This is a genomic window from Streptomyces sp. SID13666, assembly GCF_010548325.1.
Classification (GTDB): Bacteria; Actinomycetota; Actinomycetes; order Streptomycetales; family Streptomycetaceae; genus Actinacidiphila; species Actinacidiphila fildesensis.
In genome coordinates this window covers 169,386-280,740 of record NZ_JAAGLX010000001.1, presented here as the reverse complement: position 1 = coordinate 280,740, position 111,355 = coordinate 169,386, and the positions used below count along the sequence as shown (strand labels likewise).

The following is a 111,355-nucleotide window of genomic DNA, read 5'->3' as shown; positions in this document are numbered from 1 at the left end:
CTCTGGACGTGAGCGGCGCCGGCACGCACAACGGCGCCAACGTCCAGCAGTGGGAGGCCAACGGCTCCAACGCCCAGAAGTGGCTGATCCACCGACTGGCGAGCGGCAGCCACACCCTGACGAACGTCAACAGCGGCAAGGTCCTCGACGTCGACAACGCCAGCACGGCCAACCACGCCAACGTCCAGCAGTGGGAGAGCAACCAGACCGACGCCCAGAAGTGGCTGCTGAACAGGGTCGGCTGACGGCCTAGAAGGCCGGCGGACCCTGTTCGATGCGGCGCAGCACCGGTGCGAGCCGGTCGAGTTCATCGCTGGTCTGGAGCTGACGTTCGTCCCACCAGGTGGCACCGGCGTCGAGCAGCGGCCCGATCAGGTCGTGCGCCTTGGCGCTGTCGGCGGGGCTGGCGCCACCGAGGACGAACTCGAAGGGCACCACGTGCCCTTCCTCGCGATGCCGCCGGACATAGGCGACCAGGTCCACGACCTCCTCGACATGCGGTACGTGGCCGTGTTTGGCGGAGGTGAACAGCGGAACCGCGCCGTCCCAGCGGGCGGCCCGTCGCATCGGCGGACGGTTCGGCCAGAATCCGGCGATCCAGACGGGCGGGCGGGGGCGTTGCACCGTGGCGGGGAGCAGGGTCACGTCCCGCACTTCGTAGTGCTTCCCGTGATGGTTCACCGGGTCGCCCGACCAGTAGCGCCCCAGCAGGTCCAGTCCCTCGTCCAGCCGCTCGGCCAGCACGACCGGGTCGGTCGGCTCGCCGAAGCTGCCGTACTCGTCCTCGATCGGCCCGCCCAGTCCCGCACCGAAGATCACCCGTCCGCCGCTGAGTGCGTCCAGGGTGGCCACCTGACGGGCGAGCTGCTGGGGACGCCGGCGCGCCACCGGAGTGACCAGCGTGCCCAGTTTGATCCGGGAGGTCGCCAACGCCGCGGCGGTGAGCAGCATCCATGGATCCCCGAAGGCCTGGCCGCGTCGTTGGATCTTGTCGTGGACCACGTGATCCCAGACGAACAGCCCGTCCCAGCCCGCCTGCTCAGCCGCTGCGGCAACCGTCGCCACCGCCCTTGCGTCGGCGAAGTCCCCGAAGTTCGGAATGTTGATCGAGAAGCGCATCCCCGCATCCTGCCCCCTCGCGGCAGGCGCGGCAATCATGCCGCCCGAGGTCTCACGATCAGTCGCGGGTGGGATCGGCGGACCGCGGGAGCGGGGGCGCGAAGGTCACATCCGAGGCGTGGGCGATGACCTCGGCCTCGTTGCCGAGGGCCCATTCGGCGACCCGTGACACCGTGGCGGCCGGGATCCCGTCGCTGATTCCGGGTGCCGCCGGGATGTCCTGCGTCGCGTGGGCGTCGTGCGGCAGAACGACCCGGTATCCCAGCGCCAGAGCCGTGCGGGCCGTCGCCTGGACGCACATCTCGGACATCACCCCACAGACGGCGAGCGCGTGCACCCCCGATGCGGTCAACAGGGTGCCCAGTGACGTTCCGTTGAAGCCATCGTCCTTGGGCTTGCGGATCACGACCTCCGCGGGGCCGGCCTCGATGGGGTGGTGGAGTTCCCAGCCGGGCGTGTGGGGCTCGTCCTCCGCTCCGGCCGGACCGTCGTTCTGGAGATGGACGATGAGCGCACCGCTCTTCCGGGCCCGTGCGATCAGATCCGTCGTCCGGTCCACGAGCCGGTCCGCCGCGGGCACCGCCCCCGCACCGGAGACGAAGGCCGACTGGACGTCGACGACGATCAGGCTCTGGACGGGAGGTACACGATTGCTCATGGCGCCCATCATGACCGGGGACGTTGCGCACCTCCACCGGATTCCGAGCGGCCTTCGGCGCCGGGCTCGGGGCGGCGGACCGGTAAATCATGTGCGGACCCGGTAACCGGTTGACAAGGTGGGATCATGACGTCTCAGCACGACCCCGTCCCCGGCTCTTCCACCCTGTCCCAGGACACGGAGCCTCAGGGCACGGACTGGACCACCACGCCCGTCACCGCGGACCTCGTCCGCGGCGCGCTCGACCTGGAGTTCACCGAGCACGGGGTGCTGCCGCACCGGCTGCCCGCGCGGGCCCGCGCGCAGTGCTCCGACGGGCAGCTGGCCATGGTGGAGGCGCAGCCTTCCGGGGTTCGGCTGGTTTTCCGCACCCGGGCCACCGCGGTCGAGCTGGACACCCTCCGCACCAAGATGGCCTACCAGGGCGCCCCGCCACGTCCGGACGGCGTGTACGACCTGCTCGTCGATGGCCGCCTCGCCGGGCAGGCCGGTGTGACCGGCGGCAATGTGCTGCTGGTGGACATGACCACCGGGTCGGTGGAGAACCGGCCAGGACCGGTCGGCACCGTCCGGTTCCCCGGTCTGCCCGACCGGATGAAGAACGTCGAGATCTGGCTGCCCTACAACGAGATCACCCAGCTGGTGGCGCTGCGCACGGACGCCCCGGTGGAGGCGGCGGAGGAGGACGGCCGCCGTGTGTGGTTGCACCACGGCAGTTCGATCAGCCATGGTTCCGACGCCGCGAGTCCCACCACGACCTGGCCGGCGCTGGCCGCCTCCCTCGGTGGCGTGGCGCTGATCAACCTCGGTCTGGGCGGCAGCGCCCTGCTCGATCCGTTCACCGCCCGCGCCCTGCGGGACACCCCGGCGGACCTCATCAGCGTCAAGATCGGCATCAACCTGGTCAACACCGACGTGATGCGGTTGCGCGCCTTCACCCCGGCCGTGCACGGCTTCCTCGACACCATCCGCGAGGGGCATCCCACCGTTCCGCTGCTGGTCGTCTCCCCCGTCCTGTGCCCCATCCACGAGGACACTCCGGGCCCCAGCGCACCCGACTTCAGCAACCTGAGTGAAGGGAAGATCCGGTTCCTGGCCGCGGGCGACCCGGCGGAACGCGCCGCGGGGAAGCTGACGCTCAACGTCATCCGGGACGAACTGGCCCGTGTCGTGAAGCAGCGGTCGGCCGACGATCCGAACCTGCACTACCTCGACGGCCGTGAACTCTACGGTGAGGCGGACTTCGCCGAGCTGCCGCTGCCCGACCAGCTCCACCCGGACGCGGCCACGCACCGCCGCATGGGCGACCGCTTCGGCGCCCTGGCCTTCGGCGCCGGCCGGCCGTTCGCCGCCGAGCGTGCCTGAGACGTTCGGCCCGCACCGGAGGGGGCACGGGGCAGCAACGGAACGCACGGGTCGCCGTGCGAAGATCCATGGACCGCGCACGATCGCCGAGGAGGACGAGAATGTTCGCGATATCGCTGGGTGACGGAGCCGAACTGCGGCCGCTGGAACCCTGGCGGGCCGAGGAGTTCCTCGCCCACATGGACCGCGGCCGCGAATACATCGGCCAGCACGTCGGGCTCCCCGACGTGACCGCCGACCTCGACTCGGCGCGGAACTGGCTCCAGTCGTACGCGGACAGGACCGCCGCCGACGCCGGACGGCTGTACGGCATCTGGCTCGACGGGCTCCTCGTGGGCGGCGTCCTGTTCCGGGTCTTCGACGCGAAGGCCGAGACCTGTGAGGCCGGATGCTGGCTGGAGCCGGCCGCCGCCGGCCGCGGGCTGGTCACCCGCGCGGTGCGTGTGATCATCGACTGGGCGGTCGAGGAGCGCGGAATTCACCGGGTGGAGTGGCTGGTGTCCTCGAAGAACACACCGAGCATCAACGTGGCCAAGCGGCTCGGCATGAGCCGGGACGGGGTCCAGCGCGAGAGTTCCCTCTATCGGGGCATCCGGCAGGACACCGAGATCTGGTCGGTGCTCGCCCCCGAGTGGCGTGCCGCGCGTGCCGCCGATCCCTCCCGGTCCCAGGCCTGACGCCGCCGCCCGATCGGGGCCACGACCTGTGTACTGGCCGGGCGGAGAACGTCCGGCCAGTACGTACGCCATCCCGCTACGGACCGGTCGAGCGCCTCAGTACTGCTCCGCCACCCAGTCGTACCAGTCATCCATCCCCTCACCCGTCGTCGCCGACACCGTCAGCACCCGCACCTTCGGATTCACCGACCGCGCGTACTCCGCGCAGCGGTCGACGTCGAAGTCGACGTAGGGCAGCAGATCGATCTTGTTGATGATGACCAGATCCGCGGCGGCGAACATGTACGGGTATTTCAGTGGCTTGTCCGTGCCCTCGGTGACCGAGATGATGACGACCTTGCTGCGCTCACCCAGGTCGAACATCGCGGGACACACCAGGTTGCCCACGTTCTCCACCAGGATCAGCGAACCGGGGGCGGGAGACAGGGACCCGAGGGCGGTGTGCATCATCTCCGCGTCGAGATGGCATCCCGCCCCGGTGTTCACCTGAACCACCGCGCATCCGGCCCGCTTGATCCGGTCGGCGTCGAGCGTGGTCTCCTGGTCGCCCTCGATGACCGACACCGCACGTCTGCCCGCGAGATCACCGATCGTTCGTTCCAGCAGCGTGGTCTTTCCGGCTCCCGGTGAACTCATCAGATTCACCGCCACGATCCCCTGGCCGGCCAGCCAGTCGCGGTTGCGCGACGCGACATCCTCGTTCTTGGCGAGCACCCTCTGCTCAAGGGTGATCGTCTCGCCGTTCACCGGATGGCTGTGCCCGCCCCCGGTACCGCCGTCGGCGTGGCAGCCACAAGTACCGCACATACGTCAGCCCACTTTCATCGAGATGATCTGGAGCTCCTGACCCGAGGTGATGTCCACGTCGGCGCTGCCGCACGGACACAGGAGGATCAGATCGGCCAGGGTGAATTCGGTGTCACATGCACGGCAGTGTCCAGCGCCGGCGGGCTGGTCGATCTCGAGGCGCGCGCCCTCGGCCACTGTTCCCGCGGTGACCAGATCGAAGCAGAAACGCATCGCGTCGGCCACCACCGCGGTCAGCATTCCCACCCGGACGGTCACCACCTGTACCGGCCGCCCGGCGGCGCGTTCACATACCGCGTCGACGACGCTCTGCGTGATCGACAATTCATGCATCAGCGCCTCGCTCCAGCGTCACCGTCAAATGGCACATTCCGTGACCGGCCGGATCGCATACGACCGGTGGCCTCTCGCGCGTGAATCACTCGTTCGGCCCAATACGAGCCACGGATGATTGCCGATAAGCCCGCGGCCATCGAGCGGATTCCCGTGTTGACAGCGCGCTCTGACGGAGTCTAGATGGTACCAATGTGAGCGACACCACACGTGCGAGCCGAAGGCGATCCCCGCAGCGCGGCGGATCTGCCGCCGGCCCCGGAAGGCGGCGGCATTATGCCGACAGAGGCTGCAATGAAAGCGGAAGAAACATTGATCCATGTTCTGTGGATCAATGCGGGTCTCAGCTGTGACGGCGATTCAGTGGCACTGACCGCCGCCACCCAGCCCAGCATCGAGGAGATCGCCCTCGGCGCCCTGCCCGGCCTCCCCCAGGTGGCCGTGCACTGGCCGCTCATCGATTTCGAATGCGGCCCCACCGGCGGCGCCGACGACTTCCTCGAGTGGTTCTTCAAGGCCGACAGAGGCGAACTGGAACCGTTCGTGCTGGTCGTCGAGGGGTCGATCCCCAACGAACAGCTGCACGACGAGGGCTACTGGTCGGGCTTCGGCAACGATCCCGCCACCGGTCAGCCGATGACCACCAGTGAGTGGCTCGACCGGCTGGCCCCGAAGGCCACCGCCATCGTCGCGGTCGGCACCTGCGCGACCTACGGCGGCATCCACGCCATGGCGGGCAATCCGACCGGGGCCATGGGAGTGCCGGACTATCTGGGCTGGGACTGGAAGTCCAAGGCCGGAATCCCGATCGTGTGTGTCCCCGGCTGCCCCATCCAGCCGGACAACCTTTCGGAAACCCTGACGTATCTGCTGTACATGGCCACCGACCAGGCCCCGATGATTCCCCTCGACGACGCACTGCGTCCGGCCTGGCTGTTCGGCCAGACCGTGCACGAGGGCTGCGACCGGGCCGGCTACTACGAGCAGGGCGACTTCGCGACCGAATACGGTTCGCCGAAATGCATCGTCAAGCTCGGCTGCTGGGGCCCCACCGTGAAATGCAACGTGCCGAAGCGCGGCTGGATGAACGGTATCGGCGGCTGCCCCAACGTCGGTGGAATCTGTATCGGCTGCACCATGCCGGGATTCCCGGACAAGTTCATGCCGTTCATGGACGAGCCCCCCGGCGGAAAGCTCTCCACGAACACCGTCGGACTGTACGGCGCGACCATGCGGCGGCTGCGCCACATCACGACGCACACGCTCGACCGGGAGCCCAAGTGGCGCAAGCCCGGAAAAGACCTCACGACCGGTGCCACCCGCACTTGGTGACCCACCGCAACAGACAGAAAGATGAGGCGGCGCAATGACCGCGACGCAACGCAAGGGTGGCAGCGGGACCCAGGGCAAGGACGGCCTGGTGGAGATGGCGTGGGACCCCATCACCCGCATCGTCGGCAGCCTGGGCATCTACACGAAGATCGACTTCAAGCAGCGCGTGGTCGCGGAATGCCACAGCACGAGCTCCATCTTCCGCGGCTACTCGGTCTTCATGAAGGGCAAGGACCCTCGCGACGCGCACTTCATCACCAGCCGGATCTGCGGGATCTGCGGTGACAACCACGCCACGTGTTCCTGTTACGCGCAGAACATGGCGTACGGGGTGAAGCCGCCGCACCTCGGCGAATGGATCGTCAACCTCGGCGAAGCCGCGGAGTACATGTTCGACCACAACATCTTCCAGGAGAACCTGGTGGGGGTCGACTACTGCGAGAAGATGGTCGCCGAGACCAACCCCGGAGTGCTGGAGAAGGCCAATCGGACCGACTCCCCGCACGCGGAAGCCCATGGGTACAAGACCATCGGCGACATCATGCGCTCGCTCAACCCGTTCACCGGTGAGTTCTACCGTGAGGCACTCCAGGTGAGCCGGATGACCCGGGAGATGTTCTGTCTGATGGAGGGCCGCCACGTGCACCCCTCCACGCTCTATCCCGGCGGTGTGGGCACCGTCGCGACGATCCAGCTGATGACCGACTACATCACCCGGCTCCAGCGGTACGTCGAGTTCATGAAGAAGGTCGTGCCCATGCACGACGATCTCTTCGACTTCTTCTACGAGGCGCTGCCCGGGTACGAGATGGTCGGCAACCGCCGCATCCTGCTCGGCTGCTGGGGCTCCTTCCAGGATCCCGAACACTGCAACTTCGAGTACAAGGACATGACCGACTGGGGCCGGAAGATGTACGTGACCCCGGGCGTCGTCGTCGACGGCAAACTGGTCACCACCGACCTGGTCGAGATCAACCTCGGCATCCGCATCCTGCTCGGCTCGTCGTACTACAACGACTGGGAAGAGCAGGAGATGTTCGTGACCCACGACCCGCTCGGCAATCCGGTCGACCGCCGGCACCCGTGGAACCAGCACACCAACCCGCAGCCGCAGAAGCGGGACCTGGGCGACAAGTACAGCTGGGTGATGTCACCGCGGTGGTTCGACGGCAAGGACTATCTCGCCCTCGACACCGGTGGCGGACCGCTGGCCCGGCTGTGGACCACGGCGCTGGCCGGGCTGGTCGACATCGGCTACATCAAGGCCACCGGCCACAGCGTGCAGATCAATCTCCCCAAGACCGCGCTCAAGGGTCCGGTGGAGCTGGAATGGCGCATCCCGCAGTGGAGCAACACCATCGAGCGCAACCGGGCGCGCACCTACTTCCAGGCGTACGCGGCCGCCTGCGCGCTGCACTTCGCGGAGAAGGCGCTCGTGGAGATCCGCGCGGGACGCACCAAGACCTGGGAGAAGTTCGAGGTCCCGGAAGAGGCGGTCGGCTGCGGGTTCACCGAGGCGGTGCGCGGCGTCCTCTCGCATCACCTGGTGATCCGCGACGGCAAGATCGCCAACTACCACCCGTACCCGCCGACTCCGTGGAACGCGAGCCCGCGCGACTCCTACGGCACACCGGGACCCTACGAGGACGCGGTGCAGGGCCAGCCGATCTTCGAGGAGAACGACCGGGAGAACTTCAAGGGCATCGACATCATGCGCACGGTGCGCAGCTTCGACCCCTGTCTGCCGTGCGGCGTGCACATGTACCTCGGCGAGGGCAAGAAGATCGAGCGGCTGCACTCCCCCACCCAGTCCGCAGGCAGTGAATGACGTGGCGGAGCACAGCGCGTCCCCCGCGCCCGAAGTGACAACGGCCGGCTCCGCACCGTCCGCCTCCGCGCCGTCCGACTGGCGGGTGACCGGTGAGCGCATCGACACCCTGATCGCCGCCAGTGCGTCCGGGGGTGCCATCGCGCGCGAACGCAGCGAGGAACTGGTCCGGCTCGTCACCGATTTCTACGGTGCCGGGCTGGAACGGCTGCTCGACCTGCTGTACGAGCAGGGTCGTCTCAGCGGCGACGTCCTGGCCTCCTTCGCCGCGGACGAGCTGGTGACGAGTCTGCTGCTCGTGCACGGCCTGCACCCGTACAGCGTGGAGACGCGCGTCGAGCAGGCGCTGGAGAGCGTACGGCCCTATCTGGGCTCGCACGGCGGCGACGTGGAGCTGCTCGGTGTGTCCGACGACGGCGTGGTCCGGCTGCGGCTGCTCGGCAGCTGCGACGGCTGCCCGTCCTCCTCGGCCACCCTCAAGCTCGCCGTGCAGGGCGCCGTCGAGGCGGCCGCTCCGGAGATCATCACGATCGAGGTCGAGACCACCACGGACGGGGAGTCCGGAGCCTCCGGGCCGATGGTCCCGGTCGAGGCGCTGTTCTCCCGTCTCCACGAGACGGTTCCCGCTCCTGACGACTCCGGCTCGTCCTGGGAGCTCGTCCCCGAACTGGCCGGCCTCGAACCCGGTGCCGTCACCCGGTTCACCGCCGGGCTCGTCCCGGTGCTGGCCTGCCGTATCGGCTCGGACCTCTTCGCCTTCCGGGACCGCTGTGCCCGGTGCGACCGGCCGTTGGAGGGCGCCGTACTGGCCCGGCGGCTGGGCGGCGCCTCCGACGACGGGGTGCTGCGGTGCCCCGCCTGCCTTGCGCACTACGACGTGCGGCGGGCCGGTGCCTGCGTCGAGGCGGCGGACCTGCACCTGGACCCGCTGCCGCTGCTCGCGGACGGCGCGACCGTCTCGCTCGCCGTACCCACCCCGGCGGCGACATGATCAGCGGAAGCCGCTCGGCGTCACCCGTGGCCTCCCTGCTCCGGGTGACGCGCAACCGCCCGCAACCGGTTGCCGGGGAACGCTGCGAGATGTGCGCGGAGTCGATCGACCCGGGTCACTCGCATGTGGTGAACCTGGAGAGCCGGGCCCTGATGTGCAGTTGCCGGGCCTGCTACCTGCTGTTCAGCGATCAGGACGCGCATCTGCGCTATCGCGCGGTCCCCGAGCGGTATCTGTCCTTCGACGGTCCGACCGTCGACGAACGGACCTGGGACACCCTGCAGATCCCGGTCGGGCTGGCCTTCCTGTTCCGCAATTCCGTCCAGGGCCGCACCATCGCGTTCTATCCGGGCCCCGCGGGCGCCACCGAGTCCGAACTGCCGCTGGACGCCTGGGACACCATCGTCGAGGCCAACCCCGAACTGGACGTCCTGCTCCCCGATGTGGAGGCGCTGCTGGTGCGCCGCGGGGACGGCTCCGGCGGGTCCTGTCATCTGGTGCCCATCGACGCCTGTTACGAACTGGTCGGCAGGCTGCGGACCCTGTGGCGCGGCTTCGACGGCGGCCGCGAGGCGCACGACGCGATGGACGCGTTCTTCGCCCACGTGGCGGAGCGCAGCCGGCCCGCGACCCTGGACGACCGGTCGTGACCGGCCTCGGCTTCTCCGTGCTCGACGTCGTCGCCGAGCCGTACGCCGTCGCGCCGCAACTCACCGCGCGGCTGCGGATCGAGGAGGACAGCGGCGAGCGGATCCACGCGATCGTGCTGCGCTGCCAGGTCCGCATCGAGCCGCAGCGACGGCACTACGACGCCGCCGAACAGGACGGGCTGCGCGGGCTGTTCGGCGATCGGGAGCGCTGGTCCGACACCCTCAAGCCCTTCCTCTGGATGCAGTGCAACACGACGGTGCAGGGGTTCACCGGTACCACCGAGGTCGACCTCGCCCTGCCCTGCACGTACGACTTCGACGTGATCGGCTCCCGCTATCTGCACGCCCTCGGCGAGGGCTCGGTGCCGCTGACGCTGCTCTTCTCCGGCACGGTGTTCACCAAGGGGACCGCAGGGTTCGGCGTACGGCAGGTGCCCTGGGACTGCGAGGCCCGCCATCAGATGCCGGTCACGGTGTGGCGGCAGATGATCGCGTCCTACTTCCCGAACTCCGGCTGGATCAGATTGGACCAGGACGTGCTCGACCGCATCGCCGACTTCCGCGCCCGGCGCGGGCTGATCAGTTGGGACGAGACCGTGCACACCCTGCTGGCCGACATCGGCGAGGTGGTCCTGTGAACGCGCTGAGCCCCGCCGGCCCGGTGAGCCTCGACCACGTCCGCACGATCGCCGACGCGGTGCTCTACGAGGGATACCTGCTCTACCCGTACCGGGCGAGTTCGCACAAGAACCGGTCACGCTGGCAGTTCGGAGTCCTCGGGCCGCCGTCCGCGTCCGCGGCGAGCTTCAGTGAGGACCCGGGCATGGAGATGCAGTGCCTCCTCACGGCCCCGCACGAGCCGCCCGGTGGCGTCACGATCCATCTGCGCTTCCTCCAGCTGCAGGTCCGCGAGGTGCAACGGCGCGACGAGGACGGCGGCTACACCCCGGTCGAGCAGCTCACCGTGGACGGCGTGTCGGTGCTGAGCTGGGACGAGGCGGTGGAGCGGGAAGTCATCCTGCCCGCACTCGCCTGGAACGAGGAACTCGATCAACTGCACCGCATCACCGGCGGATCGGAGACCGAACCGCTGACGGATCCGAACGGCGCCGAGGTGGGCCGCATCGTGCGACGCCGCGAACCACTGGCGGCCAGGATCCGTACCCGCTGGACGGCCGACGACGGCTTCGTACGGCTGTCGGTGTCGGTGGACAACGAGCACCCGGACACGGCCGCCGACAAGGACGCCGCGATCCGCGCGTCACTGATCGGCTCGCATCTGCTCCTGCAGGCGCACGGGGCCGGGTTCGTCTCGCTGCTCGAACCCCCCGACGAGGCGGCCGGTGCGGCCGGCCGCTGTCGGCAGCGGCGGTGCTGGCCGGTGCTGGCGGGACCGAGCGGGACCACCGACACCGTGCTGGGCGCGCCCATCATCCTGTACGACCACCCTGAGGTGGCGGAACAGAGCGCGGGCGCCCTGTTCGACTCCACCGAGATCGACGAGATCCTGACGCTGCGCGTGATGACCATGACGGACGAGGAGAAGGCGGAGGCCCGGGCCACCGACCCCCGGGCGCGGGAGATCATCGATCGTTGCGACGGCATGTCGCCCGCGGACCTGCAACAGCTCCACGGCCTGCTCCGCGATCCGCATGCGCCGCAGGCGGGTCCCGCCGGTCCTTCTCCTGCCGACACGCCGACACCCTTCGACGCGGACCCCTTCGACGCCGATCCCTTCGACACCGGTGGCGTCCCGTGGTGGGATCCCGCGACCGACGCCGCGGTGCAGCCCGAGTCCGACGCGGTCGTCATCAACGGCGTCCGGGTGGCCAAGGGCAGCCTCGTCCGGGTGCACCCGTCCCGCCGTGCGGACGCGCAGGACCTGTTCTTCGCCGGCCAGGTGGCGCGGGTGACCGCGGTGCTCTCGGATGTCGACGGAGCGGTGCATGTCGCCCTGGTCCTCGTCGACGATCCGGCGTCGGACCTGCACGACTGGTACGGCCGTTACTTCTACTTCGCCCCCGACGAGCTGGCGCCCCTGGCCGTCGAGAGCTCCAAGGAACACCGAGAGGAGACCCCATGAGAACCCTGGGCGTGATCACCACAGGCGTGGCCGCGGCCGTGGCACTGGTCGTCGTGGCTGTGGGAGTGAAGTCGATCCCCGACATCCGCCGGTATCTGAGAATGCGTTCGATGTGAGCGAGGGAGCAGGTCCTGACGTGACCGGCGGTGTGCTGGTCGCGGGCGTCGGCAATCTCTTTCTCGGCGATGACGGCTTCGGACCCGAGGTGGTGCGCCGACTGGCCGGACCCGGCGGCCTCCCGTCACGGGTCCAGGTGGTCGACTACGGGATCCGCGGTATGCATCTCGCCTATGACCTGCTCAACGGGTACGACGCCCTGGTGCTGGTCGACACCTACCCCGGGGGCGGTCCTCCCGGGGAGGTGACGGTGCTGGAGATCACCGCGGAGCACCTCGGTACGGGTGAATTCGACGCGCATGGCATGAATCCGGTGTCAGTTCTGGCAAATCTGGATCAATTGGGCGGTACTCTTCCCGTCACCTACCTCGTGGGCTGCACTCCCGCCGGAATCGACGAAGGCATCGGGCTCAGTGAGGCTGTCTGCGCCGCGGTACCCGAGGCGATCGAGGCGGTGCATCAGCTGATCCGTCGTCTGCTGCCGCCCGAACCCACCGAGACCGTCCCGTCCGCCGTTCCCCGGAGGTCCTGATCATGTGCCTTGGCATTCCCGGTCAAGTGGTGGAGATCGTGGACGGGTTTGCCGGGCAGCTCGCACTGGTCGATGTGGAGGGCGCACAGCGGCGGATCAACATCGGCATGCTCGACGAAGCCCCCGGCCCCGGCGACTGGGTCCTGCTCCACATGGGCTTCGCGATGGAGATCATCGACCAGGACAAGGCTCGCGAGGCGCTCTCGGGTCTGGAGATGATGGGGCAGGCCCGCACCCGCCGGGTCCGGCGCAGGTTCGAGGTGCGCGGTGTCGTCCAGGGTGTGGGGTTCCGGCCCTTCGTCTACGTCACCGCCTCGGAGCTGGCCCTCGCCGGCTCGGTGGCGAACACCAGCGCCGGCGTGGTCGTCGAGGTCGAGGGCGACGCGGAGGAGGTGGCGGAGTTCGGGCGGCGGCTGCGCACGGACGCCCCTCCGCTCGCCATCGTAGAGAGCGTGCGGGATTCCGAGCGGCCGACACGTGGCGGCACGGAGTTCACCATCGAGGACTCAAGCGACGGCGGCCGCGCCCGTACGCTCGTCTCCCCCGATGTCGCCACCTGCCAGGAGTGCCTGACCGAGCTCAGCGACCCGGCGAATCGCCGGTACCGCCATCCGTTCATCACGTGCACCCACTGCGGCCCCCGGTTCACGATCGTCACCGGTACCCCGTACGACCGGGCCGCCACGACCATGGCGGCGTTCGACATGTGCGACGACTGCCGGGCGGAGTACGACGATCCGGCGGACCGCCGGTTCCACGCCCAGCCGATCGCCTGTCACGCCTGCGGACCCCGGCTCGAACTGGTCCGCAAGGACGACGGTCGCCCGGAGCACGGCGAGGACGCCCTGCGCGCCGCACGGGAACTGCTCGCCGACGGCAGGATCCTCGCGATCAAGGGGCTCGGCGGCTACCACCTCGCGTGCGACGCCCGCAACGACGCGGCCGTCGCCGAGCTGCGACGCCGTAAGCAGCGCGGTGGCAAGCCGTTCGCGGTCATGGTCGCCGGTCCCGAGGTCGCCGAACAGCTGGTGACGATGACCGGGGAGGAGCGGGAGCTGCTCTCCGGCATCCGTAAGCCGATCGTGCTCCTGCCGCGGCTCCGGGCGGAGCCGGCGGCCGGCGTGTCCGACGCGGTGGCGCCGGGCAACCCCGACCTCGGACTGCTGCTGCCCTACACCCCGTTGCACGTTCTGCTCTTCGGGGTCGGGGACGACCGGCCGGGCCCGGACGCGCTGGTGATGACCTCCGCGAATCTGTCCGGCGAGCCCATCGTCACCGACGACGCGGAAGCCCTCGCCACCCTGGCTCCGCTGGTCGACGGCTGGCTGCGGCACGACCGGGCCATCCATGTCCCGTGCGACGACTCGGTCAGCCGGTTCGTCGCGGGTGCGGAGCTCCCGATCCGCAGATCCCGCGGCTACGCGCCGCTGCCCCTCGCCCTGCCGTTCGACGTACCGCCGACACTCGCGGTCGGCGCGGACCTGAAGAACACCTGCGCGCTCGGGGAAGGCCGCTACGCCTGGGTCAGTCAGCACATCGGCGACATGGACGACCTGTCCACCGTCGAAGCACTGACCAGGACCGAGAGACACCTCGAACGCCTCACCGGCGTCGAGCCCCGTCAGCTGGTGGCCGACCGGCATCCCGACTACCGGTCCGGCGACTGGGCCCGCACCCACGCGAACGGCAGGCCGGTGCGGACGGTGCAGCACCACCACGCGCACATCGCATCCGTGATGGGCGAGCACGGGCTCGGCGCCGGCGAGAGCGTGATCGGGGTCGCCTTCGACGGCACCGGCCACGGAACCGACGGGGCTGTCTGGGGCGGCGAGGTTCTGATCGCCGACTACACGTCGTTCCGCAGGGCGGCGCACCTCGGCTACGTGCCCCTGGCGGGCGGCGACGCCAGTGTGCTGCGCCCCTACCGGATGGCGCTCGCCCACCTCCGCGCCGCCGGGGTCGCCTGGGACGACGACCTGCCGGCCGTCGCCGCCTGCCCCGCCAGGGAGCGCGACGTCCTGGCTCACCAGTTGGAGAGCGGGTTCGGCTGTGTGCCCACCTCGAGCATGGGCCGTCTCTTCGACGCCGTCGCCTCGCTGGCCGGTGTCCGGCATCAGGTGGAGTACGAGGCCGAAGCCGCCATCGAGCTGGAGGGCCTGGCCCGCGCCTCAGCGGCGGACGGCGACGGGACGGCGAGCCGCTACGCCTTCGCCGTCCGGTCCGCGAACGCCACGTATCCAGCCGTCGCCGACCCGGGGCCGGTGATCCGCGCGGTGGTGCACGACGTACGCGCCGGGATCTCCCCGGAACACATCGCCGCCCGCTTCCACGCCGCCGTCGCCGTACTCGTCGTCGACCTCGCGGAGATCTGCCGTGCGCAGTCCGGCCTGGAGGTGGTGGCGCTCGGTGGCGGTGTCTTCCAGAACGCCGTGCTGCTGGAGGAGGCGCAGCGCATGTTGACCGGCCGGGGGTTCACCGTCCTGCGGCCCCGGCTGCTCCCCCCGAACGACGGTGGCATCGCCCTCGGCCAGCTGCTGATCGCCGCGTCGGGCTGACCCCCGGGGCCCGGACGGATCCACCGGGCTCCCCACGGATACCCAGGGATTCAGCAATTCAGGATTCACAGAGAAGAGGGACCATGTGTCTGGCAGTTCCGGGGCGTGTCCTCAGTACCGCCGAAGTCGACGGCACCTTGATGGCCCAGGTCGATTTCGGCGGGGTGCGCAAAGAGGTGTGCCTGCAGTACGTCCCCGACGTGACGATCGGTGAGTACGTCGTCGTGCATGTCGGGTTCGCCATCCAGCGCCTCGACGAACGGTCGGCGCAGGACACGCTGGCCAACTTCGAGCGGCTCGGAATCCTGGCGGAGGAATTCGGCGACGGGTTCGAACTCGCGGCCAAGCACAAGGAAACCCCAGAAGGAGCCGGCAGATGAAGTATCTCGACGAGTTCAGCGACCCTGACCTGGCGAAGAAACTCCTGGACCAGATCCATGCCGCCACCACCCGGCAGTGGGCCATGATGGAGGTCTGCGGGGGCCAGACCCATTCGATCATCCGGCACGGCATCGACCAACTGCTGCCCGAGGGTGTCGAGTTGATCCATGGGCCGGGTTGCCCCGTCTGTGTGACACCGCTGGAGATCATCGACCGCGCTCTGGCCATCGCCGCCCGCCCGGGAGTCATCTTCTGCTCCTTCGGCGACATGCTGCGCGTGCCGGGCAGCAGCCAGGACCTGTTCTCCGTCAAGAGCGCCGGCGGCGATGTCCGGGTCGTGTACTCGCCGCTGGACGCGCTGAAACTGGCCCGCGAGAACCCGGACCGGGAAGTCGTCTTCTTCGGGATCGGATTCGAGACGACCGCGCCGGCCAACGCGATGACCGTGTACCAGGCCAAGCGACTGGGGGTGCGGAACTTCTCCCTGCTGGTCTCCCATGTCCTGGTGCCGCCGGCCATCGCGGCCATCATGGAGTCCTCCACCTGCCGGGTGCAGGCCTTCCTCGCCGCCGGGCATGTGTGCAGCGTGATGGGCACCTCCGAATACCCGCCGCTGGCGGAGAAGTACCAGGTCCCCATCGTGGTCACCGGCTTCGAGCCGCTGGACATCCTCGAAGGCATCCGCCGGACGGTCATCCAGCTCGAAGCGGGCCGCCACGAACTGGAGAACGCCTACCCCCGCGCGGTACGCGACGAGGGCAACCTCCCCGCCATGGAGATGCTGCGCGATGTGTTCGAGGTGACCGACCGGACCTGGCGGGGCATCGGGATGATCCCCCAGAGCGGCTGGAAACTCTCCGGGAAGTACCGCGAGTTCGATGCCGAGCTCCGGTTCGACGTGACCGGCATCCATACCGCCGAGTCGGCACTGTGCAGGTCGGGCGAGGTCCTGCAGGGCCTGATCAAGCCGCACGAGTGCGCGGCGTTCGGCAAGGAGTGCACCCCGCGCAACCCGCTGGGCGCGACGATGGTGTCGTCCGAGGGCGCCTGTGCCGCGTACTACACCTACCGCCGACTGGAACTGGTCGATGCCAAGTGACTGATGCGATGCAACGCGTGGGCGACCTCGATTTCGAGAGCTGGGTCTGCCCCGTCCCGCTGCGGGACACCCCGACCGTCGTGATGGGGCACGGGGGCGGCGGGGTGATGTCCGGGGAACTGATCGAGCATCTGTTCCTACCCGCATACGGCGCGGCGGCGGCAGCGGAGCTGGGTGACTCGGCCGTCCTGTCCATCGGCGGCACCCGGCTCGCCTTCTCCACGGACTCGTTCGTGGTGAAGCCGATGTTCTTCCCCGGCGGGTCGATCGGTGACCTGGCGGTGAACGGAACCGTCAACGACCTGGCGATGGCGGGCGCGACGCCGCTGTTCCTCTCCACCGCCTTCATCCTCCAGGAGGGCACCGAACTGAGCGAACTCGGCCGGATCGCCGAGGCGATGGGCACGGCCGCGCGGGCCGCGGGCGTCCGCCTGGTCACCGGGGACACCAAGGTCGTCGACAGTGCCAGCGGTGACGGCGTCTACATCAACACCGCGGGTATCGGGGTGATCGCCGACGGGGTCGACATCGACCCGCGTCGCGCGCGGCCCGGCGACGCCGTGCTCATCAGCGGCGACATCGGGGTGCACGGCGTGGCGGTGATGAGCTGCCGCGAGGGCCTGGAGTTCGGCACCACCGTCGAAAGCGACACCGCCCCCCTGCACGGCCTGGTCGCCGGCATGATCGCCACGGGCGCGGATCTGCACGTCCTGCGTGACCCGACCCGCGGCGGGGTCGCGGCCTCGCTGAACGAGATCGCCCGTGCGTCGGCGGTCGGCATCGACCTCGTGGAACGGGACCTGCCCGTCCCGCAGACGGTGCGGGACGCCTGCAGTCTCCTCGGGCTCGATCCGCTGCAGGTGGCGAACGAGGGCAAGCTGCTCGCCATCGTGCCCGCCGAATGGGCGGATCAGGTGCTGGAGGCGCTGCGGGCACACCCGCTGGGCCGGTCGGCGCGCCGCATCGGCACCTGTGTACCGGATCACCCCGGGATGGTGGTCGCCAGGACCGGACTGGGCGGAACCCGGGTGATCGGCCTTCCCATCGGCGAGCAGCTCCCGAGGATCTGCTGAATGAGCGCCCGGGGCGCGCTCCTCTTCGCGCGATACGCCTACCCGCCCAACGAGCTCGGCTACTGCGGTCCGGCCGATGCGTCCGCCCTGCTCGATTCCGGCGCGACCGCCGGAATCGAGCGGCGGGCGCGGCAGTTCGAGGGCGCCTGGTGCTACCTCGAATTCCTCGCGGAAGCGGCAGGAATTCCTGACCCGCTCGACGAGCGGGTGGTCGAGGCCTACTGGATCGGCAACGACCTGCTGGAGCAGGCCGGTTCCGCGGCACTGGTGGACCGCATGCTGGACCGGTTCCGTGGCCAGATCGGCGGCACCTGGCGCGAGGCGGCACACCGCGCCCTCGCCCACCACAGCTTCCAGGTCTTCGACGTCTACCCGTGGGCGCATCTGCTCCGCACGACCGACAACCTGACCGCTCTGACCGTTCTCGATCAATGCCGCATCCGCACCGGGGTCGTCCTGGACGTCGCCGGTGAGTCGGCGACCGTCACGTCCAGCCCGCTGAGCTGGAGCGGGACGGCGGTGGAGACCGGGCCGCAGCGGCAGGAGGTGGTCCGCTGGTCGACCGGCGGCAGGACGCTGCTCGACGGGCTCTCCCCCGGTGACCGGGTCGCCCTGCACTGGGACTGGGTGTGCGACGTGCTCACCGAGGACCAGGTCGCCCGCGTCGAGTCCCTGGAAGCCCGACAACGCAACGCGCACAGCAGCATGGCGCGGTGAGGGCGGAACCGGGCGGGCGACGGGGCCATATGGCGCCGTCGTTCGGGTGACCTTACGGACGCGCGTCGGTCGTCAGCGCGGGCCGGCGCGCAAGGATTTCCGGTCAGGGTCCCTCCCCCCGGGACTCGCTGGAGGTCACCATGAACATCCTGCTGCTCGCCAGTGCGTTCAACAGCTTGACGCAGCGCGTGTACGTCGAACTGTCGGACCGGGGCCACACCGTGGCGGTGGAACTCTCCTGCGAGGAAGAGGTTCTGCTCGATGCGCTGGAACGGCACCGGCCCGCGCTGATCGTGGCGCCGATGCTCAGGGAGGCGATCCCGGAGCAGGTGTGGTCCGCGCACACCTGCCTGATCGTGCACCCGGGCCCGCTGGGCGACCGTGGGCCGTCCTCGCTCGACTGGGCCGTGCAGGAAGGCCTCGACCAATGGGGCGTGACCGTTCTGCGCGCCAACGCCGAGATGGACGCCGGGGACGTATGGGCTTCGGTGTCCTGTTCGCTTCCCGCGGTGGGCAAGAGCGATCTGTATCGCAACGAGGTCTCCGACGCGGCGCTCGAAGCCGTGCTGCTGGCCGTGGAACGCTTCGCCTCGGGCACGTTCGTCCCCCGCTCGCAGAACAGCCCGGACGAGCGGATCACCGTCACCGCCCGGCCCTACCTGCGCCAGGAGACCCGGCGTATCGACTGGGACGCGGACAGCACCGAGACGGTGGCCCGCAAGCTGCGGTCGGCCGACTCGCAGCCAGGGGTCCTCGATGATCTCCTCGGCGCTCAGTGGTTCCTGCACGGCGGCCACCCCGAGGACGCCCTGACAGGCGCCCCCGGCGAGGTACTGGCCACCCGCGCGGGCGCGATCTGCCGCGGGACCCGCGACGGCGCCGTGTGGATCCCGCGGCTGCGACCTCGTCGTGTTCCGGGGCAGCCGCCGACGTTCTCGCTCCCCGCGGCCACCGCTCTGGGGGAACGGCTGCCGCCGGTGCCGGAACTGCCCTTCCCCCTCGACGGCGCACCCGACGGCAGCCGCACCTGGACCGACATCCACTACCGCGAGGACGGGGAGGCCGGATTCCTCGGGTTCTCGTTCCCCGGCGGCGCGATGAGCACGACCCACTGTGAACGTCTGCTCGCCGCCTACCGCTACGCGTGCACACGGCCGACGTCGGTGCTGGTCCTGGGGGGCGGCCGGGACTTCTTCTCCAACGGCATCCATCTCAACGTCATCGAGGCCGCACCCGATCCGGCCGCGGAGTCCTGGGCCAACATCAACGCGATCGACGACGTGGTCCAGGCGATCCTGACCACCACGGACCGTTTGGTGATCTCCGCGCTGGGCGGCAACGCGGCGGCGGGCGGGGTGATGCTCGCCCTGGCCGCGGACGAGGTCTGGTGCAGGACCGGCGTCGTACTCAACCCGCACTACCGGCGGATGGGACTGTACGGCTCGGAGTACTGGACGTACTCCCTGCCGCGCCGGGTCGGCGTCTCGGTCGCCGAGCAGCTCACCGAGCGGGCGGTGCCGGTCAGCGCCGCGACCGGGCAGCGGCTCGGGCTGGTGGACCGGCTGTTCGACACCGGCCCGGGGGAATTCGCCGGGCAGGTCGGCGAATTCGCCGTGCGGCTGGCCTCCATGCCCTCGACCCCTGGCCGGATCGCGGTGAAGAAGGCGGAGCGCGAGGCCTCGGAGGCCGCCAAGCCGCTGGCCGCGTATCGCGAGGAAGAGCTCAGCCGGATGCGGCAGATCTTCGACGACCCCGGCCGGCCGTACCACGCCCTCCGCCGGGCCTTCGTCCACAAGACGTAGCGCCGCCTACACCCCGCCCTGGTGGAAGACGTCCAGGGCGGCCAGCTCGTCCTCGGACAGGCGCAGCGCGCCCGCGGCCACGTTCTCCGCGACGTGGTCCGGGTTTCCGGTGCCCGGGATGGCCAGCACATGCGGACCGCGGTGCAGCGTCCACGCGAGCCGGACCTGCGCCGCGCTCGCCCCGTGGGCGCGCGCCACGGCGAGCACCGCCTCGCCCTCGGCGCCGCTCGCACCGGCCTCGCGCCCGGCGCCGGCGATCGAGTAGAACGGCACGAACGCGACGCCCTGCTCACCGCACACTCGCACGAACTCGTCCTGGTCGGGCCGTACACCGAGGCCGTACAGGTTCTGTACGCACACCACCGGCGCGATGGCCTGGGCCTCGGCGAGGTGTTCGGGGCGCACGTTGGACAGGCCCAGGTGACGGATGAGCCCGGCGTCGCGCAGCCGGGCCAGCGCGCCGAAGCGATCGGCGATGGAATCCGTGCCGACGATCCGCAGGTTCACCACGTCGAGGTAGTCACGGCCGAGCTGGCGCAGGTTCTCCTCGACCTGGCCGCGGAGTTGCTCAGGTGTGGCGTGCGGCTGCCACCCACCCGACGCGTCCCGGCTCGGTCCGACCTTGGTGGTGATGACGAGATCGTCCGGATAGGGGGCCAGCGCCTGGTTGATCAGCTCGTTGGCGGAGCGCAGCGGCGAGAAGTAGAACGCGGCGGTGTCGATGTGGTTAACCCCGAGCTCAACCGCGCGGCGCAGCACGCCGATCGCGCGGCCGCGATCGCTGGGGGCGGCACCGGCCTCGAACGCCGCACCGTTCTGCGTCAGACGCATCGCGCCGAAGCCGATCCGGTTGACGGTGAGGTCACCGAGCTCCCACGTGCCCTCGGCCGTTGGCGGCGTCATGGTCGTTGCGGTCATGGTCGTTGGGGTCATGGCCGTTGCGGTCATGGCCGTTGCGGTCATCGTCTGTGAGGTCATGCCGGGATGATGACCGCCCGGTAAGCTGCCGACCACTGATTAAGGTATGTCTGAATCATGGGAGCGGCCGTGTTGGCGGAGCTGGCGTTTTCCGCGAGCGATCTGGCGCAGATGCGCTTCTCCATCTCACCGATGTGGGAGGCCGGAACGAGCTTCCGGCTGCTGCGCACCGGCTCCACGCATCCGGTGCACCAGCCCTGGATCGACCAGGTCAGGCCCCGGGTGGCGGCCGCCGGACTGGACCGGGGCTGGCTCGCCGAGCTGATCCAGCCCACTGGCTACGTTCCCGACTTCCTCAACCCGGCACCTGTAGGACCGGCCCCCACGCTGGCGGAGGAGCTGGCCGGCGTCCTGGCCGCACCGGTCGACCGGGTGCGCCAGGAAATTGAGCGCATCCAGGATGATCAGGGGTCCCTCGGCCCCCGGCTGCGGGCCCTGTACGCCGAACCGCAGGCCCGCATGGTCCGGGTCGCGGAAGAGATCGAGACCTATTGGGAAGTGGCGCTCGCCCCCTACTGGGCACGGATCCGGGCCGTGCTCGACGCCGATGTCTTCCACCGGGCCCGGCAGGTCGCCGAACACGGCGTGGGCCGTCTCTTCAACGATCTTCACACGTCCGTGAGTTGGGACGAGAACGCGCTACGACTGGCTCGCCGGCAGCGGACGCTGTCCCGGCAGACCGCCGGGGCGGGACTGCTGCTGATTCCCTCGGCCTTCACCGGCCCCGGCCTGCTCACCCGGGTCACACCGCCGGAGCCGCCACAACTCGCCTACCCGGCGCGCGGCATCGGCTCGCTGTGGGAGTCCCGGCCCATCCCCCGGACCGACGCCCTCGCCGCCGTACTCGGCCGCTCGCGGACCCTGCTGCTGACCGAACTGGAGACTCCGGCCTCCACCACCGAACTGGCCCGCCGCACGGGGCTCACCGCACCCGCGGCGTCCCAGCACCTCACCGCCCTGCGCGACGCGGGACTGGTCAGCGCCCACCGGGCCGGTCGCTCGGTGCTCTACGCCCGCACGTCCGTGGCAGAAGCCGTCCTCGCCGCCGCCCCGTAGATCCGGAGCACTCAGGCGACCGCCGCCCCGTGGATCCGGAGCGCTCGGACGACCGGCACCCCGTAGATCCCGATCCTCAGGTGACCGGCGCGCTCAGCCACGCGCCGATGTCGGCCAACGCGCCGGGGCCGTAGTCGGAGCCGACGTCCTGGACCAGATCGGCGATCGAGACGTCCCGCAACGCCGCCCGCCAGGCCGCGTCCGCCCCGGCCATCGCGCGGGCGATCGCGCAGGGCGCGGTGCACTGCTCGGCCGGGGTGGCCGGCGGACCCCGCTGGCGGATCTCCGTACAGGTGAAGGCCTGCTCAGGACGTCCACGGCTTCGACCACATCGAGCACGGTGATCGAGGCGGGTTCCCGGGTGAGCACGTAGCCGCCCGCCTTGCCCTGTACGGAACGTACGAGACCGGCACGGGAAAGTGCCTGCAGCTGCTTGGCCAGATAGCTCGCCGACACGTCGTGCAGCTCCACCGGCCGGGTCGCGGGCACGGGCTCCTCGGCCGTCGTGAGCACGACGCAGCAATGCAGGGCCCACTCGACTCCGCCGGACATCTTCATTCGGCCACCCGGGCGCCGTCAAGGGCGATGTCCTCACCGACAAGGACGCCCATCTCGCCCCCACCCGCTACGCCGACCGGCTCTCCTGAGCCACTCGCGCCCTCCCCTGCTCGCGGCCGGTGTCGTTCGAGGTCAGCCCGTGCGCGTCCAGCCAGCGGCCGATCGCCCTGCCGATCGCGTCGGGCTGGTCCTCGGGGGCGTGGTGCCCGGCCGGGCCGCAGTGCTCGATCTCCAGGGCGGCGATGTTCTCCCGGCTCCAGGCGATCATGTCCTCGCCGATCAGCAGGGTGGGTGAGGAGTCGAAGGTCAGGAGCAGCTTGGGGACGTCGGCGCTGTCGGCGAGCCAGATGTCGTAGTCGGTGATGCGGGCCACGACATCGGCCGGTCCGCCGTCGATCGGCATCATGCGCGGCCAGGCCAGCAGGGGGCGGCGGCTGCGCGGGGTCGGGTAGGGCGCCCGATAGGGCTGGACGTCCGCCTCACTGAGCGGGTTCAGGACGCCGCCCTTGAAGGCGGTCTCGATGAAGATGTTCTCCTCGAGCACCAGTTGCTCGCCGACTCCGGGAGTGCGGAACGCCTCGAACCGGGAGCGCGCGGGGGGCGGCATCTCCTCGGAGGACAGCGGCTTGAGCATGGTCTCCAGCAGGGCGACACCGCGCACCCGTGCCGGGTGCCGGGCGGCCCGGTCCAGGGCCAGGGCGCCGCCCCAGTCGTGGCCGACCAGGACGACCTCGCGCAGATCCAGCGCCTCGAACCAGGCGTCCAGGTAGCGGGCCTGGTCGGCGAAGCTGTAGTCGATGTCGGGCTTGCCCGAGGCGCCCATGCCGATCAGGTCCGGCGCCAGGGCACGGGCCTGCCCGGCGATGTGCGGGGTCACGTTGCGCCACAGGTGCGAGGAGGTCGGGTTGCCGTGCAGGAACACCACGGGCAGGCCGCCTTCGCCGCTTTCGGCGTAGGCGATGTGGGAGTCGATGACGTTGACGGTGGCCATGGGACGACGCTATACCGTTAGTGTCACTAACGTAAAGGGGAGGAGAAGTGGCCTCGAACGGTGCGGGCACCGGTGACCGGCCGCGAGGAGCGGTCGGTCACCGGTGCCCAGGTCACGCGGCCGGACGGCCTCGTCAGTGCGCGAACTGGAACCAGTTCAGATTGACCAGGCCACCGGAACCACTGGTGGTGAACGTGACGTAGACGGCGTGGACCCCCATCGCCGACCCGGTCAGGGCGGTCGTTCTGCTCGTCCAGTTCTGCCACCCGCCCGTGCTGCTGACCGGCACGGTCGCGATCACCGGACCCGTCGTGCTGTCGAGCCGGTACTGCACCGTGCCCGTGACTCCCGCACCCGAGGCCAGCCGTGTGGTGACGGAGGCCGCGCCGGTCGCGCCGAAGTCGAGACTGCCGTAGTTGATCCAGTCGCCGGCCGCGATGTAGCCGACATCGGTGCCGCCACCGGTGTCGGTGCAGGCCTCGCTCTGCGTACCCGACTGGGAGGCGAAAGCCTCCGCCTGCGTCAGCTGGTACGCGCTCGGCGCCGGAACGGCACCGTAGGTGAGACCGAAGCCGTACGGGAACAGCGCGGGCTTGCCGTCACCGTCGTTGATCGGCTGCTGGCTCGCGGACTGCATCCAAGTGTCGGGCAGCTTGCCGGTGGGCGCGTAGTCGCCGAAGAGCACATCCGAGACTCCGTTGCCCTCGGTTCCCGGCAGCCATGCCTCGACGAGCGCGTTCCAGTTCGGCAGCTGGCCCGCGAGATCCATCGGCCGTCCCGAGACGATCACGACGACGACCGGGACTCCCGTCGCCCGCAGTTTGGCGATGGTGTTCAGGTCGGCGGTGCTCAGGCCCATGCCACCCGGGCGGTCACCGGCCCCCTCGGCGTACGGGGTCTCGCCGACGACGGCGATCGCGACCTTGTACGAGCTGTCGATCCCGGTACCGGCCTGGTTGTAGGTGACGGTGCTGCCGGTGCCCGCCTGGGCACGGATGCCCTGCAGGATCGTCGTACCCGTCGTCGTCGCACCGCTTGCGCCCTGCCATGAGATCGTCCAGCCGCCGCTCTGGTTGCCGATGTTGTCGGCGTTCGAGCCGGCCACGAAGATCTTGTTGTTCGTCCTCGCCAGGGGCAGGACGTTGCCGGCGTTCTTCAGCAGCACCTGGGACTCACGGACGGCCTGGCGGGCGGTGGCCCGGTGCGCCGCGTTGCCGACGGTCGAGGTGTAGCCGCGATCGGTCAGCGGGTGCTCGAACAGACCCAGCTCGAACTTCTTGGTCAGGATGCGGCGGTTCGCGTCGTCGATTCTCGACATGGGCACGCGCCCGGCCTGCACCTCGCCGCGCAGCATGCTGATGAACGACTTCCAGGCGGTGGGCACCATGACCATGTCGATCCCGGCGTTGACCGCCTGGGCGACCTCTGCCGCGGTGAACCCCGCCTGGCCGTCGATCTGGTCGATGCCGTTCCAGTCCGACACGACGAACCCGGAGAAGCCCAGCTCGCCCTTGAGCAACGTCGTGATCAGGTACTGGTTGCCGTGGTCCTTGACCCCGTTCCAGCTGTTGTACGAGATCATGACCGAGCCGACACCCTTCTGCACCGCGGCCTGGAACGGCGGCAGGTGGATCGCCCGCAGCTCGGCCTCGCTGATCTGGGTGTTGCCCTGGTCGGTGCCGTTGGTCGTACCGCCGTCGCCGATGAAGTGCTTCGCCGTTGCGAGCACCGACGCCGCGCCGCCGAGCGTGCCACCCTGCAGACCGGTGATGTAGGTGCTCATGGACGTGGCGATCTCCGGCTTCTCGCCGAACGATTCGTAGGTGCGGCCCCACCGGTCGTTACGCGCCACGCAGAGGCAGGGTGAGAAGTCCCAGTCGATGCCGGTGCCCGAGACCTCCTCGGCCGTCGCACGGCCGATCTGCTGCACGAGAGCCGGGTCGCGGGTCGCGCCCAGTCCGATGTTGTGCGGGAAGATCGTGGCGCCGGCCACGTTGTTGTGACCGTGCACCGCGTCCACGCCGTAGATCAGCGGGATGCCGAGACGGCTGGCCACCGACGCGTTCTGGAAGCCGTCGTACATGTCGGCCCAGCTCGTCGCGTTGTTCGGCGACGGGGCCGAGCCACCACCGGACAGCAGCGAGCCGAGGGAGTAGTTGGTGATGTCGGCGTTGCTGACGCTCGCCCGCTCGGCCTGGGTCATCTGGCCGACCTTCTCGTCCAGCGTCATCGTCGCCAGCAGTTTGCTGACGCGGGTCGCGACGGGAAGGGAAGGGTCCGGGTAGGGCTCATGCGCCGAGGCGCCTTGCGGAACGGCGAGGATGGTGGCCACCAGCGCGAACGTGACCGCGACCGGAACCCGGTGGCGCAGCGCCGACATCATCCTGGATCTGCGTAACCCGCCCGTTGCATACGTCAATTCGGGTCTTCCTCCACTTTTGCCGTTCACCATACGGATCGTGGTTCAGCTGCCCGTAAGCCGCCCGCAACAGAATTGCGTCTGCGCGGAACGCGGTCAATGGTTCAGACCTTGAAGTGCGGAGCGGAATCAGGCCATTCGGACGACGTCAGGAGCCACCGGACGCGACCCGCGGTCGCGCCTCAGGGTCACGGGGCCGCTCCGGCGTCTACGCTACGGTCGGCGGATTCACGTACAGCGGCAGTGCACCGCGGAAAGAGGGCGAGGACTGCGATGCCGGTCGGTAGATCCGACGGTCTGGGCAGAGCGCTGGAGGCAGCGGAGGCCGCGCCTCCGGTGGAGTCCGTCGATGTCATCGCCTCGGCACTGCGCGAGCAGCTCGGCGCCCGTTCGGTCTCCTTCCTGATCACCGACTTCACGGGCGGTTCCGTGGTGCGGCTCGGGGCCGTGGACAGCATCGACGTCGACCGTCCCGCCGATCCGATCGCCGTGCCGGGCACCGTGTACGAAGAGGTGATCAGGACCCAGCGCCCACGTGTGGAGCAGCTGGGCGACGGAACCTGGACCCGGGTGATCGCGCCGGTGACCAACCGGGGAGACGCCATCGGCCTCCTGGAGCTGTACCTTCCCGGCCACCCGGGCTCCGAGGTCATACAAAAGATCAGCCAGAGCGCGCACGCCCTCGCCTACATCATCATCGCGAACCGTCCGTTCACCGACCTGTACCAGTGGGGCCGGCGCACCACCCCGCTGAGCCTGGCCGCCGAGATCCAGCACCGGCTCCTTCCCGCGTCACTGGCGTGCGAGGCAGCGCAGTTCTCGGTGGCCGGCGCCCTGGAACCGGCCGAGTTCGTCGGCGGGGACACCTTCGACTACGTCATGGACCGCGACTACGTGCAGCTGTCGGTCACCGACGCGATGGGCCACGACGTACAGGCGGCACTGCTGGCCACCCTCCTGGTCGGCGCCCTGCGCCGGGCCCGCCGACAGGGCGCGGACCTTGCCGAGCAGGCGCGACAGGCCGACCGGGCCGTGGTCGAGCACAGCGGCGGCCGCTACGTCACCGGACAACTGCTGCGCATCAGTCTGCTCGACGGCCGCAACGAGTTCATCAACGCCGGCCACCCCTGGCCACTGCGCCTGCGCAACGGCAAGGTCGAACAGCTGCAGCCGGTCGTGGACATGCCTTTCGGGTTCCAGAACCCTCACACCTACACCATGCAGTCCCTGGACATCCGGGCGGGCGACCGGCTGGTGATGCTCACCGACGGGGTGATGGAACGCAGTGCCACCGACATCGACCTCCCCGAGCTCATCGAACGTACCCAGGACCTCCACCCCCGCGAGGCCGCCCGCATCCTGATCGAACACGTCATCCACGCCCACGACGGGCATCTGGAGGACGACGCGACGGTCATGTGCCTGGACTGGCGCGGCATCGGCGACACCCTGCGCGACGCCGATCACGGCGCCGACCTCGGCGAGGCCTCGCCGGTCGCCGGCCCGTCCCGCTAGCCCCGAGGAGCTGGGGCACTGACGGGAAAGCCATCGGGAGCGTGGCCGGTGGTGTACCCCGCAGGCCGGCACGCTGCCGCCGGCCGCCCTCAGGGCGATCCCAGGTGTCTGCCCTGGCTCAGATAGGTGTAGATCTCCCACGACGCCGTGGTGGCGACGGAGAGGGTGAACGAGAGGGGCAGGCCGAACGGTGTGACATCGGCGGGACGGACGGCGCTCAACCGGCTGGCGTCGAGGGCCTGTTCGTCCATTGGGTTCTCACCGCTGCGCAGGATCTGGGTGCGGACTTCCTCCACCGCCGCCAGGGCAAGGCTCCCGATGGGTACGTCGTCCTGCTGTTCACCGTCCGACGGCGCGATGAGCCGGCTCGACGGGATCGACAGGGCCGCGCGCAACCGGCCGAGCATGGGTTCCTGGCAGAGCTGGTGAACGGTGTCCGCGTCGAGTGGCGGTTTTTTGCTCACCAGCCGGTCCAGAAGCGTGATGCTCAGTACCGCGTACGCACTGGCGTAGCGCCAGATGAGGGCTTCCACCTGGCGCTCGTACTCCAGCGCGGCCTCGCCGAGCTCGTTCAGGGCGCGCGGGTGGTACTGAAAGCCCATCCCCCTGACGTAGTCCTCGACGACGGCGGCCGACTCGCGCAGATGCAGGACATGGGACAACGCCGAACCCCGCTCACGCTCCAGATGGGTACAAGCGTTGTGCAGTGAGCGCAAGGCCTCCGCCTCGGTCTCGCTCAGCGGTGACAATTTCGTCCCGGATAATCCGGTCAATGGGAAATGCATGAAGCCCCCCTGCTCCCGCGGTCCCGACGACACCACGGTACCCGCGGTCCGGGCAGCGCGGCATCGTCGGATCCCTCGAGGACCACGGGTACGGCCGGGAACTACACCGCCGGGGCCCACTCGGGGTCGCGGCCGGTGAACGCGAGCAACTTCTGCGCGGCGGTCGCCCCCTCCGGGGCCGGAAGGGCGGGCCCGAACTTGTGGAAGTTGTCCCGGATGAAATCGACGATCAGATCGGCGATCACCTGCAGTCCCTCTGCCAGGTCAGCCGTGAGCGGCAGGTCCTGGCCCGTGGCCTTGGCGATGTCCCAGGCGTGAACAGCGGCATCCAGTGCGGCCGTCCCGGTTCCCTGCCACGCGGGGATCGGGCCGAAGGGTGTCGGTACGTTCTCGGCGTCCCGACCGACCGAGACCCAGGCGGCGGTCGCCGCGGCCAGCACCTCGTCGAGCTGCCCGACCGGGTCGGCGCCGAGCGCGTCCTCCGGCTCGAAGGGGTCTGCCGGCGGGCCCACTTCGGCGATCTGCATGACGAGCGCCTGCTGGTCGAGCCGTGCGTGGTTGAGGACCTGACGAACCGTCCATTCGGCGCAGGGAGTCGGGTTCCCCCAGGCGTCCTCCGGCACTCCGAGCACGGCCGTGCGCAGGTAACTGTGTGCCTCGGCAAGCAGCTTGAATCCGTCGACGGAAGTCATGTCATGCCCCTTTGGATCAGCATTGGGATCGAGGGATCGCACACTAGCCGGGCCGGGCCGACGTGTCAGGAGACTTCGTTCGACCGCGCGGCGCGCACCGGGAGCCGGATCCCGGCGAATCGCGGTTGCCGCCTTTGTCCGTTCGATGATGGACTGAGCCGATGGATCACGAAGCGGTACTCGCCCTGTTCGACCGGCAGATGCGACGGGACGCGCGGCCGGACGATCCCGCTGCGCGGATCGAGCGGACCGGCGACGTGGTGCGACAGGTCGGCGCCGGGAACGAGGACTGGAACGGCGTCGTCTGGTCCGATCTCGACGGGACCACGGCGGACGAGGCGATCGCGGCACAGGTCCGGCACTTCACCACGCTGGGGCGCGAGTTCGAATGGAAACTGTACGGCCATGACCGACCCGGTGACCTTCCCGGGCGGCTGCTGGCTGCGGGGTTCTCCCCCGAGTCCGAGGAGACCGTGATGGTCGCCCGGACCGACGACCTCTCCACCGTCGTCGCACTACCGGAGGGGATCCGGTTGCGGCCGGTCACCGATGCGCCCGGCGTGGATCTCGCGGCAGACGTCCACGAACAGGCCTTCGGGACGAGCGCCGACCGGCTTCGGCACCGCCTGCACTCCCAGTTGGCGGGAAGGCCGGAGACCTTCAGCATGGTCCTCGCGATGGCCGGTGACCTGCCGGTGTGCGCCGCGCGGATGGAACTGCATCCGGGCACCGACTTCGCCGGGCTCTGGGGCGGGGGCACGGTGGCCGCGTGGCGGGGCCGGGGCATCTACCGGGCGCTGGTCGCCCATCGGGCCCACATCGCCGCCGAGCTCGGCTATCGCTATCTGCAGGTCGATGCCTCCGACCAGAGCCGCCCGATCCTGCGGAACCTCGGGTTCACGGCCCTGACCACCACCACGCCGTACGTGTACCAGCCTTAGCGGTCACCGGATCGCGGTCCCGCGCCGGACTACGGAGGCCGACGGACTACGGGAGGGCGACGGACTCCCCCAGCGGGATGCGCGCATAGTCGGTCCCGCCCTTCGTGGCCATCCACCAGTCGAAGCTCTCCAGGCCGATGGCACTCAGATGGGCTTCGTGGATGGGGAACGCGCGCGCCGGCGCCACCGCCCGGGCGAACTCGACGGCCTCGGCGAGTTTCACCCACGGGCCGGAAATCGGCACCAGCAGGGTGTCGACCGCTTCCGCGGGGACGAACATCGAGTCCCCCGGGTGGTAGAGGCCGTCGACGATGAAGCCGATGTTGGTGCAGCCGGGCAGACCGTCGACGATCTCGGCGTGCTCGCCGCCGACGGCGCGCACACTGAATCCGGCCGCGGTGAAGGTGTCCCCGACGGCGACTCCGGTCACGCCGGCCCCGAGGCTCGCGGCCAGGGCGGCGTGGGTGTGGACGGTCAGCTCAGGGTTGCTCTCACGGGCCGCTTTGAGCTTGTCGACGTCGATGTGGTCCTCGTGCTCATGGGTGATGAGCACGGCCGTGGCGCCGGTCAGTGCCTCCCCCTCGGACAAGGTGCCCGGGTCGATCACGAGCACTCGGTCACCGATTTCGAGGCGCACACAGGCGTGGCCGTATTTCGTCAGACGCATCTGATCAACTTACTGGCAGGTGGGGCGCGGGATCCAGGGACTTCCGGACGCCCGAGGTGCGCATCGCCCGGCGAAGGCGCAGCCTGGATGCATGGACCCGGGCGCGCGGCTCGCGACGCCGTCGGTCATCGTGTGGGATGTCCACCATGCCGACAGGCCCTTCCGTCGTGTCTGGATCAACAAGGTGAACGTCGGCAAGGCGTACTCCGTCGCGGATGTCGTCGAGTTCGCCCGGCGCGCGGGTTTCGACGACCTGGACACCGCGGACGAGTCACAGGTGAGCTGGCGCGGGGGCGGCTCGGAGGAGTGGGGCTAGGTCCTGTCCGGCCTTGGTGCTGCACCGTAGGCCCTTGGGTGGGGGCGAGCCTACGGAGTGGCTGAGTATTCGGACCAATGTCCGATTTCCGTCCGTGTTCCTCTCCCACGTGCCCTGACCGGGTGTTCCTCCGCAGACGGCCCACGGACTCAACCCGCGTGCACCCGTTCCGCGGACAGTCCCGAACGCGCCGTGCATCGGCGAACCATGCCCCGGCGATGCTCACCTACCCGGTGGCCTGCGCCGCGTCCACCACCGCGACCGCCGCTGCCGTCACCGCCTGCGCCGCCGCCTGACCCTCCGCCGCATCAGGTGGTCGAACCGTGTCGGTCGCCGTCGCCGACGCGCGGCTGCGACCGACACGGCACCATTTCAGGCGGTCACGCCGGAAGCGCGTGCACGCCGGAACGGGCGACGCGGAACCCCACGTCGTCGACCTGGAAGGTCGGGTGGCTGCGGCGGCGCGCGGAGGCGCGGCAGCTCCAGTGCTCGTCGAACCAGCCACCGCCGCGAAGCACGCGGTACGTGCCGTAGACCTCGGGGTCGTAGACGTCCCAGCACCAGTCCCAGACATTGCCGAGCATGTCGTGGAGTCCCCACGGGTTGGGCTGTTTACCGCCCACGTCATGGACCCGCTCGTCCGAGTTGCCGCGGTACCAGGCGATCTCGTCGAACGGACCGTAACGGGGTCCTTCCGTACCCGCGCGGCAGGCGTGTTCCCACTCGGCCTCGGTCGGCAGCCGGTAACCGTCGGCGGATGCGTCCCATTCGATGCCCTCGCCGTCGGCGTGGAGGTGGTAGGCGGGGGTGAAACCGTCGCGCTGGGACAGGGCGTTGCAGAACCGGACCGCGTCCCACCAGGAGACGCTCTCGACGGGCAGCCGGTCACCCTGGGCGGCGCTCGGACGCCGGTCGGTGATCTCTGCGTACAGCGCCTGGGTGACGGGGAACGCCGCCAGCTCGTACGGCGCGACCTCCACCGACCAACTGCGCTGTGTCCGCCGGTCCGACAGCGTCACCCGTCCCGGCGGGATGGCGACCAACTCGGTTCCTGCACTCGGGTCCATGGTCAGGTGATCTTACCGGGACGCCGTCCTCGCCGATCGGACGGCACCGGCTCCGGGCCGACCTGATCACCTCCCGCTGTTCAGGTCGAAGAGCGGGACGCCGCCGCACGCCGTCTGGCGCACAGCCCCATGGGCGCGCTTATGGTGAGCCGTCATATGCGTACGACCGGAGGGGAACTGATGGTGCGTAGGACCCGAGTCATCCGAAACGCCGCCGCGTCCGTGGCAGCGCTGCTGCTCTGCGGCGGGCTGGCCCCGTCGGCGTCCGCCACGGGCGGCCCGGCACGGCCGAACCCGGCCGCCGTCCAGCTCGACGCGTACTGGAGCCCGGCCCGGATGGCGGACGCGCTGCGCGGCGAACCGGGCAACGGTCCCGGGACCGGCTCGTCGACCCGTAGCGTCTCCCCCACCGTGGACGGGCCCCGGCCGGGTGAGTACATTCCGCCCAGCCGGAGCTTCGACGGCATTCCCCAGGCGGGCACCTTCTTCTGGACCGACGCCACCGGTACCGGACGCACCTGCAGCGGATCCGTGGTGCGCAGTCCCGGGCGTGACCTCGTACTCAGTGCCGGACACTGTCCGAAGGGCTACTCCGGCACCTCCCCCCGGCGCAACCTGGCCTTCGTGCCGCAGTACCACGACGGGCTCAAGCCGTTCGGTGTCTTCCCCGTCGCGAGCAACGGCGTCTACGTCGCGCAGCAGTACTACGACCTGGGCGAGCACGCGGGAGCCGCGTACGACTTCGGCTTCGCGGTCACCGAGCCCAACCAGGACGGGACGCGACTGCAGGACGCGGTGGGCGGGGTGCGGCTGCTCACCGGGACCGGTTACTACCACGCCCCGGTACGGATGATCGGGTATCCGGCGGGTGCGACCAAGCCGCTGCAGTGCTGGAGCTGGACCACCAAGTGGGTCAGCGATGATCCGGCCGACCCCGGTACCTTCCCGCGCATCGCGTGCGACGCGTTCGTGGGCGGAACCAGCGGCGGGCCGATGCTGGTGCCGTGGCCGGGCGGCTGGGCGGTGATCGGGGTCATCGGCGGATACCACACCGGCGGCAACACCCCCAAGGTCTCCTACAGCGCCTACTTCGGCGCCGCGACCCAGGACCTCTACCGCGCGGCGATCACCGGCACCCCGCCCGCCGGCCCGGCCTCCTGAGGACTCAGCGCTTCAGCGCCGGGAGATGACGGCACAGGGCCTCGGGGAAGGCCGGGCTCATCCGCAGAACGCCCGCGCATCCGGCTGCATCGGAAGTGCCCAGGGCGTGCCATCCGTCGGGCGCGGCCCGGAAGAACCACCGGGTGGTCAGCGCACTCTCGGTGCAGCCCGAGGACACGTCACCGCAGGCGGGTCCCATACGGGTGGAGAGTTCGAGGACGAGCCAGTGGCCGTCGCAGCCGAGGTCGTCCCAGTAAGTGTGCTGCGGGGTGTCGGCGGTGAGCATCGCCTGCTGGTACGAGGCGCTCGTGCAGCCGGTGGGTGCCGGATCGCAGCCGAGCTTGCCGCACTTGCGCAGAGCCGGGCGGGTGGCGCCGGACAGGGTGAAGACGTCGGAGCTGTTGACCATGACCCGGTGCCCGACGACGGACACCGGCAGCCGAACGGACGTCAGCGCCCGCTCGTCGTGCGTACATCCCGAGCGGCGGTCCATGCTGGTGGACTCGAAGGTCACCTTCACATAGATGACGCCGTTCTCCACGGTGTCGACGGCGGCCTTGAGCCCGCGGGTGCAGTTCGTCCCGGCCGGCACCTGGACATCCAGCTGGAGGGTGCGGTCGTCGGCGGCGACGCTCACCCCGTTCACGGCCATCGGGGCCGCCAGCGTCCAGGAAATGGGGGATTCCGCGGTGGAAGGATTTCGGGTGCCGGTCGCGCCGCCGTCGGCGCGCATCGTGCCGCAGCCACTCAGCAACCAGCACATCACTATGAGGACCCCTGCGAGAGCGATGCTCGAGGGCCCTGTCGACGACCAACTCGACGGCCTGCCGCGCGACATCGTCCTCATCCGCTGATCGTTCCGATGGTCAGTGCGGCCGCTGCTCTGTCGAGCGTCTGCGGATGGCCGTAGAGGCCCGGCAGGCCGCCCGAGTGCAGGAAGACCGTGCGGTGTCCGGGGACGATGTCGCCGTCCCGGACCGCCGCGATCAGGCCGGCCATCGCCCGTCCCGTGTAGATGGGATCGAGCACCATGCCTTCGGTCCTGGCGGCCAGCAGCAGGGCTTCCATGACCTCATCCGTCAGTGTGCCGTAGCCGTCGCCGACCTGGTCGAGCCGTACCCGCAGGGTCTCCGGCGCACAGCGTTCCCCGCTCAGTCCTGAGACGAGCTCGGCCACGGTGCCGGCCGGATCCGCGACGGCGCCGCAGTGGACGCCCAGCACTCGCGCGGAGCCCAGGGAATCGACGAGGCCGGCCATCGTGCCGCCGGAGCCGAGTGCGGTGACGACGGTCGACAGGTCGGGGGCCTGCGCGAGGAGTTCGCGCCCGCATTCGACGTAGCCGCGCGCACCCACCACGCTGGAACCCCCGAAGGGGATGAGTGCCGGAACGGCGCCCCTCCCCCGCAATTCCTCGGCCACCTGCTCGGCCGCGGCCTTGAGCGCCTCGGCGCCGACATCACCGGCCCATACGACGGTCGCGCCGAACAGGGCGTCGAGTACGAGGTTGCCGGACCCCGGCGATCGGGGTGTGCCGACGAGGACGAGGACGGCGTCGAGCCCCAGCCGGGCGGCGGCAGCCGCGGTCAGCCGCGCGTGGTTGCTCTGCGGAGCGCCCGTGGTCACCAGCACCGTCGCGCCGGCGTCGTGTGCCGCGCCGCAGAGCCACTCCAGCTTGCGCACCTTGTTCCCGCCGCCGCCCAGGCCGATGAGATCGTCCCGTTTGACCCACAGGTCGTCCGGGCCGAGGCCCAGTGCGGCGGCCAGCCGCGGCATGGGTTCGAGCGGGGTGGGCCACGTAGCCAGCACGGCCCGCGAGGCGTTACCGCCGCCCGATGTCATCATGCTGTCCTTCGTTCGCGGTGCCGTCCTGCGCTCGTGCCGGACATCCTGCCACGGCGACGATCACCCCGTCCGAACGGCGGTAGCCGGGCCGATGCCCGAGCCGGCCTGACGGCCGGTACCGCCCGGCTCCGGACAGCGAAACGCCGGTGGTTCGGGGTGACCTGGCAGGGCCATCCCGAACCACCGGCGTCTCCATGCCTTCGCAGCCCCTCAGGAATGCTGAAGGACGAAGTTGTATCCAGCCGCGTTGTGCTCACCGCCGGTGGCGCAGTGGCCCTTCGACGGATAGCCCCAGAAGAACATTCCGTAGCACTTCGCGCAGAAGCGCCAGTAGGCCTGGGCCGTGGGCGTTTCGGCCACATCGTGCTGGAGCACGAAGTTGTACCCCTGAGCGGCGTGAGCTCCACCGGCCGGACAGTGGCCGTTGTCCGGATATCCCCAGAAGAACATGCCGAAGCACTTGGAGCAGAAGCGCCAATTGGCCTGCGTTGTCGGCGTGGCGGGCACATCGTGCGGGAGGACGAAGTTGTACCCCTGAGCGGCGTGAGCTCCACCGGCCGGACAGACGCCGTCGGTCGGATAGCCCCAGAAGTACATCCCGTAGCACTTGCTGCAGAAGCGCCAGTCCGCCTGCCCCGCCAGGGCCGCACCGGCCTGGGCGGAGGAGTTGCCGGCGGACTTCGTGGGCGTCGGCGTCCGCGATGCCGTGGCAGCATGTGCCTCACCGGTCGCCGCGACCGCGAGGAGGCCGGCCGTCACACCCAGCGTCCTGGCCAGGAAGACCCGCCTTCCCGAGCGTTCGATTTCAGCCTGCTGAAGCGGACCTTCCGTTGGTTCGAGAATACCCATTGTTCATCCTCCCCCGAGGTTATCGACGGCGTTCGACCGTCGATGTGAAATGGTCGCCACGCCTCACCGTAACGCGACCACGAGATGATGTCGTTCCGTGTTTTCGGGTGTCAAGAGGGACGTTCACGCCGATGAATGGAGGAGGAATCGATTCCGCATAGTTGCTCCCAGGCGCGGCCGCCGTAAAGTTGGCCGAATGTCGGCGAAATTCCGGCCGACACTGGCGGCCATCCATTCCGTCCGAACAGCCGATGAATAGGGCCGGCCTGGTCTTCCCTGTTCGAGCCAGGGCCCGGTGGCTGGCTAGGCTGCCTGCTATGAATACGGCCATGACCGACGACGGGGCCGCCGAGCCCGTCGTCCTCGACGTGACGGAACTGGCGTCCGATCCGGAGCGGGACGCCCGGTTCGCCGAGTCGGCCCATCGGATTCTGGCCGACCTGGTCCGTGGAGGTGCCGCACTCGGCTGGGTCGAACCTCCGTCGCGCGACGAAGTGGCCGAACTCCTCCATCACGTGGTCGCCGCGGTGCACGCCGGTGACGCGGCACTGCGTGCGGCCTATCTCGGCCACCGGCTCGTCGGGTTGGGGTACTGGCTGCGCTACGCGCGACCGACCCACCGGCCGCACGCCGACCTGGAGAAGCTCGCGGTGGATGCAGCCGCCCACGGCCGTGGCGTCGGCCGGACGCTGACCGCCGCCCTGATCTCCGACGCCCGGCGGGCGGGAATCGAGGTCCTCACCCTGGACGCCCGCGGCGACAACAGCGGTGCCCTGCACCTCTACCGGTCGCTGGGCTTCACGGAGTACGGCCGCCTCCCCGGCTTCGTCGCCGTCGGTGAACGCCGCTACGACAAGGTCTTCTACATGCTGGACCTCCGCCACCGCAGCTGAGGCTCCTGCCCGCTCGACCTGTCATGCGCCGGGGTGGCGCCGCCTGTGTGGCTCGCGGCTACCGGCTATTTCTTCGGCGACGGAGCCTGTTGCGGGCCGGCCAGTTGCTGGCTGAGCCAGCCGATCGCTGCCGGGTACTCGCTGATCCAGGTGCCGTAGTTGTGACCACCGGTCGCGAGCAGCATGGTCTTCACCCGCACCTTGCTGCCCTGAGCCGCAAGGACGAACTGCTCGATGGAGGCCGGCGGGCTGTCGCGGTCCTGCGCCGAGGTCGCGAGGAAGATCCCCACGTCCGCTCCGGAACCCGCGACCAGGTGGGTCGGGCTGTTGCGCTCCCGCAGGGCCGGGTCGGGCAGGACGGACGGGTCGCCGGTCAGCGGGTCGGGATCGAGCGCGGCGCCGGCGCCGAACACCCGTGGGTACTGCAGCGGGAGCTTCGCGGCGCAGTAACCGCCGGTGGAGAACCCCATCACCCCCCAGCCGTGGGGACCGGGCACCGTACGGAACTTCTCCCGCAGCAACTCAGGGACGTCCGCCGCGAGCCAGGTGGCGACCTTGCGGTCCGGCGCATCGCTGCAGTCCGTATCGACGCTGCCCGGGTTGATCACCGGCATGGCCAGGATGAACGGATGCGACTGGTGGGCGTCCACCATCTTCTGGAAGGCGTCGGGCATACCGCCGTGCTCCAGCCACGACTGAGGTGATCCCGGCACTCCGTGCAGCAGCATCAGGACGGGGAAGCGGGTGGAGCGGAACGTGGGATCGTCGTACTGCGGAGGGGTCCAGACGATGACCTGCCCGGAGAGTTTGGAGTGCGTTCCATGGAAGTAGGTGTCCAGAATCCCGTTGTCGCTGCGGTTGAACTGGGCGCGGGTCACGGGCGGGCCGGGCATCGCGATGGTGTTGCTGTTGTCGGGGGTGCCGAGCAGGTCGTCCCAGGAGGAGTAGAGGCCGTAGCTGTTGTTCATCCATACGGCCACCACCGAGATCGCGGTGAGCTGGCACAGCAGGATCATGACCAGCCGGGTGAGTGCCCGCACCAGGCGCGGTCCGGGAATCCTCGCCCACAGGAGCATCGTGCCGATGACCATCAGCAGCGTCACGATGATGAGCACGACCCAGAACGATGTCCCCGTCAGACTCACGTCAAGCCCTCCTGCCCTGGTGCGCCGGCGCGATGCTGCAACCGCCGGTCCGGTCCCCCTGATCCGGGTTCCGGTGCTCGTTGTCAACGTCTCACACGCATCCGGCAGACGGCTGTGCGGCATGCCCGAACCTGGCCGGGCATACCGCACTTGGGGGCGCGCTCGCGCCGTCGCTCGCCTGTCCGACCAGATCCGACCCGGGCCGATCCCAGCCGACCTTGCGCTACCGCCCGGCAACCGGCCGGTAGGTGCACACGTGCACGCCCGCGTCACTGATGGCGGTGGACACCAACTCGAGCGTGCGCACTACACCGTCGTCAAGGAAGATCTTCTTACCTCCGCCGAGAAGCACCGGCATGATCATGAGGCGGAGTTCGTCGATCAGGCCCTCACCCAGAAGGGTGCGCGCGAGCGTCGGGCTCCCCATGACCAGCAGGTCGCCACCCTCGGCGTCCCGCAGCTCCCGGATACGGGAGACCGCCTGATCGCCGGGGATGAGTGTGGTGTTGCTCCATGTCAGGTCGTCGTCCTTGAGCGTCCCGGACACGACGTGCTTCGGAATGGCATTCATCTGATCGGCGAACGGGTCGCCCGCCCGCTCGGGCCACGCCGCGGCCATTGTCTGCCATGTGCTGCGCCCGAACAGCAGCGCCTCAGCCTTGGCCAACGCGTCGGAGAAGGCACCCCCCACCACCTCCGGATCGAAGAACGGGTGCGACCAGCCGCCGTGCGCGAACCCGCCGTCGGTGTCCTCCTCGGGACCGCCGGGCGCCTGTACGACGCCGTCCAGGCTCATGAACTCACTGATGACGATGCGCATGGGACTCGCTCCTCTTCCTCGCTCCGGGTGTACGGCAATGAAGACTGCGGCGCCGCTCCGGAATCATCGCTCCCATCGGGACCATGTTGATCCCTCGCCACACGACAGAGTCAGGTCCCTTGCCATGAGAGAGTGGGCGTTTCGGATTTGCCGGGCATTCTCCCGCCAGCCCGGCACCAGAAGGGCGAACGGATGAGCGCGCGTTTCGAGGAGATCGACTGGCAGCCCACGCCGATGGGCGACATCAGTCTGCGGCGCCGACGTGACCCTGTGTCCGGCGAGGAGGTGTACGAGGTGAAGCTCGGCGACGAGTTCCTGATGTCCAGCCTCTTCACCGCGGGCGAGATCGCGCTCACCCGGCTCGGACTCGCACCCCTTCCGGACGACGCCCAACTGGATGTCGTCGTGGGCGGCCTCGGTCTCGGGTACACCGCTCGGGCGGCGCTGGACGACCCGCGGGTGCGTTCACTCATCGTCGTCGACACGCTCGGCGAGGTGATCGACTGGCACCGGCGCGGCTTGGTCCCGCTGGGTGCCGGGCTGGCATCCGACCCCCGCTGCCGTCTGGTCCAGGGCGACTTCTTCGCGATGGTCGGCGACTCCACCGGCCTGGACCCCCGCACACCGGACCGCCGCTTCCACGCCATCCTGCTGGACGTCGACCACTCACCGCGCCACGTCCTGCACCCGCGGCACGCGGCGCTCTACCGGCCTGCGGGACTGCGCTCTCTCGCCGATCGCCTCCACCCCGACGGTGTCTTCGCCCTCTGGTCGAACGACCCGCCGGACGAGGAGTTCAACTCCGTCCTCGCGGAGGTCTTCGCGGAACCGGAGGCCCACGTCGTCCACTTCGATAATCCGCTGCAGGAGGGAACGGCGACCAACACCATCTACGTGGCGAGGAAAGCGCAGCAGTAGACCGGAGGGGTCGAAGGTTCGCGTCGGTGGGACTACCGGCAGTCCCGCGGGGCGGACCGAAGTGCGTGCCGCGCCGATATCGGCTGGCTGTCCGGACACCGGCCTGTCATCGTCCAGGGATGTCCGGTCAGCAGCATCACCAAGCCGTGGCGTCGGTTCCCGACGTCCGCGGCGCCCTGGAGACACACATCACGGTGGCATGCCCGGCTGCCGGGACCGGGATCGCCCGGCTGGCGGACTGGGCCGCGTACCGCGGATTGAGTTTCGCCCATATCGTGCTCGCCCGTGGCCGGACCCGCTCCCAGCCCATGCTGAACCTCCGGGGCGCGGGATCGGCCACGGAACACGTGGAGAACGCCACGGGCGTCGCGGCCGAACTGGCGGCGGACGGCTACCGGGCCGTCCGGATCAAGACGGAGGCCGTCCCCTGGGCCGCCGGGGTGCCGCAGGACGACGCCGCGGCCGCCGCTCTCGAACCCGACCTGTACTTCGAGCACCATGTGAAGTTGCTGCTTCCCACCCGGCACGACCGGCTGCTGCTGGAGCGGCTGGCCCGCCCCCACATCGCGCACGTCTCATGGAACGCCCGACGTGTTCGCGAGGACGACCTGGAGGAGCGCTTCATCACTCAGCGGTGCCGGGGCGTCGGTCGAGGCACTGCCGAACGGCGGCTGACCGCGCTGCTCCACGATCTGAACGCAGCCGACTCCCATGTGCTCGAGGTGGAGCGGGAGTTCGTCCTGCACGACACCAACCTCTCTCTGGACGACGGTTGGATATCTCAGGAGGTCTCACGTTGATGTCACCGACGGACAGCGCCGACGACTGGGCACAGCTGCGGGGCAGCCCTGTCGATATTCCGCACTCCCCTCTCGACGAGGAGACCCGGCTCCGCGGGGACTTCCCCCGAACCTTGCTGCCGTCGCCCGACGGGATGAGCCAGTCGTTGGTCTTCGAGCCCGCTCTGAAGCAGTTCTCCAACGCGTACCGGGCGGGCGAGCCGCGGTTCGCGGACGAGGAGGCGGGGCGGCTCTGGCATCAGGCGCGCAGGACCGTGCTCGATGTCGTGCTCGCCTCGATCGCGAACGGTCCCTGGACACAGCATCTGGTGCTGCGCGGCAGCGTGTTGATGGCCACGTGGTTCAAGGAAGCGGCCCGCGACCCGGGCGACCTGGACTTCGTCGTCGTCCCTCAGGACTGGCGGCTGGACGAACCGCGCACCACGGAACTGTTCTTCGGAATCGCGCGGGACGCGGCGGCCGCCGGCGCCGACAGCGCCGTCCGCATCCATGCGGACAGCATGATCACCGAGGAGATCTGGACCTACGACCGGGTGCCCGGTCGTCGCATGCTCCTGCCCTGGACGGCGCCGCCCGGATGCGCCGGCGGGACCGTTCAGCTCGACCTGGTGTTCAACGAGACCCTGCCGGCCCCGGCGGAGCTCACCGAGCTCCGGCCGCTGGGAGACGGTCCCGGCTGCCGTCTCTGGGCCGCGTCGCCGGCTCTGTCACTTGCCTGGAAACTCCTGTGGCTCATCACCGACCTCCACCCGCAGGGCAAGGACCTGTACGACGCCGTGTTGCTGGCCGAGAGCGCTCCTCCGCCGTACGAACTGGTTCGGAACACCTTCGTCCTGACCGGCGTCGAGGGATTGCGGCCTCCCAGCTCCTCGTGGACCGAGACACTGGCCGTCGAGCAGGGCTGGGAGCACTTCACGGCCGAGTATGCACAGGTGGCGGGAACCGCCGCGGAGTACCGGGACCGGCTCCTGCGGGCTCTGACGCCGTTGCTCACCGCCTCGGAACCACCCGGCGAGGACACGTACGACCGATGGGTCCGCTGGCTGGGACCACTGATCGAGTCGACCCGTGCGACCGCCGGCAACGACCCTGCGCCGGCCCTCGGGCACCTCGCGGGAGGCGGCTGGGACGGCCTGATGGCGGCTGTCGTGATCGTGCGGGAGGTCGCCGGGCGGCAGGCACTCGACCTTGAAGGGGCCCTGCATACGGTCCTGGACAGTGGTGACAGCTGGCGGACCTGGCGGGAGAGGCCCGAATGGTGGCCTGACGTTCTCGACCGACTGAGCTGAGCGCGCCGGCCGCGGCGGGGTCGCCGAGCACCAGCGCCACGGGTTCGGGCGCGGTCCGCCTGACCATGGAGGGTGACCGTTTCGCCCCCGCGCGGCGCCGGCGACGATCGGCGCCCAGGCCGGGCGAACCGTTCGCCAACCAGGCCGGACCTTGCGCGAGAACCAGCGTTCTCCTAAGCTGCGAAGTGAGGAGAACGCTGGTTCTCCCATGGGAAGGGATACATCATGTCCGAGCAGAGGCCGCCACTGCCGCCGTTCACCGCCGAGAGCGCCCAGCAGAAAGTAAGGGCCGCCGAGGACGCCTGGAACAGCCGTGATCCGGAGCGGGTCTCGCTCGGGTACACCGAGGATTCCGAGTGGCGCAATCGCGACGTGTTCATCACCGGCCGGGCCGAGATCGTGGAGTTCCTGCGCGCCAAGTGGGAGCGGGAGCTGGACTACCGGCTCCGCAAGGAACTCTGGGCCTACACCGACCACCGCATCGCGGTGCGCTTCGAGTACGAATGGCACACCGACCAGGGCCAGTGGTACCGCAGTTACGGCAACGAGAACTGGGACTTCGACGAGAACGGCCTGATGCGGCGCCGCTACGCGAGCATCAACGACCTCGCCATCACCGCCGACGAGCGCCGCATCTCTCTCTGACGCCGCCCGCCCGGACGGCCTTCACCGTCCGAGGAGGGCCCCGCCGAGCCCCGGCGGGGCCACTCGCCGTCGCCGGTCAGGCGGGGCGGGGGCCGCCGGTGGATTCGAGGATGATGCGCACCACGTCCTTTGCCTGGCGGGCGGGCTGGGGAGAGCCGGAGATCGCGGCCGTGGTGATGGCGCCCTCGGCCAGCAGGGCGACGTGATCGGCGACCCAGGCCGGTTCGCCGGCCGCGGCCACGAGATCGGCGAGATACCGCCGGAAGGCGTCCTTGTGGGCGCGGGCGATGGCGGCCACTTCCGGCGAGGTCGCGCCGAGTTCACCGAACGAGTTGATGAAGGCGCAACCGCGGAAGTCCGGCTCGTCGAACCAGTCGTGGAGCCAGTCGAAGACCGCCAGCAGGCTCTCGCGCGGCGACGGCCGGGCATCGGCGTACTCGGCCAGCCGGCGCCGCCAGGCCTCGTCCCGCCGCCGCAGGTACGCCTCGACCAGGTCCCCCTTGGAGGGGTACAGCTGATACAGGCGCTTCAGGGAGACACCGGAGGTGGACCGGATCTCGTCCATCCCCACCAGCTGGATCCCGCGGTCGTAGAACAGCGTCTCGGCCGCGTCCAGGACACGCGCCTCGGCCAGCTCGGGACTCAGCACTTCCACCCATCTCCCCGCATATCGAGAACCATCGTTCTCCTATGGTAGCAACAACCCGGGAGACCTCCGGAAGTACCGGCAGGCGGCGCAATCCGTTCCCGCCCCGCCCTCCCTCGGCCGGGAATCGACAGGGTCACGTCATTGAACGACCGCCATGGCCCGACCACCCCGGAGGTGACGCCCCATCAATCGGAGAATCCTCAGCAATTCATCACCCCTCATGGTGTGTTGATACAAGGCGACGTCATGTCCCATTCATGTTCATCTCGCGACCCGGATCCCCCGTTGACACTCTCCGTGGCCGGGCACTAACTTCTCGCATTGTCGCCACACCAGGAGCACAAGGCTCCCCGGGACTAGCGACACCGAAGGACGCTCTCCAGTTGACGACAGCGACCGAAATCTTCGAGATTCAGTCCTGCACACCGGTTGCGACAGCGGCCGAAGTCTTCGAGGTGCAGCCCTACACCTCCCACTGCCAGGTGATCCGCGCCGAGGGCGACCATGCCGTTATCGGTGTGTCGCCGGGAAACAGTTACTTCTCTGCGCAGCGCATCACGGATCTCGCCCGATGGGGCATCGACAACTTCCGGCAGGTCGATTTCGTCTATACCGACCTCCATGTCGCCGAGATGTACGAGGCATCCGGCTATACGCCCGATGACGCCCGGCGCAAAGCCGTCAAGAATCTGCGCGGCGTGCGGGCCAAGGTGACCAATGCCGTGGAAGCCGCCTCCTACGAGGGGAGGCTCAGAGCCCACGCCATGTCGGATTTCCTGGACATCCCGGCCTACCGGAGAATCCACGACCGCCTCTGGGCTCTGCTGGACACCGATCCGGAGTTCCGCAGGACCTGCGACACGCTCGTGGACTCCTTCCTCACGTCCAAAGTCCTGGATGGGAGGGCCAGCACCGAGCGGCAGCGCGAAGTGTGCCTCAAGTACGTATGCGCGGAGGCCCCCTTGTTCCTGGACACCCCCGCCATCCTGGAGGTTCCCTCCTCCCTCAACTGCTACCACCAGCTCCTGCCGATGGCCGAACTTCTCTACTCGCGCGGATTCGGACTGCGAGCCTCCCGCAACCAGGGCCATGCCATCGTCACACCCGCACAAGGAGACCCCGATGTCCGTTGAGACGCTGCTCGACCCACAGGCCGGGACGCTGCTCGACTTCCCGTTCTCCTGGCGCGGCGATCAACTGCCGCACGAGATCGACGCCTTGCGCAAGGAGCCCGTCAAGCGGGTCCGGACGATCGCCGGCGACGAGGCGTGGCTGGTCTCCTCCCATGCCCTGTGCAAGCAGGTGCTGGAGGACACCCGGTTCAGCCTCAAGGACACCTCGATGCCGGGTGCGCCGAGGCAGTACGCCCTGACGATCCCGCCCGAGGTCGTCAACAACATGGGCAACATCACGGGGGCGGGGCTTCGCAAAGCGGTGCTCAAGGCCATCAACCCGAAGGCCGACGGCCTGCTGGACTGGATGCGTTCGCACGCGGCCGGGCTGGTCGACGGGCTGCGGGCGCAGGGCGCTCCGGTGGATCTGCGGGCGCAGTTCTCCAATCCGTACTCGGAGGCGATGCACTGCCGCATCCTGGGCATTCCGCAGGCCGACGCTCCCCGGCTGGCCGCGAGTCTGGACATCGCGTTCATGAACTCCGCCTGCCCCGTCAGCGGTGCGAAGCTCAACTGGGACCGCGACATGGCGTACATGGTGGAGCGCCTGGACGACCCGGCGACGACCGGGCTGATGGCCGATATCGCCGCGCTGCGCAAGGACCCGGAGTACGACCACCTCACGGACGAGATGCTCGCCACGGTCGGCGTGACGATGTTCGGCGCGGGGGTGATCTCGACCTCGGCGTTCCTGACGATGGCGGTGTTCTCCCTCATCCAGCACCCCGAGACCTGGGCCGAACTGCGCGAGGACCCCAGCAGGATCCCTGCGGCGGTCGACGAGTTGCTGCGGATCAACCTGTCGATCGGTGACGGTCTGCCGCGGCTGGCCCTCGAGGACGTCCTGCTCGGGGATGTGGAGGTCAAGAAGGGCGAACTGGTCCTGGTGCTCGTCGAAGGCGCCAACTTCGACCCCGAGGTGTTCGCCGATCCGCACCGACTGGATCTCGGCCGTGAGAACACCGCGGCGCATCTGTCGTTCGGCGGCGGCCAGCACTACTGCCCAGCCACCGCGCTGGGCAAGAAGCACACCGAGATCGCCCTGGAAGTCCTGCTGGAGCGGATGCCGGACCTGCAGCTCGCCGTCCCCGTCGAACAGCTCGTATGGCGGACCGGGTTCATGAAGCGGATGCCCGAGCGGCTCCCCGTCATGTGGTAGCAGCCGACGGTCCTCGCCCGTCCTGGAAGAGCCGGGGCGGGCGAAGACCTCTTTACAGTGGCGCTCCTTACTGACACGGTCGGGCCATCGCCGGGTTCAATTGGGGGGCACGGCGGTCGCTGACGTGTCTGGGGGGACCGTTGTGCCGTTTCTGACCTCGCGTTTGCCGTGGCTGCTCCGCCTGCGCTCGCGGTGGCTGATCCTGACGTCGCTCACCGCGGTCGCCGCCGCGTTCGTGCCGTTCCTGGCGGCGGGCGGGCCTGCCGTCGCGGACGGCAGGCCCGCCGTCCCCGTGGTGGGCGGTACGGCTCCGCCACCCGCTCCGCACCACGGTGTCGCACCGGCGTCCGCCATGGTGCCGATCGCTCCGGTCCTGTCCAGGGCCGGCTGGACGGCGGCCGCGAGCGACGAGGAGACGGTCGGGGAGAACGGGCGGGCGGCCAACGTCCTGGACGGCGACGCCGCCACGTTGTGGCACAGCAAGTGGACGGCGCCCGCCACCGCGCTGCCGCACAGCCTCACCATCGACATGCACCGCACCGCCGTGGTGTCCGCACTCGTCTACCGGCCGCGCAGCAGCGGTGCCAACGGCCGGGTCGGGGTCTACGCCATCGCGCTCAGCGCGGACGGGCTGACGTGGACGCGGCCCGTGGCCACCGGCACCCTGCCCGACGACGGCACCATCAAGACGCTGAACTTCGCCGCCCAGGGAACCAGGTTCGTCCGGCTGACCGCCTCGACGGAGGCCGGAAACCGTGGCCCGTGGACCTCAGCCTCCGAGATCAACCTGCTGGGCGATCCCGGTCTGCCCGCCTCCGTCGTCGAACTTCCCGTCACGGGCTGGACGGCCAAGGCCAGCGACGAGGAGACCGCCGCGCAGAACAACCGCGCCGGCAACGTCCTGGACGGCGACGCCACCACCCTGTGGCACAGCAAGTGGTCCGGCACCCCGACCGCGCTGCCGCACTCCATCACGCTGGACATGCACGCCAACCAGCGGGTCTCCGCACTGAGTTACACGCCGCGCGTCTCGGGGGCCAACGGCCGGATCGGCGCCTACACCGTGACCGCCGGTCTCGACGGGGTCACCTTCGGGGCTCCGCTGGCCACCGGGACGTGGAAGGACGACGACACGGTCAAGAGCGCCACCTTCACGGCGCCGACCACCGCCAGGTTCGTGCGTCTGACCGCCACCAGCGAGGCGGGCGGCCGTGGACCGTGGTCCTCCGCGGCCGAGATCCGCCTCAGCGGGCCCGCGGACCCGGCCGTCGCGGGCCTGTGGAGCCCGGTCACCGGCTTCCCGCTCGTACCGGTGGCCACCGCGCTGCTGCCGAACAACAAGCTGCTCGCCTGGTCGGCGTACGCCACCGACCGCTTCGGCGGCAGCAACGGCTACACCCAGACCGCCATCATGGATCTCACCACCGGCCAGGTCACCCAGCGGCGCGTCGACAACACCGGTCACGACATGTTCTGCCCCGGCATCGCGATGCTCGCCGACGGCCGGGTGATGGTCACCGGTGGCAGCAACGCCGCCCGCGCCAGCATCTACGACCCCCGCACCGATACCTGGAACGCGACCGCGGACATGAACATCCCCCGCGGCTACCAGGCCATGACGCTGCTCTCCAACGGCGACGCCTTCGTCATCGGCGGATCCTGGAACGGAGGCCAGGGAGGCAAGGACGGCGAGGTCTGGTCCGCCGCGACCGGCACCTGGCGCAAACTCCCCGGCGTACCGGTCACGACCACGATGACGGCGGATCCCGCCGGGCCCTACCGGGCCGACAACCACCAGTGGCTGTACGGCACGTCCAACGGCCGGGTGCTCCAGCTCGGGCCCGGCAAGCAGCTCAACTGGATCGACACCACCGGCAACGGCACCATCACCCCGGCCGGCGTGCGCGCCGACAGCCCGGACGCGATGAACGGCAACGCCGTCGCCTACGACATCGGCAAGCTCCTCACGCTCGGCGGTGCCACCGCGTACGAGAACGTCAACGCCACCAACCGCGCCTACACCGTAGATCTCACCGCCGGCCCGCAGCCCGTCAGCGCCCGCACCGGCGACATGGCCTTCGCCCGCTCCTTCAGCAACAGCGTCGTCATGCCGGACGGCAAGGTCGCTGTCTTCGGCGGCCAGTCCCGGCCCGTTCCCTTCTCCGACGCCACTTCGGCCATGACACCGGAGATCTGGAACCCGGCCACCGGCGCCTTCACCCGCATGGCGACGATGGCCGTACCCCGCAACTACCACAGCGTCGCGAACCTGCTCCCCGACGGCCGGATCTTCTCCGGCGGCGGCGGACTGTGCGGCGACTGCGCCACCAACCACTTCGACGGAGCGATCTTCACCCCGCCGTATCTCCTCAACCCCGACGGCACGCAACGGCCGCGGCCGGCCATCACCAACACCCCGCCCGCGACGGCCGGCTACGGCGCCACGCTGACCGTCACGACCAGCACGCCGGTCACGGCCTTCGCCCTCGTCCGCACCGGAGCGGCCACCCACTCCACGGACAACGACCAACGACGTGTGCCGCTGACGTCCCATCAGGTATCGGCAGGGGTCTACGAACTGTCCGTCCCCACCGACCCCGGCGTGGCACTGCCCGGCACCTATCTGCTGTTCGCCCTGAACGCCGCCGGAGTACCCAGCATCGCCAAGACCATCACCATCGGCTGACGGGACCGGACCGACCGCTGGGGGCACCCGGCGGCCGGCCCCGTGCCGGCTACAACCAGCCGCGCTTGGCCGCCTGCAGGCCGGCCTGGAAGCGGGTCTTCGCGTCCAGTGCGTCCATCAGGTGGGCCACGCGGCGGGTCATCGTCCGCTGGGTGATGCCGAGCGCGCGGGTGATCGTGGCGTCCTTCATGCCGGCCGCCAGCATGGACAGCAGCTCGTGGTCCGCGGGAGCCAGTCCCCCTGCCGCGCCCTTCTTGTCGACCGCCAGCGGGGTCGCCCGTTCCCACAGCAGGTCGAAACAGGTGACCAGGGCCGTCAGGAGCGGAGAGGGGTGGACGAACAGGGCCGCCATCGACTCGGTCGCCTCGAAGTTCAGCGGGATCATCGCGGCGCGCCGGTCCGCGATGAGCATCTTCATCCGCACCGCCGGCAGGCTCCGGGCCTGCTCACCCGCGTCGATGCAGTCCTGGACGAAGTGCATGCGCCCTTCGAGCGACACCGAGTCGTAGATCACCCGGCAGCTGATCCCGCGCCGCAGCAGCTGGAATTCGATCGGGTTGAACGTCGGGCTGCTGAAGTACGGAGGGCAGTCGATGACCTGCATCTCCTCCGCCGAGCCGAGCTGCATCTGCTCGACACGGTTCAGCTGCGCCTCACGGCCCTCCACCAGTTCGACCAGCTCGCTGGGGTGGCCCGCGTCGGCGCCCTGGAACCGCAGGGCGAGCGAGCGGACGTGCGCGCGGAGCTCTTCCAGTTCCTGCTGCCGACGGGAAGCGAGTGAGCCGACGGCCGCTTCGGGAGGTGACGCGACGTAGCGCACGGGTGAGCCCGTCAGCCGGGTGATCAGGCCGGCGTCCGCCAGGCGGCCCAGGGCCGGACGGATGCGGGCCGCGGTCGAGCCGTCCAGTACGGCCAGCTGTGCGGCGGTGCTGCGGGGTGCGGAGAGAAGATGCAGGTAGAGGGCGCTTTCGACCTCGCCGAGCCCCACGGGCGCCAGGAAACCGTCGGACACCGGACCCCCAAATGGGTGCGTCTACTTATGGTCAATGTCTACTATCCGGCATTCCCCTCAGGAAGAGGTCGGTTTACGGTGGGTTTCAGCCAGTCCGTTCGAACCACTGGACCGGCCTCCCCAGCGGCAACATTCCGAAACGGCCCCGCTCGGCCTACGGACACGTCACCCGGGTTCGATGCCGCCCCACCGGAAGGATCCGCGCTGTGCCGGTCTCCATCCAGTCCCAGCTCCGCCAACGCATCTTCACCGTGCCCACCGTCGCGCTGTCGGTGCCCACCGCCCGGCGCCGCGCCCGGGCGCACTTCGCAGCGTGGGATCTGGACGTGGAGCACCCGGTGGTGGAGACGGCCCTGTTCATCCTGACCGAACTGCTCACCAACAGCGTTCAGCACACCGCGCACCGGTCGCCGACCGCCGACATCATCCTGGCGCTGGGCCCGCGCAGTCTCATCGTCGCCGTGCACGACCGCCATCCCCACTGCCCCCGCCCGACTCCCGAACCACATGCCGACGGAAGCGGCGGCTGGGGACTGCGGCTGGTGGCGGAGCTCGCCGCCGAGGCTCTGGGCAGTACCCACACGCACACCGACGCCGACGAGCAGGGGAAGACGCTCCTCGTCCGGCTGCCCCGCCCCGACCGGACCCTGCCGTGCACCCGTGACGTCCGCGTCGACGTTGCCGTCGGTTCAGGCGGCGGAACGGCGGAACGAGGACCGGTAGCCGTACGGAGTCACGCCGACGACCCGTTTGAATCGCTCGCGGAACGCGGTCGGTGACCCGAAACCCGCTTGCGTCGCGATCCGTTCCACCGCGTAGTCGGTGGTCTCCAGCAGGAACTGTGCCCGGCGCACGCGTGCTCGCAGCAGCCACTGCAGCGGTGTGGTGCCGGTCTGCTCCCGGAACCGCCGGCTGAAGGTCCGCTCACTCATACCACCGCATGCCGCCATGGCTTCCAGGGTGATGTCCTGTCCGAGGTTGTCCTCGATCCAGGAGAGCACCGGTTCCAGGAGCGATCCCCGCGGTACGGGTGGCTGCTCATGGACGATGAACTGGGCCTGACCGCCTTCCCGTTCCAGCGGCACGACCGCCAGCCGGGCGGCGTCGGCCGCCACGGCGGAACCCAGGTCCCGGCGGATCATGTACAGGCACAGGTCCAGGCCGGCCGCCGCTCCGGCGGAGGTGAGGAGCCGGCCGTTGTCGACGTACAGGACATCGGGCTGCACGTCGACGAGAGGAAACAGCTCGGCGAACCGGTCCGCCGCCACCCAGTGGGTCGTCGCGCGCAGTCCGTCCAGCAGGCCTGTCGCCGCGAGGATGAAAGCGCCGCTGCAGATCGAGGCGATGCGGGTGCCCGCAGCGGCCGCGGCGCGCAGGGCGTCGAGAACCTCGGGCCCCGGCGGCGGGGCGCCTTCCGAGCAGCCCGGGACGACGATCGTGTCCGCGTCCGCCAGCGCCTCCAGACCCCAGGGAACGCGCAGGGTGAACGTCTCGCTGGCCACCTCCGGCGTGGCGCCGCAGACCCGCACGCGGTACGGGCGGCGCCCGTCGGGAAGGCGGGTACGCCCGAACACCTCGATGGGCGTCGCCATGTCGAACGGCACCACCTGATCCAGGACAAGGACTGCGACCGTATGCATGCAGTACACGATAGATGAGTTCTCGCCACAGGATTCAAGCAGTGGTCAAGCTCTTCTGCCGTGGGATTGAGCATGTCAGGAGCGTGGCGAGAACCCGTTGGCATTTGTCGTTCCAGCCCATGGGAAGCCTCCGGCGGTCCGCCTAGCGTGTGGTGCGGCACCGCTGAGAAGGACGAAGGAGAGACCGCCCGTGCTTGCCCAGATCGTGTTGTTCGCTGCAGACCGGCCTGCCCGGTCCGATGAAGGAGGCACTGCGTCGCGGGGACACCATCGTCGCGACGGTCTGCGGCGGTTCGCTGATCCTGGCCCTGGCCGGCCTGATCGAAGGCCGTCACGCGACCACCCACCATCTGGGCCTCGAACTGCTGGAGGCCACCGGAACCCGGCCCGTACAGGCCCGGGTCGTCGACGACGGAGACCTCGTCACCGGGGCCGGCGTCACGTCCGGTCTCGATCTCGCCCTGTACCTCCTCGAGCGCGAGATCGACCCGCGCGTCGCCCACAGCGTGGAACGGCTCTTCGCCCACGAGCGACGCGGCGTCGTCTGGTCCACCCGCGGACAGGCCCCCGCTCTCGCCCTCCGAACCACCCTTTCCCACTCCGCGACCGAAAGTGCATCTGCAACGTGACTGCCGAAGGCATCCGGAATCCGACGATCGACACCCCACTGAGGAAACAACATGTCAGGGCGGAACGGTTCCTGCGGCCGGACGGGTCCTGGCACGGAACGGCCCGCGACCGGCGATCCGGCGAAGAGGTACCACTGACCGACATCGCCGTCTACGGCGGCAGGTTGCCGTGGAAGCAATCCATCACCAAGCCCTTGCGGCTCCACCTCGTGTACGCCCTTGTCGTCGACGGCGACCGGCTCACCGGCAAAGCCAAGGCAGGACGTCTGCCCGCCGCCACGGTGACCGGTGAGCGGGCGGACGCAGCAGAGCCGGAGCCCGGCGTCCTGTCATGACGAAATTCCTCCTCGCCGTCCACGTCCTGGTCGCCATCGTCGCGATCGGTCCGGTGACCGTCGCCGCCAGCATGCTGCCCGCCGCGGCTCGCCGTGCCCAGGCGGCGGGCCCGGACGCGCCGTCCATCGCCACGGTCCGGCTCCTGCACCGCATCTGCCGCGTGTACGCCGCGATCGCGCTGGCGGTCCCGGTCTTCGGGTTCGCCACCGCCAGCAGCATGGGTGTCCTCGGTGACACCTGGCTCATCGTCTCCATCGTGCTCACCGCGGTGGCCGCCGGCGTCCTGGCGCTCCTGGTGCTGCCGCGCCAGGACGCCCTGCTGACCCAGCTCGACGAGGGGTCGCCACCCGTCGACCGCAGCGCGACAGCGCGGTTGGCGATGTTCACCGGGATCTTCAACCTGCTGTGGGCCGCGGTGACCGTCCTGATGATCGTCCGCCCCGGTTCCACCACAGGAGCATGACCATGAACCGCACCCGGCAGCCGCTGCGCGTCTCCGCCGCCGTCGAACTGGCCTCCCTCGTGATCCTGTTGGCCAATCTGTTCACCGCGCACCTGCCCGCGATCTCGTCGCCGGCCGGCCCTGTCCACGGCTGCGCCTATCTGTTCACCATCGTCGCCGGCGCCCGTGACCCGGACAGAACCCCGCGCACCACGGCCCTGACACTGATCCCCGGTATCGGCGGCCTCCTCGCCCTGCGCCGGCTGGGCAGCCGGCCCACGCGCCCGACCCCCTCCGAGCTAACGGATACAAGACCATCCAGCCATTTGCCATGAGCGGGCATCCGTGGCATTGTATTAATGGATGGAGCTTATTCTATCCATTAGTACCGGTGAGTGCTCCCACGGAAGGCGTTCACGATGTCCCAGCTCCCGCAGACCGGCGCAGCCGCCAGGACAGCTCCCACGACCGCCCCCACCGGATTCCACGACGGAGAACTCGCGGTCCAGCGCCGCGCCGGATCGCTCGGCGCGGCCGCCCGGCTGTCGGGCATGCTCGCGCCACCGGACCTCACCGGGGGCGCGAGCCGCTTCCTGGAAGCGCGTGACCTGGTCGTCCTCACCGCCCGGGACCACGACGGAACGCTGTGGACCTCACCCCTGCGCGGCGCCCCGGGCTTTCTCGACGGCCACGACACGACCCTGCGGGTCCACGCGCTGCCCTCGCCGGGCGATCCGCTGGCCGCACCGGGGCCGGCACCCGCGCAGCCGGTCGGCCTCGTCGCGATCGACTTCGCGACCCGTCGCAGGCTGCGCGTCAACGGCACCCTGGACGCCCTCGACGACACCGGCTTCACCGTGTCGGTCGACCAGGCGTACGGCAACTGCCCGCAGTACATCCAGCAGCGCCGTCTCCGCCCTGGATCCGGAGCGGGCTCCGGGGCGGGGACGGGCACGGACGGACGCCACACGACCCTGGACGCCGACGACCTGCGGTTGATCGAACGGGCCGACACGTTCTTCCTGGGCACCACCCATCCGACCCGCGGTGCGGACGCCTCCCACCGCGGTGGCTCGCCCGGCTTCGTCCGTGTCCGGCCCGACGGCCTGTGGTGGCCGGACTACCCGGGCAACAACATGTTCAACAGCCTGGGCAACCTCGCCGTCGACGACACCGCCGCCCTGCTGTTCGTGGACTTCGCCACCGGCGCCACCCTTCACCTCTCCGGCTCGGCCGAGGTCCGGTGGGCGGAGCCGGGCGCTCCCGGCGACGACGGCGGGACCGGACGCCGGGTGCAGTTCACCCCGCACCACATCGTGACCGGCGAAGCCCCGCTGCGGGCCGACGCCTTCAGCGCCTATCCGCGCAATCCGCGGCTCACCGCCTGACCTGCGCCGTGGCAACCCGCTGCTGAGCCTCCTCGGGCGGATACTGGTCGCGCCCTGACGCCGCCTCGTCCGAGGAGCCGCAAATGGCCACGCCTCCCGCCCGCCCCGCCGCCGGTCCTGTCGGACGCCGGTCGCTGTTGTGGGGCGCGTCGTCCGTACTGGTGTGGGCGACGGGGTGTTCGAACGGCACGACGGCGCCGTCGTCCACCGGCACCTCGCGCAGCTCCGGGCCGCAGACACCGTCCACCACAGCTGCACCGTCCACATCGACCACCTCGACCACCTCGACCACCTCGACCGCCGCACCCGCGTCGTCCGTACGTCCCAGCGCGACGCTTCCCGTAGCCGCGCCCTGGCGGCCGGGTCCGGGCGAGATCGAACCCGCGGCCAAACGGAGTGCCGTGGCGCTGATCGAGGCGCTCGGATCGTGGCGGGCCGGGCAGGCCGGGGAGCGCCGGGCCGCGGCGCGGGCCGCCGCGCTCGGCATTCCCGCCGCGCTCGCGGGCCAACTCGCGTCGCAGGCCGGCAGTCTGCTGGGATCGGGGGACGAAGCGAGTCTGCAGGTGATCGACGCGCAGTACGGCGGCCTCCTGGCCGACACCGCGAGCGTCCTGGTGGTGTGCCGCCAGTGGAGCAGGAACGGCACCGGAGCCGTCATCAACGGCGGCACCACGGTGGACGTACGGCTGAGCCGGACGGGCTCCGGCTGGAGCGTCACCGCGCTGCACCCGGCGGTCGCCGAGCCTGCCGCCACGTCACCGAGCGCGGCGACACGCGCGGTGCTGGCCCGCTCGACCATCGAACTGCCGCCCGCGTCGGCCGCCGACATCCGCAGCGGCACCGTGCACGACAGCGTGCTCCAGGCGATGCTGCGGCTGGCCGACACCTACCGGATGTCGGTGAGCGTGGTGCGGTCCGGCCATCCGCTGGACGTGTTCGGCACCAGCCGTCCCAGTGACCATCCGGTCGGCAGGGCCTTCGACGTCTGGCGCATCGACGGCCACCCGGTGGTCGACCCGGCCACCCCACGCGCACTGATCACCGCGTTCATGCGGGCCGCCGCGGCGGCGGGCTCGTACAACGTCGGCGGCCCCGTGCTGCTGTCGGGAGGTGTGACGTCAAGTCAGTTCTTCTCCGACGACACGCATCACGACCATGTGCACATCGGCTTCTCGTCATGACGTTTCACCGTCGTCCTGTGCGAAGTCGTCCTCCTCGTCGTCGCCCTCGTCCGCCTGCGCGTTGGCCCGCTTCGTGACGACGGCGGCGGCCATCAGCGCACTGCCGACGAAGGCCACCGCGACCACCCACGGCCGGTCGAAACGGTGGCCGGTGGCGTGGTCCAGGGCGTAGCGGCCCGCCCCCGCGATACCTACCGTGGCGGCGGTGAACCCGAGGAACGCGGGGTATTCGAAGCCGCCGCCCTGGGCGAAGAATCCGGCCGGCGCGTGGACCGCCACGGCACCCGCCATGGCACCCGCCGCTGCCGCCCCGGCGGCGGGGGTGCCCAGGCCCAGTGCGAGCAGCGCTCCACCGCCCGCCTCACCGAGACCGGCGGCGAGCGCGCTCTCCCGGCCGGGCGTGAACCCCATGTGCTCCATCGCGGCCGCGGTCCCGTCCAGGCCCCCTCCGCCGAACCAGCCGAACAGCTTCTGCGTCCCGTGGGCCATCAGCACCGCCCCGGTGCCGACCCGGAGGGTGAGCAGACCGAGGTCCCGTCGGTTGATGCACGTCATCGCTGTCTCCAGGTGGGTGGCTGCGCTCGAACGGCTACGGACATACGTCTCCACTGTCCGTGTCACGAGCCGCGTCCGCCCCCGGCCATGGGCCATCCGGGCCCCGTCATGCACTGGGCTTGGCGCGGACGTGCATACGCTCCCCCTGCCTCCCGAAGAGGCTGAGGATCTCCACGGGCCGCCCGTCCGCGCTGCCGAACCAGTGGGGCAGCCGGGTGTCCCACTCGGCGACCTCGCCGGGGCCGAGGACCAGATCGTGCTCGGCGAGGACGAGCCGTAGCCGGCCGTCCAGCACATACAGCCACTCATAGCCCTCGTGCGTACGGAGAACCGGCTCGGCACCCCGGTCGGGGATGACCATCTTGTACGCCTGAAGGCGGCCCGGACTCCGGGACAGGGCTACGGACGTACCGCCGTTGGGCAAGGCACGGGGGGTCAACCGCACCCGGGGATCCCCCACTTCAGGGGCGCCGACCAGCTCGTCCAGAGCCACGTGGTAGGCGCCGGCGAGCGGCAGCAGCAGTTCCAGGCTGGGGCGGCGCTGTCCGGACTCCAGCCGGGAAAGGGTGCTCTTGGAGATGCCGGTCGCCTCGGCGAGCGCGGCCAGGGTCAGGCCGTGCTCGGCGCGCAGCCGTCTGAGCCGGGGGGCGACCTCGTCGAGGACCGCTTGGTGGGGCGGCGGGGTGTCCATGCGGGCATTCCATCCCGCTGTCCCGGAATTGGCAACAAAAGTTGCCGCTGCGTTCCCGGCAGGTGCACGCTCCTCGCCATGAACCCACACAGCGCCTCCGGCCACACACACGCCCACGGGCACCACCACACCGACATCGGCTGGGAGGTCATGGCCGCCCAGCTGGAGACCAGCGGCGAGTTGCAGCTCCCGGTCCTCCGGCGGATCGCGGCCGTTCTGAGCGAGCGGCTCGGGCCGGAGAAGGAGGTCCGGCGCGTCCTCGACATCGGCAGCGGACCGGGCGTGATGACCTGTGTGCTCGCCGAGACCTTCGCGAACGCCGAGGTGGTCGCCGTGGACGGCACACCCGGGCTGCTGGACCGTGCCCTGGCCCGTGCCGGGCGGCTCGGCCTCGGCGGCCGGGTGGCCGTCCGGCACGCGGAGCTTCCCGAAGGTCTGGACGGTGGTGACGAGCACGGGGAGGGCGGACTCGGCACCGCGGACGTGATCTGGAGCAGCAAGGCCGTGCACCACCTCGGCGATCAGCAGGGCGCGCTGGACGCGCTTGCCGGGCTGCTGCGGCCCGGCGGGCTGCTCGCCGTGGCGGAGGGCGGCCTGCCGGCGCGTTTCCTCCCGCGCGACATCGGCATCGGCCGGCCGGGTCTCCAGGCCCGGCTCGACGCCGCCCAGGAGCAGTGGTTCGAGACGATGCGGGCCGAGTTGCCCGGCAGCATCTCCGTGGCCGAGGACTGGCCCGCGATGCTCGGCCGCGCCGGGCTCGTCCGCACCGGCGGTTTCACGTCGCTGCTCGACCTGCCGGCACCGCTCGGTGAGGCGGCCCGCACCTTCCTGCACACGCATCTGAACCGGCTGCGGGAATCGATGAGTGACCACCTGGACGCGGACGACCGCTCGACGCTCGACGTGCTGATCGATCCCCAGGCACCGGAAGGCATCCTGCGCCGGCCGGGCGCCTTCCTGCTCTCCGCCACCACAGTCTTCACGGGCGTGCGCCCTGCTGCCTGACCTTGCCGGGCCTACCGAGTGCGCGAGTTCGCGAGTTCACGAGTCACCAGGAGACGGAGTTCACCGTGAAAATCATCAGTGCGGGACCAGACGCGACAGCGGCCGGGCATACGGTGCCGACGCCTTCGGTCAGGTGGGCGCTCGCCGGGCTCTCGCTGTCCATGTTGCTGTCCTCGCTCGGCACCAGCGTCGCCAATGTCGCCCTGCCGACACTGGCCCAGGCATTCACCGCCTCGTTCCAGCAGGTCCAGTGGATCGTCCTCGCGTATCTGCTGGCCATCACCACCGTGATCGTCAGCGTCGGGCGGCTCGGTGACCTCATCGGCCGCCGACGGCTGCTGCTGGGCGGAATCCTCCTGTTCACGGCGGCCTCGGTGCTGTGCGGTCTCGCGCCCACGCTCTGGTCGCTGATCGCCGCCCGGGCGGCGCAGGGGCTCGGAGCGGCCATCATGATGGCGCTCACCATGGCGTTCGTCGGTGAGACGGTGCCGAAAGCACGAACCGGCAGCGCCATGGGGCTGCTCGGAACGATGTCCGCGGTCGGCACCGCCCTCGGTCCGTCGCTGGGCGGCGCTCTGATCGCGGGACCCGGCTGGCGGGCGATCTTCCTTGTCAACGCACCGCTGGGCATCCTGGCTCTCTTCCTCGCGCACCGTCATCTGCCCGTCGACCGGCAGAGACCCAGGACCGACCGGGCGGCCTTCGACCGGGTGGGAACGCTGCTGCTCGCGCTGACCCTCGCGGCCTATGCGCTCGCCATGACCATGGGGCGCGGAAGTTTCGGTTCGCTCAACGTGGCTCTGCTGGTGGCTGCCGCCATCGGTGTCGGTCTCTTCGTCCGCGCGGAGACCATGGCGGCATCACCTCTGATCCGCTTGGCGATGTTCCGCGATCCCGCGCTGAGCGCGAGCCTCGCCATGAGTGCGCTCGTCTCGACGGTCATGATGGCCACGCTGGTGGTCGGGCCGTTCTATCTCGCCCGTGCGCTCGGGCTCCATGAGGCGCTGGTCGGACTGGTGCTGTCCGTCGGTCCGCTGGTCGCCGCGCTCACCGGAGTACCCGCCGGCCGGATCGCGGACCGTTTCGGCGCCCACCGTATGACCGTCCTCGGACTCGTCGCCATGACGGCCGGCTCGTTGATCCTGTCCCTCACACCGGCGGGCCTCGGCATCGCCGGCTACCTCGTCCCCATCGTCGTCATCACCGCCGGCTACGCGGTGTTCCAGACGGCCAACAACACCGCCGTCATGACAGATGTCCCGCCGGACCGGCGGGGCATCATCTCCGGCATGCTCAATCTCTCGCGCAATCTCGGTCTCATCACCGGCGCCTCCGTCATGGGCGCCGTGTTCGCCCTCGCGGCGGCGACGAACGACATCACCACAGCGGCCCCCGACGCCGTTGCCACCGGTATGCGGATCACGTTCGCGGTGGCGGCGGCCCTGATCGCCGGCGCACTCGTCATCGCAGTGGGAGGCCGCGCGCTCACCCGGCGGATCTCCCCCGCGGAGGACCCGGTCAGATGATCGCCGCACCGCGGCCCACGAGCAGGGCCACGTCCAGCGCCGCCACCACGACGGCCGCGGCGAAGGCCGCCCGCTCCCACTGACGGCCCACCACCGATCCGGCAACGGCGACGAGTACGGCGGCGAGAAGTGCCGCCGCGCTCCGGGCGCCGGGTGGACCGGGGGGTCCGAGGACCAGCAGCGCGGTCGCGGCCACCAACGGCAGCGGGAGCAACAGGCGGGTGGCGGAGGTGCCCAGTCGCTGCGGCCACCCCCGGACGCCGGCCGCGAGGTCGTCGCGGATGTCCGGCAGTACATCGCCCAAGTGGGCGCCCACGCCCAACAGCGCTCCCGCGCAGACGAGCCACCAGGCCGGCCACGGGTGCCCCGGCAGGCTCAGCGCAACGAAGGCCGGCAGGCTCGCGAAGCCCGCCGCGTAGGGCAGCCAGGACCAGGCCGTCGACTTGAGGCGCAGGTCGTACGCCCAGGCCGCGGCGACCCCCGCCAGATGGACGGTCCCCGCGAGCGGACCGCAGGCGAGCGACAGCGGCACGCACAGGGCCAGGGCGCACCACGCGGCCGTCCACACGGTCCTGACGCCGACCGCGCCGGCCGCGATCGGCTTGTCGCGGCGGCCGGCGGCGATGTCCCGGCGCGCGTCGAACGCGTCGTTGCACCAGCCTACCGACAACTGGCCGGTCAGGACGGCCGCGGCGATCAGCGCGGTGCTCACGGCGTTGTGGCCCGCGGCCCGGGCCAGGACGGTCAACAGCACCGTGACAGCCGCCGTCGGCCCGGGGTGGCAGGACCCCGCGAGGGCCCGCGCCCGGAACCACGTCGAGCCGGTGCCCCCTCCGCCCCGACGGGCGGAGGGGGCACCGGCGGTCGGGTGCTCGGGGGTGGCCATGGGGCGATCCTAGGCACCTCCGGCCGTGTCGCAGCGTGTCCTGGCGATCACCGGGTGTTGAATGCCTGTCCCGGGCGAAGTTCCCGAGCAGGCCCCGCCCCCACGTCGGGAGTCCCATGACCCGTATCGCAGCCGTTCACGGCGCCCTGGCGCCCCACCGTCACGAGCAGGCCGAGATCACGGACATAGTGGCGCGCACCTGTCTGCCAGCGAACTCCGACCGCCGGGTGCTGGACCGGCTCCATCAGGGATCCCAGGTCCGTTCGCGCCATATGACGCTGCCGCTCGACCGGTACGCGGAACTCGACGGCTTCGGCGCCGCCAACGACGCCTTCATCGCCGGGGCCACGACGCTGGGCTCCCAGGTGATCCGCGGGGCGCTGCGCACGGCGGGGCTCGCCCCCTCCGACGTCGATCTCCTGATGTTCACCTCGGTCACCGGCATCGCCACCCCGTCGATCGACGCACGGCTCGTCGGACGGCTCGGACTGCGCGAGGACGTCAAGCGCATGCCACTGTTCGGTCTCGGCTGTGTCGGGGGAGCCGCCGGACTGGCCCGGGTGCACGACTACCTGCTCGGGCGGCCGGACCACGTGGCGGTGCTGCTGTCGGTCGAGCTCTGCTCGCTCACCTTCCAGCGCAACGACGACTCCATGGCCAACCTGGTGGCGACGGCCCTGTTCGGCGACGGCGCCGCCGCGGTCGTGGCCTGCGGCGCCGAGCGCGCCGCCGAGCCGTCCGCCGGGGCGCCCGTACCGTCGGGGCCGACGATCGTGGCGACCCGCAGCCGGCTGTACCCCGACACCGAACAGGTCATGGGCTGGAGCATCACCAACTCCGGTTTCAAGGTCGTGCTGGATCCCGCCGTCCCCGACGTGGTGCGCCGCCACCTCGCGGACGACGTCACGGGATTCCTGAGCGAGCACGGGCTGAAACCGAAGGACGTGACCACCTGGGTGTGCCACCCGGGCGGGCCCAGGGTTCTGGAGGCGGTCTCGGAGAGCCTCGAACTACGGGACGGGGCGCTGGACGTGACGTGGCGGCACCTGGCCGCCGTCGGGAACCTCTCCTCGTCGTCGGTCCTGCACGTACTGCGCGATACCTGGGCGGAGAGCCGCCCAGCGGCGGGCGCCCCGGGGCTGCTGTTGGCGATGGGGCCCGGTTTCTGCTGCGAACTGGTGCTGCTGCGCTGGTAGGTCGGAGGACTGCATGATCTGGTACGCACTGTTGGTGGCGGCGGTCGCCGCCGAGCGGATCGCCGAACTCGTCGTCGCCCGGCGCAACGAGCGGTGGAGCATGTCCCGCGGCGCGGTCGTGGCAGGACAGGGTCACTACCCGGCCATGGTCGCCCTGCACACCGCGCTCCTCGCGGGGTGCCTGATCGAGGCGGGGCTCGCCGACCGCCCCTTCGTACCCGCCCTGGGATGGCCGATGCTGGCCGTGGTGGTGGCGGCACAAGGCCTCCGGTGGTGGTGCATCAGCACCCTGGGGCCACGCTGGAACACCCGCGTGATCGTCATTCCCGGGATGCCGTTGGTGACCGGCGGGCCCTACCGGTGGCTCGGCCACCCCAACTACGTCGCCGTCGTCGCCGAAGGCCTGGCCCTTCCCCTGGCGCACACCGCCTGGGTCACCGCCGTCGCCTTCACCGTCCTGAACGCCGCGCTGCTCGCCGTGCGGGTCCGCTGCGAGAACGAGGCCCTGGCCGGGGCCGCCGGACCGCGGCCCGAACCGGCCGGAGTGCCGGGATCCGCCGGCCTGGACGCGACGGCGTGATCGACCTCCTGGTGGCCGGTGGAGGGCCCGCGGGGCTGGCCGCCGCCATGCACGCCGCTCTCGCCGGGATGCGCGCCGTCGTCGTGGAGCCCAGGACCGCTCCCGTGGACAAGGCCTGCGGGGAAGGCGTCATGCCGGGCGGTGTCGCCGCCTTGCGGGCGCTGGGCATCGACGTCGCCGGCCGCGAACTGCGCGGTATCCGCTACCTCGACGCCACCCGCCGGGCCGAGGCCGGTTTCCGTGACGGCACCGGGCTCGGGATCCGCCGCACCACCCTCCACGCGGCACTGCACCAACGCGCCCGGGATCTCGGGGTGGAGATGGTGACCGGCAAGGTGTCCGAGGTGCGCCAGTCGGCGGACCAGGTGGTCGCCGCGGGGATGACAGCACGGTGGCTGATCGCCGCCGATGGACTGCACTCCCCCGTGCGCCGCGGCCTGGGGTTGGCCCTTCCGGATCGCGCGGAGGGACGGTACGGGCTGCGCCGGCACTACCGGGTGGAACCGTGGACGGACTTCGTCGAGGTGCACTGGTCCTCCCACGGCGAGGCCTACGTGACGCCGGTCGCCGACGACCTGGTGGGCGTGGCCGTACTGAGCCGGAGCCGGCGCGGTTACGACGACCAGCTCGCCGCCTTTCCCGCGCTGTCCGCGCGGCTTCGGGGCGCCGCCGCGACCGCGGTGCGCGGCGCCGGGCCGCTGCGCCAGCGGGTACGCCGCCGGGTCGCCGGCCGGGTTCTGCTCGTCGGCGATGCCGCGGGATACACCGATGCGCTCACCGGCGAGGGCATCGCACTGGGTCTGCAGAGCGCCGAGGCCGCGGTGCGGAGTCTGCTCGGCGGACGGCCGGAAGCGTACGAGGCGGCATGGACGCGGCTGACACGGCGCCACCGCCTCCTGACCGGTGCGCTGCTGACGGCCGGCCGCCACCCGCGCACCGCGCGCCTCGTCGTCCCGGCCGCCTCCCGCCTGCCCGCCGTCTTCTCCGCCGCGGTGCACGTGCTGCGGTAGGTCGCTTCGTCGAAGTCCCGTCCGAACGCCCCTGGCTCACAGCTCCAGAGTGATCGTCCGGATCCCGGCCGCGGGTTCCGCGGACTGCACCAGCCGGGCGAACGCGCCGAGCAGCCGCAGCAGTTCCGCGCCGTAGCCCAGAAGGCCGTCGGTCTGGCTCAACCCGTCGACCAGCAGGACGCTCTCGCGCACGCCGTCCGCACCCACGGAGGACCTGAGGACGCACTCCCAGAACCACATCTTGTCCGCGCTGGTCAGCACCACTGTTTCCACATCCGCGACACCCGTGTGGGCGTACCGCAGATACGGCAGCCGGTTCCCGTCCCGGGTGAGGAACGCCGGCCGGCGCATCGAGTAGACCCTGTTGTTCCGGCGGGAGGCTGCCCGCATCCCGTGGGTCCAGGTGCGTTCTCTGACCACCAGCCAGGTCTGGGCCGCTGCCAGGCAGTCCATCAGCGAATCCCCGTGACCGCGGACGCAGAGCGCGACCGGAAGCGAGGTTCCTGATCGCAGTGGGACCACGCCGAGGGGCAGGTCCGGATTCCAGGTGGGCCGGAACACGGCCTGGCGATCGGGATCTGAGCGGTCGACGCCGCAGTCCTCCAGATACCCGACGAGGGTCTGCACCGTCCGCGGGCACACGACGCGGCCGCGGTCCGCGATGCGCCACAACAGACAGACCGTGGCGCGGAAGGTGCGCCGGCGGCCCAGCTCCGACTCCTGCGGGAGTTCGATGACGAGTTCGTCGCTGTCCATGCCGGGCAGGCCGCCGACCAGGCGCAGCCGCGCGGCCGGTCCCGGACGGCCGCCGTCCAGGTCCACCGCGCAGAGGCCCTGGTCCGTGCCCGGCCCGGATTCGACCGGCAGCCCGCACGCGTGCAGCAGCGTCACGAGCGGTTCCCGCTCCGTCGCGGGGACAGGGATGCGGACACCGTCCCGGAACGCGCTCGGCAGCGGCATCACGTAGTCGTCGGCGAACGGTGAGGCGTCGTGGAAGAGCGTCGGCGCCCGCAGGGCTTGCGACTCGACCAGGCCGTCGAGCCGGGGCGGCCCGTCGGTGAGGCGCAGCGGCGGGCCGTCGGAAAGGGTCTGCGCGTGCGCGGAGCGGACCCAGGCGAACAGGTCTGCGTTGACCAGGGCATCCTCCCTGGTCCGGCAGGACGGCACGGCGAGCCGCACGCCGGCCGCCTCCGGGGTGGCCTGGAGCGACCAGTCGCCGGTGAACCCGCCGACCGGGTCGACCGCGCCCAGCACGAACCTGCAGCCGCCCTCGACCCCGCCCTCGACACGGAGCAGGGACCGCAGGCTCTTGCCCGCCACCTCGCCCGTGTTGACCTTGCCGCCCGCCGCGGCCCAGGTGGAGGTGGCGTCCTCGACGTCGATCTGGGTCAGCGTGTGGAGCGCCGCCAGGGTGAGCAGATCGGCCCGGTCGACAGCGGGCCAGTCGGACGGCAGCTTCAGCCAGTTGCCCGTCGGTGCGAGGTCGGCTTCGATGAGTCGCTTGGTGGCCCGCGCGGCGAAGATCCCCATGTCCTCGCCTACCAGTCCTGTGACGGCGACGGCCGGTCGTCCGAGGGTGGATCCGTGGGACGTGGGGCCACGGGCGCCTGTCCTGCGGGGCGGCCCCCGCCCTCCGTCTGCACCGAACGGCCCAGCGCGCTGCCGATCAGATAGAGCAGCGCGGCGACGGGAACCACGAAGACCGCGACCGGGAACGTAAAGGTCCCGGACGTCTGCTGCGCGACGTAGATGCCGTAGCCGAGGAAGAACGCCCCTCCGGCAAAGGACCAGAACCGGTCCGTCATCGATGAGCCCGGTATGAACAACGCGCTGAGGATCAGTAGGACCCCCGAGAGAACCGAGAAAACCTCGTAGGCCCCCCACTGCATGACACGCCCCCTCCCGAGCCCCCCTGGCGCGAACCGCTGTCAGCGAGGCCGGCTGGAGGGCTTGGGGCCAGCGTAGGGTTCAGCGCCGAATGATGTACCACCAATCGGTAAAACCATGGCCAATACGGAGTTAGCGCCTGTCAGCGGGACATCGCGTCCCTGCCCCGGCCTCGAACGGCGGGCGCACGGGGGCCCGGGTGGACCCGTGTGAGAGACGGCACGCTTGCCCGGATGCCCGCTCGGACCGGGTCCCGCGTGTCTAGGGTGTGGATCATGAGTACACACTTTGACGTCGTGGTCCTCGGCGCCGGACCGGGCGGATACACCGCCGCCGTCCGCGCGACCCAGCTCGGACTGCGCGCGGCGGTCATCGAGGAGAAGTACTGGGGCGGGGTGTGCCTGAACGTCGGTTGTATCCCGTCGAAGGCGCTGCTGCGCAACGCCGAACTGGCGCACATCTTCACCCATGAGGCAAAGACCTTCGGCATCAAGGTCGAGGGCAAGGTCAGCTTCGACTACCGGGAGGCGTACCTGCGCAGCCGGAAGGTCGCCGACGGCCGCGTCGCGGGCGTGCACTATCTGATGAAGAAGAACGGCATCACCGAGTACGACGGGCGGGGCACCTTCGTCGACGACCACACGCTGCAGGTGGCGCTGCGGGCGGGTGGGACCGAGACGGTGACGTTCGATCACTGCGTCGTCGCGGCCGGGGCCACGACGCGACTGCTGCCGGGCACCTCGCTGAGCGACCGGGTCGTGACCTACGAGGAGCAGATCCTCACCGACACGCTGCCGGAGAGCATCGTCATCGCCGGGGCCGGCGCGATCGGCGTCGAGTTCGCGTATGTGCTGCACAACTACGGGGTGAAGGTCACGATCGTCGAGTTCCTCGACCGGGTCGTGCCGCTGGAGGACGCCGAGATCTCCGCCGAGCTCGCCAAGCGCTACCGGCGGCTGGGCATCGAGATCCTGACGTCCACCCGTGTCGAGTCCATCGACGACAGCGACCCGGCGGCCAAGGTGCGGGTCACCGTCACCCGCGACGGGCAGCAGCAGATCCTGGAGGCCGACAAGGTCCTGCAGGCGATCGGCTTCGCGCCGCGCGTCACCGGCTACGGCCTGGAGGCCACCGGTGTACGACTGACCGAGCGCGGCGCGATCGACGTGGACGCCCGCGGCCGCACGAACGTGCCGCACATCTTCGCGATCGGCGACGTCACCGCGAAGCTGATGCTGGCGCACGCGGCGGAGTCGATGGCGGTGATCGCGGTCGAGACCATCGCCGGCGCCGAGACCATGGAACTCGACTTCACCATGATTCCGCGGGCCACCTACTGCCAGCCGCAGATCGCCAGCTTCGGCTGGACCGAGGCCCAGGCCCGGGAGAAGGGCTTCGACGTCAACGTGGTGAAGTTCCCCTTCACCGCGAACGGCAAGGCCCACGGTCTCGGCGACCCGGTCGGCTTCGTGAAGGTGATCAGCGACCGGACGCACGGCGAGCTGCTCGGCGCGCACCTGATCGGTCCCGAAGTCACCGAGCTGCTGCCGGAGCTGACCCTGGCGCAGCAGTGGGATCTCACGGTCCACGAGGTGGCGCGCAACGTGCACGCCCACCCGACGCTGGGTGAGGCGGTCAAGGAGGCCATCCACGGCCTGGCAGGGCACATGATCAACTTCTGATCGCGGCGGTCGCGGAGGGTCCGGCAGGGCGGGCCGGGCTTCCGCGACACCCGGTCAGCCGCGGCCGAACGGCGTAGCGCGGCTCCACTCCGCGCGCTTCGCCGCCGGGTGGCGCACGATGAGATCGTGATGACGGTACTGCTCATGGAGCACGACAGCGACACGTCCAGCGACATGCGCTCTGCGATCCACGCCAACCGGCACTTCCGCGTCATCGCGCACGGGACGGACGACGCCACCGTGCTGGCGCTGGCACGGACCCTGCTGACCGACGTCGTGATCATCGACGCCCGGCTCGACGGCATCGACCCGCTCGCCCTGTGCCAGCAGCTCCGCGCCCTGAGCCCGCCACCGGCGGTCGTGATCGTCGCCGCCCATCTCACCGGCGCAGAACCCGCCCACCACCTTGCCGCGAAGGGTTCCGTCCATCTGCTGCGCGGCTCCGAGCCGTCCGACGTCGTGAACGCCCTGCGGGCGATCGGCGTCCGCCGGAGCAACTGCGATCCCGACGCTCTGTAGACCCCGGCAACCACTTGCCGCGGGCGTCGCGGGGCGATGAGGATGGGGCCATGCCCACTTTCACCGCCCCCGACGGGACAGAGCTCGCCTATCACGTCGTGGGGGAGGGCGAACCGCTGCTCTGTCTGCCGGGTGGACCGATGCGTGCGTCCGCGTACCTCGGTGATCTCGGCGGACTGTCGAAGCTGCGCCGGCTGCTCATGCTCGACGCGCGCGGCACCGGCGACTCCGCTGTCCCTGCCGATCCGGACACCTACCGCTGCGACCGGCAGGTCGTCGATGTCGAGGCCTTCCGCGACCATCTCGGCCTGGAAGGCGTCGACCTTCTCGCGCACTCGGCAGCCGGCGACCTGGCCATCCTCTATGCCGCCCGGCACCCACGGCGCGTCCGTAGCCTCACTCTGATCACCGCCCGTGCTCGCGCCCTCGGCGTCGACTTCACGGAGGAGCACCGCCGGGAAGCCGCCGCCCTGCGCAGCGCCGAGCCGTGGTTCCCGGCCGCGCACGAGGCCTACGAACGGGTCTGGGCCGGGTCCGCGACCGACGCCGACTGGGACGCCGTCAGCCCGTTCTTCTACGGCCGTTGGGACACCGCCGCTCAGGTGCACGCCGCAGCCGAGGTGGAGCAGAGCAATGACGACGCCGGGGACCGTTACGCCTCCGCCGGCGCCTTCGACCCTGCCGCGACCCGCGCCGCCATCGCCGCGTCGGACGCGAGGGTCCTGCTCCTCGCAGGCGAACGGGACAGCGGTCCGCTCCCCCGTGTCGCCGCGGACATCGCGGAGTTGTTCCCCCGGGCCGAAGTGGCCGTCCAACCGGCCGCCGGCCACTTCCCCTGGCTGGACGACCCGCAGCGCTTCACTTCGACCGTCGAAACGTTCCTGGCCCAGGGGCGTGTCGCGCCGACCCGCTGAACACGATCGTGGGGCCGTCGGCGCCGGTGACCGTGTATGCGACGGTCCCGGCGGACCGTTCGATCGTCTTCACGCCGGCCGGTGCGACGTAGCGACCGCGGCGGGTTCCTTGATCACCCCGGCACCGCCGGTCATGATCACGCAGCCGCCGTTGGTCCCCGGACAGTGCCAGGCGGCACACTCCGTACCGCCGCTGACGAAGCGGACCTTCTCCCGCTCCGCGGACATCTCCATCGGCGAACGCCTTCGCGATCCGCTGTTCCCGCAGTTGGACGATCGCCTGGACAAGCGGTCGTCGGCTCCGTCGAAGTGGTGGAGCAGCACCTAGTGGGTGGCCCCGGCCGCTCGCGCGGCACGGCGCAGCGAGAAGTCCACGAGTCCGTTGACCGCGAGGTCCTCGGTGACGCTGTCGAGCAGTTCCTGGCGTCTGGCCTCGCCGCGCGGCGAGCCCGCCGATCGCCGGTAGCCCGTTCGTTCCGGTGAGCCGTCGTCAGCAGTGGCGTTCACAGCGACAGTTTCCACGATCTCCGGCGGCCGCCGCGGTCCGCGGCACCGGCCGCCGGGCACGCCGGCAGCTTCCGATTACGCAGTGGACGCGCGCCGCCGACCCCAAGTCACAGCTGGGTGATCGGCGAGAAGTTACCAATAAGTATGGCGTGACTTCACAAGCTGGTAACAGTAGAACTTGTTCCCATTCCACCGAGAGTGAGGAACGTCACATGAGCGACTCTACCATGCGCGGTAACGGTTCTGGGGGCGTTTCACGCCGTCGGTTCATCGCAGGAACAGGTTCTATTCTGGGAGCCGTGACGCTCTCCGCGCGCGTCACCGCAGCCCAGGCAGCTGCCGCCCCCGCGGCTGCCGTGATCGACAACGGCGCCCACGTTCCGGTTCTGGTGATCGGGACCGGCTACGGCGGCTCCGTAGCCGCCCTACGTCTCGCGCAGGCGGGCGTCAACGTACAGATGGTCGAGATGGGCATGGCCTGGGACACCCCCGGCTCGGACGGCAAGATCTTCTGCAACACGACCTCGCCGGACAACCGCTCCTACTGGCTGCGCACCAAGACCAAACAGCCCCTCAGCAACTTCTTCGGCATCCCGATCGACAAGAGCATCCCCCGCTACACCGGGATCCTGGACGCCGAGGACTTCAGCGGCATCACCGTCTACCAGGGCCGCGGCGTCGGCGGCGGTTCGCTGGTCAACGGCGGTATGGCCGTCACCCCGAAGCGCGAGAACTTCGGCGCCATCCTCCCGTCCGTGAACGCCGACGAGATGTACAACACCTACTACCCGCGCGCCAACGCCGGGCTCGGCGTCGGCACCATCGACCCGGCCTGGTTCGACACGACCGACTGCTACCAGTACGCCCGGGTCGGCCGCAAGCAGGCCCAGCGCTCCGGCTTCCCGTTCGTCTTCGTGCCGGACGTATACGACTGGGACTACATGAAGCAGGAGGCGGCGGGCACCGCGACCAAGTCGGCGCTGGTGGGCGAGATCCTGTACGGCAACAACTACGGCAAGAAGTCGCTCCAGAAGACGTACATCGCACAGATCAAGGCGACCGGCAAGGTCACCATCTCGCCACTGCACAAGGTCACCTCGGTCTCCCCGGCCTCCGGCGGCGGCTACACGGTCCTCATCGACCAGATCAACACCAACGGCGACACCACCGTCACCAAGACCGTGACAGCGGACAAGGTGTTCTTCGCGGCGGGCAGCGTCGGCACCAGTAAGCTGCTGACCAAGCTGAAGGCCACCGGCGCACTGCCCAACCTCAACAGCGAGATCGGCAAGGGCTGGGGCGACAACGGCAACGTGATGTGCGGCCGGGCCAACCACATCTGGGACCCGACCGGCTCGCTCCAGGCGACCATCCCCTGCGGAGGCATCGACAACTGGGCCGCCGGCGGCGCGTTCGCCGAGGTCGCGCCGCTGCCCACCGGGATCGAGACGTTCGCGTCGTTCTATCTGTCGATCACCAAGAACCCGAACCGCGGCACGTTCACCTGGAACGCCGGCGCCAACCGGGTCGACCTGGACTGGCAGACCGCCTGGAAGCAGCCGTCCATCGACATGGCCAAGACGATCTTCGACAAGATCAACGCGAAAGAGGGGACGATCTACCGGACCGACCTGTTCGGCGTCTACAAGATCTGGAACGACACCCTCACGTACCACCCGCTCGGCGGCGCGGTGCTGAACAAGGCCACCGACAACTACGGCCGGCTGTACGGCTACTCCGGCCTGTACGTCATCGACGGCGCGCTGATCCCCGGCAACACCAGCGTCAACCCGTTCGTCACCATCACGGCACTCGCCGAACGCAATATCGAGAAGATCATCGCCACCGACCTGTAGGTCCCGTGGCGACAGCCTGATGCGCCGGCCTGCTGCGACCGGCCGGCGCGACGGCCCACTGCGGCGGCCGGCCCGTAGGAGACGACGGAAGGTGCCTCCTACGGGGGGAGCCCGAACCCGGGGCCGGCCGGTCGTACCGGGCGGCCCCGGAACACCTCAACCCGTGGGCAGCACGCACACCGCGTCGAGGCCCAGTACGTGGTTGAGCCGGCCGAACGCCAGCCAGGAGCCGATGCTCATGCTCAGCTCCACGATCTCGACCTGGGTGTAGTGCGTGGTCATCCGGTCCCAGAACGCGTCGTCGAGGCCGTGGTGGTCCAGGGCGTAGCGCTCGGCGTACTCGGCGGCGAGGCGGGTGCGGTCGTCGAACGCGTCGGTGGTGCGCCATTCGGTGACCGCGTCGGGGAACTCCTCCTCGACCTTCTCGCCGTCCCGGTCGGTGCGCCAGTCGAGGCAGAACAGGCACCCGTTGATCTGAGCGATCCGCAGCCTGGCGGCCTCGAACTCGCGCAGTCCCAGGGTCGTATGGGCGTACACCGACAGCGAGAAGTTCGCGGCGGCCATCCCGATGCCGGGGACCATGTCGCCCCACACGTACCCGATCGGCTCCTGGCCCTCGGGGATGTCGATGTTCATCGTTGCTTCCTTCCGAGTTTGCCGACTGCGGGACGCAGCGGGACGTCGAGTGCGTCGTAGAGTCCGGGCTCCGCGTCCACGAGCCAGTCGATGGCGCCCACCAGCCGGCCGACCGCGGTGGCGTTCCCGCCCGCGGACCGGTTCTCGCCCTCGTCACTGGCCTCGATGGTGACCTCGATACGCGGCCGGCCCTCGATGATCACCCGGTGTGCGCCGGTGCCGTCGGGCGGCGTCGGCCAGTCCGGTGCGCAGGACGGGTGGATACGGGTGACGTGCTCGATGACGATGCGGGCCTCGCCCTCGACGATGCCCTGTACCTCGAACCGCACCGCGCCCTGGGTGCCGGCTTCGAACTCGCCCATCGTCCTGGTGGTCACGGTGGTCTCGAGCGGCCGCCGGGCCATCGTCTCGCGGATCTCGTCGAGTTCGACGCCGAGCGCCCGGGCCATCATCCGTATCTGACCGCCCCACACCATGGTGGGGATCGTCTCCATCAGCATCAGCGGCTCGTAGTCCATCGGCTGGCCCATGCCGACGAGGTACCGGACGGAGTCCGGCTGCTCGTAGGTGGAGTAGTCGAAGATCTCCTGACAGCGGATCACATCGACGGTGGTACCGAGTCCACTGATCAACAGGGGCAGTACGTCGTTGCCCCAGCCCGGGTCGACCCCGGAGGCGAACAGCGAGCCGCCGCCCTCCGCGATGGCGGCCAGCACCGGTTCGCGGAACTCCGCCGGGGCGTTGCGGTGGTCGTAGAGCGGGTACAGCGCTGGGCTGACGACCACGGCCCCGGCCCGGAGCGCCCTGACGATGTCGGCGAGGGCCTCGTCGGGACGGATGTCACCGGATGCCGCGTACACCACTGCTCGGGGACCGGCGGCCAGCACCGCGTCGATGTCATCGGTCGCCGCGACACCCAACGGGTAGTCGAGCCCGCTGAGATCGCCCGCGTCACGGCCGACCTTCTCGGGGTTGTGGACAAGCACGTTCACGAGTTTCAGCGCCGGGTGAGCCTCGACGGCACGGACGGCAGCGCGCCCGACATTTCCGGTGCCCCAGACAACCGTGGAAATCATGCGGCGGAGGGTAGCAAGGGCCATCAACAGTTCATAGGGTCACGCGATCCCGGCCGTGATCAGTACTCCTGCGGCGGCGGCCTGCGGTGCGCGCCCTCCGGGGTGAAGGTGAACGTGTCGGAAAACGGGCCGTCGCCACCGTCGGCGCGGCGCACCGCCATCACGACGGGCTGGCCGTACATCGGCGCACCCTCCGGCGGGTTTCCCGGCCGGGTCCCGTTCCAGAGGTGGAAGAAGACCATCGGATCCCCGGGGCGCTCGGTGGCGTAGCCCAGCGTCTTCGGGAACTGCGGATTCGTACCGCCGATGAGCAGCGAGGGCGGCCCGAACGACTCGACCACATCGGTGAACCACTTGTTCTCCGAGCACCAGCCGGGCACCTCGCCGAGCAGCGCCTGGTACTCCTCGGGCGTGAGCGCCCGGTCCAGCTCCAGCCAGCCGTTGCGATGGGCGAACTCGGCGTAGACGGAGGCCGCGGCCTTCTGGTCGCGGTGGTCCGGCAGCATAAGGGCGAATCCGCCGATGACACCGGTTGCCTGGAACGCCCCACTGGCCCGCAGCGCCTGGTTCTCGTCCGCCCAGGCCTGTTCGCGGCGGTCCGCGAAGGCCAGGTGGTCGAGCAGCGTGCGCAGGGCGATCTCCCCGCCGAACACCTCCGGCCGGGGCAGCGCGGCGTTCAGCAGTCCGACCAGGTACGCGCGGATCTCTTCCCCGGAGCGCGGGGCCGTGATCGTGGCACCGGTGGTGGCATCGGTTGGCTTCATGTCCGAAGTTTCCCAGATGAACGGGGTGCGTGATCACGGCGACGTGCCCGGGGGTCGGACAGGCATGGGCCGTCAGCCGTCGTCCCCGGTGGGGGCGAGCCGGTTCACGACGCGTTCTCCGATACCGGCGAACGCGTCGATCTGCTCGGGGTCCAGCAGATCGATGAAGTGTCTGCGCACGGACTCCACATGCAACGGCGCGGCCTGGTCGAGCGTCAGCAAGCCGTCCTCGGTCAGCGCGACGATCGCGCCGCGGCCGTCGGTGTCGCATTCCTCGCGCACCACCAGACCACGCTTCTCCATCCGCGCCAGATGGTGCGAGAGACGGCTGCGCGACCAGAGCATGTGGTCGGCGAGGTCGCTGATCCGCCGCCGGTGGCGGGGGCCGGCGCCGAGGGAGGACAGCACGTCGTAGTCGGGCTCCGAGAGGCCGCTGTCCTGCCCGAGATCACGTGCGAGCTGGGCGTTGAGCAGCAGGAACATCCTTCGGTACGCCTGCCATGCCCGTTGTTCACGGTCGGTCAGCCAGCGGGGTTCCTCGGTCATCGCCCCAGCCTACCGGGCCATGGTTGACGTGTCATCTACTTGCCTCTAGCGTTATGCGTGACACGTCAACTACTTGGGAGGCACCGTGACCCGGCTGCACATCATCTCCGCCAGCACCCGACCCACCTCCTCGGGCCGCGCCCTCGCCCGCTGGGTCACCGAACTCGCCACCGCCCAGGGCCCGTTCGACTCCACCCTGATCGACCTGGCCGAGGTCGCCCTGCCGTTCCTGGACGAACCCGGCCTGCCGTCCGACGGTCACTACGTGCACCAGCACACCAAGGACTGGAGCGCGGTGATCGGCGCCGCCGAGTGCTTCGTCTTCGTCATGCCGATGTACAACGGCGGCTTCACCGCTCCCCTCAAGAACGCCATCGACTCCCTCTACCAGGAGTGGCAGGGCAAACCGGTGGGACTCATCAGCTACAGCACTGGAGCGTCGGGCGGCGCCCCGGCCGTCAAGATGATCCGGCCGGTCCTCTCACGTGTGGGCCTCCGCCCCGCCGCGCACACGCTCTCGATCCCGGCCATCGAGGACCACCTCGACGAAGCGGGCCACTTCCGGGCCGCTCCCGGCCTCACGGGCGAGGCGCGGGCGGTCCTGGCCGGGGTGGCGCGGCTGGTCGGCCCGCAGAAACGGGAACACGCGGTGGCCCGAGCCGCTCCCATCACGGACCACTGACTACTGGAGCGACTCCAGGATGGTGGCGTTGGCGAGTCCGCCGGCCTCGCACATCGTCTGCAGGGCGAACCGCGCGCCGCGCTGTCCCATGGCGTTGACGAGCGTGGTCATGAGTCGGGTGCCACTGGCGCCGAGCGGGTGGCCGAGTGCGATGGCGCCACCGTTGACGTTCACCTTGGCGGGGTCGGCTCCGGTCTCCTGGAGCCAGGCCAGGACCACACTCGCGAAGGCCTCGTTGACCTCGAACAGATCGATGTCGTCCAGTCCGAGTCCGGCCCGGCGCAGCACCTTCTCGGTGGCGGGGACGACTCCGGTCAGCATCATGAGCGGGTCCGAGCCCGTGACGGCGAAACTGTGCAGCCGGGCCTTGGGCCGCAGCCCCAGCTTGGCGGCCGTTTCGCTGGACGTGATCAGGACGGCGGAGGCGCCGTCGTTGACCGGGCTGCTGTTTCCGGCCGTCACCGACCAGTTGATCTGCGGGTACCGCTCGGCGAAGGCGGGGTCGGCGAACGACGGGCGGAGGCCGGCGAGCACCTCCGGCGTGGTGCCGGGACGGACGGATTCGTCGGTGTCGACCACACCGGCATCCGTGGTCACGGGGGCGATTTCGGCGACGAAGCGACCGTCGGCGTGGGCGGCGGCCGCGCGGCGGTGGGACGTGGTGGCGAAGTCGTCCATCCGATCGCGGGTGATGGACCACTTGGCGGCGATCAGCTCGGCGCTGATGCCCTGCGGGACGAGCCCGTCGGGGTAGCGGGCCGCGATCCCCGGGCCGAACGGGTCGGCGCCCGCCGGCACGTTGGACCACATCGGCACCCGGCTCATCGACTCGACGCCACACGCCACGACCAGGTCGTAGGCCCCGGCGATGACTCCCTGGGCCGCGAAGTGGACGGCCTGCTGCGAGGAGCCGCACTGACGGTCCACCGTGGTCGCCGGCACGGAGTCCGGGAACCCGGCCGACAGCCAGGCGTAACGAGTGGTGTTCATGGCCTGCTCACCCACCTGGTCGACACAGCCGCCGACCACGTCGTCGACGAGCGCCGGATCCATGCCGGCCCGGTCGATGAGGGTGCGCAGGGTGTGGGCGAGCAGCTCGACCGGGTGCACGCCGGCGAGCGTGCCCGTCGGCCGGCCCTTTCCGATCGGGGTACGGACGGCTTCGACGATGACGGCGTCGCGCATGGCGGTCGCCTCCTCAACTCTCGAAAGCTCTCGCAGCTCTCGAACGCGATCAGTAAGTTGGAAAACTGGATTCACCATAGCGCCGTAGGTTGGATATGCAAACCCACCTGGTCTACGGTGGAGGTATGACCACATCGCGCCCCTGCTCGATCGCCGACGCGCTCGGCATGATCGGCGAGAAGTACTCCCTGCTGGTGCTGCGCGAGGTCTTCTTCGGCGTCCGGCGCTTCGATGCCATCGCGCGCAACACCGGAGCCCCGCGCGACATCCTCGCCGCCCGGCTGCGCCGTCTGGTGGAGGTGGGAGTCCTGGAGAAGAGCCTCTACAACGAGCGGCCGCCCCGGTTCGAGTATGTCGCGACCGCGGCCGGCCGCGACCTGCGCCCGGTGCTCCTCATGCTGATGCACTGGGGCGACCAGCATCTGACGGATCTGCCGCCGACCGTCTTCGAGCACTCCTGCGGCGCCGACCTCGATCCCGCCGTCGTCTGCCGCGACTGCGGCGAGGAGGTCCGCAGCACGGACCTCACTGCCCGGTTCCAGGTCCCGGGCTGGAGCACCGAGGGCGCAGCCTGATCCACACCGGGTACGGGCCGGCCTCCGCGACCGCGGGGGCCGGCCCGTACACGTACTGTTCCGGCCAACGTGCGGCGGCGTCCGGGCGTGGTCCACTGCGCTGAGCGCCCGCTGGACTGGCGGGAGGCGAGCCCGTCCGGGTATTGGTCTAGTCCTATCTTGGTCCAGACCATTGACATGCTACCTGCTCGAGGGGTCCCATACTCAAAGCCGCCCCGCACCAAGGGAATTGGCGGCCACCCCCCTCACAGCTTGGACAAGCATGAGAAGCATGCGCTCCCTCCGCGCGGTCCTCACCGCGACCGTCACCGCTGTGGCCGCCGTTGGCCTGGCCGCGCTCAGCGGCGGCACGGTTCAGGCGGCCACCCCCCTGCCGGCCCACGTCTTCGCCCCCTACTTCGAGGCATGGACCGGCGAGAGCCCCGCCGCCCTGGCCGCCCAGTCCGGTGCGAAGCACCTGACGATGGCGTTCATCCAGGCGGCGACCAAGGGCTCCTGCACGGTGTACTGGAACGGCGACAGCGGGATGCCGATCGCCGCCGCCAACTTCGGCGCCGACATCAAGACCATTCAGGGCAGGGGCGGGGACGTCATCCCCTCGTTCGGCGGCTACACCGCGGACAGCACCGGCACCGAGATCGCCGACAGCTGTACCGACGTCAACCAGATCGCCGCCGCGTACGAGAAGGTCATCACGACCTACGACATCTCGCGGCTCGACATGGACGTCGAGGTCGACTCGCTGGACAACACCGCGGGCATCGACCGGCGGAACAAGGCCATCAAGCTCGTCCAGGACTGGGCGGCGGCCAACGGCCGCAAGGTCGAGGTCTCCTACACGCTCCCGACGACCACCAGCGGCCTCGGCGCGACCGGGCTCGCGGTGCTGCAGAACGCCGTCGCCAACGGCGCGCGGGTCGACGTCGCGAACCTCATGACGTTCGACTACTACGACAACGCCACCCACAACATGGCGAACGACACCCAGACCGCCGCAACGGGCCTGTACAACCAGCTCGGGCAGCTCTATCCCGGTAAGACCTCCGCCCAGCGCTGGGCCATGGTCGGCATCACCGAGATGCCGGGCGTCGACGACTTCGGGCTGGCCGAGACCTTCACGGTGGCCAACGCCACCCAGGTCTACAATTGGGCGGTCTCCAAGGGCGTCAACACCCTCTCGTTCTGGGCACTGCAGCGTGACAACGGCGGCTGCCCGGGCGGCGCGGCCGCCGACAACTGCTCCGGTATCCAGCAGAACACCTGGGACTTCACCCACATCTTCGCGCCCTTCACCAGCGGGACCACGACCCCGACCAACGACTTCTCGGTGACGGCCACCCCCGCCTCCGGGTCCGTGGTCGCGGGCAGCTCGGCCACCAGCAGCGTGAAGACCGCGGTGACGGCGGGCCAGGCGCAGACGGTCGGCCTCACCGTCAGCGGAGCCCCCGCAGGTATCACCGCCTCGCTGAGTCCCACCTCGGTGACGGCGGGCGGCTCCTCGACGCTCACCCTCGCCACGACCGCGGCGACCGTATCGGGTACCTACACCATCAGCGTCACCGGCTCGGGTACCTCCGGCAGCCACACGGCGACCTACACCCTGACCGTCACCGGCGGGACGGGCCACCAGTGCACCGCCGCCGCCTGGGCGAGCGGCGCCGTGTACACCAACGGCATGCAGGTCTCCCACAAGGGCCACACCTGGAAGGCCAAGTGGTGGACCACGGGCGAGGAGCCCGGCACCACCGGTGAGTGGGGCGTCTGGCAGGACCTCGGCGCCTGCTGACCCGACCCTGAGCCACCCACTCCCACGCGGTGCTGCCCGGCGGATGTCACATCCCGCCGGGCAGCACCGCGTCCGCGTCCCCGGAGCTCAACCCTTCCGGCCCCGAGGCCCGTTATCGGTTGACGCCCGGCGACGCGTGCGATTCTCTGTTCCGATGCCCAACCTCCGCATCGAGCAGGTCGACGGCGAGGCCGCCGTCAAGGACTGGCAGCACGTCCACAACCTGATCATCCCGACCGATCCCCTGTCCCTCGACGACGTGCGCGAACGCGTGCGGCGCAACCGGTTGGACGTCGCGTATCTCGGCGACGTTCTGGTGGGCTGCTCGACGGTGCGCCCGCCCACGGACGACACCTCGACGGCCACGGTGATCGCCCGGGTGCTGCCCGCTCACCGCGGGCAGGGGTTCGGCGGCGAGATCTATGCGGAGGGGCTGGCACAAGCGCGGAAGCTGGGCGCCGAGGTGATCGAGACGATCGTCCTGGCATCCAACACGGACGGGCTGCGGTTCGCGCTGGCGCACGGATTCGTCGAATTCGAGAGGTACGTGCTGCCGGGCGACACCATCGCCTACATCACGCTGCGGCTGGCCTGAGCAGGCGTCAATGCTTTCGGGCGCACGGCCCGGCTTCGGCGGAGTGGTCCGTTCCGGCCCGGGCAACCGGCTCCGTTCACGCCACCGAGCGCCGTCGACGGAGTCGGCCTACAACAGAGACATGAGGACAGACGAGCTTCCCGACGGATACGGCAACGTCAGCATCGAGGCGGCCGACGAAGCGACGGTCGCCGCGATCGAGGAACTGCTGCGCCTGCACTTCCGTGCGGGTCCCGCGGTGCGTTACAGCGAGTACCACGCCATCTCGGTCCCCCACCGCGCGGTGCACCACCTCACGCTGACGCTCGACACCCGGCTCTCCACGCAGCCGTGACCGGATCCCGGGTCATGCCGGGGCTTGCGCCGGCGCGGTGTGTGAACAGAATCAGCAGGTGCAGATCCTGTCGTTCCCCGAAGAGGCCACTCCGTCCGAGCTGCGGGTCCAGGTGCTGGAGATCCAGCGCCAGGCATGGCCGCCCGGGAAGGGCCGGCCGGTCCCTGACGAGGCGCCGACCCATGATCCGGCGCTTCGTCCGCTGTCGATGCTCCTCGTGGAGGACGGCACGGTGTTGTCCGCGCTGGACATCCTGTCCAAGGAGATCGTCCACGCCGGGCGGCGCTATGCCGTGGGCGGGCTGAGCACCGTGGTGACGCGCCAGGACACACGTGGTCACGGATATGGCCGACAGCTGGTGGCCGCCGCCCGGGAGGCGATGCCCGCACGAGACCTGGACCTGGGGTTGTTCACCTGCGACCGGCCGCTCCAGACGTTCTACGAGAGCGCCGGCTGGCAGCTGCTTCCCGGGGCCGTGCTCATCGGGGGAACGCCGCAGACTCCCTTTCCGAGCGACCAGCCGGGCTTCGGCAAGGTCACCATGGCGGACTTCTTCTCCACCGCGGGACGCGAGGGGCGGGAGGCGTTCGCCCACGCCCGTATCGAGCTGTATCCGGGCGAGATCGACAAGCTCTGGTGACGATCCCCCGGATCGGCCGGAGGCACGCATGCGGGCTATGTGGCACATCAGGCGCACACTGGAACCATGCCCCTACCCGCAACGCACCAATGCCGTACCTGTTCCACCGACGCCACCGACGGAGCGACGCTGCACGAGGACCTCGTCGTGGGCGCTCCCCTGTCCATGGAAGCACTCGACGAGGCACAGCGTCTGGACCGGTTCGCCCGCAAGTACGCCCATGACGGCTGCCGGGTGACGGAAGTCCGCCAGGTCCCTTCCAGCAGCACCAGCGGCTACGCATGGTCCGTCCGCTTCCTCGACCAGGCCTGAGAAAGCCTCCGGCCCACCCCGGACCGGTCGACTCCGTACCCGATCCATCCCGAACCCGGTCCTCCTCGTACCCGGTCCACCCCGTACCGGCCCGGCCTTCGCACGGTCCGGCCGGTGGCGCGGGTTTTCGACGTCATGAGGGCTGCCGGTCCTGCCGGACACGGGCGTGAAGGTGCATGTCATGCCAACCGTCGGCGTGCAGCGCCGCTCCGCGACGGGTTCCCTCCTCGTCGAAACCGGCCTTGACCGCCACCCGGCATGACGCCTGATTGGCGGTCGAGTGTTCCAGCTCGATGCGGTGGAACCCGCCCTCCCCCAGCGCCCAACGCGTCAGCGCCGTGACCGCGCGAGGGCACAATCCACGACCGCGTGCCGACGGCACCGTCCAGTAGGCGAGTTCGGCCTTGCCGTCCGCCAAGGACAGGGACTTCAGGGCCATACGGCCCAGCAGCGCGTCACTCGCGGCATCGACGATCGCCCAGTGCGCTTCCGTCTCGTCCCGCCAACCGCTCCGCCACCCTCTGATCCACTCCCGCGCCTCGTCCACGGAATCCGCTCTCCGCACATGCCAGCGCTGGATCGCCGGATCCTGGAACGCCTCCCGCACGGCCTCGGCGTCGGACAGCAGCCAGGGGCGGAGCGACGCATCGGCTCCGACCGGCAGAACAGGCTGGCCGGAGGCGGCGAGAGCACCGGTGGATATCGCGGGAGCGACCAGGAAGGGCATGGGCGGCATCCTTCCAGCGCCGTGCGCGGCGCACAGGACCCGGCGCCGAATCCACCGAAGCCGCAGCCACCGAATCGGCGGAGATCCCTCAGCAGGCCCTTGCGATCCGCCGCCCGGTCACGGCATCACGGCCGGCCCGCCCCCGGTACCCCGACCTCGATGCTCAGCACCTGACCGCTGCCGGGAGCCACCAGTTCTGACATGCCCCGCCACTCCGCCGCCACCACGAACAGCGTCGTCCCGTCCTGTCCGCCGAGCGCGCAAGCGAAGCCGCCGCGGTCCAGCTCGACGACCTGCAGCACCTCACCGCCTTCGGCGACGCGTACGCACCGCTTGTTGGGCACGTCGGCGTACCAGACCGCGCCCTCGGCGTCGGTGCAGATGCCGTCGGGGGTGCCCTCGCCGAGGTCGGCCCAGACGCGCCGGCCGGACAGCCCGCCGTCGGCGCCGATGGCGAAGGCCACCAGGCTGTGCCGGTACGAGTCCGCGACGATCAGGGTGGAGTTGTCGGGGGTCACCGCCATCCCGTTGGGGAACAGGATGTCGTCGGCCACCTGGCGCACCGATCCGTCCGCCGCCGCCAGATATACGAACCCGGGCTCGACCGCCTCGCCGGCCATCGGGTCGAAGCCGGCGCGGTTGACGTAGGCGTTGCCGCGGCCGTCCACCACGATGTCGTTCCACCCCGGCATGCCCAGTTCCGCGTGGACGACCAGCGACTCATCACGCTCCCGGCGCAGCAGCAGTCCGTCGAGGGACGAGACGATCACCAGCCGGCCGTCCGGGAGCCAGTCCGTACACAGCGGCAGCGACTTCACCCGGGCGATCACCTCGCTGCGGCCCTGGAGGTCCACGGCGACGACCTCGCCCGCGGACCAGTCGGAGAAGTACAACCGGTCACCGTGCCAGCGCGGCGACTCGAGCAGCCCCCGCCCGGAAAGCAACGTCCGCATCTCGTTCATCCGTCTCACAGCCCTTCTGCCGCGCCGACACAGCCTGCCGGCGTCCCACCCTCTGTACGAACGGGGCCCGGCCATATCGACACCCCCGACAAGTCTGGTGCGGCGCTCGCGTCACCGGCCGTAGCGTCAGGGCATGAGCAGCTTCGCGACGCACCGGCGGCGGGTCCATGACGAAGGTCTGTCCGCGCGCGTCCGGCACTCGCATCTGCGCCATTGCCGCCAGAACTTCGCGCCCTACGGCTTCCGGGCCACGTACCACCATCTGAGCTGGAGCGCCCGGATACCCAGGGAGCCGGAGAGGGATCCGGGATCGCTCGTAAGGGCTGTCGAGGAACTGCATCTGGCCCGGCAGCTCTGGCTCGCCGACGAGCGCGCCTACGCTTCCCGGCGGCGGCATGAAAAGGCGCGGGGCGAACGGCGGCCGGTCGACGCCGGCAGCTGGCGGGGCGGGCGATCCCGGCCGGGAATCCTCGTCCACTGCCCCGACCCGGTGCGGCACCCCACCGAGGCGCTGCCCGTCGTGGTCGAACGGGTCCTGCGTTCATCCGTGCGGCGCGACGGCGACCGGATCCCCGCGTGCCGTGTGTGTGGAACGAGGAACGGCACCACGGCATGGCATGACGGCGGCTACTGGGTGCACCAGCTCTGCGCCGTCTGCGGAGCGGGTCTGGCGAGCACGCGAGCGCCCTAGCCCGACCCGATCACGCACCGTTACCTTCGATCGGTCGTGGACGCTCCTTCGGCCAGGTCCTCGCCGGGCCGACCCCAGGCCGCGCGGGTACCGTTCAAGATGTGTTCAGTTCCCGTGCAGGACGACACGCGGATGTTTGGCGCCATCCAGCCGGGACGCCATGAGCTGGGCGCTCATGGCGGTCGACCCGACGAGCGGGGCTTCCCTGCTCGCGGCCTTCGGCGCGCTGGCCGTGCTGGTGGTGGTCTTCGCCGAATCGGGTCTGCTGGTGGTCGGCTTCTTCCTGCCCGGGGACACCCTGCTCTTCCCCGCCGGAGTGCTCTGCGCCGGCGGCGTCGAATCGGGTCCGCACCTGTCCCTGTGGCAGGTGCTCCTCTGTGCGGCCGTCGGGTCGGTCGCCGGCGCGCAGGTCGGCTTCCTGCTGGGGCGGCACGGCGGCCGTGCGGCGCTGGCCCGCGGCCGGAACGAACGGCTGAAGTCGGCGGTGACCCGCTCGGACGAGCTGCTGCGCCGCTACGGATACCGCAAGGTGATCGTGATCGGCCGCTTCATCCCCGTGGTCCGTACGGTGCTGAGCCCCCTGGCGGGCGCGCTGAACGTGCCGGTGCGCACGTTCACCCTCTGGCAGATCGTCGGAGGGCTGGCCTGGTCGCAGAGCCTCGTGCTGGCCGGCTACTGGCTGGGGAACGCCGTACCGGGCATCGAGCGGTACCTGCTGCTGATCGTCGCGCTGATCGTCGCCGTCTCGCTCCTTCCGCTGCTGTTCGAGGCCCGTGGACGTTCCCGGTCCCGGTGACCGGTCCCGACGACCGGTCGCGGTGACCCGCCGCGGTGACCCGCCGCGGTGACTTGTCGCAGCCCGGCCCACGGCGCCGTCACGCCACGAAGGTGAAGATCGCTGCGGTCCGCCGACGGTGCCCGGCTCGGCACGGGGTCTGTCGAATCTGTTGACAGTGTTCGGGCATTGGAAGAAACTCCCCCCGGGAGAGCGCTCTCCAGCACCCTTGGCGCCATTGCCCGAACCCATAACAGCCCGCAGTAGCAAGGCGAACCAGCCCACAGCCGCCGCACCGTCGTCGGGCTCATGACGGCGTGGCGGTGGCAAGAGGCATCACACCCCACCCCACGGAGATGTGCATGAGCCTCCTGTCTCTCCTCCTCCAACACCTCGCACGGCGTCGACGACTGATCGCGGTGTTACTCGCGGGAGTCCTCGCGACCGGTGGCGCTCTCGGCGCCATGAACGTCACCGCGAACGCGGCCACCACCCTGTTGTCGCAGGGCAAGCCCGCGACCGCGTCCTCGACGGAGAACGCGGGCACCCCGGCATCGGCGGCGGTCGACGGCGACGCCGGAACCCGCTGGTCGAGCGCCGCCACCGACCCGCAGTGGCTGCAGGTCGACCTCGGCTCCACCCAGGACATCACCCAGGTCGCCCTCAACTGGGAGGCCGCCTACGCCACGGCGTTCACGATCCAGGTCTCCGGCAACGGCACCACCTGGACCGACGCCTACTCCACCACCACCGGCCCGGGCGGCCACCAGACCCTCGACGTGACCGCCTCCGGGCGCTACGTCCGGATCTACGGGACCACCCGGGCGACCGGCTACGGCTACTCCCTGTGGGAGTTCCAGGTCTACGGCACCGGCGGCGGCACGCAGCCCGGCGCCTGCGGCACGGACAACGCCGCCGTGAACCGTCCGGCGACCGCGTCGTCGACCGAGAACGGCGGCACCCCCGCGACCGCGGCGGTCGACGGCAACGCCGGAACCCGCTGGTCCAGCGCGGCCACCGACCCGCAGTGGCTACAGGTCGACCTCGGCTCCGCCCAGGACATCTGCCAGGTCTCCCTGACCTGGGAGACCGCGTACGCCACGGCCTTCCAGATCCAGGTCTCCGACACCGGAACCGGCAACTGGACCAGCGTCTACACCACCGCTGCCGGCGGCGGAGGAACCCAGAACCTCACCGTCAGCGGGACCGGCCGCTACGTCCGGATGTACGGCACGGCGCGCGCCACCGGATACGGCTACTCCCTGTGGGAGTTCGCGGTCCACACCGGCGGCTCCGGAGGCCCCGGTGATCCGGGCGACCCGGGCGGCGCGGTCATCTCCGCGTACAAGCAGGTCTCGGCCTCCTCATGGGAGGGTGCCAACGCTCCCGCGGCGGCGCTGGACGGGCGCACCAACACCCGCTGGTCCAGCCTGTACACCGACAGCCAGTGGCTGCAGGTCGACCTCGGCGGCCGGGCCACGGTCACCGGTGTCTCGCTGAACTGGGAGTCCGCCTACGCCACGGGTTACCACCTCGACGTGTCCGACGACGCCACCACCTGGTCGCCCCTCTACAGCACCACCAGCGGCAAGGGCGGCGTCGAGAACCTCACCGTCAACGGCAAGGGCCGCTACGTCCGGCTGACCGGCACCGCTCGGGCCACCGGCTACGGCTACTCCCTGTGGGAGTTCCAGGTCCTGGGCACCGTCGACACGTCCACCGCCACCCCGCCCCTGCTCTCCGGACCCACCAAGGCACCGGCCACGGTGAACCAGTTCGCGCTGTCGGCACCCGCGGACAAGGCCATGGTCACGAACACCCGCAGGCCGGCGCTCTCCTGGGCCGGCGTCGCGGGGACCGCCCACTACGAGGTCTGGCTCAACATCAGCCGCACCGACTACGACTTCGCGGCCCCGGGCAACCTGCTCGACCTCTACACCAAGGTCGCCGAACCCACCGGCACGACGTACACCCCGGCCTGGGACATCAGCGACCGGTGGACCTACAAGTGGTACGTCGTCGCGGTGAGCGGCTCCGGCGCGCGCACCACCTCCGACATCCGCACCTTCAGCCTCTACCTGCCCGACATCGAGACCGTGAACGACGGCGTCGCCATCGTCAACGGTGCCCGGGACCTCAACAAGAACGGCACCATCGAGCCGTACGAGGACTGGCGGCAGCCGATCACCACCCGGACCGCCGATCTCCTGGGCCGGATGACGCTGGAGGAGAAGGCCTTCCAGATGTTCTACAACGTCCAGTCCTACCCGATGTCGGGCTGGCACTTCGGACCCGCCCAACCGGCCGACCTGAACAACGTACTGATCTCCACGGCAGCCACCCGGCTGGGCATCCCGCCCGTGTCCGCGGGCGACACCACCGCCGGCTACCAGACCACGTACCCGCTGCAGAGTGCGCTGGCCGCGGGCAAGGACTATCCACTCGACTACCGGCTGGGGGACATGCAGCGCAAGGAGGAGCTGGAGGTCGGCGCGCGCGGCACGCTCTCACCGCTCGCCGAGGTCGGCACCAAGGTGCTCTACCCGCGCATCCAGGAGGGCGGCGGCGAGAACGCCGACGTCGCGGCGGCCCAACTGCGGGCGCAGGTAGCCGGGTTGCAGGGCGGCCCGGAACTCAACCCCGGCTCCGTCCTCGCCACCGTCAAGCACTGGCCCGGCGAAGGCGCGGGCGGCGAGGCCGGCATCGTCTACGACGCGGTGACGATCAAGTACCACATGATCCCGTTCCGGGCCGCGATCGAAGCCGGCGCGGTCAACATCATGCCGGGGTACGCGGGCAGCTCCTATCTCGACCCGGGCGGCCCCGGCGCCGGCGACAGCGCCAAGATCCTCAACTACCTGCGGCAGAACATCGGTTACACCGGTCTGATCACCACGGACTGGCTGCCCTCCGGCGCGTGGGTGAACGCGGCCAACGCCGGGTCCGACGTGATGGGCGGCGCCGACCCGGGCGCCGTCGGGTTCACCATGGCCGGCTTCGAAGCCCAGGTACCGCTCGCGCGGATCAACGACGCGGTGACCCGGATCCTGCGGCTGAAGTTCGAACTCGGCATCTTCGACCACCCCTACGGCGACCCGGTCAACGGCCCCTACCGGTTCCACCAGCCGTCCTACACCGCCCTCGCCAACCAGGCCGCGCGCGAGTCCACCACCCTGCTCAAGAACAACGGCGTGCTCCCGGTCAAGCTCAACGCGGGCGACAACATCGTCGTCGCCGGCGCCCGCGCCACCGACGGCGCCGCGTGCTGCATCTGGTCCAGCTACTTCCACCCCGACTACGGCTCACTCACCCCGCTGGAGGCCATCCGGGCCAGGGCCGCCAAGTCCGGGGTCAACGTCTACCAGGACACCGGCCCCTCCCCCAAGCTCGCCGTCGTAGCCGTCGGAGAGCCGTCCTACACCCACGCCACCGCGTGGGTGGACACCCAGCCCTATCTGCCGCCGGATCAGCTCGCCGTCATCCAGAACTTCAAGAACCAGGGGATTCCGGTGGTGGTCGTCCTGACGCTGCCCCGGCCGATCGTGATCGGCGACTGGAACGGTCTGGCGGACGCCATCGTGGTGACCTATCGCGGTGGTGAGGAGACGGGCCCGGCGACGGCCGCTCTGCTCTTCGGGGACTACACCCCCAGGGGGAAGCTGCCCTGGCAGCTGCCCCGGAGCCTGGACCAGGTCCTCAAGCCCGGCGGCACCGACACGGTCGCGGACGCGAACGAGAGCTGGGACCTGCCCTACGACCTCGGCGCCACGGACGCCCAACGCGCCGAGATCCGAGCGAAGATCGACGCCGGACAACCGGTACCGACCACGTACGGAAACCCGCTCTATCCCTACGGCGCCGGACTGACCGGCTGGAATTAGCACGGAACCGCGACGGCCGTACCGCCCCCTGCGGTGCGGCCGTCGCGGTGTGCCGATCGCAGCCGGCCTACTCCTCGATGGCACCGCCGATCCGCCGCAGATGCCGGCGGAAGGTGAGTGAGGGATCGTCGGCGCGGCGCGCCAGGTACTCGTCGAAGTTCGTCTGGCGGCGCAGTGTCTCGCCGGCGCGGATCCGGCGGGCCTGTTCCCGTTCGGTCCGCCGGATGGCGTGCGCCGTCGTCAGCACTTCCTCGGCACGGTCCGCGGCGACGAACAGCACGCCGTCGGCGTCACCGAACACGATGTCGGCGTCCGACACCACATGCGGCCCGAACCGCGCGGTGACCAACGCCTCGGGCTCCCGCTCGTCCAGCCGTACCGGACCGGGCGGGTAGCTGCCGTAGCTGAACACCGGCAACCCGATCTCGGCCAGCTCCGGTGTGTCACGGTGCAGCCCCCACACCACCAGGCCCGCCAGCCCGGCCGCTTCGGCCTCCAGCACCGCGAGGTCACCGACACAGGCCTCGTCCGACCGGCCACCGTTGTCGATGACCAGCACGTCGCCTTCGGCCGCCTGACCGAACGCCTCAAGGAACACATCCACACTGCCGTAATGCCGAACCGGCAGCGCCCGTCCCGCGATGCGGTGTCCCGGGACCACGGCACCGATCCCCGGTGGTGCGACACGCAACGGCACATCGGTGCGGACGCAGGCATCGGCCACCAGCGGCGTGGACAGGTCGGCGAAAGCCTTCAACATGACGTTTCCCCCTGGCTCGGACCGCCCACGGTACGCGGCGCCCGTAGGCAGAGGGGGCCCGGTTCCGGTCGGTGACGCGGGCCCGCGGTGCTGCCCGGGCCGTCCCATTTCTCGGCCGGCGGAGTTATGACACACCCATCATGACAGGTCAGAGGGCATTTTCGTAGGACGAACAGCACGTCCCGGGAACCTTGTCCGGCCCCCTCGAAAACTCCCACAATCGCCCTCATGAATCACTCCGAGAACGTCGATCACGAATCGGTCCTACGAGCACGCGCGATCCTGCTCGGCTCCGGCAGAATCGGCCTTCACGAGGAGATCCGGGCGTACCGAGTGCTCGCCCAAGTGGGACCGCTGACCTATCTGCCGAAGCTGGCCCGGGCACTGCTGATGCTCAGTCACCAGGAGTTCCGGAACCAGCCGGAGATCCGGCTGAACCTGACCGCTGAGGCACTCGCCGCCGTGCGCAAGCTGGACGCGTCGGAACCGAAGCGAACCGAGCTGCTGATCGACACCCTGAACGACTACCAGCGGCAGCTGTACACGCTCGGCCGGCGGGCGGAGGGCTTCGCCGTTCGCGAGGAGATGGCTCTGACCGGACGCCGGGCGTTCGAGGACGGCAAGGTGGCGAGCCCCGTGTTCGGGTGCGCGCCCCTGGCAGCCGGGCTGGCCGAGGAGGGCCGCCACCTCGAGGCGGCGCAGCTGTACGGGGAGATGGTCGAGGCCCTTCGGTCGGCCGACGATGCCTCGGGCAGCGGGCTCTGGTGGTCCATGGTCGAGTGGTCGGCCGAGCTGGACGCGGCCGGTCTGCACGATGCGGCGATCGATGCGCTCACCGAACTCTCGGCCGCCACCCGCGGAGAACTGGAAGGCGTCCGCACGTCGCTGTCCATCAGGTTGTGGGAGCTGGTCCGTCTCTCCCAGATGCTCGACGCCCGGGCTCGGCACGATGAGGCCCGCGCAGCGCGAGGTGAAATCGGCACGCTGCTCGCCGAGTTGGCGGCGAGCGGCGAACGGAAGAGCTGGGGCAACATCCTCGACCGGTGGACGGTCCTGTTGGGCCTGTCGGGACGAGCGGACGAACAGCCGGCTCCGGGCCGGCCGGCACCGCCGTTCGGCTCCCTCGACTGGTCGCCCGACATCAGGCACGCGTACGTCGAGGGGCGGGCCACGCTGGAGGAGGAAGTCGCCGTCCTCACTCCCCTGGCCGAACGCGATCCGCGCCGCCACCTGGCTGAACTGGTCACCGTTCAGCGCAGGTTGACCATCCGGTCGGCGCTCCACCAGCAGTGGCATCACTACCGGTTCCTGGAGAACCTGCGGCCGCTGTTCGACGAGGGAGTGGTACTGGCCCGCCGGTCGGCCGGGCTGGGCGAGGACCATGGCCCTGCCGTTCTCGCCAGAGCGCTGACCGACCGGTCGACCCTGCTCGTCGCGGGCCAGCAGTGCGTCGAGGCGTACGACGACTTCCAGGAGGCCGCCGCCCTGCTGGGATGAGCTCCGCGGGGTGAATCACCGGCTCGATCGCGCTCGCTGATGCTGGATCGCGCTCGGTGAGGCGGATTCAGTCGTAGTCCGGGTAGTCCCATTCCAGATCGATGTCCGCCGAGGGCGCGACGGCACGGACCGCCTCCGTGACGTCGCGCTCGAAGGCGACACTCCACTGCCCGAAGCGTCTGACGCTCAACGGACCGTCCTCACTCGTCACCTTGACCCAGTGCGGACTCAGGAAGACGCCGACCCTCACCTCCTTCTCGATCGAGTGGTCCCGCAGGACCGTTCTCAGCGCGGTCTCCACGGCGTCGGCCTCGTCGGAGGAGGAGAGGTCGTTGATGTGCAGCGAGAGGTGAATGTTCACGGACATACGCTGGACCCTACTGCGGGTCGCGGAGGCCGAACAAAGCCCGGTCCCGCGTCCGTTGCACCGTCGCTATCAGGACGCCGGTTTCACGGGGGAAGCGGATGATGGGCCGCATCGCGTCCGGGGCCGTCCGGTTCGGGTTCGACAGTTAGATCTCGTGGTGGTGGCCGGCCACGGTGTGACCGCCGGTGTCGGGGAACAAGGGGGCGGTCGATCGTCCCGGTCTGTGCCGCAGTTGCTTCACGCTCAGCCGGCACAGTCGGGCGAAGCGGCCGATGGTCAGTAGTTCGTCCTGCACGGCACCATCGTGGACCCTCCCCCGTGGGGAGGGTCCAGTCACCGCGGGCGCGGACTGCCGTCAGTCCGTGGTGTGCGGGCGGGTGAGGCCCAGGTCGTAGGCGAAGATGACGGCTTGGATCCTGTCGCGGGCGCCGATCTTCGCGAGCACCCGTCCGACGTGGGTCTTCACGGTGGACTCCGCCAGCACCAGCCGCTCGGCGATCTCCGCGTTGGTCCAGCCCCGCCCGATGGCGACCAGGATCTCCCGTTCGCGTCCGGTGAGGGTGCGCAGCTTGGGATCGTCCTGCGGCTCGTGGTCCTGGAGGTGGCCGGGCAGATGGTGGGCGTAGGCGTCGAGCAGGCGCCGGGTGAGGGCCGGGGCGATGACGGCGTCGCCCGCGGCGACCGCCCGGATGCCCGCCAGCAGTTCTTCGGGGCGCGCGTCCTTGAGGAGGAAGCCGCTGGCGCCGGCGCGCAGCGCGGTGTGGGCGTATTCGTCCAGGTCGAAGGTGGTCATGACCAGGACGCGGGAGCGTCCGCCGGTGGCGACAATGCGGCGGGTCGCCTCGATACCGTCCATGCCGGGCATCCGTACGTCCATGAGGACGACGTCAGGGCGCAGTTCGGCGGCCTGGCGTACGGCGTCGGCTCCGTGCGCGGCTTCCCCGACCACGTCGGTGTCCGGGACGGATTCCAGCAGCATGCGGAAGCCCAGACGCTGCATGGGCTGGTCGTCCACGATGAGGACGGTGGTCATGAGGTCTCCGGGAGGACGGTGGTCATGAGGACTCTCCGATGAGGACGGTGGTCACGAGGTCTCTCCCGGGGGGCCGGTGAGCGGGGTGAGGTCGAGGGTGACCTGTACGCTCCACCCTCCGCCGGGCCGTGGTCCGGCGATGATGCTCCCGCCGTACAGCGCTGCGCGTTCGGCCATGCCCGCCAGGCCGTGCCCCTCCTGGTTCTCCGGTGCGGGCCGTCCGGTCCCGGTGGGCGGACCGGTGTCGTCGGCGGTGATGCGCAGCTGTACGCCGTCGACGGTGAGGGCGAGTTGCACCTGGGTTTCGGCACCGGCGTGCCGGAGCGAGTTGGTGAGCGCCTCCTGGACGATCCGGTAGGCCGTCAGCTGCACACCGCGGTCCAGGGCGTCCAGCTCTCCGATCGTGCGGTAGCGGACCTTGGGGCCGGCGGCACGGATACGCGCGCACAGGGCGTCGATGTCCGCGATGCCGGGCTGCGGACTGAGCTCGGGAGCGTCCGTCCGATCGCGCAGCACACCGAGCATGCGCCGTAGTTCTCCCAGGGCCTGACGGCCGGTCTCGCCGATGAGTTCCAGCGCTTCCTTGCCCCGCTCAGGAGCGATGAGAGCCGCGTACGCACCACCGTCGGCAAGCGTGATCATGACGGACAGGTTGTGTCCGACGATGTCGTGCATCTCGCGTGCCACCCGGGTGCGTTCGCCGGCGGCGGCCAGTTTGCTGCGCTGGTCCCGTTCGATCTCCAGGCGGGCCGCGCGCTCGCGCAGGCCGGCGAGCTGGGACCGGCGGATGCGCACCGCAAGGCCCAGGGCCAGCGCCGCGGTCACCGCGCTGAACAGGAAGAACAGCGCGTCCCCCACGGACACCGCCTCCGAGACGCGCACCGACACCAGCCCCAGAACGCCGGCCATGGCCGCGCAGGCCCAGGGCAGATGCCGCAGTCGCCCGTGCAGTGCCAGGCTGTACAGGGCGATGAGCAGCGCCACGTCGGCGCGCAGCCAGGCCCCCAGCAGCCACTGGATCAGGAACACGGCCAGCACGGCGGCGAACGTCGCCGACGGCATACGGCGCCGCCACAGCAGGGGCACCACCAGCCCGGCCTGCAGGGCCAGCACCCCGGCCACCGGCAGGTGTGTGAACCTCACGGCCATCTCGTGCCGGTCGCCGTCGTGCACCAGGTCCGCCGCGCCGAACAGCAGGAATACTCCGACCGCCACGGCCGTGTCCAGCACCCATGGGCGCCGCAGGTCGGCCGCGCGCAGGCGCTGGACGACCCGGTTCAGCGCGATCACCAGCGGGTGTCCCCACAGCAGATCGGGTTCCGCGGGCGGGAGCGGGCGCGCGGAGGGGTCAGCTCCGGCGGGGATGTCGGTGGTCACGGGGGTCACCTGCCCATCGTGGGCCAACGGCGTCGGCACGGCACCCGAGCTGTCCGGGCGACGCGCCGACGCCGTGATCCCGGGTCGTCGGTTTCGGCAGTGTCAGGCGTCGGTGCGCATCAGGCGCCAGGAGGCCCCTGCCATCGCCAGTCCGGTCCAGGCCAGGAAGACCAGCAGTCCGGCCGTAGGAGTCAGAGTGTGTGCCTCATGGTGCAGGGCGAACATCGATGCTCCGGCCTCGCTGGGCAGATAGGGCCTCACGTGGTCCTGCCAGGAGCTGGGCAGCAGCGAGATGAGTCCGGGGACCAGCATCAGCGAACCGACCAGGACCGAGATACCGCCGGCCACCGATCGCAGCAGCGCGCCCAGGGCCGTTCCCAGAACACCGATCAGACCGAGGTAGAGACCGGCCGCCAGCAGGCTGCGCACCACACCCGGGTCCGAGATCGAGAGGGCCGCGGGCGTTCCCGAGACGATTCCGCTGCCGAAGAGGAAGGCGACGAACGCTCCCACGGTGCCGACCACCAGGGCGACCGCGCCGAAGACGGCCGACTTGGACCAGAGCACCGGCAGCCGGCGCGGTACCGCGGCCAGCGTGGAGCGGATCATGCCGGTGGAGTACTCGCCCGCGGTCACCAGCACGCCCAGCACACCGAGTGCCAACTGCGCGAAGTTCGTGCCGAACAGGGACAGGCTCACCGCGGTGGAGCTGGCGAAGTCGCCGTCCATGTGCCGGCCGGAGGTGATCCGGGACTTGAACTGCCACGAGGCGATCAGGCCGAAGGCCACCAGGAACAGCAGGCCCAGGCCCAGGGTGATCCAGGTGGAGCGCAGGGACCACAGCTTGGCCCACTCCGAGCGCAGCACGCGCCGCGCGGTCACCCGGTAGACCGGACGGCCGCCCTGCACGGGGCTCGGGACGGGGGTGCGGGTCGACGTGATGGTGCTCATGCTGCGCTCCCGGAGGTCTCGGTGGTGCCGTGGTACTCGACCGCGTCCCGTGTCAGTTCCATGAACGCCTCCTCCAGGGACAGCGCCTTCGCGGTGAGCTGGAACAGCGCGATGCCGGCCTCGGCGGCCTTCAGTCCGATCGCGCGGGCCTCCATGCCCGTCACCTGGAGTTCCTCGGAGCCGACCCGGCCGGTGATCTCGATGCCGGGTCCCGCCAGGACCTCGCGCAGCCGGGCGGGATCCGCCGTGGCGACCTGCACCGTGTCCCCGCCGGCCTGGCTGATCAGTTCCTCGACGGTGGTGTCGGCCAGCATCCGGCCCCGTCCGACGACGATCAGATGGTCCGCGACCAGGGCCATCTCGCTCATCAGGTGCGAGGACACGAACACCGTGCGGCCCTCACTCGCCAGCCCGGTGAGCAGATTGCGGATCCACAGCACGCCCTCGGGGTCCAGCCCGTTGACCGGCTCGTCGAGCATGACGGTGGCCGGATCGCCGAGCAGCGCGGCCGCGATGCCCAGCCGCTGGCCCATCCCCAGGGAGAAGGCCCCGGCGCGCTTCTTCGCCACCGAGTCCAGACCCGTCATCCCGATGACCTCCTCCACCCGGCGGCGCGGAATGCCATGGGTGTACGCCTGGGCCATCAGGTGGTCGAACGCCGACCGGCCCGGGTGGATCGACTTCGCCTCCAGCAGGGCCCCGACCTCCTGCAGCGGGGCGGTGTGCTCGGCGTAGCGGCGGCCGTTGACGGTGACCGTGCCGTGGGTGGGGGCGTCCAGACCGACGATCATCCGCATCGTGGTCGACTTGCCCGCGCCATTGGGTCCGAGGAACCCGGTGACGGTGCCGGGCCTGACCGTGAAGTCCAGCCGGTCGACCGCCGTCGTCTCCCCGTACCTCTTCGTCAGCTGCTGCGCCTCGATCATCGCGTCTTCCCTCGTTCAGGGGCGCCGGTCCTGCCCGACCGCCTCACCAGCAACGCTAGAAGCCGCGGACCCCGGAACCGTGGTACCCCGGACTGATCCACAAACGGACGGTAGTACCCCGGTACCACCCCCGCCTGCACTTCACAACCTCTTGGTTGTGAAAATAGCTGGTTGTGGGTACGGTCGACGTATGGCAGTCGTCGAAGACGAATTGAGCCTGGTGTTCTCGGCGCTGGCCGATCCCACCAGGCGCGCGATCCTGGAGCAGCTGGCACGCGGCGACGCGACGGTGAACGAGCTCGCCGAGCCGTTCGCGATGACGCAGCAGGCGGTCTCGAAGCACCTGAGAGTGCTCGAGCGCGCCCGGCTCATCTCACGGACCCGCAGCGCGCAGTCACGGCCGTGCGCTCTGGAGACGGTGCGCCTCGACACGGCCGCCGACTGGATCACCCGGCACCGGCAGGTCTGGGCCGCCCGTCATGACCGTCTCGACGAGCATCTGGCGGCGCTTCGGACCCAGCGGCGCGACGACGAAGGGACGCCACAATGACCGCGACAGGTGAGCTCACGTATCGGCGCGTGCACCGGGCGTCGCCCGAGTTGCTGTTCGACTGCATGACCATGCCGGAGCACCTCACGCACTTCTGGGGGCCGACCGGTACGACCACCCCGGTCGGCAACATCGTCATCGATCCGCGGCCGGGCGGGGTCTTCGAGACCACCATCGTCAGCGATACCGACGGCAGCACGCACACCATGCGGGCGGTCTTCGTCGAGGTCCGCCGGCCCGAGCGACTGGTGTGGATCGAGGCGGATGTCGAGGGCGGCATGCGCACCACGATCACCTTCGTCGATCTGAAGGACGGGCGCACCGAGGTGGTGACCCATCAGACCAACGTGCCGGCCGCGTACCTCAGTGCAGAGGCGAGAGCCGGTTTCAGCACCAGCCTCGACCGCCTCGACGTCTACCTGGCCGGTCTCGACCCCGAGCAGGGACAGCAGGAGTAAGGAGCACGTCATGTCTGTACTCACATCAGCCGACGGCACCGAGATCGCCTATGAGCACACCGGCAGCGGGCCGGCGCTCGTCCTCGTCGACGGCGCCATGTGCCACCGCGCCGCGGGGCCGATGCGGCCGCTCGCCGGGCTGCTGCGGGAGAGCTTCACCGTCCACACGTACGACCGTCGTGGCCGGGGCGACAGCTCGGACACCACCCCGTACGCGGTCGCCCGCGAGATCGAGGACCTGCAGGCCGTCATCGCGCGGGCCGGTGGCCGGGCGTACGTCTACGGAATCTCCTCCGGTGCGGCGCTCACTCTGGCGGCTGCGGCGGCCGGCTCCGGGATCGCCAGGATGGCGCTCCACGAACCCCCGTTCATGGCTGAGAGCGAAGACGGCACCCGGATCAAGAGGTACACCGAGCAGCTCCACGAGTTGCTCGACGCCGGGCGCAAGGGCGACGCCGTGGCGCTGTTCATGATGCACGTCGGTATGCCCGCGCAGGCCGTGGACGGTATGCGGTCGCAGCCGGGGTGGGCCCCGTTGGAGGCGATCGCGCCGACGCTCGCCTACGACGACGAGGTGCTCGGCGACGGCCACGTGCCGCGCGCCCTGGCATCGACGATCGTCATTCCCGCGCTGGTCCTCGCCGGTGGCGCCAGCCCGGAGGGCCTGCAGCAGGCGGCGAAGGCCACCGCGGACGCCCTCCCGACCGCCGGGCACCGGACGCTCCACGGCCAGACGCACGACGTGGCCCCGGACGTGCTCGCCCCGGTGCTGGCCGAGTTCTTCGGCGCCTGACGACACGACGGGAGCGGCGCAGGGCTCCGGGAGCGACCCACGTCACGTCATGGCATGTCAGCCCGGGTCGGCGGGTCGGCGCCCTCCCTGGTGCAGGTCAGAGCGGCCGAGCGGGTGGCCAGGCGGAGGGCTCGGAGGATGTCCTGGTGCGGGTCGGTGGTGGAGGTCGCGGTGCGGAGTCGCGTCCGCGGCGCGGACGCGTCGGGCTGCCCGGCCGTTCCTCCCGCGCCGAGCAGCCCGGCCCGGAGCAGGCCGCTGAGGAGTCCCGACATGAAGGCGTCGCCGGCTCCCACGGTGTCGACGACCTCGACCGACGGCGCCGGCAGGGCGTACCGGCCCTGTCGCCACCAGACCTGTGAGCCGCCTGCGCCGAAGGTGAGGACCACGAGTGAGGGTCCGCTTCGCGACCAGCGGAGGGCCACTTCGTGGATGTCCTGCCCGGGGTAGAGCCAGGCCAGATCTTCCTGACTGGCCTTCACCACATCACTGACCGAGACCAGGTGCTCGACCCGAGGACGCTCGTCGTCGGGCTTTCCGAGCAGTGCGGGCCTCAGGTTCGGGTCGTACGAGACGGTGGACGTGTCCCGTGCGGCCTCGACGGCGGCGAGCACCTGATCGGCACCTGGCGCGAGCGCCGTGGCGATCGATCCGGTGTGCAGGTGGCCCGCCGTACCGGAGCGGGCGGACTCCAGGGCCTTGGGAGGCAGCTCCCATGAGATGTCGAAGGTGTACTCGGCCGCCCCGGCCGCATCGAGACGGGCGGTGGCCGTCGACGTCGGGACATCGAGGACGGACCCGTCCGTGAGCACCACCCCGCTTCGGCCCAGATGGGTCCGCAGCACCTGGCCGAAGGGATCGCGGCCGATCCGGGTGGCGAGCAGGACCGGGTGGCCGAGCCGGGCCAGGCCCAGCGCCACGTTCGCCGGGCTGCCGCCCGGACGGCAGCGCCGGGACCCGTCCGGGCCGGTGAGGATGTCGGTGAGTGCCTCGCCGATGACGAGCGTCGGCGTTTCGGATGCCGGAGTTTCCGGCGTCGGCAGGGGCGGTGGCATGGACAGCTCCGGGGAAGGGGGTTCGTCTGGGGGCGGTCGGGACGACGTCCTGGTCAGGGAGTGACCAGGATCTTCCGGCCCTTGCCGTCCCGGAACTGCTGGAGGGCCGCGGCGTAGTCGGTCAGCGGCAGCCGGTCGCTGATGAAGACCTGCGGGTCGAGGACACCGGCGGCGAACAGCCGGGCAGCGCGTTCATAGCTGTGGAGGACCGCCATGGAGCCGGTGATGGTGATCTCCTGGTTGTAGATCCGGTACGGCTCGATCGTGGTGCGCGCCGCGTAGTCCGCCACGCCGAACTGGAGGTACGTACCGCCCTTGCCGACGCGGCCGATGGCTTCCTGGATGGCCTTGGCGTTTCCGGTGGCGTCGATGACGACGTCCCAGCCGCGGGGTCGCTCGATCTCGTCGGCGGAGGTGACGGCATGGGTGCAGCCCAGGGTCCGGGCGGTTTCCAGCCGGTCGGGGTTGATGTCGACGATGTCGACGGTGGCGGCGCCGGTGCGCTTGGCGAGCTCCATCATCATCAGGCCCATGGTGCCGGATCCGTAGATCAGGACGTTGGTGGCCAGTTGGCTGCGGAGGATGTCGTAGCCGCGGACGGCGCAGGAGAGGGGTTCGATCAGCGCGGCGTCCTCGGTGCGGATGTGCTCGGGCAGTTTCACGCAGTTGGCGACGGGGGCGAGGGCGTACTCGGCCGCGCCTCCGGGGTTGGTGACGCCGATCGCGGCCCACCGTTCGCAGAGGTTGTTGCGCCCGATACGGCAGTAGTGGCATTCGTGGCAGTACAGGGAAGGGTCGACGGCGACCTGGTCGCCGAGCGCCACCTCGTGGACCTGGCTGCCGACGGCGACGATCTCTCCGGCGAACTCATGCCCGGGGGTGATCGGCAGGGTGGGTGCGAACTCGCCCTGCAGGATGTGCAGATCGGTGCCGCACAGGCCGACGGCTGCGACGCGGACCACCACGTCCCGGGGGCCGGGGGACGGATCCTCGACGTTCTCGATCGCGACGACGCCGGGGGCGCTGATGACGGCTGCTTTCACTTGACTGCTCCAAGGGACAGGCCCTGGACGAGTTTGTCCTGGGCGGCGAAGCCGGCGATGAGTACGGGCAGGGAGACGCAGACGGCGGCGGCGCACACCTTCGCCAGGAACAGGCCCTGGCTGGTGACGAACCCGGTGAGGAAGACCGGTGCGGTCCCCGCCACGACACCGGTCAGCACCCGGGCGAACAGCAGCTCGTTCCAGCTGAAGATGAAGGAGATCAGCGCGGTGGCGGCGATACCGGGCGCGGCGACCGGGGCCACGATCCGCAGGAGGATGGTCAGCAGCCCCGCTCCGTCGATGGAGGCCGCTTCCAGGATCTCCTTGGGGACTTCCGCGAGGAAGGAGCGCATCATCCATACCGCGATCGGCAGGTTCATCGAGGTGTAGAGGATGACCAGCAGCCAGATGTTGTCGAGCATGCCGGCGTGCTGGGCGATGAGGTACACGGGCAGCAGCCCGGCCACCGCGGGGAGCATCTTGGTGGACAGGAAGAAGAACATCACGTCGGTCCACTTGCGGACCGGCTTGATGGACAGCGCATAGGCGGCGGGGACGGCCAGGACCAGCACCAGGACGGTGGAGGCGATGCTCGCCGTCAGCGAGTTGATCAGCGGGGGCCAGGGGCTGACCCCGGTGCTCTCGCCGAAGAACTCGCGGAAGCCCTGGAGGGTGAGGCCCGCGCCGATGTTGGGTGGGTTGGTCGCGGCGGCCGGTTCGCTGTGCAGCGAGGTGAGCAGCATCCAGCCGAACGGCAGGAAGAACAGCAGACCGCAGACCCAGGCCAGCAGACCCCAGATGCTGCCTCGATGGCGGAACGGGCCGGTGCGGCGGCTCGGCCGGCCGGCCGTGGCGGTGGTCGAGGTGCTCGTCATGACGTCTCCTCTCGGAACAGGGACGAGACGGTGCGCAGGGCGAAGGTGGCGATGAGGATCGAGCAGGCGACGACGATGACGCCCTGCGCGGACGCCAGGCCGTAGTCATGGGCCTGGTAGAAGGTCTGGTAGACGGAGTAGGGCAGGTTGGCGGTGCCCAGGCCGCCGGAGGTGAGGGTGAAGACCGCGTCGAAGTTCTGGACGACGTAGATGCTGCCGAGCAGCGAGGCCAGTTCCAGGTAGCGGCGCAGGTGGGGGAAGGTCAGATAGCGGAAGACCTGCCACGTGCCGGCGCCGTCGACGCGGGCGGCCTCGACGATGTCCAGCGGTCGGCTCTGCAGGCCGGCGAGCAGGATCAGCATCATGAACGGTGTCCACTGCCAGACCAGTGAGGCTTCGACGGCTATCAGGGGGTTGGTGGACAGCCAGTCGAACTGCGGGGCGTCGGAGCTGCCGAACAGGCTCCAGATCCAGGTCAGAGTGCCGTTGATCAGCCCGTAGGAGGCGTTGTACAGGGCGTGCTTCCACAGCAGGGCGGAAGCCACCGGCACGACGAGGAAGGGGGTGATGAGCATCGTGCGGACGATGCCGCGACCGCGGAACTGCCGGTCGAGCAGCAGGGCCAGCCCCAGGCCGAACAGCAGGCTCACCAGGACCACCGAGGCCGTCAGGATCACGGTGGTGGTGATGGACGAGCGCAGCGTCGGATCGGTCAGTGCGGTCCGGTAGTTGGCCAGGCCGCCGAAGCCCCGGTTGTCGGGGTCGAGGGCGTTCCAGCGCATGAACGAGATGCCCAGGGTGCCCAGGAACGGCAGCTGGGTGACCACGATCAGGAAGACCAGCGCCGGGAGCAGCGGTGCCCGGCGGGCCCAGGCGCCACGCGGCCGGTTGGCGGGACGGGTCGACGACTCCCGCACTCCCTGGCGCAGGAGTCGCGGGCGTTTTGCGGTCAGGGGGACGGTCATGGTGTCTCTCCGCTTCGCGCGGGTGGCCTCCCGACCCGCGGAGGGCGGCGGGTCGGGAGTGGGTCGGCGAGGGTGGGTCGGCGGGCGGTTCCGCGGGTGCGGAGCCCGGTCACTGGCCGGCGTGTTTGGCGGCGACCGTCTCGGCCCGGGACTGGCTGGTCCTCAGGGCGCTCTCGACGCTGCTCCGGCCGGCGATGGCGGAGCTGATCTCCTGGGATACCTGGGTTCCGAGATCGGTGAACTCGGGGATGCCGACGAACTGGATGCCGGGGGCGGGTCGTGGCTGTACACCGGGGTTCAGGGGGTCGGCGTTGGTCAGCGCGGTCTTGGTGGCCGCCGCGAACGCCGATGCGGCGGTGAGGTACTGGGCGTTGGTGTAGGTCGAGGTGCGCTTGCCGGCCGGGACCTTGGACCAGCCCAGCTTGGTGCCGACGAGGTTCTCGTAGTTCTTGCCCGACGCCCAGGAGATGAACTTCCATGCGTCGTCCTGGTGCTTGCTGGCCTTCTGCAGACCCCAGGCCCAGGTGTAGAGCCAGCCCGAGCTCTTCGTCCGGTCGACCGGCGCGGGCACGTAACCCATCTTCCCGGCGACCGGTGAGCCCGTGCCGTCCAGCAGGCCGGCGGCCGAGGTGGCGTCGTACCACATGGCGACCTTGCCCTGCTCCATGTTGTTCAGGCACTCGGTGAAGCCGGCCTGCGGGGCGCCCGCCTCACCGTGCGCACGCACCAGGTCGACATAGAACTTCGTCGCCTTGGTGAACTCCGGACTGTTGACCTGGGCCTTCCAGTCCTTGTCGAACCAGGTGCCACCCATGGTGTTCACGACCGTGGTCAACGGCGCGATCAGCTCACCCCATCCGGGCTGGCCACGCAGGCAGATGCCCTTCATGCCGGGCTGCGCCCCGTCGGCCTTCGCCGCCAGGTCCGCGACCTGGGTCCAGGTCGGGTTGGCGGGCATCGTCAGGTTCTTGGCGGCGAAGACGTCCTTGCGGTACATCAGGAACGACGACTCGCCGTAGAACGGCTCGGCGTAGATCTGTCCGCCTGAGGTCAGGGACTCCTGGATGCTGGGCAGGATGTCGCTCTGCTCGAAGGCGGTGTCGGCCTTGGACTGGGCGGTCAGCGGTGACAGCCAGCCGTTCTTGGCGTAGATCGGGGTCTCGTAGTTGCTGATGGTCGCCACGTCGTACTGTCCGGCCTGGCTGGCGAAGTCCTGACTGATCTTGTCCCGGACGTCGTTCTCCGGCAGCACGGTGAAATTGACCTTGATGCCGGTGGACTTGGTGAAGTTGTCCGCGGTCAGCTTCTGCAGATCCACCATCTGCGGGTTGTTGACCATCAGCACGTTGATGGAGTGCGCCTGGGAACCGCCGCCCCCGCCGCCGGCGCCCGAACAGGCGGCGAGCAGGCTGGTGCAGAGGACCACGGCGACCGTCGCGACGGTGCGCGGCGTGTTCTTCGGTCTTGTCGTCACGCTGGATCCCTTCGTTGGTGATCCGGCCGGGTGGGACCGGGTGTCAGCTGATTTCGCCCACGCCACAGCTGCCCGCGGCCGGGGGCCGCGGATCGAGGGGGTGGAAGGGCCGTCGGGTCAGACGCGGATGACCTGAGGCCCCAGGAGGGTGTAGCGGTGCGCTTCCGCGCTGGACAGTCCGGTGCCGGTGACGATGGCCTCGAAGTCGGCGACCTCCGCGAACCGGCAGAAGCTGCTCGCCCCGAACTTGCCGTGGTGCCCCAGGAAGATCCGTCTGCGGGAGACCTCGATCGCCTTGGCCTTGACGTCCGCGACGACGGGGTCGGGCGTTGTGAGCCCGAACTCCCGGGAGATCCCGTTCGAGCCCATGAACGCCAGGTCGATGACGAAGCCCGAGAGCATGGCGCAGGCCCAGGAGCCCACGGTGGCGAGCGTCCGGGCGCGGACCCGGCCGCCGAGGAGGAGGACGGTGGTGTTGTCCGACTCGGCGACCGCCGCGGCCGTCGACAGTGATGCGGTCACCACGGTCAGGGGCTGGTCGGTGGGCAGCAGTGCGGCGAGGATCTGCGGTGTGTAGCCCTCGTCCACAAAGATCGTTTCTGCGCCGTCGAGGAGCTTGACGCCTTCCGCGGCGATCCGCCGTTTGCTCTCGACGTGCAGCGTGACGCGCTGGGCCAGATTGGTCTCGAAACCCGCGCTCTCGACGGGGTAGGCACCGCCATGGGTGCGGCGGACCAGTCCCCTGCGCTCCAGCGCGCTCAGGTCCCGCCGGATGGTCTCCGGGGCGACCCTGAAGTCGGCGGCCGCGACAGCGACCTCGACGCGGCCCGCCTGGCGCGCCAGAGCCAGCAGCCGGTGATGCCTCTCTTCCGACCTCAACACCGCCACCCGCCCTTCTCCGCCCGTTCGGGCATCCGGGGCCCGAATGGGCCCGTCCATGAGTTATACCGTCGCGACGGAGCCGTGCGCCGCCCCGTTCCGGATCGGACGTTGCCCGATCTCGCCCGGATCGCGATCCATGAATGCGCAGGCCAGCGGCGTCCACCGGATCAACTGCCGCGGCCCGGATGCCCGGCTGCCGCCGATGAGCTGCCGAAACCGGTGGTTCCGGACACCGGAGCCCGTAGAACGGTGAGCCGGCACGACCCGAGTGAAGGGGCGGCGCACCGGATGTCTGCAGTGGGGCCTTTCCACCGTGAAGGAAGCAATTCGCGTGCGCGGCATCCCACCACGAACCGGGCTCCGGCAGACGAGCCGAGGACCCACAACTGCCCGGCTCGAAAGCCGGCCTTCCGCGGGAGAGCCGCGATGACCGCCGACCGGCGGAGGCTGCGCTCGGGCACGGTGGTTCTCGGCAGCATGGGTCTGCTGGCGGTGAGCCTCGTGTCGTGTTCCTCATCCTCCGAGCCCGACAAGCGGTGTGTGAACCCGACGACGTACAAGAAGCTGGCCGACAAGGAGTGCCGCGACGGCGGTTCCGGCCGGTACGAGTACGGCGGCACCGTTCGCAACGGCAGCGTCTCGGGCGGCGGCTTCGACCAGGCGACGGTCAAACGCGGCGGCATCGGTCATGGCGGCTCAGACTCCGGCGGCGGCTGAGCTCGGTGAGGACCTCATGACGGTCGCGTATCTGCGCGAGACCGCCGAGCAGGCGGGTCTCGCGACCGAGGCGTTGTCCGTCGAACGGATCGGACGGCCGCCCCGCATGGCGGGCGACTACGTCCGGACGGTGTCCTTCGCACCGGACGTCCGCGCGGCCGCCTCGTTCCACCGGGTGCGGTCGGCGGCCGGCTCGTAGCGGCGCAGTGGCTGGGTGGCCCGCAGCAGGGACCGGATGTCCGCGAGGCCGCCCCCGATCACTCCCGCGGCCCGCGCCTGCACCAGGACGTTGCCCAGCGCCGCCGCCTCGGCGGGACCGGCCACGACCGGCAGCCCGCAGGCGTCCGCAGTCAGTTGGCAGAGCAGCTCGTTGCGCGCGCCGCCGCCGACGATGTGGACGACGTCGACATGCCGTCCTGACAGGCGCTGGGCGTCCTCGATCGCCGAGCGGTGCGCCAGCGCGAGGGAGTCCAGGATGCAGCGCACCGTCTCCGCGGGATCACGCGGTACCGGCTGCCCGGTCCTGCGGCAGGACTCGGCGATACGGTCCGGCATGCTGTCCGGGGCGAGGAATGCCGGGTCCGCGGCGTCCACGACCGAGCGCAGCGGCGGGACCTGCGCGGCCTGGGCCAGCAGCCGGCCGAGGTCGTGCGGAAGGCCCGCGGCCAGCCAGCTGCGAAGGCACTCCTGCAGCAGCCACAGGCCCATGATGTTGCGCAGATAGCGGACGGTGCCGTCGACGCCCAGTTCGTTGGTGAAGTTCGCGGCGCGCGAGTCCTCGGTGAGGACCGGTGCGTCCAGTTCCACGCCGGCCAGCGACCACGTGCCGCAGGAGATGTACGCGAAGCGCTCGGTGTCCGCCGGCACCCCGGCGACCGCCGACGCGGTGTCGTGCGAGCCGACCGTCACCACCGGCACCGGGTGCTCAAGGCCGGTCGCCTCCAGGACCTCCGGCAGCAGCTCGCCGGCCGGGTCGCCTGGCCTGCGCAGCGGCGGAAAGAGCGACAGGTCGATCCCGAGCCGCCCGGCCAGTGCGTACGCCCAGTCGCCGGTGCGCGGGTCCAGGAGCTGGGTGGTGGAGGCGTTGGTCAGCTCCGTGCCGGTAACACCGGTGAGCCAGTACGACATGAGGTCCGGCATCAGCAGCAGCCGCGCGGCGGCGTCCAGTTGAGGCGTCCCCTGTGCCGCGGCCAGCTGGTAGAGGGTGTTGAACGGTGCGTGCTGCACACCCGTGGCCGCGTACAGCTCCGCCGGCGGCACGGTCCGCCGGATCCGTTCCGGCACGCCCTCGGTCCGGGCGTCGCGGTAGTGGACGGGGTTGCCGAGCAGCGAACCGTCGGCTGCCAGCAGCCCGTAGTCCACGGCCCAGGTGTCGATGCCGACGGACGTCACCGGGCCCGCCGTCCGCAGACCGTCGAGGACCCCGCGGTACAGCGCCAGCACGTCCCAGTGCAGGGTGCCGCCGACGCGGACCGGGAGGTTGGGGAAGCGGTGGACCTCGTCCAGGCCGACCGAACGCGCGGTCACCCGGCCGACGATGACGCGCCCGCTGGAAGCGCCGAGATCGACGGCGGCGAAGGCACGGGGGTCGCTCGGTGGCATGAAGAGCCTCACAGGAAGGGATGGGAACGGGGATCCCGCCGGCCGGCGGGGGTCACCGCCGGCCGGGACCCGCTAGCGCAGGAACGCGGCTGCCACTCCGGCGTCGACGGGGATGTGCAGGCCCGTCGTATGACTGAGGTCCCCGCCGGCCAGCGCGAAGACGGCGTTGGCCACGTGCTCGGGCAGCACCTCGCGCTTGAGCAGGGTGCGCTGGGCGTAGAACGCGCCGAGGTTCTCCTCGCTCACCCCGTACACGGCGGCGCGCTGGGCGCCCCAGCCGCCCGCGAAGATCCCGGAGCCCTGGACCACCCCGTCGGGGTTGATGCCGTTCACCCGGATGCCGTGCTCCCCCAGCTCGGCGGCGAGCAGCCGCACCTGGTGGGCCTGGTCGGCCTTGGTGGCACCGTAGGCGATGTTGTTGGGGCCGGCGAAGACCCCGTTCTTGCTGGAGATGTAGACGATGTCACCGCCCAGACCCTGCTGGATCATGATCCGTGCGGCCTCGCGCGAGGCGAGGAAGGATCCGCGGGCCATGATCGCGTGCTGCAGGTCCCAGTCCGCGGCGGTGGTCTCCAGCAGCGGCTTGGAGATGGAGATACCCGCGTTGTTGACCACCAGGTCCACTCCGCCGAAGGCGAGGACCGCCGCGTCGAACGCCGCCCGGATCTCTTCCTCGGAGGTGACGTCGGCAGGCACCGCGACCGCGCGGTCCGCCCCGCCGAGCTCTTCGACGACGGCCGCCGCACTGGTCGCGTTGATGTCCGCCACGACCACGCAGGCTCCCTCGGCGGCGAGCCGGTGGGCGATCGCCCTGCCGATGCCGGAACCGGCGCCGGTCACCAGCGCGATCCGGGTCGCGAGCGGCTGCGCCGGGGGCATCCGGCGCAGCTTCGCCTCCTCCAGTTCCCAGTACTCGATACGGAACTTCTCGGACTCCTCGATCGGCAGGTACGACGAGACCGCCTCGGCGCCGCGCATCACGTTGATCGCGTTGAGGTAGAACTCCCCCGCGACGCGCGCGGTCTGCTTGTCCTTGCCGTAGGAGAACATCCCGACGCCCGGGACCAGGACGATCGCCGGATCAGCGCCGCGCATCGGCGGCGAGTCGGGCGTGGCGTGCCGTCCGTAGTAGGCGGCGTACTCCTCGCGGTACTCGGTGTGCAGCTGCCGCAGCCGCCGCACCGCTTCGTCGAGCGGCGCGTCGCCGGGCAGGTCCAGCACCAGCGGGCGGACCTTGGTGCGCAGGAAGTGGTCGGGGCAGGAGGTGCCGAGCGCGGCCAGCCGCGGGTGTTCGGTGCGCGAGAGGAAGTCGAGCACCGCCTCGGAGTCGCCGAAGTGGCCGATCTGCGGACGGTCGGCGGAGGCGATGGACCGCAGGACGGGGGCCAGTGCGGCCGCTCTGGCCCGGCGTTCCGCCGACGGCAGCGGCTCGTAGCCGGGCAGGACCGGTCCGAACGGTGTGCTCCTGCCGCGCCGGTCGAGGAACTCGGCGGCGGTGCGGATGATGTCGAGGGAGTTCCGCTCGCACTCCTGCGAGGTCGCACCCCAGGCGGTGATGCCATGGCCGCCGAGTACGCAGCCGACGGCCTGCGGGTTCGCGTCCCTGACGGCGGCGATGTCCAGGCCCAGTTGGAATCCCGGGCGGCGCCACGGCACCCAGGCCACCCGGTCGCCGAAGCACTCCTTGGTCAGCGCCTCGCCGTCGGCGGCACAGGCGAGCGCGATGCCGGAGTCCGGGTGCAGATGATCGACGTGCTCGGCGCCGACCAGGGCGTGCATCGCGGTGTCGATGGAGGGCGCCGCCCCGCCCTTGCCGTGCAGGCAGTAGTCGAAGGCGGCCACCATCTCGTCCTCGCGGTCGACGCCCGGATAGACGTCCACGAGGGCGCGCAGCCGGTCGAGCCGCAGCGCGGCGAGCCCCGACGCCCGCAGGGTGCCCAGGTCGCCCCCGGAGCCCTTGACCCACATCAGCTCGGTGTCCTGCCCGGTCACCGGGTCGGTGGCGGTGCCCTTGGCGGACGTGTTGCCGCCCGCGTAGTTGGTGTTGCGGGGATCGGCGCCGAGCCGGTGGCTGCGCGCCAGCAGCTCCGCCGCCTGCGGGTGCAGTTCTGCGGTCATCGTGGAATCCCTTGCGGATGGGAGCGGAAGCGGGAATCGGTGGCGGCGGGCGTCGGAGGCGTCACGCCCCCCAGCCCGCCTGGGTCCCGCCGACCCGCTCCGCGACGATGTGATCGGCCCAGCCGGACCGCTTGTAGGCGGCGATCGGGTCCGGGTCGATGCCCTGCTCCTCGCGGACCTCGCGCAGCAGCGGACGGACGTCGGTGTTGTACGCGTCCATCAGCACGGCGTTCGCCTCCAGCACCTCACCGGCCTGCTGGGCGGCGCGCAGTGCGACGGGGTCGACCAACAGCGCCTTGGCGGTGGCTTCCTGCACATTCATCACCGACCGGATGATCGCCGGGATCTTCGCCTCGATGTTGTGGCACTGGTCGAGCATGAAGGCCACTCCGGTCTCGGCCGCGAGCCCCCCGCCGCGCACCACTTCGTACATGATCCGGAAGAGCTGGAACGGGTCCGCCGCGCCGGCCATCAGGTCGTCGTCGGCGTAGAAGCGCGAGTTGAAGTCGAAGCCGCCGAGCTTCCCCTCCCGCAGCAGCGTCGCCACGATGAACTCGATGTTGGTGCCGGGGGCGTGGTGGCCGGTGTCGACGACGACCTGCGCCTTGGGGCCGAGCTTGAGGCAGTGGGCGTACGCGGTGCCCCAGTCCGGCACGTCCGTGGCGTAGAAGGCGGGCTCGAAGAGCTTGTACTCCAACAGCATCCGCTGGTCGTCGCCGAGCCGCTCGTAGACCTCGGTCAGCGCGTCGCCCAGCCGACCCTGGCGATCGGCGATATCGTCCTGTCCGGGGTAGTTCGTCCCGTCGGAGAACCACAGTTTCAGATCGCGCGAGCCGGTGGCGTCCATGATGTCGACGCATTCCAGCAGATGGTCGGTGGCCTTGCGCCGGATCTTGGGATCGGGGTGGGTGACTGAACCGAGTTTGTAGTCGTCGTCCTGGAAGACATTGGAGTTGATCACCCCGAGCCGCACACCCCGCCCGGCCGCGTGGGCCGCCAGCGCCGGGTAGTCGTCGGTCCTGTCCCAGGGGATGTGCAGCGCCACCGAGGGCGCGGCCGCGGTGAATTCGTGGACGCGCGCCGCGTCGTCGATCTTCTCCTGCGGGGTGCGGGGCACGCCCGCCTGCGCGAACACCTTGAAGCGCGTGCCGGAGTTGCCGTACGCCCAGGACGGCGTCTCGATGGACTGGGCCTTCAGCGCGGCCTTCACCGTGGACAGGTCGGTCATGTTCATCGCTCCCGCCATGAATCGTTTCACTGAGGGGAAGCTAGGTGCCCGAAGAGGGAGTGTCAACCTCCTGGTTACGGGAGTTCAACCGACTGCGGACACCGGAGCGGAAAACTTGAAACGAAAGCATTGACGCGTCATGTCGCACTGGCCTAACGTCCGTGCAACTCAGTTGAAACCTTTCATGTGAGGCCCCACCATGGACCAGCCGAAGTCGGCGGAACGGCCCGTACTCTCGCTGGAGGACGCCAGCAAGTCCTTCGGTGCGGTCCGGGCTCTGCAGGGTGTGTCCCTGGCCCTCTTCGCCGGGGAGGCGCACGCGCTCGCCGGTGAGAACGGGGCCGGGAAGTCCACCCTGATCAAAGTGCTCGCGGGAGTGCACCGTCCCGATGCCGGGCGGGTGCTGGTGGACGGCGAGCCCGTCACCTTCCACGGGCCCTCCGACGCCCGGGACGCCGGCATCGCGGTCATCTACCAGGAACCGACGCTCTTTCCCGATCTCACCGTCGCCGAGAACATCTTCATGGGCCGCCAGCCGCGCCGCTCCTTCGGCCGGGTCGACCACCGGTCGGTGCGGGACGCGACGCAGGCCCTCATCGAACGGCTGGGGGTCGATCTCGACCCCGGGCAGCTCTGCCGCGGCCTGTCCATCGCCGACCAGCAGCTCGTCGAGATCGCCAAGGCGCTCTCCTTCGACGCCCGGGTCCTGATCATGGACGAACCCACCGCGGCCCTGACCGGAGCCGAAGTGGCCCGGCTGTTCGGCGTGGTGCGGACGCTGCGCGAACAGGGCACGGCCGTACTGTTCATCTCGCACCGGCTGGAGGAGATCTTCGCCCTCTGCCAGCGCGTCACCACCCTGCGGGACGGCCGGCTGATCTCCAGCGATCCGGTCGACGGCCTGACAGAGGACGACCTGGTACGCAGGATGGTCGGCCGTGATCTGGACGAGCTCTACCCCAAACAGCCCGCGCGGATCGGCGAAACGGCCCTGGCCGTGCGCCGGCTCACCCGGGAGGGCGTCTTCACCGATGTCTCGTTCGACGTCCGCCGCGGCGAGATCGTCGCACTGGCCGGGCTGGTGGGCGCCGGCCGCAGCGAGGTCGTGCGCGCCGTCTTCGGCGTCGACCGCGCCGACGCGGGTGACGTGCACGTGGCCGGGAACAAGCTGCGGGCCGGCTCGCCCACGGCCGCGATGGCCGCCGGTGTCGCCCTGGTGCCGGAGGACCGGCGCCAACAGGGCCTGGTGATGGAGCTGTCCATCGAACGGAACATCGGTCTGACCGGACTCGACCGGCTCGGCCGCGGCGGCCTGGTCCGCAGAACGCTGGAGCGCGGCCGGGCAGCGGACTGGGCGGTGCGGCTCCAGTTGAAGTACAACCGGCTCTCCGACCCGGTCGGCGTGCTCTCCGGCGGCAACCAGCAGAAGGTCGTGCTGGCCAAGTGGCTGGCCACCGAACCCGGTGTACTGATCGTCGACGAACCGACCCGGGGCATCGACATCGGCACCAAGGCCGAGGTCCACCGGCTGCTGTCCTCGCTCGCCGCGGAAGGACTCGCCGTCCTCATGGTCTCCTCCGACCTGCCGGAGGTCCTCGCCATGGCGGACCGGGTGCTGGTCATGCACGAAGGACGCATCACCGCGGAACTCCCGCGCGCACTGGCCACCGAGGAATCGGTCATGGCCGCGGCCACCGGCCGGACCGCCGGCGGAGAGAAGGCAGCCTGATGACAGCGACAGTGGAACAGCCCACGGCGCCGCCCGGCGCGCGCAAGGTGACGGCGCGTTCGCTCACCGAGACCGTCTTCCGGGCCCGGGAGACCAGCATCGCCGGGTGTCTGGTGCTGCTCGTCCTCGGCACCTGGGCGGCCAACCACCGCTTCCTGTCGGAGCAGGGCATCAAGGACCTGCTCCTCAACGCGTCGATCCTGATCCTGCTGGCCGTCGGCCAGTCGGTCGTGGTCCTCACCCGCAACATCGACCTCTCGGTCGGATCGGTGGTGGGACTGTCCGCCTTCGCCTGCGGGAAGTTCGTCTCCGGCACCGACCGCAACGCCGTTCTGGCCCTGCTGCTCGGCATCGGCGTCGGCGCGCTCTGCGGCCTCGTCAGCGGACTGCTGGTCAGCTTCGGGCGGGTGCCGGCGCTCGTGGTCACGCTGGGGATGCTCTACATCATCCAGGGCACCGACTACTGGTGGGCGCACGGTCAGCAGATGAACGCCGCCGACGTCCCCGCCTCCGTCCTCGACCTGGGCAGCGGCAGCGTCCTCGGCGTCCCGTACCTGGCGCTGATCGCCGTCGCCGTACTCGCCGCCGCCTCCTACTACCTGCGGTCCTACCGCAGCGGCCGGGAGCTGTACGCCATCGGCTCCAGCCCGGAGGCCGCCCGGCTCGCGGGCATCCCGATCCGCCGCCGGATCCTGGCCGCCTACGTCTTCTCCGGCGCGGTCGCGGGCTTCGCCGGCGCCCTGTGGCTGGCCCGCTTCGGCACCGTCGTCGCCGACAACGCCCACGGCTGGGAACTGACCGTGGTCAGTGCGGTGGTGGTCGGCGGCGTCGCCATCACCGGCGGCACCGGCAGTGTCTGGGGCGCGGCGCTCGGCGCGCTGCTCCTCACCACCGTCGGCAGCGTCCTGGTCGTCCTGAAGGTCGACTCCTTCTGGCAGAGCGCCATCACCGGAGCCCTGCTGCTCGCGGCCATCAGCGTCGACCGGATCGTGACCCTGCGCATGACCAGCGCCCTGAGGAAGAGGAACGCGCGCCATGTCCACCAAGTCTGACCTGAGCCGGTTCCTGCGCTGGGACGTCGCGGTCGGCATCCTGCTCGTGGCCGTCTTCGCCACCGGAGCCGGTACCACCGAGGGGTTCGCCACCACCGGCAACCTGTCCTTCGCCCTCAACGACATCGCCGAGGTCGCGATCATCGCGCTGCCGATGACGCTGCTGGTGGTGGCGGGCGAGATCGATCTGTCGGTCGCCTCCATGCTGGGGCTGGCCAGCGCGGTCAGCGGCAAACTGTGGGAATCGGGCTGGGCGTTCGAAACCATCGTTCCGGTGGTCCTGGCCATCGGCGTCCTCGGCGGTCTGCTCAACGGCTGGCTCGTCACCCGGGTCGGACTGCCCTCGCTGGCCGTCACCATCGGCACGCTGACGCTCTACCGGGGCCTGGCGTCGGTGGCGCTGGGCAGCAACGCGGTCACCGACTTCCCCGAGACGTACGCCCGGTGGACGTCGGACACCAACACCGTGCTCGGGATCCTGCCCTACCCCTTCGCCCTGTTCATCGTCCTGGCGGCCGTCACCGGTGTGGTGCTGCACGCCACCGGGTTCGGCCGCTCCCTGTTCGCCACCGGCGCCCAGGAGGAGGCCGCCTACTTCTCCGGCATCCGGGTCAAGCGGATCAAGCTGCTGCTGTTCGTCCTCACCGGACTGCTGTCGGCCTTCGCGGGCATCGTCTTCACCCTGCGCTACGGCAGCGCCCGTGCCGACAACGGCCAGGGCTTCGAGATGCTCGTCATCGCCTCCGTGCTGCTGGGGGGCGTCGACTTCGACGGCGGCAAGGGCACACTCGGCGGCGCCATCGCCGGAGTGCTGCTGATCGGCCTGCTCAAGAACCTGCTCATCCTCAACGACGTGGCCAACGAGGTCCAGGTGATCGTCACCGGACTCCTGCTGGTGGCCTCGGTACTGACCCCGCGGGTGATCGCCGCGGCACTCGAACGGCGCCACCGGCGCGCAGCCGCAGCTGTCTGACGGCGCGCACCGCCCCCTCCGCACCACCGTCACCCGACGAACTCCCCGAGGAATTCCCCGAAGAAGGGCTTCGCCATGTCCCTCCCCACCACCGTCCCGGTGCGCGCGCTCACCGCGGTGACCGCCGTCTGCGCTCTCGCCCTCACCGCGACCGCCTGCGGTGGCACGACGAAGAAGTCCAGCTCCGACCAGGGCCCGGGCACGGCCTCGACGGCCTCCGCCGACCCCGCTGCCGCGCTCAAGAAGGGTCTGAAACTCGCCTTCCTGCCCAAGCAGATCAACAACCCCTACGAGACGATCGTCGACAACTCCGGTATCGCGACGGCGAAGGAGATCGGCAGCACCGCCAAGGAGGTCGGCCCCTCCGACGCCAGCGCGTCCTCGCAGGTCTCCTACATCAACACGCTCATCCAGCAGCAGCAGGACGCGATCCTGCTGGCGGCCAACGACCCCAACGCGGTCTGCGGTCCGCTCAAGCAGGCGATGACCAAGGGCATCAAGGTCGTGGCGTACGACTCCGACACCGCCAAGGACTGCCGGCAGCTGTTCATCAACCAGGCGAGCTCCGAGCAGATCGGCCGCAGCCTGGTGCAGAACCTCGGCAAGCAGCTCGGCTTCCAGGGCAAGATCGCGATCCTGTCCGCCACCCAGAACGCCACGAACCAGAACACCTGGATCGAGTTCATGAAGAAGGAGCTGGCGCTGCCGGCGTACAAGGGGATGGAGCTGGTGAAGGTCGCCTACGGGGACGACGACGACCAGAAGTCCTTCCAGCAGACCCAGGGACTGCTGCAGGCCTACCCGGATCTGAAGGGCATCATCGCGCCGACCACCGTCGGCATCGCGGCGTCCGCCCGCTACATCAGCTCCTCGTCCTACAAGGGCAAGGTCGTGGTGAACGGGCTGGGCACCCCCAACCAGATGCGCAAGTACGTCAAGGACGGCACCGTCGCGCAGTTCTCCCTGTGGGACCCCAAGAAGCTCGGCCGGCTCGCCGCGTACGCCGCGGCCGCGCTGTGCTCCGGTCAGATCACCGGCGCGGAGGGGCAGACGTTCAAGGCCGGTGACCTGGGCAGCTTCACCGTCGGCAAGAACGGTGAGGTCATCCTCGGCAAGCCCACCGTCTTCGACACGTCCAACATCGACGGCTTCGACTTCTGAGCGTGCCCCGCATCCCGGCCCGCCGCCCGCC

113 protein-coding genes and 5 pseudogenes (1 of these 118 running past the window's edge) are annotated in these 111,355 nt (G+C 70.1%); 67 read left to right on the top strand and 51 right to left on the bottom strand.

Annotated features, from left to right (window positions below; translation table 11 throughout):
* Window positions 1-245, top strand: partial view of an RICIN domain-containing protein gene (locus G3I60_RS46665; RefSeq protein ID WP_164292573.1) — the 3' end only. 568 nt of this gene lie to the left of the window's left edge; the window shows 245 of its 813 coding nt (coding positions 569-813); its start codon lies beyond the left edge, outside the window; its stop codon occupies window positions 243-245.
* A 4-nt stretch (window positions 246-249) separates the two neighbouring features.
* Here the strand turns inward: G3I60_RS46665 and G3I60_RS01370 are convergent, their stop codons facing one another.
* On the bottom strand, window positions 250-1,119 hold the full coding sequence (locus tag G3I60_RS01370) for an LLM class flavin-dependent oxidoreductase (RefSeq protein WP_164292574.1): 870 nt from the start codon (window positions 1,117-1,119) through the stop codon (window positions 250-252).
* A 58-nt stretch (window positions 1,120-1,177) separates the two neighbouring features.
* On the bottom strand, window positions 1,178-1,777 hold the full coding sequence (locus G3I60_RS01365) for an isochorismatase family protein (RefSeq protein ID WP_164292575.1): 600 nt from the start codon (window positions 1,775-1,777) through the stop codon (window positions 1,178-1,180).
* A 126-nt stretch (window positions 1,778-1,903) separates the two neighbouring features.
* Here G3I60_RS01365 and G3I60_RS01360 point away from each other — a divergent pair, with 126 nt between their 5' ends.
* Both G3I60_RS01360 and G3I60_RS01355 read left to right on the top strand, forming a co-directional pair.
* Complete coding sequence (locus G3I60_RS01360) at window positions 1,904-3,142, top strand: GDSL-type esterase/lipase family protein (RefSeq protein WP_164292576.1); 1,239 nt, start codon at window positions 1,904-1,906, stop codon at window positions 3,140-3,142.
* Window positions 3,143-3,243: 101 nt separating this feature from the next.
* Window positions 3,244-3,819: a GNAT family N-acetyltransferase gene (locus tag G3I60_RS01355; protein ID WP_164292577.1), complete on the top strand. Its 576-nt coding sequence runs from the start codon at window positions 3,244-3,246 to the stop codon at window positions 3,817-3,819.
* Window positions 3,820-3,915: 96 nt separating this feature from the next.
* On the opposite strand, the gene hypB is transcribed toward G3I60_RS01355, so the two are convergent.
* Entirely contained in the window at window positions 3,916-4,566 is a 651-nt protein-coding gene (gene hypB, locus G3I60_RS01350) for a hydrogenase nickel incorporation protein HypB (protein WP_244808964.1), read from the bottom strand.
* A gap of 63 nt (window positions 4,567-4,629) precedes the next feature.
* Window positions 4,630-4,959, bottom strand: coding sequence for a hydrogenase maturation nickel metallochaperone HypA (locus G3I60_RS01345; protein ID WP_164292578.1), 330 nt, complete (start codon window positions 4,957-4,959; stop codon window positions 4,630-4,632).
* 276 nt (window positions 4,960-5,235) lie between these two features.
* On the opposite strand from G3I60_RS01345, the gene G3I60_RS01340 reads away from it, so the two are divergent.
* The 13 genes from G3I60_RS01340 to G3I60_RS01280 all read left to right on the top strand — a co-directional run bounded on the left by G3I60_RS01340 (window position 5,236) and on the right by G3I60_RS01280 (window position 20,119).
* Window positions 5,236-6,291: a hydrogenase expression protein HypE gene (locus G3I60_RS01340; protein ID WP_164292579.1), complete on the top strand. Its 1,056-nt coding sequence runs from the start codon at window positions 5,236-5,238 to the stop codon at window positions 6,289-6,291.
* Between the two features lie 34 nt (window positions 6,292-6,325).
* Window positions 6,326-8,119: a nickel-dependent hydrogenase large subunit gene (locus G3I60_RS01335; protein ID WP_138351532.1), complete on the top strand. Its 1,794-nt coding sequence runs from the start codon at window positions 6,326-6,328 to the stop codon at window positions 8,117-8,119.
* Between the two features lies 1 nt (window position 8,120).
* Window positions 8,121-9,110: a NifU family protein gene (locus G3I60_RS44975; protein WP_198357854.1), complete on the top strand. Its 990-nt coding sequence runs from the start codon at window positions 8,121-8,123 to the stop codon at window positions 9,108-9,110.
* Window positions 9,107-9,760, top strand: a complete 654-nt coding sequence (locus G3I60_RS01325) for a DUF5947 family protein (protein ID WP_164292580.1) — start codon at window positions 9,107-9,109, stop codon at window positions 9,758-9,760. Before G3I60_RS44975 ends, G3I60_RS01325 begins: the two co-directional genes overlap by 4 nt.
* Window positions 9,757-10,398 carry a DUF6084 family protein gene (locus tag G3I60_RS01320; protein ID WP_164292581.1) on the top strand — a complete coding sequence of 214 codons (642 nt, stop codon included), beginning with the start codon at window positions 9,757-9,759 and terminating at the stop codon, window positions 10,396-10,398. Before G3I60_RS01325 ends, G3I60_RS01320 begins: the two co-directional genes overlap by 4 nt.
* Window positions 10,395-11,843, top strand: a complete 1,449-nt coding sequence (locus G3I60_RS44970) for a hypothetical protein (protein WP_239069445.1) — start codon at window positions 10,395-10,397, stop codon at window positions 11,841-11,843. The genes G3I60_RS01320 and G3I60_RS44970 overlap by 4 nt, the downstream gene beginning before the upstream one ends.
* A 136-nt stretch (window positions 11,844-11,979) precedes the next feature.
* Complete coding sequence (locus G3I60_RS44965) at window positions 11,980-12,492, top strand: hydrogenase maturation protease (protein WP_164292582.1); 513 nt, start codon at window positions 11,980-11,982, stop codon at window positions 12,490-12,492.
* A 2-nt stretch (window positions 12,493-12,494) separates the two neighbouring features.
* Entirely contained in the window at window positions 12,495-15,047 is a 2,553-nt protein-coding gene (gene hypF / locus G3I60_RS01305) for a carbamoyltransferase HypF (RefSeq protein ID WP_164292583.1), read from the top strand.
* An 83-nt stretch (window positions 15,048-15,130) separates the two neighbouring features.
* Entirely contained in the window at window positions 15,131-15,427 is a 297-nt protein-coding gene (locus G3I60_RS01300; protein ID WP_138351528.1) for a HypC/HybG/HupF family hydrogenase formation chaperone, read from the top strand.
* Complete coding sequence (gene hypD / locus G3I60_RS01295; RefSeq protein ID WP_138351527.1) at window positions 15,424-16,527, top strand: hydrogenase formation protein HypD; 1,104 nt, start codon at window positions 15,424-15,426, stop codon at window positions 16,525-16,527. Before G3I60_RS01300 ends, hypD begins: the two co-directional genes overlap by 4 nt.
* 8 nt (window positions 16,528-16,535) lie before the next feature.
* A complete protein-coding gene (gene hypE / locus G3I60_RS01290; RefSeq protein WP_164292584.1) occupies window positions 16,536-17,600 on the top strand; it encodes a hydrogenase expression/formation protein HypE in 1,065 nt (354 codons plus the stop codon).
* Window positions 17,601-18,317, top strand: a complete 717-nt coding sequence (locus tag G3I60_RS01285; RefSeq protein ID WP_164292585.1) for a DUF6390 family protein — start codon at window positions 17,601-17,603, stop codon at window positions 18,315-18,317.
* Window positions 18,318-18,457: 140 nt separating this feature from the next.
* A complete protein-coding gene (locus G3I60_RS01280; RefSeq protein ID WP_164292586.1) occupies window positions 18,458-20,119 on the top strand; it encodes a hydrogenase maturation protein in 1,662 nt (553 codons plus the stop codon).
* Window positions 20,120-20,125: 6 nt separating this feature from the next.
* Here G3I60_RS01280 and G3I60_RS01275 read toward each other — a convergent pair whose 3' ends face one another.
* Window positions 20,126-21,037, bottom strand: a complete 912-nt coding sequence (locus G3I60_RS01275; RefSeq protein ID WP_164606518.1) for an oxidoreductase — start codon at window positions 21,035-21,037, stop codon at window positions 20,126-20,128.
* A gap of 117 nt (window positions 21,038-21,154) precedes the next feature.
* Here G3I60_RS01275 and G3I60_RS01270 point away from each other — a divergent pair, with 117 nt between their 5' ends.
* Window positions 21,155-22,153, top strand: a complete 999-nt coding sequence (locus tag G3I60_RS01270; protein ID WP_239069444.1) for a DUF5937 family protein — start codon at window positions 21,155-21,157, stop codon at window positions 22,151-22,153.
* Between the two features lie 76 nt (window positions 22,154-22,229).
* On the opposite strand, the pseudogene G3I60_RS01265 reads toward G3I60_RS01270, so the two are convergent.
* A pseudogene (locus tag G3I60_RS01265) lies at window positions 22,230-22,711 on the bottom strand (Rrf2 family transcriptional regulator).
* Window positions 22,712-22,722: 11 nt separating this feature from the next.
* Here G3I60_RS01265 and G3I60_RS44960 point away from each other — a divergent pair.
* Window positions 22,723-22,800, top strand: a pseudogene (locus tag G3I60_RS44960) (LysR family transcriptional regulator); the annotation flags it as partial.
* Here the strand turns inward: G3I60_RS44960 and G3I60_RS01255 are convergent.
* Window positions 22,779-23,702 carry a haloalkane dehalogenase gene (locus G3I60_RS01255; protein ID WP_164292587.1) on the bottom strand — a complete coding sequence of 308 codons (924 nt, stop codon included), beginning with the start codon at window positions 23,700-23,702 and terminating at the stop codon, window positions 22,779-22,781. The pseudogene G3I60_RS44960 and the gene G3I60_RS01255 sit on opposite strands and share 22 nt — an antisense overlap.
* Window positions 23,703-23,835: 133 nt before the next feature.
* Window positions 23,836-26,085, bottom strand: coding sequence for a glycoside hydrolase family 3 N-terminal domain-containing protein (locus G3I60_RS01250; RefSeq protein ID WP_164292588.1), 2,250 nt, complete (start codon window positions 26,083-26,085; stop codon window positions 23,836-23,838).
* A 309-nt stretch (window positions 26,086-26,394) separates the two neighbouring features.
* On the opposite strand from G3I60_RS01250, the gene G3I60_RS01245 reads away from it, so the two are divergent.
* Entirely contained in the window at window positions 26,395-27,636 is a 1,242-nt protein-coding gene (locus tag G3I60_RS01245) for a PP2C family protein-serine/threonine phosphatase (protein ID WP_164292589.1), read from the top strand.
* Window positions 27,637-27,725: 89 nt separating this feature from the next.
* Here G3I60_RS01245 and G3I60_RS01240 read toward each other — a convergent pair whose 3' ends face one another.
* Together G3I60_RS01240 and G3I60_RS01235 are read right to left on the bottom strand one after the other, a co-directional pair.
* Window positions 27,726-28,421: a hypothetical protein gene (locus tag G3I60_RS01240; RefSeq protein WP_164292590.1), complete on the bottom strand. Its 696-nt coding sequence runs from the start codon at window positions 28,419-28,421 to the stop codon at window positions 27,726-27,728.
* A 101-nt stretch (window positions 28,422-28,522) separates the two neighbouring features.
* A complete protein-coding gene (locus tag G3I60_RS01235) occupies window positions 28,523-29,113 on the bottom strand; it encodes a TIGR03086 family metal-binding protein (RefSeq protein ID WP_138351517.1) in 591 nt (196 codons plus the stop codon).
* 161 nt (window positions 29,114-29,274) lie between these two features.
* On the opposite strand from G3I60_RS01235, the gene G3I60_RS01230 reads away from it, so the two are divergent.
* Entirely contained in the window at window positions 29,275-30,054 is a 780-nt protein-coding gene (locus G3I60_RS01230) for a GNAT family N-acetyltransferase (RefSeq protein WP_138351516.1), read from the top strand.
* A gap of 46 nt (window positions 30,055-30,100) precedes the next feature.
* On the opposite strand, the gene G3I60_RS01225 is transcribed toward G3I60_RS01230, so the two are convergent.
* Window positions 30,101-30,721, bottom strand: a complete 621-nt coding sequence (locus G3I60_RS01225; protein WP_164292591.1) for an MBL fold metallo-hydrolase — start codon at window positions 30,719-30,721, stop codon at window positions 30,101-30,103.
* A 91-nt stretch (window positions 30,722-30,812) separates the two neighbouring features.
* On the opposite strand from G3I60_RS01225, the gene G3I60_RS01220 reads away from it, so the two are divergent.
* Window positions 30,813-31,037: a hypothetical protein gene (locus G3I60_RS01220; RefSeq protein WP_203671839.1), complete on the top strand. Its 225-nt coding sequence runs from the start codon at window positions 30,813-30,815 to the stop codon at window positions 31,035-31,037.
* Between the two features lie 380 nt (window positions 31,038-31,417).
* Here the strand turns inward: G3I60_RS01220 and G3I60_RS01215 are convergent, their stop codons facing one another.
* On the bottom strand, window positions 31,418-32,104 hold the full coding sequence (locus tag G3I60_RS01215; protein ID WP_138351513.1) for an SUMF1/EgtB/PvdO family nonheme iron enzyme: 687 nt from the start codon (window positions 32,102-32,104) through the stop codon (window positions 31,418-31,420).
* Between the two features lie 156 nt (window positions 32,105-32,260).
* Here G3I60_RS01215 and G3I60_RS01210 point away from each other — a divergent pair, with 156 nt between their 5' ends.
* Complete coding sequence (locus tag G3I60_RS01210) at window positions 32,261-33,265, top strand: serine protease (protein WP_239069443.1); 1,005 nt, start codon at window positions 32,261-32,263, stop codon at window positions 33,263-33,265.
* A gap of 4 nt (window positions 33,266-33,269) precedes the next feature.
* Here the strand turns inward: G3I60_RS01210 and G3I60_RS01205 are convergent, their stop codons facing one another.
* From G3I60_RS01205 to G3I60_RS01195, 3 genes are all read right to left on the bottom strand, one after another.
* The gene (locus tag G3I60_RS01205; protein WP_164292592.1) at window positions 33,270-34,028 is read right to left on the bottom strand and encodes a hypothetical protein; all 759 of its coding nucleotides are present in this window, start codon (window positions 34,026-34,028) and stop codon (window positions 33,270-33,272) included.
* 80 nt (window positions 34,029-34,108) lie between these two features.
* Complete coding sequence (locus tag G3I60_RS01200; RefSeq protein WP_239069442.1) at window positions 34,109-35,107, bottom strand: pyridoxal-phosphate dependent enzyme; 999 nt, start codon at window positions 35,105-35,107, stop codon at window positions 34,109-34,111.
* Between the two features lie 210 nt (window positions 35,108-35,317).
* A complete protein-coding gene (locus G3I60_RS01195) occupies window positions 35,318-35,866 on the bottom strand; it encodes a hypothetical protein (protein ID WP_164292593.1) in 549 nt (182 codons plus the stop codon).
* Window positions 35,867-36,285: 419 nt separating this feature from the next.
* On the opposite strand from G3I60_RS01195, the gene G3I60_RS01190 reads away from it, so the two are divergent.
* Complete coding sequence (locus G3I60_RS01190) at window positions 36,286-36,849, top strand: GNAT family N-acetyltransferase (protein ID WP_164292594.1); 564 nt, start codon at window positions 36,286-36,288, stop codon at window positions 36,847-36,849.
* 65 nt (window positions 36,850-36,914) lie between these two features.
* On the opposite strand, the gene G3I60_RS01185 is transcribed toward G3I60_RS01190, so the two are convergent.
* Entirely contained in the window at window positions 36,915-37,994 is a 1,080-nt protein-coding gene (locus tag G3I60_RS01185; protein ID WP_164292595.1) for an alpha/beta hydrolase-fold protein, read from the bottom strand.
* A 223-nt stretch (window positions 37,995-38,217) separates the two neighbouring features.
* Window positions 38,218-38,814, bottom strand: coding sequence for a dihydrofolate reductase family protein (locus G3I60_RS01180; RefSeq protein WP_164292596.1), 597 nt, complete (start codon window positions 38,812-38,814; stop codon window positions 38,218-38,220).
* A gap of 192 nt (window positions 38,815-39,006) precedes the next feature.
* On the opposite strand from G3I60_RS01180, the gene G3I60_RS01175 reads away from it, so the two are divergent.
* The 4 genes from G3I60_RS01175 to G3I60_RS01160 all read left to right on the top strand — a co-directional run bounded on the left by G3I60_RS01175 (window position 39,007) and on the right by G3I60_RS01160 (window position 42,466).
* On the top strand, window positions 39,007-39,732 hold the full coding sequence (locus G3I60_RS01175) for a spermidine synthase (protein WP_164292597.1): 726 nt from the start codon (window positions 39,007-39,009) through the stop codon (window positions 39,730-39,732).
* 119 nt (window positions 39,733-39,851) lie between these two features.
* On the top strand, window positions 39,852-40,532 hold the full coding sequence (locus tag G3I60_RS01170; RefSeq protein WP_164292598.1) for a hypothetical protein: 681 nt from the start codon (window positions 39,852-39,854) through the stop codon (window positions 40,530-40,532).
* Complete coding sequence (locus G3I60_RS01165; RefSeq protein ID WP_164292599.1) at window positions 40,532-41,821, top strand: nucleotidyl transferase AbiEii/AbiGii toxin family protein; 1,290 nt, start codon at window positions 40,532-40,534, stop codon at window positions 41,819-41,821. Before G3I60_RS01170 ends, G3I60_RS01165 begins: the two co-directional genes overlap by 1 nt.
* Before the next feature lie 225 nt (window positions 41,822-42,046).
* Window positions 42,047-42,466 carry a nuclear transport factor 2 family protein gene (locus G3I60_RS01160; RefSeq protein WP_138351506.1) on the top strand — a complete coding sequence of 140 codons (420 nt, stop codon included), beginning with the start codon at window positions 42,047-42,049 and terminating at the stop codon, window positions 42,464-42,466.
* 76 nt (window positions 42,467-42,542) lie between these two features.
* Here the strand turns inward: G3I60_RS01160 and G3I60_RS01155 are convergent, their stop codons facing one another.
* Window positions 42,543-43,115: a TetR/AcrR family transcriptional regulator gene (locus G3I60_RS01155; RefSeq protein WP_164292879.1), complete on the bottom strand. Its 573-nt coding sequence runs from the start codon at window positions 43,113-43,115 to the stop codon at window positions 42,543-42,545.
* Window positions 43,116-43,498: 383 nt separating this feature from the next.
* Between G3I60_RS01155 and G3I60_RS01150 the strand changes: the two genes are divergently transcribed.
* The 3 genes from G3I60_RS01150 (at window position 43,499) to G3I60_RS01140 (ending at window position 48,132) form a co-directional block, all read left to right on the top strand.
* Window positions 43,499-44,248 (top strand): tRNA-dependent cyclodipeptide synthase, encoded by a 750-nt coding sequence (locus G3I60_RS01150; protein ID WP_239069441.1) that lies wholly within the window; start codon window positions 43,499-43,501, stop codon window positions 44,246-44,248.
* Window positions 44,238-45,446, top strand: a complete 1,209-nt coding sequence (locus G3I60_RS01145) for a cytochrome P450 (RefSeq protein WP_138351504.1) — start codon at window positions 44,238-44,240, stop codon at window positions 45,444-45,446. Before G3I60_RS01150 ends, G3I60_RS01145 begins: the two co-directional genes overlap by 11 nt.
* Window positions 45,447-45,588: 142 nt before the next feature.
* The gene (locus tag G3I60_RS01140) at window positions 45,589-48,132 is read left to right on the top strand and encodes a discoidin domain-containing protein (protein WP_343240781.1); all 2,544 of its coding nucleotides are present in this window, start codon (window positions 45,589-45,591) and stop codon (window positions 48,130-48,132) included.
* A gap of 49 nt (window positions 48,133-48,181) precedes the next feature.
* Here the strand turns inward: G3I60_RS01140 and G3I60_RS01135 are convergent, their stop codons facing one another.
* Entirely contained in the window at window positions 48,182-49,144 is a 963-nt protein-coding gene (locus tag G3I60_RS01135; RefSeq protein ID WP_138351503.1) for a helix-turn-helix domain-containing protein, read from the bottom strand.
* 206 nt (window positions 49,145-49,350) lie between these two features.
* On the opposite strand from G3I60_RS01135, the gene G3I60_RS01130 reads away from it, so the two are divergent.
* Window positions 49,351-49,923, top strand: a complete 573-nt coding sequence (locus G3I60_RS01130) for an ATP-binding protein (protein WP_164292601.1) — start codon at window positions 49,351-49,353, stop codon at window positions 49,921-49,923.
* Here the strand turns inward: G3I60_RS01130 and G3I60_RS01125 are convergent.
* On the bottom strand, window positions 49,834-50,784 hold the full coding sequence (locus G3I60_RS01125) for a GlxA family transcriptional regulator (protein ID WP_164292602.1): 951 nt from the start codon (window positions 50,782-50,784) through the stop codon (window positions 49,834-49,836). The two genes, G3I60_RS01130 and G3I60_RS01125, sit on opposite strands and share 90 nt — an antisense overlap.
* 212 nt (window positions 50,785-50,996) lie before the next feature.
* On the opposite strand from G3I60_RS01125, the pseudogene G3I60_RS01120 reads away from it, so the two are divergent.
* The 5 genes and pseudogenes from G3I60_RS01120 to G3I60_RS01100 form a co-directional block, all read left to right on the top strand.
* Window positions 50,997-51,413: pseudogene (locus G3I60_RS01120) on the top strand (DJ-1/PfpI family protein); the annotation flags it as partial.
* Window positions 51,410-51,748 carry a hypothetical protein gene (locus G3I60_RS01115; protein WP_164292603.1) on the top strand — a complete coding sequence of 113 codons (339 nt, stop codon included), beginning with the start codon at window positions 51,410-51,412 and terminating at the stop codon, window positions 51,746-51,748. The pseudogene G3I60_RS01120 and the gene G3I60_RS01115, both read left to right, overlap by 4 nt.
* The gene (locus G3I60_RS01110; protein ID WP_138351499.1) at window positions 51,745-52,212 is read left to right on the top strand and encodes a DUF2269 family protein; all 468 of its coding nucleotides are present in this window, start codon (window positions 51,745-51,747) and stop codon (window positions 52,210-52,212) included. Before G3I60_RS01115 ends, G3I60_RS01110 begins: the two co-directional genes overlap by 4 nt.
* Before the next feature lie 2 nt (window positions 52,213-52,214).
* Complete coding sequence (locus G3I60_RS01105) at window positions 52,215-52,526, top strand: DUF3817 domain-containing protein (protein WP_164292604.1); 312 nt, start codon at window positions 52,215-52,217, stop codon at window positions 52,524-52,526.
* 84 nt (window positions 52,527-52,610) lie between these two features.
* Window positions 52,611-53,579 (top strand): pyridoxamine 5'-phosphate oxidase family protein, encoded by a 969-nt coding sequence (locus G3I60_RS01100; protein ID WP_164292605.1) that lies wholly within the window; start codon window positions 52,611-52,613, stop codon window positions 53,577-53,579.
* Here G3I60_RS01100 and G3I60_RS01095 read toward each other — a convergent pair.
* Entirely contained in the window at window positions 53,569-53,970 is a 402-nt protein-coding gene (locus G3I60_RS01095) for a hypothetical protein (RefSeq protein WP_164292606.1), read from the bottom strand. The two genes, G3I60_RS01100 and G3I60_RS01095, sit on opposite strands and share 11 nt — an antisense overlap.
* A gap of 10 nt (window positions 53,971-53,980) precedes the next feature.
* Here G3I60_RS01095 and G3I60_RS01090 point away from each other — a divergent pair, with 10 nt between their 5' ends.
* On the top strand, window positions 53,981-54,760 hold the full coding sequence (locus G3I60_RS01090) for a hypothetical protein (RefSeq protein WP_343240782.1): 780 nt from the start codon (window positions 53,981-53,983) through the stop codon (window positions 54,758-54,760).
* Here G3I60_RS01090 and G3I60_RS01085 read toward each other — a convergent pair.
* The gene (locus tag G3I60_RS01085; protein ID WP_164292607.1) at window positions 54,755-55,315 is read right to left on the bottom strand and encodes a DoxX family protein; all 561 of its coding nucleotides are present in this window, start codon (window positions 55,313-55,315) and stop codon (window positions 54,755-54,757) included. The genes G3I60_RS01090 and G3I60_RS01085 overlap by 6 nt on opposite strands.
* Window positions 55,316-55,421: 106 nt before the next feature.
* Window positions 55,422-56,006, bottom strand: a complete 585-nt coding sequence (locus G3I60_RS01080) for a helix-turn-helix domain-containing protein (protein WP_138351494.1) — start codon at window positions 56,004-56,006, stop codon at window positions 55,422-55,424.
* 78 nt (window positions 56,007-56,084) lie between these two features.
* Here G3I60_RS01080 and G3I60_RS01075 point away from each other — a divergent pair, with 78 nt between their 5' ends.
* Window positions 56,085-57,011, top strand: coding sequence for a trans-aconitate 2-methyltransferase (locus G3I60_RS01075; protein WP_164292608.1), 927 nt, complete (start codon window positions 56,085-56,087; stop codon window positions 57,009-57,011).
* Window positions 57,012-57,076: 65 nt separating this feature from the next.
* Window positions 57,077-58,537 (top strand): MFS transporter, encoded by a 1,461-nt coding sequence (locus tag G3I60_RS01070; RefSeq protein WP_343240783.1) that lies wholly within the window; start codon window positions 57,077-57,079, stop codon window positions 58,535-58,537.
* Here G3I60_RS01070 and G3I60_RS01065 read toward each other — a convergent pair.
* Window positions 58,530-59,423: a UbiA family prenyltransferase gene (locus tag G3I60_RS01065; protein WP_164292609.1), complete on the bottom strand. Its 894-nt coding sequence runs from the start codon at window positions 59,421-59,423 to the stop codon at window positions 58,530-58,532. The two genes, G3I60_RS01070 and G3I60_RS01065, sit on opposite strands and share 8 nt — an antisense overlap.
* 116 nt (window positions 59,424-59,539) lie before the next feature.
* Here G3I60_RS01065 and G3I60_RS01060 point away from each other — a divergent pair, with 116 nt between their 5' ends.
* From G3I60_RS01060 to G3I60_RS01050, 3 genes are read left to right on the top strand one after another with little or no spacing between them, the layout of a single operon-like run.
* Window positions 59,540-60,619: a type III polyketide synthase gene (locus G3I60_RS01060; protein WP_164292610.1), complete on the top strand. Its 1,080-nt coding sequence runs from the start codon at window positions 59,540-59,542 to the stop codon at window positions 60,617-60,619.
* 13 nt (window positions 60,620-60,632) lie between these two features.
* On the top strand, window positions 60,633-61,199 hold the full coding sequence (locus G3I60_RS01055; protein WP_138351490.1) for an isoprenylcysteine carboxyl methyltransferase family protein: 567 nt from the start codon (window positions 60,633-60,635) through the stop codon (window positions 61,197-61,199).
* Window positions 61,196-62,209, top strand: a complete 1,014-nt coding sequence (locus tag G3I60_RS01050; RefSeq protein WP_164292611.1) for an NAD(P)/FAD-dependent oxidoreductase — start codon at window positions 61,196-61,198, stop codon at window positions 62,207-62,209. Before G3I60_RS01055 ends, G3I60_RS01050 begins: the two co-directional genes overlap by 4 nt.
* 36 nt (window positions 62,210-62,245) lie before the next feature.
* On the opposite strand, the gene G3I60_RS01045 is transcribed toward G3I60_RS01050, so the two are convergent.
* Window positions 62,246-63,739 (bottom strand): hypothetical protein, encoded by a 1,494-nt coding sequence (locus tag G3I60_RS01045; RefSeq protein WP_164292612.1) that lies wholly within the window; start codon window positions 63,737-63,739, stop codon window positions 62,246-62,248.
* An 8-nt stretch (window positions 63,740-63,747) separates the two neighbouring features.
* Window positions 63,748-64,014: a hypothetical protein gene (locus G3I60_RS44425; protein ID WP_203671833.1), complete on the bottom strand. Its 267-nt coding sequence runs from the start codon at window positions 64,012-64,014 to the stop codon at window positions 63,748-63,750.
* A 357-nt stretch (window positions 64,015-64,371) separates the two neighbouring features.
* On the opposite strand from G3I60_RS44425, the gene lpdA reads away from it, so the two are divergent.
* From lpdA to G3I60_RS01025, 3 genes are all read left to right on the top strand, one after another.
* Entirely contained in the window at window positions 64,372-65,778 is a 1,407-nt protein-coding gene (gene lpdA, locus G3I60_RS01035) for a dihydrolipoyl dehydrogenase (protein ID WP_138351487.1), read from the top strand.
* Window positions 65,779-65,907: 129 nt separating this feature from the next.
* Window positions 65,908-66,297, top strand: coding sequence for a response regulator (locus tag G3I60_RS01030; RefSeq protein ID WP_164292613.1), 390 nt, complete (start codon window positions 65,908-65,910; stop codon window positions 66,295-66,297).
* Window positions 66,298-66,347: 50 nt separating this feature from the next.
* Window positions 66,348-67,211, top strand: a complete 864-nt coding sequence (locus G3I60_RS01025) for an alpha/beta fold hydrolase (RefSeq protein ID WP_164292614.1) — start codon at window positions 66,348-66,350, stop codon at window positions 67,209-67,211.
* Window positions 67,212-67,280: 69 nt separating this feature from the next.
* Here G3I60_RS01025 and G3I60_RS01020 read toward each other — a convergent pair whose 3' ends face one another.
* Window positions 67,281-67,445, bottom strand: coding sequence for a hypothetical protein (locus G3I60_RS01020; RefSeq protein WP_203671832.1), 165 nt, complete (start codon window positions 67,443-67,445; stop codon window positions 67,281-67,283).
* Between the two features lie 90 nt (window positions 67,446-67,535).
* The gene (locus tag G3I60_RS01015; protein ID WP_203671829.1) at window positions 67,536-67,718 is read right to left on the bottom strand and encodes a hypothetical protein; all 183 of its coding nucleotides are present in this window, start codon (window positions 67,716-67,718) and stop codon (window positions 67,536-67,538) included.
* Window positions 67,719-67,930: 212 nt separating this feature from the next.
* Between G3I60_RS01015 and G3I60_RS01010 the strand changes: the two genes are divergently transcribed.
* Window positions 67,931-69,574, top strand: a complete 1,644-nt coding sequence (locus G3I60_RS01010; protein WP_138351484.1) for a GMC oxidoreductase — start codon at window positions 67,931-67,933, stop codon at window positions 69,572-69,574.
* A gap of 156 nt (window positions 69,575-69,730) precedes the next feature.
* Here the strand turns inward: G3I60_RS01010 and G3I60_RS01005 are convergent, their stop codons facing one another.
* The 4 genes from G3I60_RS01005 to G3I60_RS00990 all read right to left on the bottom strand — a co-directional run bounded on the left by G3I60_RS01005 (window position 69,731) and on the right by G3I60_RS00990 (window position 72,596).
* Window positions 69,731-70,210: a carboxymuconolactone decarboxylase family protein gene (locus G3I60_RS01005; protein ID WP_164292616.1), complete on the bottom strand. Its 480-nt coding sequence runs from the start codon at window positions 70,208-70,210 to the stop codon at window positions 69,731-69,733.
* Window positions 70,207-71,286 (bottom strand): dihydrodipicolinate reductase, encoded by a 1,080-nt coding sequence (locus tag G3I60_RS01000; protein WP_164292617.1) that lies wholly within the window; start codon window positions 71,284-71,286, stop codon window positions 70,207-70,209. The genes G3I60_RS01005 and G3I60_RS01000 overlap by 4 nt, the downstream gene beginning before the upstream one ends.
* A 59-nt stretch (window positions 71,287-71,345) precedes the next feature.
* Window positions 71,346-72,050 (bottom strand): hypothetical protein, encoded by a 705-nt coding sequence (locus G3I60_RS00995; protein ID WP_203671825.1) that lies wholly within the window; start codon window positions 72,048-72,050, stop codon window positions 71,346-71,348.
* Between the two features lie 72 nt (window positions 72,051-72,122).
* Window positions 72,123-72,596: a MarR family winged helix-turn-helix transcriptional regulator gene (locus G3I60_RS00990; protein WP_138351480.1), complete on the bottom strand. Its 474-nt coding sequence runs from the start codon at window positions 72,594-72,596 to the stop codon at window positions 72,123-72,125.
* An 85-nt stretch (window positions 72,597-72,681) separates the two neighbouring features.
* Between G3I60_RS00990 and G3I60_RS00985 the strand changes: the two genes are divergently transcribed.
* Window positions 72,682-73,278: an NAD(P)H-dependent oxidoreductase gene (locus tag G3I60_RS00985; protein ID WP_164292618.1), complete on the top strand. Its 597-nt coding sequence runs from the start codon at window positions 72,682-72,684 to the stop codon at window positions 73,276-73,278.
* Here G3I60_RS00985 and G3I60_RS00980 read toward each other — a convergent pair whose 3' ends face one another.
* On the bottom strand, window positions 73,279-74,463 hold the full coding sequence (locus G3I60_RS00980; RefSeq protein ID WP_164606423.1) for a thiolase family protein: 1,185 nt from the start codon (window positions 74,461-74,463) through the stop codon (window positions 73,279-73,281).
* A gap of 125 nt (window positions 74,464-74,588) precedes the next feature.
* Between G3I60_RS00980 and G3I60_RS00975 the strand changes: the two genes are divergently transcribed.
* The 6 genes from G3I60_RS00975 to G3I60_RS00950 all read left to right on the top strand — a co-directional run bounded on the left by G3I60_RS00975 (window position 74,589) and on the right by G3I60_RS00950 (window position 78,705).
* Window positions 74,589-75,038, top strand: coding sequence for a helix-turn-helix domain-containing protein (locus G3I60_RS00975; protein WP_138351477.1), 450 nt, complete (start codon window positions 74,589-74,591; stop codon window positions 75,036-75,038).
* A gap of 262 nt (window positions 75,039-75,300) precedes the next feature.
* Window positions 75,301-76,824, top strand: a complete 1,524-nt coding sequence (locus tag G3I60_RS00970) for a chitinase (RefSeq protein ID WP_164292620.1) — start codon at window positions 75,301-75,303, stop codon at window positions 76,822-76,824.
* Window positions 76,825-76,978: 154 nt separating this feature from the next.
* Complete coding sequence (locus G3I60_RS00965; RefSeq protein WP_164292621.1) at window positions 76,979-77,419, top strand: GNAT family N-acetyltransferase; 441 nt, start codon at window positions 76,979-76,981, stop codon at window positions 77,417-77,419.
* A 121-nt stretch (window positions 77,420-77,540) separates the two neighbouring features.
* Entirely contained in the window at window positions 77,541-77,753 is a 213-nt protein-coding gene (locus G3I60_RS00960; protein ID WP_164292622.1) for a hypothetical protein, read from the top strand.
* 58 nt (window positions 77,754-77,811) lie between these two features.
* Window positions 77,812-78,393 carry a GNAT family N-acetyltransferase gene (locus tag G3I60_RS00955; RefSeq protein ID WP_164292623.1) on the top strand — a complete coding sequence of 194 codons (582 nt, stop codon included), beginning with the start codon at window positions 77,812-77,814 and terminating at the stop codon, window positions 78,391-78,393.
* Window positions 78,394-78,459: 66 nt separating this feature from the next.
* Window positions 78,460-78,705 carry a hypothetical protein gene (locus tag G3I60_RS00950; RefSeq protein WP_138351472.1) on the top strand — a complete coding sequence of 82 codons (246 nt, stop codon included), beginning with the start codon at window positions 78,460-78,462 and terminating at the stop codon, window positions 78,703-78,705.
* 133 nt (window positions 78,706-78,838) lie between these two features.
* Here the strand turns inward: G3I60_RS00950 and G3I60_RS00945 are convergent, their stop codons facing one another.
* Complete coding sequence (locus G3I60_RS00945; protein ID WP_164292624.1) at window positions 78,839-79,432, bottom strand: GNAT family N-acetyltransferase; 594 nt, start codon at window positions 79,430-79,432, stop codon at window positions 78,839-78,841.
* Window positions 79,433-79,557: 125 nt separating this feature from the next.
* A complete protein-coding gene (locus G3I60_RS00940; RefSeq protein WP_164292625.1) occupies window positions 79,558-80,394 on the bottom strand; it encodes an SMP-30/gluconolactonase/LRE family protein in 837 nt (278 codons plus the stop codon).
* Window positions 80,395-80,527: 133 nt separating this feature from the next.
* Between G3I60_RS00940 and G3I60_RS00935 the strand changes: the two genes are divergently transcribed.
* The 4 genes and pseudogenes from G3I60_RS00935 (at window position 80,528) to G3I60_RS44950 (ending at window position 85,741) form a co-directional block, all read left to right on the top strand.
* A complete protein-coding gene (locus tag G3I60_RS00935) occupies window positions 80,528-81,085 on the top strand; it encodes a hypothetical protein (protein ID WP_164292626.1) in 558 nt (185 codons plus the stop codon).
* 160 nt (window positions 81,086-81,245) lie between these two features.
* On the top strand, window positions 81,246-81,881 hold the full coding sequence (locus G3I60_RS00930) for a DedA family protein (RefSeq protein ID WP_138351467.1): 636 nt from the start codon (window positions 81,246-81,248) through the stop codon (window positions 81,879-81,881).
* Between the two features lie 443 nt (window positions 81,882-82,324).
* Window positions 82,325-83,566 (top strand): annotated as a pseudogene (locus G3I60_RS44955) (discoidin domain-containing protein); the annotation flags it as partial.
* Between the two features lie 99 nt (window positions 83,567-83,665).
* Window positions 83,666-85,741 carry a glycoside hydrolase family 3 C-terminal domain-containing protein gene (locus tag G3I60_RS44950; RefSeq protein ID WP_343241914.1) on the top strand — a complete coding sequence of 692 codons (2,076 nt, stop codon included), beginning with the start codon at window positions 83,666-83,668 and terminating at the stop codon, window positions 85,739-85,741.
* A gap of 67 nt (window positions 85,742-85,808) precedes the next feature.
* On the opposite strand, the gene G3I60_RS00920 is transcribed toward G3I60_RS44950, so the two are convergent.
* Entirely contained in the window at window positions 85,809-86,501 is a 693-nt protein-coding gene (locus G3I60_RS00920; protein ID WP_164292627.1) for an RraA family protein, read from the bottom strand.
* Window positions 86,502-86,729: 228 nt separating this feature from the next.
* Between G3I60_RS00920 and G3I60_RS00915 the strand changes: the two genes are divergently transcribed.
* Window positions 86,730-87,998: a hypothetical protein gene (locus tag G3I60_RS00915; protein ID WP_164292628.1), complete on the top strand. Its 1,269-nt coding sequence runs from the start codon at window positions 86,730-86,732 to the stop codon at window positions 87,996-87,998.
* Window positions 87,999-88,065: 67 nt separating this feature from the next.
* On the opposite strand, the gene G3I60_RS00910 is transcribed toward G3I60_RS00915, so the two are convergent.
* The 6 genes from G3I60_RS00910 to G3I60_RS00885 all read right to left on the bottom strand — a co-directional run bounded on the left by G3I60_RS00910 (window position 88,066) and on the right by G3I60_RS00885 (window position 92,652).
* Window positions 88,066-88,365, bottom strand: coding sequence for a hypothetical protein (locus tag G3I60_RS00910; protein ID WP_164292629.1), 300 nt, complete (start codon window positions 88,363-88,365; stop codon window positions 88,066-88,068).
* Window positions 88,366-88,510: 145 nt separating this feature from the next.
* Window positions 88,511-88,660 (bottom strand): hypothetical protein, encoded by a 150-nt coding sequence (locus G3I60_RS44420; RefSeq protein ID WP_203672290.1) that lies wholly within the window; start codon window positions 88,658-88,660, stop codon window positions 88,511-88,513.
* 60 nt (window positions 88,661-88,720) lie between these two features.
* Window positions 88,721-89,398 carry a response regulator transcription factor gene (locus G3I60_RS00900; RefSeq protein WP_138351462.1) on the bottom strand — a complete coding sequence of 226 codons (678 nt, stop codon included), beginning with the start codon at window positions 89,396-89,398 and terminating at the stop codon, window positions 88,721-88,723.
* A gap of 51 nt (window positions 89,399-89,449) precedes the next feature.
* Window positions 89,450-90,709 carry a sensor histidine kinase gene (locus tag G3I60_RS00895; RefSeq protein ID WP_203672070.1) on the bottom strand — a complete coding sequence of 420 codons (1,260 nt, stop codon included), beginning with the start codon at window positions 90,707-90,709 and terminating at the stop codon, window positions 89,450-89,452.
* A 168-nt stretch (window positions 90,710-90,877) separates the two neighbouring features.
* Window positions 90,878-91,726: an ABC transporter permease gene (locus tag G3I60_RS00890; protein WP_138351461.1), complete on the bottom strand. Its 849-nt coding sequence runs from the start codon at window positions 91,724-91,726 to the stop codon at window positions 90,878-90,880.
* Entirely contained in the window at window positions 91,723-92,652 is a 930-nt protein-coding gene (locus G3I60_RS00885; RefSeq protein WP_138351460.1) for an ATP-binding cassette domain-containing protein, read from the bottom strand. Before G3I60_RS00885 ends, G3I60_RS00890 begins: the two co-directional genes overlap by 4 nt.
* Before the next feature lie 190 nt (window positions 92,653-92,842).
* Between G3I60_RS00885 and G3I60_RS00880 the strand changes: the two genes are divergently transcribed.
* From G3I60_RS00880 to G3I60_RS00870, 3 genes are read left to right on the top strand one after another with little or no spacing between them, the layout of a single operon-like run.
* Window positions 92,843-93,202, top strand: a complete 360-nt coding sequence (locus tag G3I60_RS00880) for a helix-turn-helix transcriptional regulator (RefSeq protein ID WP_164292631.1) — start codon at window positions 92,843-92,845, stop codon at window positions 93,200-93,202.
* A complete protein-coding gene (locus G3I60_RS00875) occupies window positions 93,199-93,660 on the top strand; it encodes an SRPBCC domain-containing protein (protein ID WP_164292632.1) in 462 nt (153 codons plus the stop codon). The genes G3I60_RS00880 and G3I60_RS00875 overlap by 4 nt, the downstream gene beginning before the upstream one ends.
* Window positions 93,661-93,670: 10 nt before the next feature.
* Window positions 93,671-94,453, top strand: a complete 783-nt coding sequence (locus tag G3I60_RS00870) for an alpha/beta fold hydrolase (protein WP_164292633.1) — start codon at window positions 93,671-93,673, stop codon at window positions 94,451-94,453.
* A 47-nt stretch (window positions 94,454-94,500) separates the two neighbouring features.
* On the opposite strand, the gene G3I60_RS00865 is transcribed toward G3I60_RS00870, so the two are convergent.
* From G3I60_RS00865 to G3I60_RS00840, 6 genes are all read right to left on the bottom strand, one after another.
* Window positions 94,501-95,505 carry a carbohydrate kinase gene (locus tag G3I60_RS00865; RefSeq protein WP_164292634.1) on the bottom strand — a complete coding sequence of 335 codons (1,005 nt, stop codon included), beginning with the start codon at window positions 95,503-95,505 and terminating at the stop codon, window positions 94,501-94,503.
* Between the two features lie 53 nt (window positions 95,506-95,558).
* On the bottom strand, window positions 95,559-96,548 hold the full coding sequence (locus tag G3I60_RS00860) for a zinc-dependent alcohol dehydrogenase family protein (RefSeq protein ID WP_164606421.1): 990 nt from the start codon (window positions 96,546-96,548) through the stop codon (window positions 95,559-95,561).
* The gene (locus G3I60_RS00855; RefSeq protein WP_164292635.1) at window positions 96,545-97,423 is read right to left on the bottom strand and encodes a carbohydrate ABC transporter permease; all 879 of its coding nucleotides are present in this window, start codon (window positions 97,421-97,423) and stop codon (window positions 96,545-96,547) included. Before G3I60_RS00855 ends, G3I60_RS00860 begins: the two co-directional genes overlap by 4 nt.
* Entirely contained in the window at window positions 97,420-98,388 is a 969-nt protein-coding gene (locus G3I60_RS00850; protein WP_164292636.1) for a carbohydrate ABC transporter permease, read from the bottom strand. Before G3I60_RS00850 ends, G3I60_RS00855 begins: the two co-directional genes overlap by 4 nt.
* A gap of 109 nt (window positions 98,389-98,497) precedes the next feature.
* Window positions 98,498-99,862: a sugar ABC transporter substrate-binding protein gene (locus G3I60_RS00845; RefSeq protein ID WP_164292637.1), complete on the bottom strand. Its 1,365-nt coding sequence runs from the start codon at window positions 99,860-99,862 to the stop codon at window positions 98,498-98,500.
* A 117-nt stretch (window positions 99,863-99,979) separates the two neighbouring features.
* Complete coding sequence (locus tag G3I60_RS00840; protein ID WP_203672066.1) at window positions 99,980-100,741, bottom strand: DeoR/GlpR family DNA-binding transcription regulator; 762 nt, start codon at window positions 100,739-100,741, stop codon at window positions 99,980-99,982.
* A 429-nt stretch (window positions 100,742-101,170) separates the two neighbouring features.
* Between G3I60_RS00840 and G3I60_RS00835 the strand changes: the two genes are divergently transcribed.
* Complete coding sequence (locus tag G3I60_RS00835; RefSeq protein ID WP_164292638.1) at window positions 101,171-101,461, top strand: hypothetical protein; 291 nt, start codon at window positions 101,171-101,173, stop codon at window positions 101,459-101,461.
* A pseudogene (locus tag G3I60_RS00830) lies at window positions 101,460-101,585 on the top strand (glutathionylspermidine synthase family protein); the annotation flags it as partial. The gene G3I60_RS00835 and the pseudogene G3I60_RS00830, both read left to right, overlap by 2 nt.
* Here G3I60_RS00830 and G3I60_RS00825 read toward each other — a convergent pair.
* The 3 genes from G3I60_RS00825 to rhaI form a co-directional block, all read right to left on the bottom strand.
* Window positions 101,579-103,063, bottom strand: coding sequence for a rhamnulokinase family protein (locus tag G3I60_RS00825; protein WP_164292639.1), 1,485 nt, complete (start codon window positions 103,061-103,063; stop codon window positions 101,579-101,581). The pseudogene G3I60_RS00830 and the gene G3I60_RS00825 overlap by 7 nt on opposite strands.
* 72 nt (window positions 103,064-103,135) lie before the next feature.
* Complete coding sequence (locus G3I60_RS00820) at window positions 103,136-105,181, bottom strand: bifunctional aldolase/short-chain dehydrogenase (protein ID WP_164292640.1); 2,046 nt, start codon at window positions 105,179-105,181, stop codon at window positions 103,136-103,138.
* A 61-nt stretch (window positions 105,182-105,242) separates the two neighbouring features.
* Window positions 105,243-106,409, bottom strand: a complete 1,167-nt coding sequence (gene rhaI, locus G3I60_RS00815) for an L-rhamnose isomerase (protein WP_138351449.1) — start codon at window positions 106,407-106,409, stop codon at window positions 105,243-105,245.
* A 199-nt stretch (window positions 106,410-106,608) separates the two neighbouring features.
* On the opposite strand from rhaI, the gene G3I60_RS00810 reads away from it, so the two are divergent.
* The 4 genes from G3I60_RS00810 to rhaS all read left to right on the top strand — a co-directional run bounded on the left by G3I60_RS00810 (window position 106,609) and on the right by rhaS (window position 111,324).
* Window positions 106,609-108,138 carry a sugar ABC transporter ATP-binding protein gene (locus G3I60_RS00810; protein ID WP_164292641.1) on the top strand — a complete coding sequence of 510 codons (1,530 nt, stop codon included), beginning with the start codon at window positions 106,609-106,611 and terminating at the stop codon, window positions 108,136-108,138.
* Complete coding sequence (locus G3I60_RS00805) at window positions 108,138-109,190, top strand: ABC transporter permease (protein ID WP_164292642.1); 1,053 nt, start codon at window positions 108,138-108,140, stop codon at window positions 109,188-109,190. The genes G3I60_RS00810 and G3I60_RS00805 overlap by 1 nt, the downstream gene beginning before the upstream one ends.
* On the top strand, window positions 109,174-110,163 hold the full coding sequence (locus G3I60_RS00800) for an ABC transporter permease (RefSeq protein WP_138351446.1): 990 nt from the start codon (window positions 109,174-109,176) through the stop codon (window positions 110,161-110,163). Before G3I60_RS00805 ends, G3I60_RS00800 begins: the two co-directional genes overlap by 17 nt.
* A 75-nt stretch (window positions 110,164-110,238) precedes the next feature.
* Window positions 110,239-111,324: a rhamnose ABC transporter substrate-binding protein gene (gene rhaS / locus G3I60_RS00795; RefSeq protein WP_164292643.1), complete on the top strand. Its 1,086-nt coding sequence runs from the start codon at window positions 110,239-110,241 to the stop codon at window positions 111,322-111,324.
* Window positions 111,325-111,355: the final 31 nt, after the last annotated feature.

Coding starts and splice junctions, on each gene's coding strand:
- G3I60_RS01110 (WP_138351499.1), top strand. CDS start 51,745: ATGACGAAATTCCTCCTCGCCGTCCACGTCCTGGTCGCCATCGTCGCG.
- hypD (WP_138351527.1), top strand. CDS start 15,424: ATGAAGTATCTCGACGAGTTCAGCGACCCTGACCTGGCGAAGAAACTC.
- G3I60_RS00940 (WP_164292625.1), bottom strand. CDS start 80,394: ATGAACGAGATGCGGACGTTGCTTTCCGGGCGGGGGCTGCTCGAGTCG.
- G3I60_RS01160 (WP_138351506.1), top strand. CDS start 42,047: ATGTCCGAGCAGAGGCCGCCACTGCCGCCGTTCACCGCCGAGAGCGCC.
- hypE (WP_164292584.1), top strand. CDS start 16,536: ATGCAACGCGTGGGCGACCTCGATTTCGAGAGCTGGGTCTGCCCCGTC.
- G3I60_RS01365 (WP_164292575.1), bottom strand. CDS start 1,777: ATGAGCAATCGTGTACCTCCCGTCCAGAGCCTGATCGTCGTCGACGTC.
- G3I60_RS01060 (WP_164292610.1), top strand. CDS start 59,540: ATGACCCGTATCGCAGCCGTTCACGGCGCCCTGGCGCCCCACCGTCAC.
- G3I60_RS01245 (WP_164292589.1), top strand. CDS start 26,395: ATGCCGGTCGGTAGATCCGACGGTCTGGGCAGAGCGCTGGAGGCAGCG.
- G3I60_RS00975 (WP_138351477.1), top strand. CDS start 74,589: ATGACCACATCGCGCCCCTGCTCGATCGCCGACGCGCTCGGCATGATC.
- lpdA (WP_138351487.1), top strand. CDS start 64,372: ATGAGTACACACTTTGACGTCGTGGTCCTCGGCGCCGGACCGGGCGGA.
- G3I60_RS00915 (WP_164292628.1), top strand. CDS start 86,730: ATGAATCACTCCGAGAACGTCGATCACGAATCGGTCCTACGAGCACGC.
- G3I60_RS01055 (WP_138351490.1), top strand. CDS start 60,633: ATGATCTGGTACGCACTGTTGGTGGCGGCGGTCGCCGCCGAGCGGATC.
- G3I60_RS01235 (WP_138351517.1), bottom strand. CDS start 29,113: ATGACTTCCGTCGACGGATTCAAGCTGCTTGCCGAGGCACACAGTTAC.
- G3I60_RS01145 (WP_138351504.1), top strand. CDS start 44,238: ATGTCCGTTGAGACGCTGCTCGACCCACAGGCCGGGACGCTGCTCGAC.
- G3I60_RS01250 (WP_164292588.1), bottom strand. CDS start 26,085: ATGATGTCGGCGCTGCGCCACCGGGTTCCGGTCGCGGTCACGTTCGCG.
- G3I60_RS01000 (WP_164292617.1), bottom strand. CDS start 71,286: ATGATTTCCACGGTTGTCTGGGGCACCGGAAATGTCGGGCGCGCTGCC.
- G3I60_RS01180 (WP_164292596.1), bottom strand. CDS start 38,814: ATGCGCATCGTCATCAGTGAGTTCATGAGCCTGGACGGCGTCGTACAG.
- G3I60_RS00900 (WP_138351462.1), bottom strand. CDS start 89,398: ATGACCACCGTCCTCATCGTGGACGACCAGCCCATGCAGCGTCTGGGC.
- G3I60_RS00990 (WP_138351480.1), bottom strand. CDS start 72,596: ATGACCGAGGAACCCCGCTGGCTGACCGACCGTGAACAACGGGCATGG.
- G3I60_RS00960 (WP_164292622.1), top strand. CDS start 77,541: ATGAGGACAGACGAGCTTCCCGACGGATACGGCAACGTCAGCATCGAG.
- G3I60_RS01280 (WP_164292586.1), top strand. CDS start 18,458: ATGAACATCCTGCTGCTCGCCAGTGCGTTCAACAGCTTGACGCAGCGC.
- G3I60_RS00800 (WP_138351446.1), top strand. CDS start 109,174: ATGTCCACCAAGTCTGACCTGAGCCGGTTCCTGCGCTGGGACGTCGCG.
- G3I60_RS00970 (WP_164292620.1), top strand. CDS start 75,301: ATGAGAAGCATGCGCTCCCTCCGCGCGGTCCTCACCGCGACCGTCACC.
- G3I60_RS01255 (WP_164292587.1), bottom strand. CDS start 23,702: ATGGCCACCGTCAACGTCATCGACTCCCACATCGCCTACGCCGAAAGC.
- G3I60_RS44950 (WP_343241914.1), top strand. CDS start 83,666: ATGGTCACGAACACCCGCAGGCCGGCGCTCTCCTGGGCCGGCGTCGCG.
- G3I60_RS01100 (WP_164292605.1), top strand. CDS start 52,611: ATGTCCCAGCTCCCGCAGACCGGCGCAGCCGCCAGGACAGCTCCCACG.
- G3I60_RS01175 (WP_164292597.1), top strand. CDS start 39,007: ATGAGCGCGCGTTTCGAGGAGATCGACTGGCAGCCCACGCCGATGGGC.
- G3I60_RS00865 (WP_164292634.1), bottom strand. CDS start 95,505: ATGCCACCGCCCCTGCCGACGCCGGAAACTCCGGCATCCGAAACGCCG.
- G3I60_RS01005 (WP_164292616.1), bottom strand. CDS start 70,210: ATGAACATCGACATCCCCGAGGGCCAGGAGCCGATCGGGTACGTGTGG.
- G3I60_RS00945 (WP_164292624.1), bottom strand. CDS start 79,432: ATGCCCTTCCTGGTCGCTCCCGCGATATCCACCGGTGCTCTCGCCGCC.
- G3I60_RS00885 (WP_138351460.1), bottom strand. CDS start 92,652: ATGATCGAGGCGCAGCAGCTGACGAAGAGGTACGGGGAGACGACGGCG.
- rhaS (WP_164292643.1), top strand. CDS start 110,239: ATGTCCCTCCCCACCACCGTCCCGGTGCGCGCGCTCACCGCGGTGACC.
- G3I60_RS01190 (WP_164292594.1), top strand. CDS start 36,286: ATGACCGACGACGGGGCCGCCGAGCCCGTCGTCCTCGACGTGACGGAA.
- rhaI (WP_138351449.1), bottom strand. CDS start 106,409: ATGACCGACCTGTCCACGGTGAAGGCCGCGCTGAAGGCCCAGTCCATC.
- G3I60_RS01285 (WP_164292585.1), top strand. CDS start 17,601: ATGAGCGCCCGGGGCGCGCTCCTCTTCGCGCGATACGCCTACCCGCCC.
- G3I60_RS01105 (WP_164292604.1), top strand. CDS start 52,215: ATGAACCGCACCCGGCAGCCGCTGCGCGTCTCCGCCGCCGTCGAACTG.
- G3I60_RS00980 (WP_164606423.1), bottom strand. CDS start 74,463: ATGCGCGACGCCGTCATCGTCGAAGCCGTCCGTACCCCGATCGGAAAG.
- G3I60_RS01225 (WP_164292591.1), bottom strand. CDS start 30,721: ATGCGTCTGACGAAATACGGCCACGCCTGTGTGCGCCTCGAAATCGGT.
- G3I60_RS01125 (WP_164292602.1), bottom strand. CDS start 50,784: ATGCATACGGTCGCAGTCCTTGTCCTGGATCAGGTGGTGCCGTTCGAC.
- G3I60_RS01270 (WP_239069444.1), top strand. CDS start 21,155: ATGGGAGCGGCCGTGTTGGCGGAGCTGGCGTTTTCCGCGAGCGATCTG.
- G3I60_RS01300 (WP_138351528.1), top strand. CDS start 15,131: ATGTGTCTGGCAGTTCCGGGGCGTGTCCTCAGTACCGCCGAAGTCGAC.
- G3I60_RS01020 (WP_203671832.1), bottom strand. CDS start 67,445: ATGGAGATGTCCGCGGAGCGGGAGAAGGTCCGCTTCGTCAGCGGCGGT.
- G3I60_RS01355 (WP_164292577.1), top strand. CDS start 3,244: ATGTTCGCGATATCGCTGGGTGACGGAGCCGAACTGCGGCCGCTGGAA.
- hypF (WP_164292583.1), top strand. CDS start 12,495: ATGTGCCTTGGCATTCCCGGTCAAGTGGTGGAGATCGTGGACGGGTTT.
- G3I60_RS00950 (WP_138351472.1), top strand. CDS start 78,460: ATGCCCCTACCCGCAACGCACCAATGCCGTACCTGTTCCACCGACGCC.
- G3I60_RS00805 (WP_164292642.1), top strand. CDS start 108,138: ATGACAGCGACAGTGGAACAGCCCACGGCGCCGCCCGGCGCGCGCAAG.
- G3I60_RS00920 (WP_164292627.1), bottom strand. CDS start 86,501: ATGTTGAAGGCTTTCGCCGACCTGTCCACGCCGCTGGTGGCCGATGCC.
- G3I60_RS01075 (WP_164292608.1), top strand. CDS start 56,085: ATGAACCCACACAGCGCCTCCGGCCACACACACGCCCACGGGCACCAC.
- G3I60_RS00870 (WP_164292633.1), top strand. CDS start 93,671: ATGTCTGTACTCACATCAGCCGACGGCACCGAGATCGCCTATGAGCAC.
- G3I60_RS01230 (WP_138351516.1), top strand. CDS start 29,275: ATGGATCACGAAGCGGTACTCGCCCTGTTCGACCGGCAGATGCGACGG.
- G3I60_RS01215 (WP_138351513.1), bottom strand. CDS start 32,104: ATGGACCCGAGTGCAGGAACCGAGTTGGTCGCCATCCCGCCGGGACGG.
- G3I60_RS00995 (WP_203671825.1), bottom strand. CDS start 72,050: ATGAAGCCAACCGATGCCACCACCGGTGCCACGATCACGGCCCCGCGC.
- G3I60_RS01200 (WP_239069442.1), bottom strand. CDS start 35,107: ATGATGACATCGGGCGGCGGTAACGCCTCGCGGGCCGTGCTGGCTACG.
- G3I60_RS01025 (WP_164292614.1), top strand. CDS start 66,348: ATGCCCACTTTCACCGCCCCCGACGGGACAGAGCTCGCCTATCACGTC.
- G3I60_RS01165 (WP_164292599.1), top strand. CDS start 40,532: ATGTCACCGACGGACAGCGCCGACGACTGGGCACAGCTGCGGGGCAGC.
- G3I60_RS00855 (WP_164292635.1), bottom strand. CDS start 97,423: ATGACGAGCACCTCGACCACCGCCACGGCCGGCCGGCCGAGCCGCCGC.
- G3I60_RS01085 (WP_164292607.1), bottom strand. CDS start 55,315: ATGACGTGCATCAACCGACGGGACCTCGGTCTGCTCACCCTCCGGGTC.
- G3I60_RS00935 (WP_164292626.1), top strand. CDS start 80,528: ATGAGCAGCTTCGCGACGCACCGGCGGCGGGTCCATGACGAAGGTCTG.
- G3I60_RS01170 (WP_164292598.1), top strand. CDS start 39,852: ATGTCCGGTCAGCAGCATCACCAAGCCGTGGCGTCGGTTCCCGACGTC.
- G3I60_RS01010 (WP_138351484.1), top strand. CDS start 67,931: ATGAGCGACTCTACCATGCGCGGTAACGGTTCTGGGGGCGTTTCACGC.
- G3I60_RS01220 (WP_203671839.1), top strand. CDS start 30,813: ATGGACCCGGGCGCGCGGCTCGCGACGCCGTCGGTCATCGTGTGGGAT.
- G3I60_RS44425 (WP_203671833.1), bottom strand. CDS start 64,014: ATGACGGACCGGTTCTGGTCCTTTGCCGGAGGGGCGTTCTTCCTCGGC.
- G3I60_RS01030 (WP_164292613.1), top strand. CDS start 65,908: ATGACGGTACTGCTCATGGAGCACGACAGCGACACGTCCAGCGACATG.
- G3I60_RS00880 (WP_164292631.1), top strand. CDS start 92,843: ATGGCAGTCGTCGAAGACGAATTGAGCCTGGTGTTCTCGGCGCTGGCC.
- G3I60_RS00965 (WP_164292621.1), top strand. CDS start 76,979: ATGCCCAACCTCCGCATCGAGCAGGTCGACGGCGAGGCCGCCGTCAAG.
- G3I60_RS01065 (WP_164292609.1), bottom strand. CDS start 59,423: ATGGCCACCCCCGAGCACCCGACCGCCGGTGCCCCCTCCGCCCGTCGG.
- G3I60_RS00850 (WP_164292636.1), bottom strand. CDS start 98,388: ATGACCGTCCCCCTGACCGCAAAACGCCCGCGACTCCTGCGCCAGGGA.
- G3I60_RS00825 (WP_164292639.1), bottom strand. CDS start 103,063: ATGCCACCGAGCGACCCCCGTGCCTTCGCCGCCGTCGATCTCGGCGCT.
- G3I60_RS01360 (WP_164292576.1), top strand. CDS start 1,904: ATGACGTCTCAGCACGACCCCGTCCCCGGCTCTTCCACCCTGTCCCAG.
- G3I60_RS01370 (WP_164292574.1), bottom strand. CDS start 1,119: ATGCGCTTCTCGATCAACATTCCGAACTTCGGGGACTTCGCCGACGCA.
- G3I60_RS00910 (WP_164292629.1), bottom strand. CDS start 88,365: ATGTCCGTGAACATTCACCTCTCGCTGCACATCAACGACCTCTCCTCC.
- G3I60_RS00890 (WP_138351461.1), bottom strand. CDS start 91,726: ATGAGCACCATCACGTCGACCCGCACCCCCGTCCCGAGCCCCGTGCAG.
- G3I60_RS01335 (WP_138351532.1), top strand. CDS start 6,326: ATGACCGCGACGCAACGCAAGGGTGGCAGCGGGACCCAGGGCAAGGAC.
- G3I60_RS01205 (WP_164292592.1), bottom strand. CDS start 34,028: ATGTGCTGGTTGCTGAGTGGCTGCGGCACGATGCGCGCCGACGGCGGC.
- G3I60_RS00835 (WP_164292638.1), top strand. CDS start 101,171: ATGACCGCCGACCGGCGGAGGCTGCGCTCGGGCACGGTGGTTCTCGGC.
- G3I60_RS00875 (WP_164292632.1), top strand. CDS start 93,199: ATGACCGCGACAGGTGAGCTCACGTATCGGCGCGTGCACCGGGCGTCG.
- G3I60_RS01240 (WP_164292590.1), bottom strand. CDS start 28,421: ATGCATTTCCCATTGACCGGATTATCCGGGACGAAATTGTCACCGCTG.
- G3I60_RS01340 (WP_164292579.1), top strand. CDS start 5,236: ATGCCGACAGAGGCTGCAATGAAAGCGGAAGAAACATTGATCCATGTT.
- G3I60_RS00820 (WP_164292640.1), bottom strand. CDS start 105,181: ATGACCGCAGAACTGCACCCGCAGGCGGCGGAGCTGCTGGCGCGCAGC.
- G3I60_RS01080 (WP_138351494.1), bottom strand. CDS start 56,006: ATGGACACCCCGCCGCCCCACCAAGCGGTCCTCGACGAGGTCGCCCCC.
- G3I60_RS00930 (WP_138351467.1), top strand. CDS start 81,246: ATGAGCTGGGCGCTCATGGCGGTCGACCCGACGAGCGGGGCTTCCCTG.
- G3I60_RS01210 (WP_239069443.1), top strand. CDS start 32,261: ATGCGTACGACCGGAGGGGAACTGATGGTGCGTAGGACCCGAGTCATC.
- G3I60_RS01345 (WP_164292578.1), bottom strand. CDS start 4,959: ATGCATGAATTGTCGATCACGCAGAGCGTCGTCGACGCGGTATGTGAA.
- G3I60_RS01325 (WP_164292580.1), top strand. CDS start 9,107: ATGATCAGCGGAAGCCGCTCGGCGTCACCCGTGGCCTCCCTGCTCCGG.
- G3I60_RS01275 (WP_164606518.1), bottom strand. CDS start 21,037: ATGACCGCAACGACCATGACGCCGCCAACGGCCGAGGGCACGTGGGAG.
- G3I60_RS01045 (WP_164292612.1), bottom strand. CDS start 63,739: ATGGGGATCTTCGCCGCGCGGGCCACCAAGCGACTCATCGAAGCCGAC.
- G3I60_RS00810 (WP_164292641.1), top strand. CDS start 106,609: ATGGACCAGCCGAAGTCGGCGGAACGGCCCGTACTCTCGCTGGAGGAC.